The following is a 113838-nucleotide window of genomic DNA, read 5'->3' as shown; positions in this document are numbered from 1 at the left end:
GCGCAGATGCGGGTGGCGGACAGCCGGCGCGGCCTCGTCCTGCAGACCCAGCAGATGTCACCCGCCACGGCCGGCAACGACGACTGGAAGGCCGGAATCTACGGCCCGGACGGTGTGCCGACTCTGCGCGCTTTCAACGGTGTCCGCGAGGCAACGGTCATGGGCTGGTTCAAGATGACCGGCGAGAATCCGAGCCCCAACTCCGGCTCCGCCAATCCCGACGACCGCTATGGAGCGATCGGTCTTGCCGGGATCCTCTCCGGCACCTCCCAGGGCCACGATGTGCGCGCCCTGCTCGAACTCATCACCGTCAACGGCGAGATGAAGGTGGTCGCGCTCGGCCGCCGAGTCGACGGCGCCAGTTCACAGACCTTCGCCGCCGACGCCGACTGGAAGACGCTGCTGCCGCAGGACACCTGGGTCTTCCTCGCCGCCAGCTTCGACTACGACAACGGCACCATGGCCCTCTATCGCAACGGCCGTGCCGTGCCCGGCTTCTACACCCTCACCGGCGACCCGTGGGCCGTCGAGGGCCCGCCCGAGCCGGACACGGCATCAGCCACCGACCCTCGCGGCATCAAGATCGGCGGCAGCTATCCGCAGAACACCAAGGAAGGCAACCCCTGCAACTGCCGCATGGACGACCTGATGTTCCTGGACCGGGCGCTCACCCCCGGCGAGATCACCGCCCAGTACCACAGGAGCCTGCGATGAAACTGCTCCGGCCACTGGTCGCCCTGCTCGGCCTCGCCATGATCTGGACTCCCTTCGCGGCCCCCGCTCAGCCCGCGCAGGCGCTGCCCGGCGGGCTCGCGCTGACCCCGCCGATGGGTTTCAACAACTGGAACTCCACCGGCTGCGCCATCGACGAGAAGATGATCAGGGACACCGCCGATCTCTTCGTCAGCACCGGCCTCAAGGACGCCGGTTACGAGTACGTCAACGTCGACGACTGCTGGGCGGCTCCGCAGCGCGACCCCGCCACGGGGCGCCTCACCGCCCACCCCCAGCGTTTCCCCGGCGGCATCAAGGCGCTCGCCGACTATGTCCACTCCAAGGGCCTGAAGTTCGGCATCTACACCAGCGCCGGTACGCAGACCTGCGCCAAGACCATGCCCGGCGCACTCGACCACGAGGAGACCGACGCCCAGACGTTTGCCGACTGGGGCGTCGACTACCTCAAGTACGACAACTGCAACAACCAGGGCAGGCCGGCCCCGGAGCGATACACGAGGATGCGGGACGCCCTGAAGAAGACCGGCCGCCCGATCGTCTACTCCCTGTGCGAGTGGGGCGAGAACAAGCCCTGGGAGTGGGGCGCCGACGTCGGCCATCTCTGGCGTACGACCGGCGACATCAACGACAGCTGGCAGTCGATGCTCACCCTCTTCAAGGCCAACGTGGCGCTCGCACCGCACGCCGGTCCCGGGCACTGGAACGACCCCGACATGCTGGAGGTCGGCAACGGCGGCATGACCGAGACCGAGTACCGCTCTCACTTCAGCCTCTGGTCGGTGATGGCGGCACCGCTGCTGATCGGCACCGATCTGCGCAAGGCCACCCCGGGAACCCTGAAGATCCTCTCCAACAAGGAAGCCATCGCCGTCGACCAGGACACACTCGGCGTGCAGGCGCGGGTACTGCGCAGCGACAACGGCCACTGGGTACTGGTCAAGCCGCTCGCGGGCGGCGACATCGCCGTCGCGCTGTTCAACGAGAGCGATCAGACGGCCACCGTCGGCACCACCGCGGCGGAACTCGGACTGCCCAAACGTGCCGGCTATGTCCTGCGCGACCTCTGGCAGCACCAGGACGCGCACACGGCGGGAGCCATCAGCGCGACCCTGCCCGCGCACGGCACCGCGCTGTACCGCGTCAAGGCCGACGCCGACTGGTGGAAGGCACCGCCCGCCGCCGAACTGGGCCTGCACCTCCCGGTCGTCGCCGAAGGCGTCCCCGGCAACATCACTCCGGCAGGCCAGGCCTTCACCGCGAAGGTGACCACGACCAACCAGGGCAGGACCCCGCTGCTCGCGCCCCGGCTCACGCTGACCGCCCCCGACGGCTGGCAGATCGAGGCGCTCGGTGGCACCGGCACCCCCGTCCTGACCACGGGCAGGACCCTGACCGGCCGTTGGCGGATCACTCCGCCCGCCGCCGCGCCACCGGGCACCGCCCCGCTCTCGGCCACAGTCACCTTCCACACCGTCGGCCACGGCAGAGTGGAGCGACAAGCGGACGAGACCCTGACCGTCCCGGCCGGGGTTCCCGCGGGTGTCTCGGACCTGGGAACCATCGACTGGGCCTGGGCGAGCAATGGATACGGACCCGTCGAACGCAATATGTCCAACGGCGGGGCCAAGGGCGGCGACGGCAAGGCCCTCACCGTCAACGGCGTCACCTATCCGAAGGGGCTCGGCACCCACGCGCCCGTTCAGCTCATCTACTACCTCGGCGGGCGCTGCACCGCCTTCGCCACGGAGGTCGGCGTCGACGACGAACGCGATCCGCGTGAGCCGGGCCAGGGCACCGTCACCGCCGAGATCTGGGCCGACGGAGCCAAACGCGCCGACAGCGGGCTGCGTACCTGGCAGGACCCGGCGGTCCCGCTGAAGGCCGATCTGACCGGCGCGACCTATCTGCGCCTCGTCGGCACGATCGGACCCGACACCAATCGCTACGACCGGATCGACTGGGCGGCGCCCGTACTCACCTGCCGTTCATAAGGACCGCGCGGCGCATCGCGCCGCCGCGCACGACGACGCAGTACGCAGCCGGTGAGCACCACACCGGCTGCGACCGCGTACACCCAGGTCCCCATGGACTGCGGGTCGGCGTCCATCCTCACGGTGACGTACTTCGCAGCCCCCGCGACCGCGACGGCGAGCCACTCCCACCGCCCGTCCAGGGCCACGAGCACGGTCAGCAGCAGCGCGTACCAGGAGTAGCCGGGAGTCAGCAGCAGGAAGGCGGAGCCGGTGACCAGCAGGGCGCCGCTCCACGGGCGTTCGGGATCGCCGCGCAGCAGGACATGGACGGTGACCGCGAGCATCACCAGGATCACGGCGGGCAGCGCCCAGTCGTCCGGCAGCACCAGCCGCAGCAGGGCGTAGCGGTTGCGGGACGAGGGATCGTCGTAGCCCTCCTCCTGCGTATAGCCGCTGAGGTAGCCGAGGACCGAACTGTCGGATACCAGGATGTACGGCAGATAGGTCAGCGCCACCACGGCGGCGGCGGGCAGCAGTACCGCTGCCGCGTCCCGCACGCGCCGTACGCCGGACAGGGCGCCCGGCAGCACGACGGCGGGCAGCAGTTTGGTCGCAATCGCCGCGCCGAGCAGCGCAGCGCCCGCGATACGGCGTCGCACCAGCACACCCAGGCCCACCACGGTGATCAGCGCCCCGAGCACATCGGCGTGCGCGTTGTTCACGGCCTCGATCGGCACGATCGGGCACCACGCCCAGTACGCCGCTCGGCGCGGATCGCCGCCGCGCCGCCGCAGGACGAGGAGCAGCGCGGCCGTGGTGCCAACCGAAAGCAGCGCGCCGCCCGTCTGCAGCGCCTTGTGCCGTGAACCGTCCGGCGCGAGCGTGTGGACGAGCAGGAAGTACCCCTCGGCCACCGGCGGGTAAATGGTGTGCACCTGCGGCCGGTTGATCAGTGTGCAGTGCACCCCGCCCGCGGGCCCGGCGATGGGTACCGTCTCGGGCCCCGCGCACCCTGCCCCCCTCGGGAACAGCCAGTCGTCGCGCAGCCCGGTGAGCGCGGGATCGGCCGGGGCATGGTCGTACGGCGAGGTGCCGGCCGCCTGCACCCTGCCGTCCCAGGCATAGCGGTAGGAGTCCGTGCTGGTGCGCGGGGGAGCGAGCAGCCCGGTCGCGGCGACCGCGAGACCGCCTGCGATCACCAGGATCACGGCATGACGCACCGGGGCCTTGCGCACGGCGACGACCGCCGCTGCGAACAGCGCCCAGCAGGCGGCGTACCACCAGGAGAGACCGGCAGGGTCGGTGTAGTAGCCGTCCTTGCGGATGGTCAGCGCGAGTGCGGCGGTCAGGGCGGCAAGGAGGACACCGGCGGTGAGCGTACGCGGGTTGATCACAGGCTCAGCGTCGCAGCCGGAGACGGCCCAGGCGCCGCGCCGCCCCCTGACGTCCGCATTCCGTAAGGTGTCACAGCGCTCCACAGGGACCCTGGCGGGGGTCTTATGGAAGACATGAAGATCCGGCCGCCCAGGCTGCCCCGACTGCCCGCACCGCCCTTGCCGTCCTTCTCCGGCAAGCTGCACGATGCCCGCACGGCCACCTCCATCGGCCGCTGGCTCGGCCTGGCGATCGCCGTGTGCTTCGTGACCGGCGTGACCAGTCACTATCTCCAGCACCCGCCGGACTTCCTTGTGAACGTCCTGCCGAGCCGCCCGTCCTGGGGCTACCGGGTGACGCAGGGGCTGCACGTGGCGAGCGGTATCGCGGCGATCCCGCTGCTGCTGGCCAAGCTGTGGACCGTCTATCCCCGGCTCTTCGTGTGGCCCGCGCTGCGGTCCGTGCGCCATGCGCTGGAGCGTCTCTCGGTGGCAGTGCTGGTCGCCGCGGCCGTCTTCCAGCTCTTCACCGGACTGCTCAACACCGTCCAGTGGTACCCGTGGCCGTTCTCCTTCGTCCCCACGCACTTCGCAGTGGCCTGGCTGCTGTTCGGTGCGCTCGTCCTGCACATTGCCGTCAAGTACCCGGAGATCAGGGCACATTGGAGCAGACGCTCGCCCGGCACGCTCGAACTCCCGGCGGCGGACGGACCCGACCGGCGCTCACTGCTGACCGGCGTCGCCGCGGCGGTCGGCGCGGTCACGCTGACGACCGTGGGGCAGTCCTTCACTCCGCTGAAGCGCTTCGACCTGCTCGCGCCGAGACATCCGGACCACGGCACGCAGGGGCTGCCCGTCAACCGCCTGGCAGCCACCGCGGGGGTTACGCGCCTGACCGTCGCCGACTGGCGGCTGACGGTACTCGGCAAGCGCTCGTACCAACTCACTCTCGACGAACTCGCGGCCCTTGCCCAGACCACCGTCACCCTGCCCATCGCCTGTGTGGAGGGCTGGAGCAAATCGGCTCAATGGACGGGCGTTCGCGTACGGGACCTGCTGGAGCGGGCCGGAGCGCGGCCCGGCACGGCGGTACGGGTCGTATCGCTGGAGCGGCGCGGCGCCTACCGCGTGATGGAGATGGGCGCCGACTACGCCGACGATCCGCTCACCCTCCTCGCCCTGCGCCTCAACGACCAGGTGCTCTCGCTCGACCACGGCTTCCCGGCGCGCATCATCGCCCCGAACCGTCCCGGTGTGCTGCAGACCAAGTGGGTCACCAGGATGGAGGTCCTGTGATGCGGATCGTGACGGGTGCGCTGGGCCTCGCCCTGATGACCGTCGGCGCGGCACTGCTGCTGACGGGCGGACAGCTGAAGGACGTCGCGCTGTGGCTGGCGGGCGCGATCGTCCTGCACGACGGGATCATCGCCCCGCTGGTGCTCGGCGTGGGCCTGCTGCTCGCGGCGGTCCCGGCGCGCGGGACGGTTCGGGGCGCGCTGGTGGTGGCGGGCTGCCTGACCGTGGTCGCGCTGCCGGTGCTGCTGAGGCCGGGAACGCCGAAGAACGCGACCGTGCTGCCGCTGGATTACGTAAGCAACTGGCTCCTCGCGCTGGCGGCGGTCGCGGCGCTCACGGGGGTGCTGCTGGCGGCGCGGTGGATCTGGCGTCGGGTACCGCGGCGTTGAACTCTTGGCGAACGCACCGGCCGGGCGGAGGGTGACCGTGTCCGCCTGGGCATAGTGAGGTCAGGAGCCCCACCGGGGTGGGCACCGGGTCGAGTGCGGGGGACGCGGTCATGATCAGGTTCGCGCACAAAGAGTTGTCGTACGCCGCGGTGGTCACTGCCGCGGGGCTGATCGCCGGGGGAGTCGGCGTGGCCATGCACGGTCCCCCCTCGGCGCGCATCTGGTGGGCTCTCGCCGTGCTCCCCGTATGGGGGTTCGTGTGGCGCTGGCTCAACACGACCAGGCTGCTGCGACGCGGCGACCTGCCCATGTTCGAAGCGGCTGTTCCCATTGCCGATCCCGCACGGGCGCTGGGCACACGGAAGCAGGTCACCTGGACACTCAGGAAGTTCTACGGGCGGATGTTCGGGTTCTGGATCGTCGCGGCGACAGCGGTCGCCTACTTCGAGCCACTCATCGTCATGTTCTGCTTCGTGCACGGGGTGGACTCGCTGATCCGGGGTTCGCAGACCGCCCGGTGGGAGCGGCAGCACGGTGTGCTGCTGTGGGAGGGCCGCGTCGAGCAGGAGCAGCAGCCACCCGACATCGGCCCGCCGCGCGTGTACACGACGCCGCGCCAGAAGGCCTGGGCGTAAGCATCCGTTACGCGCGCAGGAGTGCCACGAACGTACGGCCCGCGACGCTCCAGCTGTCCGCCTCCGGAACCGCCCAGCCCGCCGACTCCGCGTACTCGAGCAGCGCCGGCGTGCCCACCCGGGCCCAGGGGAATGCCGAGCCCTGCGCGCTGCCGTCGGAGACCCGCACCTGCACGCGCTCGTCGACATCGTGAGGCGCGGTCTCGGCCAGCAGTACGCCGTCCTCGGCGACCAGATCCGCCACTCGGGCGAGCAGCGCCTTCGGGTCTCCGCCGATGCCGATATTGCCGTCGATGAGCAGCGCGGTGTCCCAACTCCCCTCGCGGGGAAGCGGATCGAAGACCGACCGGTGCAGCGCACTGCCGCCGAGGCGCAGCGTGCGGGCCACCGCCTCGCGGCTCACGTCGATGCCGAGGGCCGGCTGCCCCAGCGCGGCCAGTGCCGCGACCAGACGGCCGGGCCCGCAGCCGATGTCGAGCACCGCGCCCCGGCAGCGCTCCAGCACGGTCAGATCAGCGTCGTCCGGATCGGCGCACCAGCGCTCGACCTCCAGGGGCAGCAGCCAGCCGTCGGGGCGGCGCAGAAACAGCGGGCCGCGGCCCGTGCGCAGGGCGTCGGTGTACGGATCGGCCTGCCAGGCGGGCGCGGTCATCGCGCCCCGGTCCCGGCGAGTGCGGCCATCGCCGCGGCGAACCGGCCGTGCGGGGCCTGGGCCGCGACAAGTCGGGCGTCGTCCGCGGTGTCGACGTCCCGCAGCACCGGCAGCTGCCGTACCGCAAGACCGGCGCGCAGAAGCCGGTGCCGCTGTATGGCACCGGTCTCGGGGACGGACATCGGCACGCCCCGCAGCAGTGCGGGATCCGGCTCGGCCATGCCAAGCGCCCAGAACCCGCCGTCGTCGGCGGGCCCGAAGGACGCCTCGCCCTCGCTCAACTCCAGCCCGGAGCTGAGGAGTTCGACAGTCAGCTGCGGTGTGTCCATGCCGACGAGCAGCGCGGGCCCTTCGCAGAGCCCGAAGGCATGTGCCAGCCGCTCGTCGAGCCCGCCCGTGCACTGCGGCACGACGTCGAAGCCGTCCGGCAGCCAGTCGCCGGGTGCACCGTCGAGCACGAGAACCCGGCGGCCTGCGGGCGTGGCCAGCACGACATGCAAGGTGTCGGCGAGTGAGGCCGCGGCGAGGTGGGCGGCCTCGTCGGGTGAATACGGGGGACAGAGCCGGGTCTTGACCCGCCCTGCCACGGGGGCCTTGGCGATGACGAGCAGTGTGCCGAGCGGCTCCTGTCCGGCGGCGGGAACGGGTTGAGCGGACGTACTCATCGCACAACACCCCCCACGACCCCGCCCGCCGGCTGCTCCGCCAGCACCGCCCGCATGTCCCGTACCGCCTGCCACGTTCCCCGCCACGTCCCCGTCACCTTCGACCTTCCCGATCTCGGCAGATACGGGACATCCACCTCCGTCACCCGCCAGCCCGCGTCCGCCGCGCGGACCACCATCTGGAGCGGATAACCGCTGCGGCGGTCCGTCAGATCGAGGGCCAGCAGCTCCTCGCGCCGCGCCGCCCGCAGCGGGCCCAGATCGCGCAGCCGCAGACCGGTGCGCCGACGGAGCATCCGTGCCACCGCCACGTTCCCGGCGCGGGCGTGCGGCGGCCAGACGCCGCGTCCCTGCGGCCGACGCCGGCCCAGCACCAAGTCGCTCTCACCGTCGGCGACTTGGCGTACGAAATCGGTCAGCAGACCGGGATCCAGTGAGGCGTCGCAGTCGCAGAAGCACACATACTCCGCGTCGGCCGCCAGCAGCCCCGCATGGCACGCCGCGCCGAAGCCGCGCCGCTCCTCGTGCACGACGCTCGCACCCAGCTCGCGCGCGATCCGGTCCGAGCCGTCCGTCGAGCCGTTGTCGACGACGATCGCTCGCCATCCGGCCGGGATCCGGCTCAGGACCCAGGGCAGCGCCTCCGCCTCGTCGAGGCAGGGGAGAATCACATCCACCGTCATGACACCGCACCCCGCAGCCCGCTCGCGGCGAACTCCGCCATGCCCTCGGCGAAGCCGACCCGCGGCTTCCAGCCCAGCTCCGCCCGCAGCCGCCGCGAGTCCGCGGTGATGTGCCGGACATCGCCGAGACGGAACTCCCCGGTGACCACCGGCGCGGGACCGCCGTGCGCGGAGGCGAGCGTCTGAGCCATCTCGCCGACCGTGTGCGGAGTCCCGCTGCCCGTGTTGTACGCGGCGAGCACACCCGGCTCCCGGCCCCGCACCGCCTCCAGGGCAATCGCGTTCGCGTCCGCGACGTCCCGTACATGGACGAAGTCCCGCCGCTGCCGCCCGTCCTCGAAGACCCGCGGCGCCTCGCCCCGCTCCAGGGCGGACCGGAAGAAGGAGGCAACGCCCGCGTACGGGGTGTCCCGCGGCATCCCGGGACCGTACACATTGTGGTAGCGCAGGGCGACGGCCCGGCCGCCCGTCGCCCTGGCCCACGCGGCGGCCAGATGCTCCTGGGCGAGCTTTGTCGTCGCGTACACGTTGCGCGGGTCCTTCGGCGCGTCCTCGCCGACCAGGCCGGAGGTCAACTCCGAGCCGCACTCGGGGCACAGCGGCTCGAAGCGCCCGGCAGCGAGATCGGCGGTGGCGCGCGGACCCGGCCGCACGCGGCCGTGGCGCGGGCAGTCGTATCGGCCCTCGCCGTAGACGACCATGGACCCGGCGAGCACCAGACCGGGGATGCCCGCCTCGGCCATCGCCGCAAGGAGCACGGCCGTGCCGAGGTCGTTGCAGCCGACGTACTCCGGTGCGTCCGCAAAGTCCCTGCCGAGCCCGACCATCGCGGCCTGATGACAGACGGCGTCCACCCCGCGCAGCGCTCGCGACAGCAGCTCCCGGTCCCGTACGTCCCCGAGAATCAACTCGGCGTCGGGCAGCGGCGGCGGTTCGGGATGGGCCGCCGGGAGCAGGGCGTCGAGCACGACCGGGTCATGGCCGCGGGCGGCGAGCGCCGTGACGACCTGCGAGCCGATGAAGCCCGCTCCTCCTGTGACGAGTACACGCATACTGGCGACGCTACGGCCGGGAAGCGCGTTGATCGCCCTTGCGCGCCGTGCCGTCACAGGTCCGTAAGGACTTCACTCCGGCGTCCGGGGGAGCCGGTCGACGATGGGCCCGGGGAGCGTGCGTCGTCCCTCGGCCACCGCGCCCCGCCCTGCGGAGAGGCCCGCCGATACGCTGCTGGACGGCCCTGGTCCGTGTGGCCTCGGACTCTGCTACTTTCCTGGGGCGAGAAACCGGTTTCTCAGCCGTGCGTGCCTAAGGAGAGCGTCCTGATGGTTGCCTCGAAGCGTGCGAAAAGGGTCACGATCGCCGATGTGGCACGGGAGGCCGGGGCCTCGGTCGCGACGGTCTCCCGGGTCTTGAACGGCGTGGACACCGTCGCCCCCGGCCTTGCCGAACGGGTCAAGCTCGCCATCGGCGAGCTCGGCTACCGGCCCAGCGCCGCGGCCCAGGGCCTGGCGCGCGGCCGCTCCGGCACCATAGGCGTACTCGTCCCCGATCTCGCGAACCCCTACTTCCACGACATCATCAAGTCGGTCTCCATCGTGGCGCGCGAGGCCGGCAGCCGTGTGCTGGTGATGGACTCCAACGAAGACCCGGACGTGGAGCGGGAGTTGACGGAGGATCTGATCCGTTACGCGGACGGGCTGCTGCTCTGCTCGCCCCGGATGCCGCGCGCCGACCTTGCCGCGCTGGCGGGCCGCGACACCCCCATGCTGGTCACCAATCGCCAGGTCGCGGGCCTGGCGCTGCACTCGATCACGGTGGACTTCTTCCGTGGGATCATGGCCGTCTGCGGTCATCTCGCCCAGCTCGGCCACCGCAAGGTCGTCTATTTGGAGGGCCCCGAGCACGCCTGGGCCAACGGCGAACGCCTGCGCGCCCTTTCGGGCGCCGAGGCCTTCGGTCTCGAGGTGCACTCGGTGCCCTGCGGATCCACCACCGACGAGGGCTACGCGGCCGCCCCATCGGCTCTGGAGAGCGGCGCCACCGCCGTGATCGCGTACAACGACTTCGTGGCGCTCGGCGTGCTCGCCCGCTTCTCCGAGCTGGGTGTGAAGGTCCCCGACGACATGTCGCTGACCGGCTTCGACGAAATCGACATGGCCCGCTTCTCCGCGCCGCCGCTGACCACGGTAGCGGTTCCGCGCGACCGGCTGGGGCAGATCGCGGGCGAGGCGCTCGGTCGGATCATGGGCGGAGACGAGGACATCGAGCCCGCAACTGTCCCCGTTGAGCTGCGAGTTCGCAGTTCCACCGGCGCACTCTCTTGACACGGCTCCTGGCGGGGTGGACCTTGTTCGGGCACAAGGCCGAGTAAGCGCTATCTCACCAGAGGGGTGCGAGTCGCCATGTCCCGTCCACTGCACCACCGTTCAGCAAGGATCGCGCTCGCGGGACTGCTGCTCGCGGTGGCAGCCGCCGGCTGCGGCGCACCCGACTCCGGGAGTTCGGACTCCAAGGAGAAGACCCCGCAGAAGATCCCCGCGAAGCCGGCCAAGCCCGTCACGCTCGACATCCTGGATGTCGCCGGAAACCTCCAGCTGACCAAGGGCATGATCGACGAGTTCGTCAAGCAGCATCCGGACATCATCAGCAAGGTCACCTACTCCAAGGCCCCCGCGCCAGACCTGGCGGGCAAGATCAAGGCGCAGCAGCAGGCGGGCCGCGTCCAGATCGACCTCGTGCTCACCGGGACCGACGGCCTCGCGGCCGGACTCTCGCAGAAGCTGTGGAGCTCCATGGCGGAGCACCAGTCGCTCATCGGCACCCCGGACTATCTCGAACCCGCCGCCGAGATGCAGAAGCTCGCGCAGGGCCAGGGCACGGCGATCGTCTACTACCCCTCGGGCCCGCTCATCGAGTACAACCCGGACAAGGTCAAGAACCCGCCGAAGAGCCCCCAGGAGCTGCTCGCCTGGGCCAAGGAGCACCCGAAGAAGTTCCAGTACGCCGACCCGGCCAACTCCGGTCCCGGCCGCACCTTCCTGATGGGGCTGCCGTATCTGCTCGGTGACAAGGACCCCGGGGATCCGGTCAAGGGCTGGGACAAGACCTGGGCGTATCTCAAGGAGCTCGACAAGTACGTCGGTGTGTACGGCTCGGGCACCACCGAGACCATGAAGAACCTGGCCTCCGGGCAGCACGACATGGTCATGTCGACGACCGGCTGGTACATCAACCCGCGTGCGCTCGGCACCGTGCCGAAGAAGATGAAGGCCGGGCACTTCGACAAGATGACCTGGGTGACGGACGCGCAGTACGCCGTCGTCCCCAAGGGCGTCGACGCCGACACCATGTCCGCCACGCTCGCCCTGATCAAGTGGATGCTCACGCCCGAACAGCAGGCCAAGGCGTACGACGACGGCTACTTCTACCCCGGGCCCGCGATCAAGAACGTGCCGCTGACGATGGCTCCCCAGAAGTCGCAGGACGTGCTGAAGGAGTTCGGCGTCCCGGAGTTCGACAGCTGGATCGACCAGTTCCCGAAGAAGCCGTCACTGCCCGCCGAGCAGCAGGTCAAGGCGTTCGACATGTGGAACCGCGAGGTGGCGGGCCGCTGATGTCCCGGTTCTCGACGCTCACACTGGAGAAGGTCTCGCGCAGCTTCGGCCGGCACGCGGCCCTGCGCGACCTCGAACTCACCATCACGGGCGGCGAGTTCGTGGCACTCCTCGGTCCTTCCGGCTGCGGCAAGTCCACCGCCCTGAACTGCCTGGCCGGGCTGCTGCCGCTGACCGGCGGATCGATCAGGCTCGATGACGAGCGCATCGACCGGATCCCGCCGGAGCGGCGCGGCTTCGGCATGGTCTTCCAGAACTACGCGCTCTTTCCGCACCTCACCGTCCGCGGCAATGTCGCCTTCGGCCTGAAGATGGCCAAGGTGCCGAAGGCGGACATCGCCTGCCGGGCGGACCGGGCGCTGGAGCTTGTTCAGCTGACCGAACACGCACACAAGCGGCCCGGCCAGCTCTCCGGCGGCCAGCAGCAGCGCGTCGCGATCGCCCGCGCGATCGTCCTCGAGCCGCGCCTTGTCCTGATGGACGAGCCGCTGTCCAACCTCGACGCCGCACTCCGCCTGGAGATGCGCACCGAGATCCGGCGCCTTCACCAGAGCCTGGGCCTCACGACGGTGTACGTCACCCACGACCAGGAGGAGGCCCTGTCGCTGGCCGACCGCCTTGTCGTGCTGCGCGACGGGGTCATGCAGCAGGTCGGCACCCCCGAGGAGGTGTACGGCCGGCCCGCGAACCGTTATGTCGCGGGCTTCATGGGCTACCGCAACATGCTGGACGTCGCCATCGCGTCGAAGGACGCCGACCGGCTCTCGCTCCGGCTCGCGGGAGCGCACCTGACCGGCCTCGACCGCGACGGACTCGCGGCGGGCGGCCGGGGCATCGCGGCGATACGTCCCGAAGACCTGGACGTCGCGGGGGAGCGTGCGGACGGGCGCATCCCGGCGGACATCGAGGTCGTGGAGTACCACGGCCGTGAACTCGCGGTCCAGGCACGCCTGTCGAACGGACAGCAAGTCCACTTCCGCACGGCGGGCCGTTTGGCCCCCGGCGACCATGTGGAACTGGCGGCCGCACCCGAACGCGTCCTGGTCTTCGCCCCGGAGGGCCCGCAGCCGACGGAGCCCGCCAAGGACGTCCCCCGTGAGCAGGCGGTCCCGTCATGACGCGCCATGCTCCCCCTCGACCGGACGGGCTCGGCCGTGGGGGCGAGCCCGTCCATCCCCACCCCTGCTCGGTCGCCCGGCCGTTGGGGGTGACGCAGTGAGTACCCCACCCACCGCCGCCCGGCCCGCCCTGCGGCATCGGCTCGCCGAGCGCGGGGTCGACCGGACCCTGATTCTTCTCGCCCCGGGCGCCCTCTTTCTCGTACTCCTCTTCTGTTATCCCTTCCTCTACGGCCTCCAGCTCTCCTTCCAGCCGCAGGACGGCGGCGGCCCCCTCGCCAACTACCGCGAGTTCTTCTCCGATCCGTATCTGCGCGAGACGATCTGGATCACCCTCGAACTGGCCGTCCCCGTCGCCCTGGTGAACTGCCTTGCCGCCGTCCCCGTCGCCTTCCGCACCCGCGGCCCCTTCCGCGGCCGACGGCTGATCACCACGCTCCTCGTCATGCCGATCACGCTCGGCACCGTCCTCACCGCGGAGGGCCTGCTCGGCTACCTCGGCCCCAACGGCTGGCTGAACAAAGCGCTGTTGGGCATCGGCATCATCGACGAGCCGCTCAATCTCGTGCACAACTACTGGGGCGTGTTCGCCTCACTGGTGATCACCGGCTTCCCCTTCTCCTATCTGCTCACGCTCTCCTATCTCACCGGTATCGACCCAAGCCTCGAGCAGGCGGCGGCCACGCTCGGGGCGAACCGGCGGCAGCGTTTCCGTCATGTGATGCTGCCGCTGCTCGCCCCGGGGCTCGCGATCACCTTCTGCCTCTCGTTCGTCCTGGCCTTCGCGGTCTTTCCGTCGGCGCAGCTCGTCGGCGATCCGCGGGGGAGTACGCATGTGATCTCCATCGAGGCGTACCAGGCGGCCTTCCAGAAGTTCGACTACTCCCTCGGCTCCGCGATCGCCATGGTGATGGCCGCGGTGATGATGGCGGTCGTCGTGCTGGTGCTGGCCTGGCGCTCGATGCTGTACCGCGGCTCCACGGGAGGCAAGGGCTGATGGCCGACGTCCTGGGCTCACGCGATCAACTCGCCGCGCCCGCGCCCGCGGACACCGGGCGCAGGAAGCACCGCTTCGGCCGTCCCGTCACGTGGATGACCGCTCTCGTCTTCGGCTTCTTCTTCATCAACCTCGCCGGAGTCATCGGCGTACCGCTGGTCGACTCCTTCGGCACCCGCTGGTTCACCAGTTGGCTGCCCGACGGCTGGACGACGAAGTGGTACGGATCGGCCTGGCGGGAGTTCTCGCTCGGCCAGGTGTTCTGGACCACGGCCCTCGCCTCCGTACTCGTCGTCGGCATCTCGGTGCTCGTCGGTGTCCCGGCCGCGTACGCACTCGCCCGGCGCGACTTCCCCGGCAAACGGCTGGTGCTGCTCCTCTTCCTGCTGCCGATCCTGGTGCCGCCCATCACCTACGGCATTCCGCTCGCGACCGTGCTCTACAAGTTCCAGCTGGCCGGCACGCTCACCGGAGTGGTGCTGGCCAACCTGGTGCCCTCGGTGCCTTTCGTGGTGCTGACGATGACGCCGTTCATCGAGCAGATCGATCCACGGATCGAGGCCGCCGCCCGGATGTGCGGGGCCGGGACGAGGGCTGTCCTGCTGCGCATCCTCGCGCCGCTGCTGGGGCCGGGAATCCTCGCCGCGTCCGTACTCGTCCTGGTCCGCACGGTCGGCATGTTCGAGCTGACCTTCCTCACCGCCGGCCCCGACAGCCAGACGCTGATCGTGGCCCTCTACTACGCGGTGTTCTCCGCAGGCATCCGCACCCAGCAGTCCATCGACGCGATGGCCGTGATGTACACGCTGTCGATGCTGGTGCTGCTCGTGATCGCGCTGCGCTTTGTGAACCCGACGCAACTGGTGACCCGTGTGAAGGAGGACCGGACCGGCCACTGACCCCGTTCGCGCCCCTTTCCCCACCCCCTGACGGAGAGGTGAAGTGCCATGCATCCGCACCGCTGGACCCCCTCGCGCCGCTCGGCCCTCAAGACCGGCGGCCTGCTGGCCGCGGGCACCCTGCTGCCCGCGCTCGCGACCGCCCCCGCCAACGCCGCATCCCATGACGCGCCCCAGGACCTGTCCCAAGACAGCTGGAGACAGGTCCCGCGCATTCTCGCCAGGATCCGCCCACCGCGGTTCCGCCGACGATGCTTCGACATCACCGACTACGGCGCGGTCAGGGACGGTCTGACGAAGAACACCGCCGCCATCCGCGCGGCCATCGCCGCCTGCCACCGGGCCGGCGGGGGCCATGTGGTGGTCCCGCCGGGCCGTTTCCTCACCGGCGCGATCCATCTGCGCAGCAATGTCGACCTGCATGTCGGCGAGGACGCCACCCTCGCCTTCAGCCCCGATCCGGCCGACTTCCTGCCCGCCGTGCTCACCCGCTGGGAGGGCACCGAGTGCTACAACTACTCGCCCTTCATCTACGCCTACGGGCAGGAGAACGTCGGCGTCACCGGCCACGGCATCCTCGACGGCCAGGCCCGCCTCGGCCCCTGGGAGAGCTGGTACCGCACCAGCGGCCTGCAGGGCCCCGACCAGAAGCTGCTGCGCCAGATGGGCTCAACCGGCGTCCCGGTCAAGGACCGCGTCTTCGGCGCCGGACACTATCTGCGGCCCAAGATGGTGCAGTTCAACCGCTGCCGCAATGTGCTCGTCAGCGATCTGACCATTGTCGATCCACCGATGTGGACCGTGCATCCGGTCCTGTCCACCAATGTGACGGTGCGCAACATCAGCGTGGAGAGCATCCTCTACAACACCGACGGCTGCGACCCCGAGTCGTCCAGCCATGTCCACATCACCGGCTGCCGCTTCAACACCAATGACGACTGCATCGCCGTGAAGTCCGGCCGGGACGAGGACGGTCACCGGGTCGGTGTGCCGAGCGAGAACATCGTCGTCCAGGACTGTGACTTCTCCGGCCGCTGGGGCGGTATCACAGTCGGCAGTGAGATGTCCGGCGGTGTACGGAACGTCTTCGCCGAGCGGTGCCGCGTCAACCCCCTTGATTTCCCCGGCCATTACCCCGTGAAGTATCCGCTCTACGTCAAGGCGAGCAAGAAGCGCGGCAGCTTCATCGACGGCGTGTACGTACGGAAATTCACCGGGCGCGCAGTGGAGCGGGAAGTCGCCTTCGTCAATATGAACTACAACGGCGGCGAGGGCGGCACCCTGCCTGTCTCCGTCAGCAATGTCCATCTCTCCGAGATGGAGATCGACGGTGCCCGCGCGGTCCTCAATCTGGTGGGCCTGGAGACGGACCGGCTGCGCGGAGTCCATCTCTCCCACTGCACGTTCACCGGCGTACGCGGCCCGGACACCATCGCCTTCACCGACGACCTGACCTTCCACAAGGTCACCGTCAATGGAAGTGAGGTGTCATGAGCATGATCGCAATGCCGATCCTGAGGCGCTGGCTGACCCTGCTCGCGGTGCTCTGTCTCGCGCTCGCCGGCGCCGCCCAGCCCGTCGGTGCCATATCGCCGGTCGGCGCCAAGGACCGACCGCAACCGGACAGCGGATCGGCATCCCCCGTCCGCGGCTGGACCATCCTCTCCGACAGCGATCAGGGCGCCGACGAAGTGATCGCCGCAGCCCCGAAGTACCACATCAACCACCTCCAGATCAGCCACGAGATCGTGCACGACCTGCGGGAGGTGCGCGAGGAGAAGAAGCGCGTCCAGGCCAACCGCATCACCGCCGCCGCCCACAAGGCGGGCATCGGCGAGGTCGCCATCTGGGACCACGCGCTCTACAGCCTGGACTACTACCCGGCCGAATTCCGCACCGGACCCGGCGGCACCATCGACCTCGACAAACCCGCCTTCTGGGCGTGGTTCCGGGACGACTACCGGCAGATGCTCGACCTGGTCCCGGACGTCGACGCGGTCGTCCTGACCTTCATCGAAACCGGGGCGCGCGTGGAGCGGCAGTACTCCGCCAAGCTCACGACCGAGGAGGCCAAGCTCGCGTATCTCGTCGACCAGGTCGCCGACGTGGTCAACGAGGAGCGCGGACTCAATCTCTATCTGCGGACCTTCGGCTACTTCCCGCAGGAGATGGAACGCACCATCAAGGCCATCGACCTGGTCACCAACAAGGCCGCCCGGGTCATGATCAAGGCCCAGCCGCACGACTTCTTCCTCACCCACCCCGTCGACACGACCGTCACCCGCATCAAGCGCCCGGTGCTCGTCGAGTACGACACCACCGGTGAGTACAACGGCCAGGGGAAGATCGCGAACGCGTTCACCGAGGAACACGTCAACCGGATGCGGTACTTCCAGAAACAGCCGAATGTCATCGGCTATGTGGCGCGCACCGACCGCTACAAGGAGTCGCGGATCATCGGCACGCCCACCGAGATCAACCTCTACGCACTGGCACGCGCCGACCAGGACCGCCGGGCCCGGCCCGAGGACATGTACCGCGCATTCGCCGCGCGTACGTATGGGAAGAAGGCGGCGCCCAAGGTGGCCGCCGCGCTCGCCAGGTCGTACGACATCGTCACCTCGACGCTCTACACGCTCGGCACCAACAACGCCAACCACTCGCGCCTGGACTACGACCCGTACTGCTCCAGCTATGACCGCAGCATCTCCGGCAAGTGGATCGACCCCCCCGTGACGTATGTACGCCACATGGTCAACAAGAAGTTCCACTTCTGGACCGGGGTCGTCGAGCATCTCGGACCGGCCTACTGCAAGACCTCGGCCACGATGAAACGCGAGAACCCGTACGTCCTGGAGAACGGCTGGCTCACCGACAAGAACACGATGAACCGCGAGTACCTGCGGTATGTGCTCAAGGAGAAGGCGTACGGAGTGCAGCTGGCGCGGGCCGCGCTGCGGGACATCCAGCGGGCCGAGCCCGATCTGTCCGCGGCCGACTACCGGCAGCTGAACGCCTACTTCGAGCGGACCCTGCTCACCGCCCGGCTCCATCTCGCCATCACCACCGCCTACTTCGGCTACCGCGTCTACGTCCTGGGACCGCAGGAGCAGACGGAGCCGATGAAGCGGCTGATCTGGAGCGGGCTCGACCAGTCGAAGAAGATCGCCGACGAGATGCGCGCCTATCCCGACAAGGCCGCGAGCGGCGAGTGGGACTGGATCCGTGACGCGGCCGAGGCGGACAAGTACTACACCCGCATTTCACAGGGCTGGGACCGCTACGACCTGATCGCCGTACCCCGCCCGAAGACCGAGAGGTGACATCCGTGCGCAGACGAAGCTTCTTCTCGTACGCGGGTACCGTCGCCGCTGCCACCCTCCTCCCGACGGCGATCTCCGCCGAGACGGTCGCGGCGGCCGAGGCCACCGTGAACGGGCTCGCCCGCGACCCCTGGGACAAGGTCCCGCAGATCCTCGCCCGTATCCGCCCGCCCCGGTTTCCGCGGCGGTGCTTCGACATCACCCGCTACGGAGCGGTCGGTGACGGCGTCACCAAGAACACCGAGGCGTTCCGTGCCGCGATCAAGGCCTGCAGCAAGGCGGGCGGCGGCAGAGTGATCGTGCCGCCCGGCCGTTTCCTCACCGGCGCCATCCATATGCGCAGCAATGTGGACCTGCATCTCGAGGAGGGGGCCACGGTCCTGTTCTCCATGGACCCGGCCGACTATCTGCCGGTGGTGCTCACCCGCTGGGAAGGCACCGAGTGCTACAACTACTCGTCCTTCATCTACGCCCACGGGCAGAAGAACCTCGCCATCACGGGCAAGGGAACCCTCGACGGCCAGGGCATGGCCGGTCCCTGGAAGAGCTGGCGCGATCCTGGCGGCAACGCCCTGATCGACCAGGCGGAGCTTCGCCGCATGGGCAGCGAGGGCGTGCCCGTCGAGGAGCGCGTCTTCGGCGCGGGGCACCATCTGCGGCCCAACATGATCCAGTTCTACAAGTGCCGCAACATCCTCTTCCAGGACGTCACCGTCCTGGAGCCGCCGATGTGGTCCATCCATCCGGTGCTCTGCCGCAATGTGACGCTCAAGGACGTCGACGTCATCGGCCGGATCAACAACAGCGACGGCGTGGACCCCGAATGCTGCTCCGACGTCCTGATCACCGGCTGCCGATTCCACACCGAGGACGACTCCATCGCCGTCAAGTCCGGCCGCGACGAGGACGGACAGCGGGTCGGCGTGCCCAGCGAGAACATCGTCGTACGCGACTGCGTCTTCTCCGGCCGGTGGGGCGGCATCGCCGTCGGCAGCGAGATGTCCGGCGGCGTACGCAACGTGTTCGCCGAGGACTGCCGGATCAATCCGCTCGACTTCCCCGGCCGGTTCAACCCCCGCCACCCGGTCTTCATCAAGACCAACAAGAAACGCGGCGGCTATATCGACGGTGTGTACGTCAGGAGATTCACCGGCCGCGCCATCGACCGGGACTGCATCTACCTCACCACCCGCTACAGCAACCAGGAAGGCGACCTGCCCGCGGTCATCCGCAACATCAAGGTCGAGGACATGGTCCACGACGGCGCCCGGCGCGCCATCAACCTCGAGGGCCTGGAGTCCGATCCCTTCGTCGGCGTGCACATCGAGCGCTGCGAATTCACCAATATGGCCAATCCCAACATCATCGGTCCCGCACGGGACTTGACCATCCGCAAGGTCTTCGTCAACGGAACCGAGGTGACGTACCCATGAGACGCCGCACCGTCTGGGTGGGCTGGACTGCGGTCCTCTCCCTGCTGTTCGGGCTGCTGCTGTCGGCCCCCTCCGCCGCGCAGCCGGCGCCCGAGCCGGTAGCGGAAGCGGCCCAGGCTTCGCCTGCCGCCCACCCGCCGCGCGAGGCCATGCTGCGCAATGCCACCGCCGGACTCTTCCTGCACTGGGGCATGTTCACCCGCCCCATCCACCAGGACTGCAAGGAGTGGGAGCAGGCCGTCACCGACGGCGGCTGGAGCGCGGACTACTGGGTCGACGAGGCGAAGAAGCTCAAGGCGAGCTATATCGTCCTCGCGACCTTCCACTCCCGCCTCGGCTACGCCCGCCCCTGGCCGTCCAAGATCCCCGGCAGCTGCTCCACCGAACGCGATATCTTGGGTGAGCTCATCAAGGCCGCGAACGCCAAGGGGCTCAAGGTCATCCTCTATATGACCGACGACCCGCAGTGGCACAAGGAGCAGGGCTTCGAGACGCTCGACTCCCAGGCCTACTCCGCCTACAAGGGCCGCGACGTCGACCTCACCCAGCGCCCGGGCTTCGGTGAATTCTCCTACGACAACTTCTTCGAGGTCATGGCCAACTACCCGAAGCTGTCCGGGTTCTGGATCGACAACGACAACGCGTACTGGGAAGACCACAAGCTCTATGAGCAGATCCGGGAGAAGCGCCCGGACATGACGCTCAGCAACAACAATGAGGACACCCCGATCATGGACATGGTGTCCCACGAGCAGAAGACCGGCATGACACCGTCGTACGACCAGCCGTCGGCGATCTGGACCCCGATGCCGCGGCTGACGGAGTCCTGCTACAAGGTCCCCGACTCCGGCTCCTGGTGGTACGACGGCCAGGACAGGCCCGTCACCACGGGACTCAACGTCGGCCGCTATGTCGCCAACGCCGGAACCTCCATCAAGTCGCTGATGGACCTCACCGCCATGGTCGACGGCAAACTCCCGCCCCAGCAGCAGAAGTTCACCGACTTCATGAAGGACTATCTCCCGCCGATCTGGAAGTCGCTCTCCGGAGTCGAGGGCGGCGGCTACATGTACGGCGGGATGCAGCCCGGCGCCTGGAACGACGGGGCGTACGGCTATCTCACGATCAGCAAGGCCGACCGGACACGTCAGTACGTCCATGTCACCACCCGGCCGACGAGCGGTGACGAGGTGAAGATCCGCGACAACGGCTACCGCGTCAAGCGCGTCACCGGTCTGCGGACCGGCAAGCCCATGCGGTTCGAGCAGCAGGGCGGCAGCCTCACCATCAAGGGCATCAGCGCCTGGGACCCGTACGACACGGTCTTCAGCGTCGACACCGCCCGTCACCGCGAAGGCGTCTACCCGACGGGATCGGTCAAGGCGAGCGAACCGGCGATCGCCGACGGCGACTTCACGACGTACTACGACAACAAGGGCGCCCTTCCTGTGGCACTGACCCTGGACCTCGGCAAGGTCAGGAAGGCGCAGTACCTGGCGATCAACCAGCGTGAGTGGTCGCCCACCTACAACAGGGAGACCTTCGGCAGGGCCGAGGACTCCGCCCGTATCAAGGACTACACGGTCTCGGTGAGCAACGACGGCGCGACCTGGCGCCAGGTGAAGGCAGGCGTCCTGGAGAGCGCCCGCGGGACCCGCTTCCTCGACCTCGGGGTCCGGGCGCGCTACATCAGGCTGGACGTCGACAGCACTTGGTCGAAGGAGACCGTGCCTCGGTTCTACAAGCAGCTGCAGATCGACGAGATCCAGGTGGGGTACGCCTACCCACGCAGCCACGGCCACCACTGAGGGGGCGGTGCCGGTGTGCCCGGGTGTGGGTCCCGGGCACACCGGCCGTCCGGATTTCATGTGATCGCAGATCTCGACAGACTGACCTGCCCACTGTCAGTCCCGGCATGCACCTCACGTCCCGGCTCCGCCTCTCCGCCGCCTGGTACCGAAGGCGATCCGCGGCAGGAGCGTACGAGACAGTTCCTGCGGCGGATCGTCGAGGCGGTCAGGCTGTGAGCGGCGCTCACCCCAGGTCGAAGGCGTTCCGCAGCCCCAGCCGGTAGCGGGTGCGGTCGTGCCTCTTCATCAGCTCGATCTCCGGAGCGCGGAAGAGCGGCTTCACCGTGCAGCGGGCCGCCGGCGAACCGGTCTTGTCCAGCAGGGCGTTGACCGCCGCACGGGCCGACGCGTTCGCGCCCTCCATCGTCGCCAGGTCGATGTCGACGGCGACGTAGTCCCCGGCCAGGAAGAAGTTGGGGATCCTGGTGGCGGCGTGGGGGCGGTTGTGGAAGGTGCCGACCGGGTGGATCAGGAGCTCGTCCTGATTGGTCGGGTTGGGGGTGCCGATGCCGTCCACACCCGGGTCCAGGAACCAGGAGTGCAGTGCGCTGTCCTTGAGGATCGTCGCGCCCGTGTCGTTGACGGCCGCCTTCAGCTGGGCCCACACCTCTCTGGCGACCTCGGTACGGGTGCACTGCTTGGCGGTCTTGCCGTACAGGATCCCGGGCCTGTCCCATTCGGAGATGTCCACCGACAGGCAGTCCACCGCGACGCCGTCGCCGTAGTCGGCGGGGAAGTCGCGGGACGGCCAGTGATCCGCCTGCTGAATCGCCGTCAGGGACCAGGGGGAGTCGATGCAGTTGAGGTGGCCGTGCAGCAGCGGGGCCTTCTCGGTCAGATAGAACTGAATGCCCGTCATCCAGTCCGTCTCCAGCTTGTCGCACCGCACCAACTGAGGGTCGGCCGCGCGCAGTTCGGGGCCCCAGGTCCGGCGTGCGTGTTCCACCGGCATCGCGGAGACGTAGTGGTCGGCGGTCACGGACTGGCGTGACCCCTGCGGGTCCTCGATCACCGCTGTCGTGACCCGCCCGCCGCCGTACTTCACCTCCCGTACCGTCCAGCCGATCCTGAACTCCACGCCCAGTGTGGTCAGATGCTCCACCCACGGATCGATCCAGGCCTCATTGGTGGGGGCGTTGAGGATCCGGTCGAGGGGTCCGTCCGCGCCCCGGCCCAGTGCGTTGAAGACAAAGGCCTCAAGGAGGGTGGCGACCGTACGGGTGCTGGCCTCCTCGGCCTTCGTCGCGACGATGTTCCGGGTCAGCCCGACGGCAAGGACGCGCTGGTAGTCGTAACTCATCTGCTCGGCCCGGATGAACTCCCACCAGGGCGTGCTCTCCCACGCCTCGTCGCGCCGCTCGTCGCAGCTGGTGAGGAAGACCAGACCCCGGTTCACGAAGTACGCCGTCTCATGGGCGGGGATGCCTTTGAGCGTGTCCAGCGCGCCGGTCAGTGCGCGGCGGATCTCGTCGAGGGTGAGGTCGGCCGGCTTGTGTCCCGGCCAGGGGAGCGGGATCCGTAAGTCCTCCCGCCCGGTGCGGGCGAAGGACATCTCCGGCGGCGCGACCAGGTTGTCCCAGACGCCGTTGGCGTTTCCGGGGAAGGGGATGCGCCTCATCGTGTCCGGCAGATTGTGGTAGATGCCGGGGATGAAGCGGAAGCCGTGCTCGGCGGGCAGCGGGCGGCGGCCGCCCTTGGCGCTGCCCGGGACGTCCATGCTGCGGGCCTTGCCGCCGAGCGCCCTGCGTTCGTAGACGGTGACCCGGAAGCCTCGTTCGGCCAGCTCGTGCGCGGCGGTGAGTCCGGCGACTCCGCCGCCGAGTACGGCGACGGAGGGCGCGGCCGCGGTGCCGTCGACGGTCGTCCCTCCGGCGGCCGACGCTGTGCCCGTCGAGCCCAGTGCGGCCGTGCCGCCGACTGCTGCGGCCCCCGCCATGAAGGTGCGTCGTGTGCTGCCCATCCGATCCATCCCCATCCCCCTTACCCGCGGTAACTGTCGCGTCCGGCGCAGGAGCATACGGAGATCCCCCACGAGCCGGAAGCCACACGTGGGCCCATTCGTTCAATGGCTGGAAAATGGAGTCATGTCCCGACGCAGCTCCGGCTCCAAGCGCGATCCCGCGCCCGCCCTCACCGACACCTCGCCCTGCCCCTGCGGGCTGCCCGCCACCTATGGGGAGTGCTGCGGCCGCTTCCACTCGGGCGAGGCCGTCGCCCCCACCGCAGAGCTGCTGATGCGCTCCCGCTACAGCGCCTTCGTCGCCCAGAACGAGACGTATCTCCGGCGTACATGGCATCCCTCGACCCGGCCGCGCCACTTCGAGATCGACCCCGGGATGCACTGGGCGGGCCTGGAGATCCTGGACACCAAGGACGGCAGCCCCTTCCACTCGTCCGGCACCGTCACTTTCCGCGCCCGCTACCGCCACCACGGAAAGCGCGGCGAGCTGCACGAGCGCAGCTCCTTCGAGCGGCACGGCGGCGCCTGGGTGTATGTGGACGGCGTCTTCCTGGAGTGAGCGAGCGCTCCGCCGCCCGGGACGGAGCGTCGCTCAGGCCGAGGCACCTGTACCTGCCCCGGTCAGGCCCCCGTGGTGGATCCGGGGCGCACGATCATCAGCACCGTCACCGTCGCCCACAGCAGGTTGAACACCCCGGTGAACATGGCGAGCCGGGCGGAGGCGCCCGAGCCGAGATCCTCCAGGACCGCGCTCTGACCCGGCAGCACCAGCAGCCCGAGAACACCGGCGGCCAGGGCGGTCAGCACGATCGAGACGATCAGCCAGGTGTCGCCGAGGACATGGAGGCTGTTGGCGGTCGCGAGACCGAAGACGGGTACGACGACACCGACGACCGCGTACACACGGCAGATGCGGTGCAGATTGCGTACGGCTCCGAGCGCCTGCTCGCTCCCGGGCTCGGCCACCGCACGGCGGACGGCTGCGGGAAACGCGCTCGCGGCGACGGTCACCGGGCCGATCGCGATGATCGCGGCCAGGACATGGACGATGAGCAGGAACTTGGTCACGCCGGCAGACCTTCGAGGCGGGGAACGGTGCCGCGGGCACTCCAGACCGTGCCGCGGCGCTCATGGGAGAAGAGCTTCTCGACCTCGTGCGCGATACGGGGCCCGAGCTCCCGTTCCAGCAGATAGAGCGCGAGATCAAGACCCGATGTGACGCCCGCGCCGGTCACCAGATCGCCGTCGTCGACGACCCGTGCCTCGATCGCGTGGACCCCGGCCGCGGCCAGCGCGTCCAGGCCCATGTGATGGGTGGTGGCACGGCGGTCCCCGATGAGCCCCGCCATCGCGAGCACCATGGAGCCGCCGCACACCGTGCTCATGATCAGCTCCGGCCGCTCGCAGGCGGCCTTGAGCAGGCCGGGCAGCGGAGTGTCCAGACTCCGGCCGAGGATCGCCGGGACGGTGTCATCGCCACCGTCGTCCGAGATACGCCCGGCGGCGCCCGGCACCACAACCAGGTCCGCGCGCTCGGGGTCCAGCACACGGGCGGCCCGAAGCGACAGCAGGCCCATGCCGCTGGGCACCTCGCGCGCGCCCTCGGCGGAGACGAGCTCGACGGTGAGCGCGCCGCCGGCGACCATGCCGCCGGCGGTGAGCACTTCGTACGGGGCGATGACGTCCAACGGGTCGAAGCCGTCGAACAGCACGATCTGGGCGAGCATCCGGCACCAGTCCTTGTCTCGGGAGGTGCGGCCTCCGGTGGGCCGCCGGACCGACGCTATGGAGCGCCGGGGAGCCAGGACAGTGGCATGAATGCCACCTTGCAACGGATTCTCGCCAGGGCCGTGACGTGCGCTGACGGCAGCCGATTGCTGCCAAAGAGTCCTTGGCCGGAAACCGGGGAGCGCTTAGGTTATGGCCATGCACACCGTGGCCGTACTCGCTCTGGACGGGGTCATCGCCTTCGACCTGTCCACCCCGCTGGAGGTGTTCTCCCGCACCCGGCTGCCCGACGGCCGGGCCGCCTACCGGGTCCGTGTCTGCGCCCCGTCCGAGGAGGTCGACGCGGGCGCGTTCACGCTGCGCGCGCCCTGGGGCCTCGACGCGCTCCCGGAGGCCGACACGATCATCCTGCCCGGCTGTGCCGACCCGGCCGTGCCGGTCCCGTCCGGCGTACTGGATGCCCTGCGCGCGGCGGCCGCCCGCGGCACCCGGATCGCGTCGATCTGCACCGGCGCCTTCGTGTTCGCGGCCACCGGCCTGCTCGACGGGCTGCGGGCGACCACCCACTGGCTCGGCGCGGCCGCGCTCGCCGATCTGCACCCCGAGGTCGATGTGGACCCCGATGTGCTCTACGTCGACAACGGCCAGTTCCTGACCTCGGCAGGTGCCGCCGCCGGACTCGATCTCTGTCTGCACATGATCCGCCGTGACCATGGCTCGGCAGTGGCTGCGGACGCGGCACGCCTCTCGGTCATGCCGCTCGAACGCGAGGGCGGGCAGGCGCAGTTCATCGTCCACGAACAGCCCCCGAGCCCGGACGGCGCGACGCTGGAACCTCTGCTGCGCTGGATGGAGGAGAACGCCCGTCGCGAACTCACCCTCGGTGAGATCGCCGCACAGGCGGGCATGAGCACCCGCACCCTCAACCGCCGCTTCCGCGAGCAGACGGCGACCACGCCGCTGCAGTGGCTGCACCGGGCGCGTATCCGTCAGGCGCAGTACCTGCTGGAGACGACGGCGCATTCGGTGGACAGGATCGCGGCCCAGGTCGGCTTCGGCTCACCGACGGCCTTCCGCGACCGCTTCAAACGCCAGGTCGGCACGAGCCCCCACGCGTACCGCCGCGCTTTCAATTCAAGCCCCGCCCGCGTTTGAGGCGCAGGGGTCTGGGGGCGGAGCCCACGCCCACCACGACCCCGGTGACGTCAGAAGCCGCGTCCCGGCTTGATGATGAGCCGCGGGTTGTAGGCCCCCAGTATCTTGTTGGCCTGCGCCAGCGTGGACAGCGCGTGCTCACGGTCCGCCCGGTCCTCGGTGCACAGGGGCATCCGGAACCGGTTCACCTCGCGTACGGCGCACTCGGCGTCGACCTCTGCCTGCAGTACGTGGATCGGCATGCAGGAACCGATCAGCACGGCGACGCCGTCCGGGATCGGGACGGGAACGAGCGGTGACGCGATCACGTGTAGTCCTTCTCTTCTTCTCCGTCGGGCGCCGGTGGCCGGCGCCCACCCTTCATACGTACCGGACGCGCTTCCGTGTTCGTCGTCGGGGATGTCTCTGTGCGGCAACCGTTTCGGATCACCCGTTGATTTCTCATTACGCGGGAGTAAGTTGACTCCCGAGTAAGTGCTGAGGTCCCGTCAACTCCCCGCCCGCGAGCCGCGAACAGGAGCCGACCATGGGCGTACGCAAGGATCTGAAGGGGGCGAAACGGCGCGGCGATCTCGCCCACCGTGTCCCAGTCGACATCGTCAGGGACAACGGTGTCGTGCGCGAAGCGCGCACTGCGCGACTCGCACGGCCGGCCGCCTCAGGCAGCACCGCCGACATACCTTACGCGAACGCCGACGAGGCACCCCAATCGGCCGTCCTCAGGCGCAAGGGCGACGACGGACAGTGGCGGCCCGTCACCGCGAGCGCCTTCGCGGCCGAAGTGACCGCTGTGGCCAAGGGGTTGATCATCACGGGCCTCGAACCCGGCGGCCGGGTCGCGATCATGTCCCGGACCAGGTACGAGTGGACCGTGCTGGACTTCGCCGTCTGGGCGGCGGGCGGGCAGAGCGTGCCGATCTACGCCACTTCGTCGCCCGATCAGATCGAATGGATCTTGCGGGACTGTGGTGCACGCCACCTGATCGCCGAGGGCGAAGAGCACGCCGAGGCGGTCGCGACGGCCGCGCACGGGCTGTCCGAGCCGCCGCTCGTCTGGCGCATCGACGACGGCGCCCTTGATCAACTCGTCGCATCGGGACGGGAGGTGGCCGACGAAGAGGTGATCAAACGGCGGGCCGCGCTCACCCCCGACACCATCGCCACCATCTGCTACACCTCGGGCACCACAGGTAAGCCCAAGGGCTGTGTGCTCACGCACGCCAATCTGCACGCCGAGGCCGCCAACACCGTGGAACTGCTCCACCCCGTCTTCCAGGCAGTCACCGGCCAGCGAACGTCAGGTTGAGAGCACCTCGGACAGGTCGTAGCGCACCGGCTCCTCCAACTGCGCGTAGGTGCAGTCGGCGGGCTCACGGTCCGGCCGCCACCGGCGGAACTGCGCGGTGTGCCGGAACCGGTCGCCCTCCATGTGGTCGTACGCGACCTCGACGACCCGCTCCGGCCGAAGCGCCACCCACGACAGATCCTTCTTGCCCGTCCAGCGGCTCTGCGCGCCGGGCAGCCGGGCGCCCTCATGGGCGCTCTCCTCCGCCCATGCCGCCCACGGATGGCCGTCGGGCGGATCCATGCGCAGCGCCTCCAGCTCCTCGATCAGCTCCTCGCGCCGCTTCATGGAGAACGCGGCGCAGACACCGACATGCTGCAGCGCCCCCGAGTCGTCGTGGAGACCGAGGAGCAGCGAGCCGACGATCGGGCCGCTCTTGTGGAAGCGGTAGCCCGCCACGACAACATCCGCCGTGCGCTCGTGCTTGATCTTGAACATCAGCCGGGCGTCCGGCCGGTACGGCAGATCGAGCGGCTTGGCGACGATCCCGTCGAGGCCCGCGCCCTCGTACCGCTCGAACCACTCCTGCGCCAGCGCTGCGTCGGTCGTGGCGGGCGCGAGATGGACGGGCGGTACGGCATCGGCCAGCGCGGCGGCCAGCGTGGTCCGCCGCACCGAGAGCGGCGCGTCCAGCAGGGCCTCGTCACCGAGCGCGAGCAGATCGAAGGCGACGAAGCTCGCGGGTGTCTGCTCGGCGAGCATCCGCACCCGGGAATCGGCCGGGTGGATGCGCTCGGTGAGCTTGTCGAAGTCCAGGCGCCCCTCGTGGGCGATGACGATCTCGCCGTCGACGACACAGCGGTCCGGGAGGTTGGCCAGTAGATCGGCGGCCAGCTCGGGGAAGTAGCGGGTGAGGGGCTTACCGGTCCTGGAGCCGATCACCAGCTCGTCGCCGTCGCGGTGGACGATCGCCCGGAAGCCGTCCCACTTGGCCTCGTACTGCATACCCGGCGGGATCTTCTTGACGGACTTGGCCAGCATCGGCTTCACGGGCGGCATCACAGGCAGATCCATACGGCGATTGTCCGGTATGCGCGGAAACTCGGCACGGCCTACGCTGGCGGGCATGGCCGGAGCGATGGAACTGGAAGTGGGGGAACGGACCGTACGCGTGTCCAATCCCGACAAGATCTATTTCCCCGAGCACGGCTACACCAAGCTGGACATGGTCCGCTACTACCTCACCGTCGGCGACGGCATCACCCGCGCCCTCCGCGACCGGCCCACCACCCTGGAGCGCTACCCCGACGGGGTGACCGGCGAGTCCTTCTTCCAGAAGCGCGCCCCCAAATACCTGCCGGACTGGATCCCGACCGCCCACATCACCTTCCCCAGCGGCAGGTCCGCGGACGAGATGTGCCCGACAGAACCGGCGGCCGTGCTGTGGGCCGCCAACCTCGGAGCCGTCACCTTCCACCCCTGGCCCGTACGCCGCGACGACACCGACCACCCCGACGAGCTGCGCATCGACCTCGACCCGCAGCCCGGAACCGACTACGCCGACGCCGTGCGCGCCGCCCATGAACTGCGTGCCGTACTGGACGAGGCCGGTCTGCGCGGCTGGCCCAAGACGTCCGGCGGACGCGGCATCCATGTCTTCGTACCGATCGAACCGCGCTGGACCTTCACCCAGGTCCGGCGTGCCGCGATCGCGGTGGGCCGGCAGCTGGAGCGCCGTATGCCGGACCAGGTGACCATCAAGTGGTGGAAGGAGGAGCGCGGCGAGCGGATCTTCGTCGACTACAACCAGACCGCCCGGGACCGCACCATCGCCTCCGCCTACTCCGTCCGGCCCCGCCCGCACGCGCCGGTCTCGGCGCCGCTGCGCTGGGAGGAGATCGACGACGCCGTGCCGCTGGACTTCGACATCAGGACGATGCCGACCCGGTACGCCGAGGTGGGCGATGTGCACGCGGACATGGACGACCACCGGTTCAGCCTGGAGACCCTGCTGGAGGTGGCCCGCAAGGACGAGGCGGACCACGGGCTCGGCGATCTGCCCTACCCGCCGGAGTATCCGAAGATGCCGGGCGAGCCGAAGCGTGTGCAGCCGAGCAGGGCCCGGCACGACGACGCCTGAGCGTGCCGTACCGGGCCCTCCGGTTTCGTTCCGAGCTTTCGTACCGCAGCTTCGTACTACAGCTCCTTGACGCGGATGTTGCGGTAGGAGATCACATCCGTCGTGCTGTGGACCTGGAGCCCGACATAGCCGGAGGAGTACCGCCGGCCGTCGGTGCCCGGGTCGTCGCCCCGCGGCGGGACGAACTCCTGGCCGCCGACATTGTCGAACTCATTGATCAGCACGCCGTTGCGGTAGACCGAGTAGTGCTGGTCGACCACCCGGATCTCGTAGTCGTTCCAGGTGCCCTTCGGCGTCACACCCGCACCGCCGAGGCCCACCCGGTCGAAGCCGTAGATCGAGCCGGTCTTGTACATGTCCCCGTCCGGCCGGTCCAGAACCTGGACCTCGTGGCCGTACTTGATGGCGACCCACTCGGGCCTGGGCTCCTCGGGGTTGTCGTGGACGTACGGGAAGCGAACGAACACACCGCTGTTGGCGTTGCCGGTGCCCGGCGCGTCGTCCCGCCACTGGAGCTTCAGCGAGAAGTCCCCGTACTGCCGCTGCGGGAACCACAGCATGCCCAGGCCGCTCTTGGTGGTGCCGCTGGTCATCGAGCCGTCGGGGTTGAGTGCGAACGAACCGCCGCCCACGTGCTGCCACTTGCTGAACGACGCCTGCGTGCCGTCGAACAGATCGCGGTAGCCGGTGTTCTGGCCCGGCGTGCCGATGCCGGACTGCTTGGCCGCCTTGTAGATCTTCTTGTGCTCGCGCTGGTCGATGACGCCGTCGGCGAGCAACTGGTCGAGGACCTTGTCCACGTGCTTGAGGAACAGCGCGTGGGATGACCAGTCCTTCTCGTCCTCGATCAGCTCGTTGATGGTGCAGCGACTGCGGGTGATGCGGTTGGGCACACCTGTGTCGACCGTGCCGACGATCACCGTCAACCGCTCGTCGAACTCGGGGCAGTTGGGCGCGGGAACTCCGCCGCCCTCCGCGATCGTGAACGACACCTTCTGCGCGTCCGATGTGTTGCCCGCCTTGTCGGTGGCCCGGTGCAGGACGGTGTGGAAGCCGACCCGGTCGACGATGACGGGTGTGGTGTACGCGAGATAGGGACCGCCGTCGAGGGAGTACTCGACCTTGTCGACCCCCGAGTCCGCGTCGGTCGCCGTGACGGTCACCTTGGCGCTGGTGATGTACGCGCCGTCGGAGTTCTGCTGACCGCTCACCGCCGCCGAGGTCTGCGGCGGAGTCTTGTCCTGGGCGGGCGGTGTGACGACGGTGAAGTCCACGGACTTCTCCGGGGCTGCGTTGCCCGCCTTGTCGGTCGCCTTGTAGCGGACCTTGTGCGTGCCGACCTCGTGCACCATCACCGGGGCGGTGTACGGCTGCCAGGCACCACTCGCGCCGATCGCGTACTCGATGGTGTTGACGCCCGAGCCGGTGTCGGACGCGGTCACGGTGACCGTGGCCATGCCCAGGTACTGGCCCTGCTCGTTCTTCTCGCCACTGACCGTCGCCGAGGTCTCAGGCGGGGTCTTGTCGTCGGTCGGCGGGGCGACGACCGCGAAGTCGACCGCCTTCTCCGCGGCGACGTTGCCCGCCTTGTCACTGGCCCGGTAGCGGATCTTGTGGGTGCCGACTTCGTTGACCACGACCGGCGCGGTGTACGGCTGCCAGGGACCGTCGGCCCCGACCGCGTACTCCGTTTTGTCCACGCCCGAACCCGCGTCGGTCGCCGACACGGTCACGGTGGCCTGGCCCACGTACGCGCCGTCGGCGTTCTTGTCACCGTCGACCTTCGCGGATGTCTCCGGCGCCGTGGTGTCCTGGCCGCCGCCCTCGGTGACGGTCAGGATGCCCTGCATGGCGCCATGGCCGGGGATGGTGCAGTGGAACAAGTACCGGCCGGGGGTGAGGGTGACCTCGGCGGTGTGCTTGCCGCCCTGGTCGTCATTGGGGTTGGCGAGGATGTTCAGCGGTACGTCGTGGTTGTACTCGGGATCGGAGACGTCGAAGGTCAGCGTGTGCGGCATACCGGTGGTGTTGCCGGTCGCCGTGCTGTTCTCGAACACGATCGTCGCCCTGCCCGCCACCGCCGTGGTGGGGAAGGACGCGTACTTCTCGATCGAGTCGCCGGCCGTCCAGGTCAGGACCTGGTCGGCGGCCTGGCTGCCTGCCTGGGTGCCGCTCTGCCCGTAGGCGACCGCGGACGTCATGCCCAGGACCATCGTCAGCGCGGCCAGCAGGGCCGTCCAGAAACTCGCCGTTCTGTGTTTCACCTGTCTCACTGCGCCGCCTTCCGTGCCAGCTTGTCGGCGGACGGCGTCGGCTCGCCGCCCTTGTACGTGATGTGCCACAGGGCCGACTTGGCGTCGGAGGTGAAGAATCCGCGGCCGTAGTCCAGGACGTAGAGCGAGCCGTCCGGAGCGAACTTCCAGTCCATGAGGTTGCGGATGCCGTCCGTCCCGACCGGGATGATCTTCTTCAGGGATTCGGCGTGCACCGGAATCCCGCCCTTGCCGACGGTCTTGGGGTCGGTCAGCACCGCGTGCCGCGGCTGGTCGCCGTCGTAGAAGTCACCGACGAACCACTTCCCGTCCCAGTACGACGGCCACTTGTCCTTGCTGGTGCTCGCCGCGTCGTAGCGGTAGACCGGGCCGTTCATGGTCGCCTGGCCGCCGCCCTTGAGCCACGGCATGAGGATCTTCTGCTCCTCCACCTTGTAGCTCGGGATGCCGTTGGCGTCGCGCGGATAGTCCACGCCGCCGCCCTGCGGCGAGTACCAGATGGTGTTGGAGGTGATCGGCGGCAGATTGACCAGGCCGTCGTTGTTCGGGGACTCGTTCTTCGGGGCGTCGCAGTTGTACCAGCCGAGCGGCTTGCCCGGATCGGGCAGATTGCGGTCGCGGTAGGGCTGCTTGTTGCCCATGCAGTACGGCCAGCCGTGGTTGCCCGCCTTGGTGATGGCGGAGAACGTGTCGTACTTCGCCGGGCCCCAGGTCGTCGACGGGGCGCCCGCGTCGGGGCCCACCCAGCCCGCGTACAGAATGTCCGTCGACTTGTCGACGAAGATGCGCGCCGGGTTGCGCACGCCCATCACATAGATCTCGCCGCGGGTCTTGCCGCCGCCCTCGTCCGGCTCCTGACCCGTGAAGAGATTCCCCGCCGGAAGCGTGTACGTCCCGTCGTCCTCGGGGTGGATCCGCAGGATCTTGCCGTTGAGGTTGTTGGTGTTTCCGGCGGTGCGGCGCGCGTCCGCGAAGGACACACCCTTGAAGTTGGGCTGCGGGTTGTTGCCGGAGTAACCGCCGCTGAAACCGGAGGAGTTGTTGTCACCGGTGGCGATATAGAGATTCTCCTTGGAGTCCCACGCCATACCGCCGCCCGCATGGCAGCAACTGTGGACCTGTACCGGCCACTTGAGCAGGACCTTCTCCGAGGCGAGATCCAGCTTGTCGGTGGCCAGGTCGAGCGTGAAGCGCGAGACGCGCCGCTCGGCCATGTGTGTGTCGCGGTTGATCTGCGAGTGCGGTGTGTAGTGCAGATACACCCAGCCGTTGGTCATGAAGCCGGGATCCAGCTCGATACCGAGCAGCCCTTCCTCGACCTTGATCAGCTCATCGCCGCCGCCCTTGTTGCCGAAGACGGTGAGCGATCCGGCGAGGGTGACCTTCTTGGTCTTCGGGTCATAGACATGGATCTCGCCCTGGCCCTTGCCGATGTCGGGGTTGTTCCAGTCGGTGACGACGGGCTTGCTGGAGTCGGCGCCGCCGCGCCCGATGTAGACCACCCGCCCGTCGGGGGCGGTGACCAGGCCGTGCGGCTCGCCGATCTGGTCGTTCTGCCCGGGCTGGTTCGGCTGGGTGACGCGCTCGGCGGTGTAATTGGCGTTGATGGTGGCCTTGCAGTCGGCGCGCGAGAGGCGGGTGGTCCAGGCGAGCGCGCCGCGCAGATGCTGGCGGAAGTCGGTCTCGGCGAAGCTGTCGACCGTACCGCCCATGCCGGTGTAGAAGGAGCGGCCGCCGTCGTAGTCACGGCACCAGGAGATGGGGTGGTCCCAGCCGTTGGCGCCGGTGGCGGGCTTGTACGAGATCTCCTTGACGCGGGCCACGGTGTGCACGCTGCCGGAGGGGTTCACCGCCCAGTTGAACCACTTGTCGGGCCGCTTCCACTGCAGCGGAAGCGACGAGGTGGCCGGATGCCGGCGGTCGCCGACCTCGACGACCGCGCGCTGCACCGTGCTCGGTGCGCCGGTCGGTCGGGCACCGATCAGCCCGGTGAACCAGTCGGAGTACGGCTCGGTGCGTGCCGCGTCATGAATGCCGACGAAGCCTCCGCCGGCCTCCAGATACGACTCGAGCCCGGCCTCCTGCTCGGGGTCGAGCACATCGCCGCCGCCGGTCAGAAAGACGACCGCGTTGTACTTGCCGAGCCTGGTGGCATTGGTGAAGACGGAGGCGTCGTCCGTGGCCTCGGTCTTGAACCGGCCCGCGGCGGGCCCGGTCTGGCCGATCGTCTCGATCGCCGCGATTCCGGCGTCGACGGTCGGCGACTCCGCGGTGGCCGAGGCGTGGAAGACGAGAACCCTCACATTCTGGCCGCCGGGCGGAGATGGTAAGGACAACGTTGTCGACGGCGGTTCCGGATAGGTCCTGGCCGAGGCGACATTGCCGCCGCCGAGCAGGGAAACGGTCAGTGCGCCGACCCCAAGGGCCGCCGCCAGAACGCTTCTTCGGGATCTCGACCTGTGATGTGGTGCGCGCTGCATGTGGTCACCCACCCCTCTTTGGTCACAACAACAGCCTTGGAAACTAGACGCCTTTTCGTGGTTCGCCAATAGGTAAGACCGCAATGGCACGAACTTTGTCCTGGGTGTGGATAAACGAAGATCCCCCCGCTACCGTGTGGCCGTCCCCGGGGGCACCTGTGCCACGCCTGTGCCCCGTCAATCTCCGTACAGAACTGGAGAGTTCGGCATGGACAGACGGAGCTTCAACCGGCGACTGCTGGCGGGGAGCGCGGTCGCGGCGACGGGTGTGACATCGTTGTCCCTGGCCTCGGCCCAGAGCGCGACCAGCGCGACATCGGCGGAGGGCGCACCGAGGACTGCCCCGGCCGGCGGCCAGATACGCCATCTCACGCTGTACGCCGAGAAGTTGGCGGACGGTCAGATGGGCTACGGCCTGGAGAAGGGGAAGGCGTCGATTCCCGGCCCGCTCATCGAGCTGATCGAGGGCGACACCCTGCACATCGAGTTCGAGAACACCATGGACGTGCCGGTCAGTCTGCACGCGCACGGTGTGGACTACGACATCGCCAACGACGGCACCCGGATGAGCAAGAGCCATGTCGAGCCGGGCGCCACGCGCACGTACACCTGGCGCACGCATGCCCCCGGCAAGCGTGCGGACGGAACCTGGCGTCCGGGCAGCGCGGGCTACTGGCACTACCACGACCACGTGGTGGGCACGGACCATGGAACGGGCGGCATCCGCAAGGGGCTCTACGGTCCGGTGGTGGTCCGCAGGAAGGGCGACATCCTCCCCGACAAGCAGTTCACGATCGTCTTCAATGACATGACGATCAACAACAAGCCCGCCGGCGCGAGCCCCAACTTCCAGGCCACGGTGGGCGATCGCGTCGAGATCATCATGATCACGCACGGCGAGTACTACCACACGTTCCATATGCACGGTCACCGCTGGGCGGACAACAGGACGGGCCTGCTGGACGGCCCGGCCGATGTCAGCCGGGTGATCGACAACAAGATCACGGGCCCGGCGGACTCGTTCGGCTTCCAGGTCGTCGCGGGCGAGAGCGTGGGGGCGGGGGCGTGGATGTATCACTGCCACGTCCAGAGCCACTCCGACATGGGCATGGCCGGCCTGTTCCTGGTGGCGAAGCCGGACGGCACGATCCCGGGGTACGAGCCGCACCATGCGGAGGGTGCGGCGGCGGGCGCGAAGTCCGCGGCCGGGGTGAAGTCGGCGGCGGGGGCGGCCGGGGCGGGCGGGCACAGTCACTAGCAGCTGGGTGCCGCTGTGGGCCCGTCCGGTCATCGGGACCGGGCGGGCTTCCTTTCTGGGCAAGAAACTGTGCGAACGATCGTGCTAAAATCTTTCCACACCATAGGCCGATCGAGGAGAACCGGGCATGCACCCCACGGCTCTGCTGCTTCGCACCGCCCTGAACGCGACCTCTTACGTCGCGCCCCGCCTCGCCGGACGCATGGCGTTCGCGGCCTTCGTCCGCCCTCTCGGGCGCAGCCGGCCGCGGCCGTCCGAGGGCGAACTGCTCGCCACGGCGCGCACCGCCCGGCTCGCCGTCAACGGCAAGAGCGTCGTCACCTATGCATGGGGAGACGGCGACCGTCCCGTGCTGCTGGTACACGGCTGGTCGTCGCGCAGCTCCCGGTTCGCCGACTTCATCACCGCGCTGCGCGACAAGGGCTACAGCCCCGTCACCTTCGACGCGCCGGGGCACGGGGATTCCACGGGACGCGCCTCCACGATCCTCGAATACCGCGAGATCATCCGGCAGTTGCACGCACAGCACGGCGACTTCGACGCCGTCGTCGCCCACTCCTTCGGGGTCCTCGCGTCGTTCTTCGCGCTGCGCGGTGAGGTGACGGCAGGCCGCATCGTGGGGATCGGCGGAGTCGCGGAATTCGACTATCTCCTGGACGAGTTCCGCGACGGCCTCCGGCTGCGCGACCGGGTGATGCGCGAACTGCGCGTCCATATAGAGAACTTGCCCTTCGCGGACGAACCGGGGATAGGGCGGCTCTTCAGCGCCACCTACCGGCCCGAGGAGGTGGCCATTCCTGTCCTGCTCTTCCACGACGAGGCCGACGAGATGGTGCCCCCGGCCCAGTCGCGGGCCATCGCGGCGGCGCACGGGGAGCGCGCCCGGCTGGTCGTCACGCGCGGGCTCGGGCACCGCCGGATACTGGGTGACCCCGAAGTCGTTGCCGAGGCTGTGGACTTCGCGGTGTCGGGGCGTAACGAGGTGCCCGCGGCTTCCGCGGTTCGGGAGGGGCGGGCGTAGGGGTCCCGCGCGGAGGCTTCCAGGCGGACGGGAGGCCGTCGCGCGGAGGCTGGCCTCAGGGGCCCGGGGGCGCCGGGCCGTCAGCTGCGCTGGATCCTCAGCGGCTCTGCGCCTTCTGGGGCAGATCCGACGGGTCGGTGGCGGCGGCCCGCAGGCGGCCGAGGATGCCTCGTTCAGCCTTGTCGTACGCCGAGTTGTCGTTGTTCAGTACGGACTCGGTGTTGGCGGCCTCCATCAGCGCGATGATCTCGAACGCGAGCAGCGGTACGTCGAGTTCCGCGTCGAGGCCGCCCGCGAGCCGCGCCTCATCGATGGTCCGCTCCACATAGCGCACCCAGTCGGCCCGGGCCTTGGCTATGGCGTCGTGCACCGGCCCGGTGCGGGCGTCGAACTCCGCCGTGACGGCGTGGAAGAAGCAGCCGCCGGTGAAGACACGGTTCGCGGAGTAGTCCAGCCAGTGACGGCACAGCGCCCACAGCCGGGCCGCCCCGGGCGGCAGCTCGCGCGTCGGCCGTACGACATGGTCGACGTACACATCGATCGCGGCCCGCACCGTGGCCAGCTGAAGCTCCTCCTTGGACCCGAAGAGGGCGAAGACGCCGCTCTTGCTGAGCCGGAGCTCGGTGGCGATACGGCCGAGGGAGAGCCCTTCCAGGCCCTCGACCGAGGCGATGTTCATCGTGTGCTCGAGCACCAGCCGCCGGGTCTGGTTGCCGCGCTCGACGCGTCCGTCCGTACGGCTGTCCGTGCGTGTGCTGCCGCTGCTCATATCTGCCATCGTACTGAACGCACGATCGTGCGGATATCGGGCGGAGCTGACTGGGTGCGGCCGTGGGGGATCGGTAGCAGACTCGGCACGACAGGGCGGAACAAGGCAGGACAAGGCAGGGCAGTACAAGGCAGGACGGTACAAGGCAGGACAGGGCAACGGGATCACCTCGAAGGAGCACACCATGCTCACCACCCGTTTCGTCACGGGCTCCCCGAACTGGATCGACCTGGGCACCCCCGACCTCGACGCGGCGACCGCCTTCTACGGCGGCCTCTTCGGCTGGACCTTCCAGTCGGCCGGTCCCGATGCCGGCGGCTACGGCATGTACCAGCTGGACGGCAAGACCGTCGCGGGCGCCATGACGGTCACCCCCGAGCAGGGCGGACCGGGCTGGACCCTCTACTTCCAGTCGCCCGACGCCGACGCCACGGCCAAGGCGGTCCAGGCGGGCGGCGGCGCGGTCCTGTTCGAACCGATGGACGTCTTCGAGCTCGGCCGCATGGCCGTCTTCACCGACCCGGCGGGCGCGGCCTTCGCGACGTGGCAGCCGGGCCAGAACAAGGGCCTCGACGCCGTCAACGACGCCAACACGCTGGTCTGGGCCGAGCTGTACACCGATGACGCGGGCGCGGGCCTCACCTTCTACCGCGGCGTATTCGGCTGGGAGACCTCGACGATGCCGCTGCCCGACGGCACGGGCTCGTACACGATGCTCAACCCGGCGGGCGCGGGCGCAGAGGCCATGTTCGGCGGCATCGTCCCCCTGGCCACGGACCCCGGCGAGACGGAGGGCCCATACTGGCTGCCGTACTTCGAGGTGCCGGACTGCGACGCGACCGTGGCCAAGGCCGAGGAACTGGGCGCCAAGGTCCGGATGGCCCCGGTCGACATGGAGGGCGTGGGCCGCTTCGCGAAACTGGCGGACCCGGCGGGGGCGCGTTTCGCGGTGATGCAGGGGGTGCAGCAGGACGACTGAGCCGTCCGGCTCGGGGTGCTCGGGGTGATGCCGATGGGGACGTTGATACGTCATTGATCCGGTGTTTATCCGCGCCGGGGAATGTGTGCGGCATGCCGATCAACACCACCACTGACCAAGAACCCTCCTGGCAGGAGACCGCGCTGTGCGCCCAGGCGGGCCCTGAATTCTTCTTCCCGGCGCCGGGCTCGTCGACGCGGGAGGCGAAGCAGCTGTGCGGGGCTTGCGAGGGGCGGGTTCCGTGCCTGGAGTACGCGCTGGCGCATGACGAGAGATTTGGGGTGTGGGGCGGGCTGTCGGAGAAGGAGCGGCACCGGCTCAAGCGGAGCCAGGGCTGAACCTCTTCCTCGGGGTGGGCCTCGCCCCAGTCCCCGTCAGAACCAGCGGCGCAGGTAGCGCCCGTCCTTGGCGAGTCCCGCTTGCTCGGCCAGGGCGTCGGCCGGTGGCAGCTCGGGGGGCCGGCTGTCCCACAATGCGGCGCGCATCGCTCTGGCCGGATAGTGGCCTCCGGCCGGGGAGAGCACGCCACCACAGGCGGGGTCACCGGCGAACCAGATCACGTCTGGGTGCTCATTTTGCTTGTGCTGCAGATCGCAGCGGTACGGGGACGTGTGCAGGACCAGCTCCTGACCCGGCGCGATCATGACTGCGATGAGGAAGTCCCGGCGCTGCCCGCGGGGTGGATACATGCAGGGGTACGCACGCCATGGGTAGGAGCGGAGGACGCGGGCCGTACGCGGTGAGTGGATCAGTGCCAGGGCAGAGACTGCCACGGTTACCGGGCTTGCCAGCAGTGCAACGGCGAAGAGGGGGATGCCCCAGTCCGGCAGCGACTGATGGATGCCCACTCCGACGAGCACCAGTGGCGCGCTCAGGAATCCGACGAACCACAGCTGACGCCGCCGGACAAGCCTGCGGTATGCCGCCGCAGTCGGTGGATACTCCAAGGCGCTCTGTGTCAGTGGCACCGGGGGTTCGGTCAGGGTCACAGCAGCACGTCCAGCAGGCGGCTGCGGCGCATCGGAGCTGCGGGCTGCTGAGTGGGATCGGCGAAGGCGAGCGTGCGGCCGATACCGAGCAGGATCTCCGTGTACTCCTCCGAGAGCTCGAGTGTCGTGGTCGTCAGGTCGACAAGAACCACACGAGGACCCGTCGGACGTGCGACAGCCAGGCGTGCCTGGAACACCTCTGAGGTCTCGAATGAAATTCCTGCGTCACTGCCGAGTCGCGGGGGCAGTGCGGGCAGGAGGCACGTAACGAGAGTCGCTGGAGTGCGGCAGGGCAGATCGATGATCGCGCGACGGACAACTGTCCCGAACGGATCCGTCGCGAGTTGAAGACCGCACTGGGCAGCGGCCAGTGCGCGGGTTGGCGCTTTGGTGAGGACGTCGGACAACGAGAGCACGGACGTGGAGATTTCCAGGTCCCCACCGGCGTGCATGCCCAAGGCCATGTGCATGGTGCCCTGCCCGTAGACATCGCTGAGCAGACCCAGAAGTACCCGGGTTTCGTGCAGTCGCTGCTCGCGGACGCCGGGCTCCAGATGAAGCGATGACAGGTCCTCGACCGCTCGATCTCGAAGAGCGTCCAGGCCATGAGGATCGAGGTCGATGAATCCGGGAGGGAGACGGAACCAGCACGTGTTCGCCTGCCGCTCCAAGGCGGGGACGTTTGTCATGTCGATGCTCCTAACGAACCAGTTGTGCCCACGTTCGGGCCGCGTTGACGCCTGCTCCAGGGGCGTCGGACGCGCCCATGCGCACGGCGTCGATCCCTGTCGCGGTGTTCCTGACGGCGTCGCTGTCGTCAGCGGGAGTGAGCCCGACTCCCGCGGTCACTACGGCGCTGCCGGCCACGCCAGCCTCCAGGGGAGTCTCGGCGCGGGGACTGGTCCGCCGAACTACCCAGTCGAGGACGGGTTTGGGTGCCTCATTGGCCTCGCGCATCGCGGTGGCGGAGTCACTGCCCAAGGCTCGGGCTCCGCTGCGAAGGGTTGCCGAGGCCCCCTGCTCGGCCGCGAGCCCCGACCTGGTCGCTACCGCCATTCCCTTGGCGCCTTGTGCGATCGCGCCAACGCCGGGTAGCGCCCCCAGCGCATCCCCGGAAAGCGTGACGGCACTGGACCAGAATTGACTGTTGAACTTGCCTTGGGTGAAGCCCGCTTTGAGCGCAGCGCTGTGTTTCGGATCGGAAGCGTGAGACACGAGAGCTGCAAGGCTCAGTCCGGCCGCGGCGAACAGCAGCGGTAGGGCGACCGGAGCGGTGACGAAGATCGCGATGAGGCCCAGCGTGGCCGACAACAGGCTCAGGCAGTCACCCAGGTTGTCGTCGATCCAGTCGATCACCTTGTCCAACGCACCCGGTTCCTGCGGCGCCAGCCGCCCCGTCGCCTCGTTCAGCGCCTTCGCGACCCGCCCCGCCTCCACCCTGTGCGTCTCCTCCAGTTCCCGCGCCAGCCTCCGCACCGACTCCAGCGCCTCCCGCGCCGCCGTCACTGACTCGCCCGCCGCCCGGAGTTCGGAATCCGGCGCGTCTGGCGTGGAGCGCACCCCGGTCTCGTGGGTTTCCGCGCGCTTCAGCGTTGCCGCGTCCGCCGCCGCCTGGGTGTCGTAGCGCTTCGCCGTTGCCTGGTAGCCCACCAGGTCGTCGTGCCATCCCCGCAGCTTCGAAGCGGCCTTCGACACCGACCGGTGCGCGTTCTTCAACTGCCGTTGCAGATCCCCGTCCAGCGCCTCGCGGAACGCATCCGCCGCCTCGCCCCGCCAGTACGTGCTTTCGCCGAGCAGCTGGTTCACCAGCCGGTGCGCCGTGCCGAGTGCCGTTGCCGAAGTGCTCAGCTTCGATGCGAGCGCGGCGATCGCCGACGGGCTTCCCGGGACCGGGTTCCAGCCCAGGTGCGGGTATTCAGGCATGCGCGTCCACCGCCTTGAACGCCGCCTCGATTGCCTTGTTCACCTGGACGTAGCCCTCGTGGCTCAGGCGCACACCGCCGTGAACCTTCTTGATTCGCGCGCCCAGTTGCTCTGCGCCGTACTTCCACCGTCGTTGGAAGTGGTCGCATGCCTCGTCGAGGTCCTTCGTGCCCACCTGGTCGGCCCGTACATGCTCCAGTGCCCGTCTCGCTTCCGCGAGCGAGGTCAGCGAGCTGCCCAGGGCACGCGAGAAACGGCCCAACTGGTCGGTGTCCACCTGAAGATCACGATCCATGGCCGACCACCTTGGCAGATCATCGACCGAACTGGATAAATGCCGTACCCCTGACGGGTGGTGGGATATCCGGATGCTGACACGCACGGCCGGTCATTAAGATCGCCCCGAAACAACGGGGGCGGGCAGCACATGGACGACAAGGTCACTCACGGCAGCGTCACTCAGGGCAACGTCACTCACGACGAGCTCGCGGCCTTCCACCGCACCGTCCGCAGGCTGCGTGCCCTGCCGATGGACGATCCCGTGCGGATGAGGGCCGAGGAAATCGCCGCGTCCTTCGCGCGCGAGAGCCGCAACAAACGCCGCAAGGCACGCAGGTGCGTGGAGACCGAGGCGGACGCCGCCGTCACCGCCGGCACCGCGACCGGTGCGCTCGACCGGCGTGAGGACGCGGCGCTGACCGGTACCGGACGGCCGGGCACCTTCCTGCGGCACCCCTCCCCGGACAACTCCTGGTCCGTACGCCTCGGATCGCTCGACCCGGCCGAGCTCCTGGAGACCCAGCTCGTCAACGCCCTCGCACCCGCGCTGCTCGCCGACCGGCTGCTCCCGCTACTCCTCGCCTCGCCCCGGCCGCGCCGGTACATCGTGAATGTGTCGGCGGTGGAGGGGAGGTTCGCCGTACGCAGAAAGACATCCGGCCATCCCCACACCAACATGGCGAAAGCCGCGCTCAACATGCTCACTCGCACGAGCGCGGCTCAGCTAGCCACTCAGGGTGTCCACATGTGCAGCGTCGACACCGGCTGGATCACCGACGAGAACCCGGCACCGCGCAAGGCGCGTATCGCCGCCGCCGGGGTCCGGACGCCGCTCGACATCGTGGACGGAGCGGCCCGTGTGTACGACCCAATAGTGCGCGGCGAGGCGGGCGCACCACTCGCCGGTGTGTTTCTCAAGGACTACGAGGAGGCCGACTGGTGAGCCGGCCGCCTGGCAGCGGGGCTCAGCCCGCCGCGCGCGCCGCCATCCGGGCCTTGCGGGCCGCGAGCTTCTCGTCGAACTTCGTCGCCTCGGAGTCCAGCCCGCCCATGTAGAGGCCGAGCTCCTCCTGCGCCTTCAGACCCTCCGGGCCCAGACCGTCTATGTCGAGCACCTTCAGGAAGCGCAGCACCGGCTGCAGTACGTCGTCGTGGTGGATGCGCATGTTGTAGATCTCGCCGATCGCCATCTGCGCGGCGGCCCGCTCGAAGCCGGGCATGCCGTGTCCCGGCATCCGGAAGTTGACGACGACGTCGCGCACGGACTGCATGGTCAGGTCGGGGGCGATCTCGAAGGCCGCGCCCAGCAGGTTCCGGTAGAAGACCATGTGCAGGTTCTCGTCGGTCGCGATCCGCGCCAGCATCCGGTCGCAGACGGGGTCGCCCGACTGGTGGCCGGTGTTGCGGTGCGAGACGCGGGTGGCGAGCTCCTGGAAGGCGACGTACGCCACCGAGTGCAGCATGGAGTGGCGGTTGTCGGACTCGAAGCCCTCCGCCATGTGCGCCATGCGGAACTCTTCCAGCTTGTCCGGGTCGACGGCGCGCGAGGTGAGCAGGTAGTCGCGCATCACGATGCCGTGCCGGCCCTCCTCCGCGGTCCAGCGGTGCACCCAGGTGCCCCAGGCGCCGTCGCGGCCGAACAGGGAGGCGATCTCGTGGTGGTAGCTGGGGAGGTTGTCCTCGGTCAGCAGGTTCACGACCAGCGCGATCTTGCCGATGTCGGTGACCTTGGACTGCTCGGGCTCCCAGGCCTGGCCGTCCTCGAAGAAGCCGGGGAAGTTGCGGCCGTCGGTGAACGGAACGTACTCGTGCGGCATCCAGTCCTTGGCGACCTTGAGATGGCGGTTGAGTTCCTTCTCCACCACCTCTTCCAGCGCATACAGCAGTCGGGCGTCGGTCCACGCTTCCGAACTGCCGAGGTGGGGAGAGGTGATCGTCACGGGTGCTCCTGGGGGACGGGAGAGTACTTACGGCTTCGTAGGTTACGAGACCGTAGGTTAAGGCGGCGATAAGCCTCCGGCCAAGCCCGGATGACGGATGTCCGGTTACGTTCCGTTATGTGTACAGGTCGCGGAGGCGTACGGAGAGGCAGGTCACGCAGCCTTCGAGCTTCTCGAACTCGCTGATGTCCACCGTGACCGGCTGGTAGCCGAGATCCGTGAACAGCTCCGCCGTCTTCGGCGCGCTCGCCGCCATCAGCAGCTTCCCGCCGCCGAGGAGCACCACATGCGCGCCGGACTCCTCCGGCACGGGCAGATGGCGCGGGAAGACGGTCGGGGTGTCCACCAGCGGCGGGTAGCCGATGACGGTGGAGTCCGGCAGCGCGGTCACGGCCGACTTCAGATGCAGCACCTTGGTCACCGGCACGGCCACGACGCGGGCGCCGAGCGGCTCGAAGGCGGCGCGCAGCTGCTGGACCCCCGCCGCGTTCGTACGGCCGCCGCGGCCGACGTAGATCGTGTCGCCGATCTTGAGCACATCGCCGCCGTCGAGCGTGCCCGGCGCCCACACCCAGTTCACCGAGCAGCCGAGCCGGGCCAGGGTCTCCTCGACGGCCGTCGTCTCCGGGCGGCGGGACTCGGCCCCCGGGCGGGCGATCAGCGCGACATTGCGGAACATCACCACCGTGTCCTCGATGAACACGCCGTCCGGGCAGTCGTCGGCCGGTTCCGCCTCGACGGTCTCCCAGCCGTGCTCGCGCAGGGTCTCGGCGTACGTCTCCCACTGCTCAAGCGCCAGCGCGGCGTCGACGGGGGAGCGCTCGATATGAGTGACCAGGCCCTCGGCGAGGCGCGGGCTGGGGCGGCGGATCAGGGCTTTCCTGCTGGGCACGGGGGGTTCTCCAGGGGGCCAGGGGATCACGGGTCTGGTGGCGCCCATCATGACCCGCCATGCTTGGGCGATGGAATCCCCGACAGGCCGCTTATGGGGACGAGTGGCGCCCGTGGCGCTCGGCCTCGCGGCGGGCACTTTGGTGGTGACCACCTCACGCAACCGCCACTCCGACCTGTGGCCCGTCTGGGGCGCGCTGGCTCTCGCCCTCACTGGCTGCGCGGGCCTCGTCTTCCATCAGGGCCTGGCCCAGTGGCGCGCGCTGCCGGAGGACGAGCGCAGGCCGCGCCATGAGATCACGGCGATCGCGGCCGGGCTGGTCGTTCTGGCGGTGCTGGACGCTCTGGCCTCGCAGCTCCTCAACGGCTGGAGTGCGTGGCGTGCGCCGGTGCTGGTCGGCACGGCGCTCATCGGTGCGATCCCCGTGGTGTGGGTAGCACTGGCCATTCGGCATGCGGCGCTCACCCGCCGGAGCGGCTCGGCCGGGGAGCGGGCCGAGTGGCTGCTGACCCGTCGCAGGCAGTTGCGGTCACTGCTCGCCGGGCTCGGTTCACTGGTCGCGCTCTCCACGCTGGCGCTTGGCGCCGCGATCCGGGTGGAGAACGACCTGGTCAAGACAGGAAGGCTGGCCGAGGCGACCCGGCCCGAAGTCGTGCTGATCTTCGGCGGGGTCGGCTCGCTCCTGGTCGCCGTCGTGTACGCACCCGCCGCGCTCGCCCTGCGGGCGCGCGCCCGGGAGCTGAGCGCAGAACTGTTCCCCCTCTTCGCCGTCGACGAGGGCGGCCCGCTGCTCGAACGTGCCGAACAGCGGGCCAGATTCGACCAGTTGACGGGCGCGGAGGCGGGTGCGTACGCCGAACTCCAGGCCGGGATCGTGGTCTTCGCGCCGCTGCTGGCCAGCGCCGCCTCCGTCTGGCTGCCCCGTTAGCCAGGCAGCTCGCCCTCCCGTACCTCGTCCGCCGTGATGTCCCGCAGCTCGCCGTCCAGCAGCAGCCAGCGTGTGATGCCGATCGACTCCAGGAACGACACATCGTGACTGGCCACGATCAGCGCCCCTTCGTACGACTCCAGCGCCGCTGTCAGCCTCTTCACACTCGCCATGTCCAGATTGTTCGTCGGCTCGTCGAGCATCAGCAGCTGCGGCGCCGGTTCGGCGAGCAGCAGCGCGGCTAGCGCCGCACGGAACCGCTCGCCGCCCGACAGTGTCCCGGCCGGCTGGTCGGCCCGCGCGCCCCGGAAGAGGAAGCGGGCGAGCCGCGCCCTGATCCGGTTGTTGGTGGCGTCCGGCGCGAACCGCGCCACGTTCTCCACGACGCTCAGCTCGTCGTCGAGCACATCGAGCCGCTGCGGCAGAAAGCGGAGCGGGACCTCGGCCACCGCCTCACCCGCGAGCGGCTCCAGCTCGCCGGTGATCGTACGCAGCAGCGTCGTCTTGCCCGCTCCGTTACGTCCGACCAGCGCGATCCGCTCGGGGCCGCGAATCTCGAACTCTCCCTTCACCTCGGCTCCGTAGCGCAGCCGCAGCTCGCTCAGGCGCAGAACACCCTGGCCCGGATGGACCTTGGTGAACGGCAGCTCGATCCGGATCTCGTCGTCGTCGCGGACCGCGTCCACGGCCTCGTCGAGCCGCTCCTTCGCCTCGGCGAGCTTCTCCTCGTGCATGATGCGGTGCTTGCCCGCCGAGACCTGAGCGGTGCGCTTGCGCAGTTTCATCACGGCGCGCGGCTCCCGTTTGGTCTCGTACATCTTCTGGCCGTACCGCACCCGCTTGGCCAACTTGACGTGAGCGTCGGCCAGTTCGCGCTTCTGCTTGCGCAGATCCGACTCGGCGACGCGCACCATCCGCTCAGCAGCCTCCTGTTCGACGGCGAACGCCTCCTCGTACGCGGAGAAGTTGCCGCCGTACCACCTGACTTCGCCGTCGCGCAGATCGGCGATCTGGTCGACCAGCTCCAGGAGTTCACGGTCGTGGCTGACCACGACCATCACTCCGGACCAGGAGGCGACCGCGTCGTACAGCCGTCGCCGCGCGTACAGATCGAGGTTGTTGGTCGGCTCGTCGAGCAGCAGGACGCTGGGTCTGGCAAGCAGCAGAGCAGCGAGCCGCAGCAGAACGCCCTCGCCGCCCGAGATCTCGCCGATCGTGCGGTCGAGCCCGATGTGGCCGAGGCCGAGCTGGTCGAGGGTGGCGTGCGCCCGTTCCTCGACGTCCCAGTCGTCGCCGACCGCCGTGAAGTGCTCCTCGCCGGGATCGCCCGCCTCGATGGCGTGCAGCGCGGCACGCGTCGCGGCGATGCCCAGCACCTCGTCCACCTTCAGCTCCGTGTCGAGCACGAGGTTCTGCGGCAGATAGCCGACCTCGCCCGCGGTGCGGACCGATCCGTCCGTCGGTGCGAGTTCGGCCGCGATCAGCTTCAACAGCGTTGACTTTCCTGAGCCGTTGAGGCCGATGAGACCGGTTCTGCCCGGTCCGACCGCGAGATGGAAGTCGTCGAAGACGCCGGTGCCGTCGGGCCAGGCGAAGGAGAGCGAGGAGCAGGTGATGTGGGTGGGGGCAGTAGACATACGGGTCTCCCGGTTGCATGAAGAAGGGGCAAGGGCAACGGGTGGAGACACCGCGGCGCGGGCGACGGCCGCCGGGAGACACAAGGGAAATGAAGAAGGTCCCGGCCGGGGGAGAACGGCTCGAATGCCGAGGTCGCACGCAGAGCGCACAGAATGCCGGAAGCAGCTGTGACGCACGGTGTCTCAAGACCTCAGACGAGCAACGTCCTTCTCCAATCGACGACAACAGGACCCTCATACACCGTACGAGGGGGTCTGGAGGCTGTCAACGCATTATCGTGGCCGGCGCGGGGCGGCACCGAATGCCCTGCTCACGGTCACCGTGTTGTCGGATTCCCGCCAGCCACCGGGCATCGTGCGCTGGTTGAGTTCACGGCATGACGAACCTGAGTGAACTCGCCTGCCACTTCCGCTCCTTGCACACCGCCGACCGCCCGCTGGTCCTCCCCAATGCCTGGGACATCGCGAGCGCCCGGATCATCGCCCAGGCAGGCGCGGCCGCGATAGCCACCACCAGCGCGGGCGTCGCCTGGGACCTGGGTGCCGCGGACGGTGGCCAGGTCGACCGCGGTGCCGCGCTCGACCGGCTGGCGCGTATCACCGCCGCCGTCGACGTGCCCGTCACGGCGGACATCGAGGACGGCTACGCGCAGAGCGCCGACGGGGTCGCCGAGACGATCCGCGCGGTGCTTGCCGCCGGAGCCGTCGGCGTCAACGTCGAGGACGGGGCGCGGCCCGCGCTGGAGCACGCACAGCGGATCGCCGTGGCCCGCGCGGCCGCCGACGCGGAAGGCGTGCCACTGTTCATCAATGCGCGTATCGACGTCTATCTGGCGGGCATCGGCCCGGCGGCCGACCGGCTCGACGAGACGCTGAAGCGGGCCGCCGACTGTCTCGCGGCAGGCGCGGACGGGATCTTCGTGCCGGGCGTCGTGGAGGGCGCGACGGTCGAGGCCCTCGCCCGGGGGATCGACGCGCCCCTCAATGTGATGGCGGGTCCGGGAGCACCCGGCACGGCGGAACTCGCGAAGCTCGGCGCCGCCCGGATCAGCGTCGGCGCGGGGATCGCCCAGGCCGTCCATGCGCTGGTGCGCGACGCGGCCCGCGAACTGCTGGGTGCGGGAACGTACACCGCTCTCTCCGGCGGATACGGCTACCAGGAACTCAACACACTGATGGGTACGGATCAGGGGCTGAGTGCAGAGGTGTGCTGACGTCAGCAGGCGTCGCGCAGCAGCTCGGCCAGATTGTGGTCGAGATCGAGGTACAGGTGCTCACGCCCGTCGGGGACCATGTCCTGGACGCGCTCGAGGAAGCGGCGCAGTTCGCTGGTGCGGATGTGCACCATCGCGACGCCCTCCGGGGCGTGGAACTCCACGACCGTCCGGTCGAAGCCGAAGGGCCTGACGCGTACGTCGCCGACTCCGGCCGGTGCGTCGATGCCCGCCGCGAGCAGCTCGCGCGAGAACGCCCAGGACACTTCGTTGCCCTCCAGCGTCGCCGGGGGTGGGAAGGCCATGCGCACGGCGAAGGGATCCTCGCGGTCGTAACGCAGTGTGGCTGGAACAGACTCCATCTGGGGCGCCGAGGCGACCAGGCGGGCCTGCACGGCCTGCTCGATGACGGTGGACAAGGCCTGCTCCTTCGTGTGCGGCTCGCTGACGTCTCCCTGACACCGTCAGAGACGTAGGAACGACGGAATCCGTGCATCGGAAAGTGGAGTGACGTGTGTCACCGCTCGACGCAGGGCCCTGAATGGTCGTGCATGGGGCGGATGTCCGGTGACGGTGGTCGGCGCGCCGCACCCTGGACGGGGTCCGGCCCGTGGGCTAGCTTCCAGCGCCATGACGTCCATGGGGAAGACGAGACGAATGGTGTCGGTGGGACTGTGCGCGGCGGCGGTCGCCGCGGCACTGGCCGCACCGGCACAGGCGGCCCAGCAGACCGGCCGCGGGGCAGGCGAGAAAGCGGCAGGGGAGAAGACGGCCGGGGAGAAGGGTCCCGCCTGGAGCCTGAAGAACACCGGCACAGCAGTACGGTTCCGGGGCCTCGCGGCCGTCAGCCACCGGGCCGCCTGGGTGGCGGGTTCCAAGGGCACGGTCCTGCGCACCGCGGATGGCGGGCGGAGCTGGCTGAATGTCTCCCCGCCCGGGGCGGGCGAGCTGGAGTTCCGCGACATCGAGGCGTTCGACGGCAAGCGAGCCGTGGTGCTGGCGATCGGAGAGGGCGAGGCATCCCGGGTCTTCCGTACCGAGGACGGCGGCGCGAGCTGGACCGAGTCCTTCCGTAACACCGACCCGAAGGCCTTCTACGACTGCATCACCTTCTTCGACAGCCACCACGGCCTCGCGATGAGCGACCCGGTGGACGGCAAGTACCGCATCCTGTCGACCGGCGACGGCGGAAAGTCGTGGAAGGTGCTGCCGAGCGCCGGGATGCCGGAGGCCCTGCCGGGGGAGGCGGCGTTCGCCGCAAGCGGCCAGTGCCTGGTCAGCTCCGGCCCCAAGGATGCCTGGCTGGCGACCGGTGGCGGCGCGACCGCGCGGGTATTGCACTCCGCCGACCGGGGCCTCAACTGGACCGCCGCCGATTCGACGATCCCGGCCGGTGATCCGGCCCGCGGGGTCTTCGCGCTGGCCTTCCGCGACCGCGCCCATGGCATCGCCGTCGGCGGCGACTACCGACCCGACCAGGCATCCCCGAGCGCCGGAGCGGTCAGCGGGGACGGCGGCCGCAGCTGGCAGCAGTCGAAGACTCCGCCGCCCGCCTACCGCTCGGGCGTGGCCTGGCTCCCGCACAGCCGGTCCGCGGCGCTCGCCGTCGGCCCGACCGGGACCGATCTGACCCTGGACGGCGGGCGCAGCTGGCGCACCGTCGACACGGGTTCGTACGACACGGTCGACTGCACGGCCGACTTCGGCTGCTGGGCGTCGGGCGAGAAGGGCCGCGTGGCACGGCTCGAGTTCTGAGCCGCTCCTTTCGCCCGTAGGAATCGCTACGAGGGCAACTGCTGGCGATACGGGGCGAGTTCGGGCGCGGTCTTGGTCGCGATGAACTCCGTGATCCGGTACTCGCACACACCGCCCACCGTGAAGGGGTCGGCCGCCGCGATCTTCTCGATCGTCGCGCGGTCGTCCCCGACGGCCAGGATCACCCCGCCGTCGCGCGGGTTCTTGCGGCCCGACGCGATGAACACGCCCTCCTCGTAGAGCCCGTCCAGCCAGGCCACATGCGCATCCAGGAGCTCGTCGACGCGCTCGACGGGCGCGGTGTAGGTCAATTCCAGTACGAACATGATCGCCAGGCTACGCGACGGGGGAGCCCTGGTACCTAGGCCCTGTCCGGCCTGATCGACCGGACAGGACCTAGCCGTCCGGGTCGTAGGGTGGGCCTCACCATGACGATCATCGATACGCCCCCCGACTGGCCCGCCGACGAGGCCGCGGCCCTGGCCGTCCAGGACGAACTGCGTACGCGCGTCGTCCTGGACGAGCTGGGGCCGCCGCCCGCCACCGGCCTGGTGACGGGTGTCGATGTCGCCTACGACGACGAGCGCGACCTCGTGGCCGCGGCCGCCGTCGTCCTGGACGCGGCGACGCTCACAGTCGTCGAGGAGGCCACGGCCGTCGGGCGGGTCGCCTTCCCGTACGTCCCCGGGCTGCTGGCCTTCCGGGAAATCCCGACCGTGCTCGCCGTCCTTCAATCCCTCACCGCGGGCCCCGGCCTTGTCGTCTGCGACGGCTACGGCCTCGCGCATCCCCGCCGTTTCGGGCTCGCCGCGCATCTCGGTGTGCTGACCGGGCTGCCGGTGATCGGCGTCGCCAAGAACCCCTTCGTCTTCAGCTACGGCGAACTCGGGCCGCGGCGAGGCGACTTCGCGGCCCTGCGCGCCGACGACGGCGAGGAGGTCGGCCGCGCGCTGCGCACGCAGGACGGCGTCAAGCCGGTCTTCGTCTCGGTCGGCCACCGCACGACACTCGACAACGCCTGCGCGCACACCCTCCACCTCGCGTCCCGCTACCGGCTGCCCGAATCCACCCGGCGCGCCGACCAGCTCTGCCGGCGCGCCCTTGCCGAGATCACCGCCCGAGGGCCTAGATGCCTGGGGCGTACCTAGGTACCCGGCGCCGGGATCTGAGTATCCGAGCGGATGCCGGGAGCAAGCCGTGATCGGCAGGCTCCCTCGCATGACTTCACACACGACGCACCGCGCCACCGAGACCACCCACCCCGTGGAGCGCATCGTCACAGCGGTGCTCATCCTCGCCGCTCTCGCGGGATTCGCCTGGGTGGGTTCGATGGTCTACACGGCGCTGACCGGCTGACCGGCTGCCGGTCTCAGCGGGTGGCGGCCACCCGGAAGCGGATGCCCGCCATTTGAAGCCGCTCCAGCAGCGCATCGCCCATGGCCACCACTGTGGTCACCTGCCCCGAGGTGTGGGGCAGTTGGTCGTAGGCCAGGCACAGCGCGGACTCGGCGAGGATCTTCGCCGTCTCGTCGTAGCCCGGATCGCCGCCCGACACCTCCGTGAACACCGTGCGGCCACCGCCCTCGCCCACGAAACGTACCGAGAACCAGCTCTTCGCCCTGCGCCGCTCGTCCGGACCCTCGCCCGGCTTGACTCGCTCCGACAACCAGCGCCGGGCGGACGGCAGTTGGGCCAGCGCCAGGAGCGTACCCACGGCCGCCACACCGCCCGCAGCCATCGGCAGGGTGCGGACGCCCGCATAGTGCCGGTAGCGGAAGTCCGGTCCGTACCGCTTCAGCGACCGTGCCGAGCGCGCGATGACCTGCGCGTCGATCGTCGGCAGCGGCAGCGCCCAGGCGCCGGTCTCGCGGCTGAACCGCGGTCCGCCCAGCGGGGCCCGGGCTCGCCGTCCCACGAGCCGTGGCTCGTGCAGCCGCCGCTCGTGCGCGGCGTGCAGCATCTGCCGGCCGCGGCCCATGGCGTTCAGCGCGGAGGCGAGAGTTCCGCCGGAGAAGGTGGCGTTGGAGCGTACGAACCCGTCGACGCGCAGCGGCACGTCCTCGGGAAGCTGCTGGACGGTGAAGTACGCGCCTAGGTCGTGCGGTACGGAGTCGAAGCCGCAGGCGTGGATGAGCCGGGCCCCGGTCTCCCTGGCCCGCGCGTCATGGCGTACGTACATCAGGTCCACGAACTCGGGCTCGCCGGTCAGGTCGACATAGTCGGTACCGGCCTCCGCGCAGGCGGCGACCAGCGCCTCGCCGTACAGGAGATAGGGGCCTACCGTCGTGGCCACCACGCGGGCGGACTCGGCGAGTTGGCGAAGTGCGTCGGGATCGTCCACGTCCGCCTCGATCAGCGGCAGCTCGGCGCAGCCGGGGTGCTTGGCGGAAAGACGCTCGCGCAGCTGCTCCAGCTTCTGCCGGCTGCGGCCCGCGACGGCCCAGCGGCATCCTTCGGGCGCGTGCGCCGCGAGGTACTCCGCGGTGAGCACGCCGACGAACCCCGTCGCCCCGAAGAGCACGATGTCGTACGGGCGCTGTGCGCGATCGGTCCCGTTCTGCCTGTTCAATGGCCCCTCCGCCGTTGCCCCCGCGGTCATGTCGGTGGCTGAGGCTAGCGTGCGAAAGGGCCTGGGAAGAAGATGCGTTTCCCATCGGTAACATGCCGGGCCCCGTGGCCGGATCTAGCGTGAAGACATGCGTACATGGCGTCCCCACCGCCTGTTGCGGTGGTTCCACACCGCGCTCGCCGTGTGCGGGCTCGTCGCGGGGGCGGCTCTCATTGCGCTCGCCGCCACCGCCGAGGAGAACACGGGCCAGCTCTACGGCATGGCGGGGGTGGTCATCGCGTGCTCCGCCTATCTGCTGCTGCTCGCCCTCAACCGCCGGGTGTCCCTGACCGACAGCGAGGTCGTGGTCCGCAATCTGGTCGCCGACCGGCACATTCCCCTGACGGAGGTCGCCTCCGCCGCGCCCGGGCGTGCCTCGGTGGAGATCCGGCTGACGGACGGCTCCAGAACCAGAGCCATGGCGGTCGGCACGTATCACTGGCTGGCTCCCGCACTTTCGCGCGCCGAAGAGGTCGCGAAGGCCATCAAGGCGGCGGCGGGGCAGGCGAAGGCCGGACGCGCCCCCGGCGCGCTGAACGACCCGCCTACCCCGGCGGCATAGGTCGGAAAGGCATGATTTCGGTCGGAATTCGCGTGTAAGCTGCGGCCGATTCTAAGCGCTTGCTCGGCCCAGACCCTTGTGTCGGGTGGAACGTGTTCTTACCATCGCTGGTGTTACATCAGTTGTGTCACAGTGCAGCGCTGGGGGCTTGATGGCAGCCATGGGGAACGGCCCGCTCGCCGGGGTGCGTGTGGTCGAACTGGCGGGCATCGGGCCCGGTCCGTTCGCCGCCATGCTCCTGGCCGATCTCGGCGCCGACGTCGTACGGGTCGACCGGCCCGGCGGCGCGGGGCTCGCGATCGATCCGGAGTACGACCTCACCAACCGCAACAAACGCTCCGTGCTGATCGACCTCAAGGCGCCCCACGGCCCCGGCCAGGTCCTCGACCTCGTCGAGCGGGCCGATGTGCTGATCGAGGGCTACCGCCCCGGTGTCGCCGAGCGGCTCGGCGTCGGACCGCAGGAGTGCCTGGAGCGCAATCCACGTCTCGTGTACGGGCGGATGACCGGCTGGGGCCAGGAAGGACCACTCGCCCAGCGTGCCGGGCACGACATCGCGTACATCGCCGTCACCGGAACCCTCGGCATGATCGGCAAGCCCGACGAGCCGCCGGCCGTCCCGGCCAATCTGGTCGGCGACTATGCGGGCGGCTCGCTCTATCTCGTCGTCGGCGTCCTGGCGGCCCTGCAACACGCGCGGACCGACGGCGGAACCGGCCAGGTCGTGGACGCGGCCATCGTCGACGGCGCCGCCCACCTCGCCACGATGATCCACGGAATGATGGCGGCCGGCGGCTGGCAGGACCGGCGCGGGGCGAACCTGCTCGACGGCGGCTGCCCCTTCTACGGAAATTACGAGACCGCCGACGGCCAGTACATGGCGGTCGGGGCGCTGGAGCAGCAGTTCTACAACGAGTTCATCGAGCTGCTCGGCATCAGGGACGAGGCCCCGGCCCGTAAGGACTTCGCCCGCTGGGGCGAACTGCGCGCCGCCGTCGCCGCCCGGTTCAGGACGAAGACCCGGGACGAGTGGACCGCGGTCTTCGAGGGCTCGGACGCCTGCGTCGCACCGGTGCTCTCCCTGCGCGAAGCCCCCTCGCACCCCCATCTCGCAGCTCGCGGAACCTTTGTCGACCACGGCGGAATCACCCAGCCCGCGCCTGCGCCCCGCTTCTCCGCCACGCCCGGCTCCGTGCACCGGGGACCCGCCCAGCCGGGCGCCGACACCGCCGAGGTGGCCCGCGACTGGGACCTGCCCGGGCTCACCAAGGAGGACTGTTGAAGCGCGAGATCTTCACCGCCGAGCACGACGCCTTCCGCGAGACCGTCCGCACCTTCCTCGCCAAGGAGGTCCTTCCGCACTACGAGCAGTGGGAGAAGGACGGCATCGTCAGCCGCGAAGCCTGGCTGGCCGCGGGCAGGCAGGGGCTGCTCGGTCTCGCCGTGCCCGAGGAGTACGGAGGCGGCGGGAACGCCGACTTCCGCTACAGCGCTGTCCTGGCCGAGGAGTTCACCCGCGCGGGCGCGGCCGGACTCGCGCTCGGACTGCACAACGACATCATCGGCCCCTACCTCACCGGCCTCGCCACCGAGGAGCAGAAGCGGCGCTGGCTGCCCGGATTCTGCAGTGGCGAGATCATCACCGCCATCGCGATGACCGAACCGGGCGCGGGCTCCGATCTCCAGGGCATCCGCACCAGCGCCGAGGACCGCGGCGACCACTGGATCCTCAACGGCTCCAAGACCTTCATCTCCAACGGAATCCTCGCCGACCTGGTGATCGTCGTCGCCAAGACCACCCCCGAGGGCGGAGCCAAGGGCCTCTCGCTGCTGGTCGTCGAGCGCGGCACGGAAGGCTTCGAGCGCGGCCGCAATCTCGACAAGATCGGCCAGAAGTCCCAGGACACGGCAGAGCTGTTCTTCAACGACGTACGCGTCCCCAAGGAGAATCTGCTCGGCGAGCTGGGCGGCGGCTTCATTCATCTGATGACCAATCTCGCGCAGGAGCGGATGGGCATCGCGGTTGCCGGAATCGCCGCCGCCGAATATCTGCTTGAGATCACCATGCAGTACGTCAAGGAGCGCGAGGCATTCGGGCGGCCGCTCTCCAGGCTTCAGCACATCCGCTTCGAGATCGCCGAAATGGCCACCGAATGCGCCGTCACCCGTACCTTCCTCGACCGCTGCATCGTGGATCACTCGAACGGGGAACTCGACGCGGTCCATGCCTCGATGGCCAAGTGGTGGGCCACCGAACTCCAGAAGCGGGTCGCCGACCGCTGTCTCCAACTGCACGGCGGCTACGGCTATATGACCGAATACCGCGTCGCCAGGGCCTTCACGGACGGCCGTATCCAGACGATCTACGGCGGTACGACCGAGATCATGAAGGAAATCATCGGCCGTTCTCTTCTCGACTGACCCTCATTACGTAACCCTCGACATTACGTAACCCTCGAAAGGCTGCTGTCTTGAGTACCGAAGCGTATGTGTACGACGCGATCCGCACCCCGCGCGGGCGCGGCAAGGCCAATGGCGCCCTGCACGGCACCAAGCCGATCGATCTCGTCGTCGGCCTGATCCATGAACTCCGCAGCCGTTTCCCCGGCCTCGACCCGGCGGCCGTCGACGACATCGTGCTCGGAGTCGTGGGACCGGTCGGTGACCAGGGCTCCGACATCGCGCGGATCGCGGCCATCGCCGCCGGACTGCCCGACACCGTCGCCGGCGTACAGGAGAACCGCTTCTGTGCCTCGGGTCTCGAAGCCGTCAACATGGCGGCGATGAAGGTCCGTTCGGGCTGGGAGGACCTGGTCCTCGCCGGTGGCGTCGAGTCGATGTCGCGGGTGCCGATGGCCTCCGACGGCGGCGCCTGGTTCGCCGACCCGATGACCAACTACGACACCGGATTCGTCCCGCAGGGCATCGGCGCCGACCTGATCGCCACCATCGAGGGCTTCTCCCGCCGCGACGTCGACGAGTACGCCGCGCTCTCCCAGGAGCGTGCCGCCGCGGCCTGGAAGGACGGCCGCTTCGATCGTTCCGTCGTCCCCGTGCGCGACCGCAACGGCCTCGTAGTCCTCGACCACGACGAGCACATGCGCCCCGGCACCACCGCGGACTCCCTTGCCGCGCTCAAGCCCTCCTTCGCGGGCATCGGCGACATGGGCGGCTTCGACGCCGTGGCGCTGCAGAAGTACCACTGGGTGGAGAAGATCGACCACGTCCACCACGCGGGCAACTCCTCCGGCATCGTCGACGGAGCGGCCCTCGTCGCGATCGGTACGAAGGAGGTCGGCGAGCGGTACGGCCTGACCCCGCGCGCCCGGATCGTTTCGGCCGCGGTCTCCGGTTCCGAGCCGACCATCATGCTCACCGGCCCCGCGCCGGCCACCCGCAAGGCGCTCGCCAAGGCCGGACTGACGATCGACGACATCGATCTCGTCGAGATCAACGAGGCGTTCGCCGGCGTCGTGCTGCGCTTCGCCCGCGATCTGGACCTCCCGCTGGACAAGATCAACGTCAACGGCGGCGCGATCGCGCTCGGCCACCCGCTCGGTGCGACGGGCGCGATGATCCTGGGCACAGTCATCGACGAACTGGAGCGCCAGGACAAGCGGTACGGCCTCGTCACGCTCTGCGTGGGCGGCGGCATGGGCATCGCCACCGTCGTCGAACGCCTCTGACCGTCCCGTCCAACCCCCTTACGGAGAAACAGTAATGAGCGAGAGCACCACCATCCGCTGGGAACAGGACGAGACCGGTGTCGTCACCCTCGTCCTCGACGATCCCAACCAGTCCGCCAACACCATGAACCAGGCCTTCAAGGAGTCGATCGCGGCGATCGCCGACCGCGCCGAGGCCGAGAAGGACTCCATCCGCGGCATCATCTACACCTCCGCCAAGAAGACCTTCTTCGCGGGCGGCGACCTCAAGGACATGATCAGGCTCCGGCCCGAGGACGCCCAGCTCGCCTTCGACACCGGTACGGCCATCAAGAACTCCCTGCGCCGTATCGAGACCCTGGGCAAGCCGGTCGTCGCAGCCATCAACGGGGCGGCGCTGGGCGGCGGTTACGAGATCGCGCTCGCCAGCCACCACCGGATCGCGCTCGACGCGCCCGGCTCCAAGATCGGCCTGCCCGAGGTGACGCTCGGTCTGCTGCCGGCGGGCGGCGGTGTCACCCGTACCGTACGGCTGATGGGCATTGCCGACGCGCTGCTGAAGGTGCTCCTTCAGGGGACGCAGTACAACCCGCAGCGCGCCCTGGAGAACGGCCTGGTCCACGAAGTCGCCACCACGAGCGACGAGATGATGGCCAAGGCGCGGGCCTTCATCGACGCCAACCCCGAGTCCCAGCAGCCCTGGGACGTCAAGGGCTACAAGATCCCCGGCGGCACCCCGTCCAACCCGCGCTTCGCCGCGAACCTCCCGGCCTTCCCCGCGAATCTGAAGAAGCAGACGGCGGGCGCCCCGTACCCGGCGCCGCGCAATATTCTCGCGGCGGCCGTCGAAGGCTCCCAGGTCGACTTCGAGACCGCGCTGACCATCGAGGCCCGGTACTTCACCGAGCTGGTCACCGGGCAGATCGCCAAGAACATGATCCAGGCCTTCTTCTTCGACCTCCAGGCCGTCAACTCCGGTGCCAACCGCCCCAAGGGCATCGAACCGCGACCGGTCCGCAAGGTCGCCGTCCTCGGTGCCGGGATGATGGGCGCGGGCATCGCGTACTCCTGCGCCCGCGCCGGTATCGAGGTCGTCCTCAAGGACGTGACCGCCGAGGCCGCCCAGAAGGGCAAGGCGTACTCCGAGAAGCTGCTCGACAAGGCGCTCTCCCGGCGCCGGACCACCGAGGCCAAGCGCGACGCGCTCCTCGCCCTCATCACGCCGACAGCCGAGCCCGCCGATCTCGCGGGCTGCGACGCCGTGATCGAGGCCGTCTTCGAGGACACCTCGCTCAAGCACAAGGTGTTCCAGGAGATCCAGGACGTCATCGAGCCGGACGCGCTGCTCTGCTCCAACACCTCCACCCTGCCCATCACGCAGCTCGCCGAAGGGGTCTCGCGGCCCGCCGACTTCATCGGGCTGCACTTCTTCTCGCCCGTCGACAAGATGCCGCTTGTCGAGATCATCAAGGGCGAGCGCACCGGGGAGGAGGCGCTGGCCCGCGCCTTCGACCTGGTCCGCCAGATCAACAAGACCCCGATCGTGGTCAACGACTCGCGCGGCTTCTTCACCTCGCGCGTGATCGGGCAGTTCATCAACGAGGGTGTGGCGATGGTCGGCGAGGGCGTCAACCCCGTGTCGATCGAGCAGGCCGCCGCGCAGGCCGGCTACCCGGCCAAGGTGCTCTCGCTGATGGACGAGCTGACGCTGACGCTGCCGCGCAAGATCCGCAACGAGACGCGGCGCGCGGTAGAGGAGGCCGGCGGTACCTGGGCCGGGCACCCGTCGGACGCGGTGATCGACCGGATGGTCGACGAGTTCGGGCGTACGGGCCGCAGCGGTGGGGCGGGCTTCTACGAGTACGGCGACGACGGCAAGCGGGCCGGGCTGTGGCCGGGGCTGCGCGAGCACTTCGCGAAGACGGACGTGGACGTGCCGTTCACCGACATGAAGGAGCGGATGCTCTTCTCCGAGGCCCTGGACTCCGTCCGCTGCCTCGAGGAGAAGGTGCTGACGTCGGTCGCCGACGCCAACATCGGCTCCATCATGGGTATCGGCTTCCCTGCCTGGACGGGCGGTGTACTCCAGTACATCAACGGCTACGAGGGCGGACTGCCCGGCTTCGTGGCGCGGGCCCGTGAACTGGCCGAGCGTTACGGCGAGCGGTTCGACCCGCCCGCGCTGCTCGTCGAGAAGGCCGAGCGCGGCGAGGTCTTCACCGACGCGTGACGCGGTGCCGGCGGGCCGCGGTCAGCTCTCCTGGCTGAACGCGGCCCGCAGCTCCTCCCTGAGCGACCGCTGGAAGGCGGTGACCAGGGCCTGCACGACCATTGGCTGCATATGGGCGGACAGCGACTTCATCGCGGCCACATGCTCGGGGTCCGACTCCCGCTCCCGGTACGGGTTCCACACCTCGTCCCGGAACAGCCGGGTGAGCTCGTGGGCTGCCGAGCGGGTGTGCTCCAGCAGGACGGTACGGGCGGCGAGGATCGTCTCGTGCGCGATGGGTACGTCAAGCAACTGCACACCGAGCCGCAACAGCCCCGGGTCGAGCCGGTACGTGCCGTGCGCGTCGGCGCCCTCCAGCACCCCCATGGCGGCGAGCCGGTCGATGTCCTCGTCGGCGAGCGCCCGCCCCGCGCGGCGCTCCAGCTCGGCCCGGGTCGCCTCCTCGGCCGAGTCCGGCGCCCAGGAGGCCACGAGCGCACGGTGGATGGCGAGATCGTGCGCGCTCAGATCGGCCGGCAGCTGCTCCAGATACCGCTCGATCGCGGCGAGCGTCATGCCCTGGTGCTGAAGCTCCTCGATGAGGGCCAGCCGGGACAGATGCTCCGGCCCGTAGTGCCCGACGCGACGGGGCCCGATGGCGGGGGGAGGCAGCAGCCCGCGCGTGCTGTAGAACCGAATGGTCCGCACGGTCACCCCGGCCCGCGCGGCCAGCTCATCGACGGTGAGCGTCGGCTCCTCGGTCTCGGTAGCCATGATCTGCCTCGCCTTCCGCGCATCAATCCGGTGCAACAGTATTGCTGTCTCACCACTGTTGTGAAAGACGATGTACAGCGAAGACTGATTGTCACTGGCGGTCCGTACAGTGAATGCATGTTCGAGATCGAATATGTACGGGGGGACGCCACCGCGCCGCAGGGCAAGGGGGTCAAGGTGATCGCGCATGTCTGCAACGACCTGGGCGGTTGGGGAAAGGGCTTCGTGCTCGCGATATCCCGCCGCTGGCCTGAGCCCGAAGCGGCGTACCGCCGTTGGCACCGGGAGCGGTCGGCCAATGACTTCGGGCTCGGCGCCGTTCAGTACGTCCAGGTGGGACGGTATCTGTGGGTGGCGAACATGGTGGGGCAGCGGGGGATGCGGACCGGCAGCAAGGGGGTCCCGGTGCGCTACGAGGCGATCGACGCGGCCCTCGGCGCGCTCGCCGAGAAGGCCGCCGAGCTGGGAGCCTCGGTCCATATGCCGCGCATCGGCTGCGGACTGGCGGGCGGAAAGTGGTCGCGTATCGAGCCGCTGATAGCCGAGCGGCTGACTGGCCGGGGGATACAGGTCACGGTGTACGATTACGAGGGCTGAGCAGGGCGCCGTGCCGGGTTGTCGGCATGAGCAAGCGCCCCGGGCCGAACTGCCCCAGCAGCAGGCTCCCTTGTGGCCCGGCTATTCGACGCTCACGAGCCTCGCCGACGGCGTCAGGTTGAGCCGGCTCACTGCCTCGTTGACGTCCTTCTGCCACAGCCACAGCCGGTAGACGGGATCGACGCGGAAGTAGTCCTCCGGGCCGTGAAGGATCCGGTCGCGCATGTCCACGCAATACCGCTCCCGCCAGGAGAACGCCTCGCCCGGCTTCAACTGAACGCCGTCGGCCTTCTTCTTCGTCACCGTGTGGAGTTTCTCCACCATCCGGTATTCGTAGCCAAGCAGCGTGTCGGAGTCCGCCCAGATGCCGCTCTCATCCGCCACCGCCTTCTCGGCCGCGCTCAGCAGGAGCGGAAGGTCGAGCTCGCCCGGAATGGACGGGTAGATGATGAACGTCGCCGCCCAGCCGGAGGCGATCAGGTCGAGGTTGAACGTCGACCGCTGTTCCCGGGGCAGGGTGGCCAGTTCCTTCGCCGTGAAGCTGGGAGCTATGTAGGCCAGCAGCCGGTGATTGGTGTCAAACGGGCTGTCGGCGGTGCGGATGAACAGTCTCCGCTGTTTGTTCTTGGGCAGGGCCAGCCGGGTGAGGATGTTCTGCGTGTTGAAGGCGGCCGCGGCGGTGCCCTGCTCGAACTGAAGGCTTCCTGCCTTGCCCGTTTCGAGTTTCGGCAGAAGGAATTCGGCGAGCCCGGCGGAGATCGGTGCGATGCCCTGCCGGATCCACGTCGCCAGCTGCGCGAATTCCTGGTCGACCTTCGCTGCCCGCTGCGCGGTTACGGCCGTGACCTCCGGCGTGTCGACGGAGAGCATACGGATCGGCATCCGCATGTTCGGAGTGTCGCCGTCGTGCACGTCGACGAGGGGCTGGGCGCCCAGCGATGGCATGGTGGCACCTGCCGGTGACCACAGGACCTGTACGGGATCGATCACGACGAATCTCCCTCCGAAGGGCTGCTTCGCCAGGATTGCGCCGTCGTCCAGCGCCCGCAACCCAGCCAGCTCGAAAGGAGCTTGGGGCAACTGTGTCGGGGGCGTGCCCCAGGGGGCACGCCCCCGACGTATGAGCCCGGATCAGTACACGTTCACGCCGTACGCGCTGAGCGCCTCCCGCACCGGCTGGTGGATCGCCGAGCCGTTGGTGCCGGTGCAGCCGGAGCTGCCCGAGTGGATGCCCAGGGCCGTGGAACCGGCGAAGTGCGCGCCGCCGCTGTCGCCGCCGGCCGAACACGCGGTGGTGCGGACCATGTTGTAGACGGGCCCGTCGCCGTAGTTCACGGTCACGTTCACGGCGGTGACCGTGCCGCTGGTGACGTGGGTCGTGGAGCCGCTCTTCTTGATGGCCTGGCCGACGATGGCGTCGGCCGCGGACGTGATGTCCTGGTAGCTGCCGTTGTACAGGTTCACGTTCCCGGCGGGCTGGGCGCCGCCCGAGTAGCGGACGATGCCATAGTCGTTCGTCGGGAAGCTCGTGCCCTCACGGGTGCCGATGGACGGGCCGCCGGACGTGGCCGACCAGGTGGCGGCCGCGTTGGTGCAGTGACCGGCCGTCACGAAGTAACGGGCCGTGCCCTTCGAGACATTGAAGGCGGCCGAGCAGCGGTACCCGCCGCCGTAGATCGCGTCGCCGCCCGCCACCTCCTTCTTGAAGGCGCCGGGCACCCGCTTGATCCGCACGGCGTCGCCGAGCCCCGCGGCCACCCGCCTGAGCTGGGCCAGCGAGCGCGGCGTGAGCGACTGGTCGGCTTCGATCGCGACCTGGTTCGTCGAGGGGTCGATGCCCCAGGACGTGCCGGTGATCTTGGCCCGGTTTTCGAGGGTGTCCATGGCGGAGCGGAGCTGTGCCGTGCTGCGCTCGACGAGCTTGGGACGTGCGCCCTCGGCCCGTACTTCGTCGGCCGCGGCCTCGTCGGTGACGGTGACGACCAGTTCGCCCGTCGCGGCGTCGAGATAGGAGCCGGCGCTGTCGTCGTCGCCGAGGGTGCGTTCGAGGCTGCTGTTGACGCTGTACTGCGTCGCGGAGGCGGTGACGCCCGGTTCGGGTTCCGGGGTGGCGGCGCCGGCGGTGCCCGAGCCCAGGCCGGCGGCAGGCAGGGCGATGAGGACGGAAAGGCAGATGCGCGCGCGGAGCGTGCGTCTCATGGGGGGCTTCTCCTTCGTACGAGTCCGCAGTGGGGGATGTGCCGAGGAGCGATGTGGACTGGACCAGTTCGGAGTGCCACTCAATGTGACATGGCCCTGTCATGGACACAAGAGTGTGAGTACACCGGAGCACCCTCCCGGCAAGGGGGGTCAGGGATGGATCTGAACGGTGGCCGCAGTCAGCCGCCGGACCCCGTGCAACAGGGCGTGCTCGGCGGCCATCGCCACCTTATGCGCCTGCATCACTGTCAGCGCGGGGTCGACCACGATCGAGGTCTCCGCCCGCAGCCCGTGCCCGAGCCAGCGCATGCGCACGTCCCTCACGGCCCGTACGCCCTCGACATGCGAGAGCGCGTGCTCGGCCTCGTCGACCAGCGCCGGGTCCACCGCGTCCATCAGCCGGTGCCAGATCTCACGGGCCGCGCCGCGCAGCACCAGTGCGATCGCTCCGGTGATCGCGAGCCCGGTCACCGGATCGGCCCACCGCCATCCGAGTGCCGCTCCGCCTGCGCCCAGCAGTACGGCCAGGGAGGTGAATCCATCGCTGCGGGCGTGCAGTCCGTCGGCCACCAGCGCGGCCGAACCGATCCTGCGGCCCGTACGGATCCGGGCTCTCGCCACCCACTCGTTGCCCGCGCAGCCCACCAGCGCGGCGGCGGCCACTGCCCCCAGATGGCTGACCTCCTGCGGCTCGAACAGCCGCCGCAGCGCCTCGTACCCGGCGAAGAGCGCGGACGCGGCGATCACCAGGACCACGAAGACGCCCGCCAGATCCTCGGCACGCCCGAAGCCGTAGGTATAGCGCCGGGTGGCCGCCCGCCTGCCGAGGAGAAAGGCGAGGCCGAGCGGCAGAGCGGTGAGCGCGTCGGCCGCGTTGTGCACGGTGTCGCCGAGCAGTGCCACCGAGCCCGACGCGGCCGCGATCACCGCCTGGACGGCGGTCGTGGCGGCGAGCACACCGAAGGAGAACCACAGCGTCCGCAGCCCCTGCGCGGACCCTTCGAGGGCCGCGTCGATGCGGTCGTGCGTATGGTGATGGTGGTGACCATGGACGTGCCCGTGCCCTGTCATGGTCACCACCGTGACACATCAACTACCTTGCAGCCATTGCCGAAAAGCGGCCTCTGACCAGCTGCGAAGGGCTCGCGACTACGGTCAGTACGCGATCAGGGGGTAGTGGTCGCTGAGATTGGTGTACGTGTACGTCGTGCCCCAGCTGGAGACCGACCAGGGCGCGCTCTGCTCCTTGATCACCTCATTGGTCCAGCCGGCGGGCTTGGCGTGCCCGGTGCGGTGCAGGACGTAGTCGAGGTCCTCGCGCGGGTCGTTCGGGTAGCGGTAGTTCGCGATCGAGTTCTGCGCTGTGTCGAAGGAGTACGGGTGCCCGGTGCGGGCGTCCGCCCCGGTGAGCCCGGCGTCGGCGAGCATCGTGTTGTACTCCGGCGTCCGCGAGTCGACATTGAAGTCGCCCGCGACCAGAACCTGTTCGGACGCCGGGATGTTCTTGCCGTCGAGGAACGCGTCGATCGCCTTGAACTGCAGGCTGCGCATCTGCGCCGCCTCGCCCGCGCCGCAGCCGGGGTCGGTGGACTGCGCATGCGTGCCCACGACATGCACCTTCGTCCCGTTGACGTTCAGCACGACATAGACGAAGCCTTTGTTGGACCACCAGTCGGCACCGCAGGCGTCCTTGTAGACGTACTGCTCTTTGCGCACGATCGGCCACTTGCTGAGGATCGCGACGCCGCCGTCCTCGGGGGTGGTGGCCGAGTACGAACCGCCCGTCGCGTCCCAGCCGTCCTTGCTCCGCCCCATCACCGGGGTCTGGTACGGGTACTGGGCGGCCGCCTTCTGCTTCAGTGCGTCCGAGGCGGAGTTGTCGAAGGCCTCCTGGACCACGACAACGTCCTTGCCCTGGAAGAACGAGGCCGCGGGTATCGCGGAGGCCCGGTGGTCCTGGCCCCAGTTGGGGTACAGCGTCTTGCTGAAGAGGAAGGTGTTGTACGTCAGCACCTTCAGCGACGGAGTCGCTGCCGCATCGGCGGCGGAAGCCGCCGGCGCCGTCCCGGTGAGGACGGCGGCGGCGAGCGCGGTGGACAGAGCTGCGCCAGGGATACGGCGGAGCACGGAGTGCGGCACAGGAACTCCCAATTCGGTGGGGGGTACGACCGGCGCGGCACATCAAATCAGCCAGAGTTACCTCCTGGTAATGACCAGGTGCCTACTTTCTTTCCACAACCGCACGATCACACCAACTCCCACGCGCCGAGATCGCGACACGTGTGCGCCTGAGTCCCCCTCCGGGTGGGCTTGTCGAACTCCAGGGTGTGCGCCGCACGCGCCACGGATATGCGTGCGCAAAGCTGCTGAGTTCACGCCGAGACACACCAGGTGGGGAATTTCGATGAGCCTCTGCACAAGCGTTTCGTACGACCGACGACGGGAACTGGCGCGGCGGGCCCGCCTGCTGACGGAGGCGGACTGGTTCTCCGCCGTGGCCGTCGGCGCCATCGCGGTCAACGCGCTGCTGCTGGGAGTCGAGACGTACGCCGGTTCGCCGACCGCTGGGAGGTCTATCTGAAACTCCTGGAGCACGCCCTGCTGGGCGTGTTCACGGTCGAGATCCTGCTGCGCGGCGCGGCCCATGCCGACCGCCCGGGGGACTTCTTCCGCAGTCCCTGGAACCTCTTCGACACGGCCGTCGTGCTCAGCGCGTTCCTGCCGTTCCTCAGCGAGAACACCACCATCCTGCGGCTGCTGAGGCTGGCCCGGGTCATCCGCACGGCACGGTTCCTGCCCCAGCTGCGCATCATCATCACCGCCATCGGCAAGAGCATTCCGGGGGCCGTGAGCTTTCTGATGGTCGGCACTCTCCTGCTGTACATGTACGCGATGCTCGGCTGGGCCTGCTTCGCCGCCGACGACCCGCAGCACTACGGCTCCCTCGGCCGGGCCGCGCTCACCCTGTTCGTGCTCATGACGCTCGACGGCCTCGGCGACGCGGTCTACGCCGGGCTGCAGATCTCGCCGTGGTCGGTCGCCTACTACGCCTCGTATGTGCTGCTCAGCTCGTTCCTGCTCGTCAATCTGCTGATCGGCGTGGTCATCGACTCCCTCGCGCAGGCCCGGGAACTCGACGAGGCACGCAGGTTCCCCACGGCGGAGGGACAAATCGAGGAACCCGACCCGGCCGTTTCCAAGGAACTGAGGGACCGCATCTCAGCCGCCCGTGCGGGTCTGGAGGACCTGGAGCGGCTGCTTCCGCAGGTCCCGGGCCAGCCCGAGAAGGCACGCTCCGCCCCCTGAAAGTTACGATGGTGAACATGACCGGGGCCGTGGCAGATCCCCTACCACCGCCGCCCGGCGGAGTGCTGTGGTCCGTCGTCGGCGACATCCGCGAGCTGCTGATGCTGCCCCCGGCTCTCGCCCTTCAGGTCGCCCACCCTGCCGTTGCCGCGGGCGTCGACGAGTACTCCGTCTTCCGCAGCGACCCCTGGGGCCGCGGCGAGCGCTCGCTGCGCTCGCTCCAGCTGTGGGTGTACGGAGGCGACGCGGCGGCCGAGGAGGGGCGCAGGCTCCGGGAGCTCCACAAGCCGATCCGGGGCACGGACATCCACGGCCACCCGTATAGGGCGCTGGACCCCGAGTGCTACTCCTGGGTCCACGCCACCGGCTTCCCCGTCTTCCAGCACGCGCTGGGCTACCTCGCGCGCCCGCTCACCGAGACGCAGGAGCGGCAGCTGTACGCCGAGTGGCTTCAGGTCGGCCGGATCCTCGGCATCGACGACCGGGACATGCCGCAGACGGTCGAGGAGTTCTGGCCGTACTACCGCAAGAGGCTGGCCGACGAGGTGGAGGAAACGGCCGTCGTACGCGAACTGATCGCCCTGGATGTGACCGTGCCGCCGCCCGACCGCGGGCCGTTGCCCGTCAGAGTGCTGCTCGGGGTGCTGTGGCCGATGCTGCTTCCGTCGTTCGTACGCTTCCGCCGCTTCGTCACCATCGGGCTGATGCCGCCCGACGCGCGCGAGGCGATCGGTCTGGACTGGACCGCGCAGCAGGAGCGTGCCCTGCGCAGATTCGCCCGGGTCGTACGGGCCGTGGTTCCCGTACTCCCCGAGCGACTGCGCTACCTCCCGCTTGCGCGTGAGGCACGGCGGGCCGCCGGGCTCAGCCGGTCAGTCCGCCGCGTGCGATGACATCGGCGTACCAGCGGGCGCTGTCCTTGACCGTGCGGCGCTGGGTCGCGAAGTCGACATGCACAATGCCGAACCGCTTGCTGTAGCCGTACGCCCACTCGAAGTTGTCGAGCAGCGACCACAGGAAATAGCCGCGCACATCGGCGCCGTCGGCGATCGCCCGGTGCACCGCGGCGAGATGGGTCCGTACATACTCGACCCGCTCCGGATCGTGGACATTGCCGGACGGGTCGGCGTAGTCGTCGTACGCGGCCCCGTTCTCGGTGATCACCAGTGGCACACCCGGCAGGTCGTCACGCAGCCGGATCAGCAGCTCGTACAGACCGTCCGCGTCGACCGGCCAGTCCATCGCCGTACGCGGGCCGGGGGCAGGCAGGAAGCGCACATGCTCCTCCGCGCCGGCCCACGGCGACGGCGAGTCGGAGGTACCCGCGCCCACGACCGTGGGGGAGTAGTAGTTGATGCCCAGTGAGTCGATCGGCGTGGAGATGACGTCCAGATCGCCGTCCTGGACGAAGGACCAGTCGGTCACCTTGGCCGTGTCGCGGACCAGGTCCTCCGGAAGGCGGCCGTGGAAGACCGGGTCGAGGAAGATCCGGTTGCCGACCGCGTCGATGCGGCGGGCGGCGTCCAGGTCGGCCTCGGCGTCGGTGAGCGGGCGCACGGCGTGCAGATTGAGCGTCAGCGAGATCTCGGTTCGCGCGGGCAGGGCGGCGTGCAGGGTCTGTGCGGCCCAGCCGTGCGCCAGATTGAAGTGGTGCGCGGCTCGCAGCGAGGCGCTCGCGCTGGTGCGACCCGGTGCGTGGACCCCGGAGCCGTAGCCGAGAAACGCCGCGCACCACGGCTCGTTGAGCGTGGTCCAGGTCGCGACGCGGTCGCCGAGCGCCTCGGCCATGATCCCGGCGTAGTCGCCGAACCGCTGCGCGGTCTCGCGCTGCGGCCAGCCGCCCGCGTCCTCCAGCTCCTGCGGGAGATCCCAGTGGTAGAGCGTGGCGACCGGCCGGATGTCCGCGTTGCGCAGCTCGTCGGTGAGCCGGCGGTAGAAGTCCAGGCCCTTCTGCACGGCGGGACCGCGCCCGGTCGGCTGGACCCTGGGCCAGGCGACGGAGAACCGGTAGTCGGTGACGCCGAGTTGCTTCATCAGCGCGACGTCCTCGCGCATCCGGTGGTAGTGGTCGGCGGCGATGTCTCCGGTGTCACCGTTGCGGACCCTGCCGGGTGTGCGGCTGAAGGTGTCCCAGATCGAGGCGGTACGGCCGTCCTCCGTCGCGGCGCCCTCGATCTGGTACGCGGCGGTGGCGGTGCCCCAGCGGAAACCGGCCGGGAAGCGGAGCTCCGTCGTTGTCCCGGGGCGTGCGTCGAGTGCGGTCATGAGGAAAGAACTCCCAGAAGTGAGATGGAGCGGTGGGGGGAGGGACAGTCAGCCCTTGACGGCGCCCTGCATGATGCCGCCGACGATCTGCCGGCCGAGCAGACCGAAGACGAGGAGCACGGGGAGGGTGCCGAGCAGCGTGCCGGCCATGATCACGGACTGGTCGTGGACGTAGCCGCCGCCGAGCTGGCGCAGCGCTACCTGGACGGTCGGCTCCTGCGAGGAGAGCGCGACGATCGGCCAGAAGAAGTCGTTCCACGCGGCCATGAAGGTCAGCATCCCGAGCACCGCCATACCGGGCCGGGCGATGGGCACCACGATCGACCAGAAGATCCGGGCGGTGGACGCGCCGTCGACCCGGGCCGCCTCGATCAGTTCGTCCGGCAGCGACTGCACCAGGTACTGCCGCATGAAGAACACACCGAAGGCGGAGACGAGGCCGGGCAGGATCACGGCCTGCAGCTGGTTCACCCACTGCAACTTGGCGATCAGCATGAACAGCGGGATCACACCCAGCTGCGGCGGAATCATCATCGTGCCGACCGTGACCGCCAGCAGTGCGCCGCGGCCGCGGAAGCGCAGCTTGGCGAAGGCGAAACCGGCGAGCGTGCAGCACAGCACGGTGCCCACGGTGATCGATGCTGAGACGATGAAGGAGTTGAGCAGCGCCTTGCCGATATCGGCTTCCTCCATCACCGCCTCGAAGTTGCGGAACAGATTCGACCCGGGCAGCAGTGTCGGCGGCACCTTCGCCAGATCGGCGTTGGAGCGGCTGGCGGCGACGATCGTCCAGTAGAACGGGAACGCCGAGATCAGCACGGCGACGATCAGAATCGCGTACGCGAGTCTGCCGCCCTGCATCGTGCGCCCGGCCCGGTTCCTCCTGCGGTACGGGGACCGCGCGGGGCGGGCGCCCGTGGCGGGCGGTTCGGTCGGCGGGGCGGCGAGCGCGGTCATCGGCCGGCCTCCTTGCGGGAACGGCGGCGCGCGATCAGGGCGTTGACCCCGACGAGCACCAGGATCAGCAGAAACATCACCCAGGCGATGGCGGCGGCCCGGCCCAGATGGAAGAAGCCCCAGCCCTGCTCGTACATATAGAGACCGAGCGTCTGGTACTGGTGCGAGATACCGCCGGAGGTGGACCCCTCGAACAGCAGCGGCTCGCCGAAGAGCTGGGTCGCGCCGATCGTCGAGACCACGACCGTGAAAACAATCGTGGGACGCAGACCCGGCAGGGTGACATGGATGAACTGCCGCCAGCGCGAGGCGCCGTCCATCTCCGCGGCCTCGTACAGCTCGCTCGGGATGGACTGCATGCCCGCCAGATAGATCAGCGCGTTGTAGCCGGTCCAGCGCCAGATGACGATGGTCGAGACCGCGATCTGCGAACTGACCGTCCCTGTCTGCCAGTCCACCGGGTCGAAGCCGACCAGACCGATGACGTAGTTGATGAGACCGAAGTCGCGGCCGAAGAGCTGCGCGAAGACCAGGGTCGCGGCCGCGACACTCGTCGCGTAGGGAAGCAGCATCGCCGTACGCAGAAAAGTCCGGCCACGCAGCCGGTAGTTGAGCAGATGCGCCAGACCCAGCGCCATCACCAGCTGCGGGACGGTGGACAGCACCCCGATGGTGAAGGTGTTGCGCAGGGCGGTCCAGAAGATCTCGTCGCCGAAGAGCGCGGTGTAGTTGCCGAAGCCCCGCCACTCCATCTCGCCCGGCGTCTGCAGCTCGACCCGGTAGAGCGAGACGAAGGCCGTGTAGATCAGCGGGAAGAGCCCGAAGGCGGCGAAGAGAGTGAAGAACGGGGCGATAAAGGCGTACGGCGAGAGCGTGCGCCAGGTCCTGCGCGCGGCCGACGGCCGGGCCCCCGGCTGCGGGGAGACCGGCTTCGCGGTGGCGGTGAGGGTCACGGTGCGGCCCTTCGGTGAGTCGGTTGCAGGGGCTCCGCCCCCGGCGGCGCGAAGCTGGTGCTCCGCCGGGGGCGTGGGGGGTGGGGCTGTGGAAACCGGAGGCCGGTCCGGCCGGGTGTCGAGGACCGGCCTCCGGAGCTGTGCCGTGCCGGGAGGGCCCAGGTGGCCTTCCCGGCACCGCGGGTCAGCCGGTCGCGTTCTCCACGTTCTTCTTCGCCGTCGACCAGGCCTTGTCGGGCGACGTGCCCTTGCGCTCGACCTCGCTCAGCGCGTTGGTGATCTGGTCGGCGACGTTCTTGTCGTGGACCCCGAGGACCTGGACGGGCGCGGCCTTGGCGGCGTCACCGAAGATCTGGCCGATCGGCGCGTCGGAGAAGTACGGGTCCTTGGCCGCCGCGACCTTGGCGATGGCGCCGGTCGACGAGGGGAAGTTGCCCTGCTTGGTGAAGAGCTTGGCCTGCTGCTCGGGGGCGGTGAGCCACTGGATCAGCTCGTACGCCTCCTTCTTGTGCTCGGCCGCGCGGGGGATCGAGAGATACGAACCGCCCCAGTTGCCCGCGCCGGCGGGCAGCTTGGCGATGTCCCACTTACCCTTGCCCGCGTCACCGGCCTGGCCCTTGATGTAGCCGAGCATCCAGGCCGGGCAGGGCATGGTGGCGAAGGAGCCGGCGGAGAACGCCTGGTTCCACTGCGGTGACCACTGGTCGAGCTTGGCGCTCAGGCCCGACTTCGCCGCTTCTGCCGAAGCGTCCCAGGCGGCCTTGACGGCCGGGTTGTTCTCGTAGATCAGCTTTCCGGAGGCGTCGTAGTACCGCTCCTTCTCCTGGCCGATCATGATCGTGTAGAGGCTGCCGACGCTGTCCATCCAGGCGCTCTTGGCCGGGGCCTTCTTCTTGTACTCCTTGCCGAGCGCCAGATATCCGTCCCAGGTGGACCACTTGGCGGCGAGCTGGGTGCGGTCGGTGGGCAGTCCGGCCTGCTTGAAGAGGTCGGTGCGGTAGCACATCGCCTCCGGGCCGACATCGGTGCCCAGGCCCAGGACCTGGCCGTCCTTGCCGGTGGCCGCAGACCACTTGGCGTCGGCGAACTGGTCCTTGAGCTTGTCGGCGCCGTACTTCTTCAGATCCTCGAACTTGTCGGCCTGCTGCTGGGTGACGGCGGCGATCCGGCCCACCTCGATGCCCTGCACATCGGCGAGGCCGCCACCGCCCGCGAGCCGGGTCTGGAGCGACTTCCAGTAGTCCTGCTCGTCCTCGGTGTCGCTCTGCTTGATCTTGACGTTCGGGTGGAGCTTCTCGTACTCCGCGTAGAGCCCGGCCTCCTTGTAGCCGAAGGATCCGAACAGGTCGACGGTGATCGTGACCTTGCCGCCCGCACTGTCGGAGGCTCCGTCGGACGAACCTCCACAGGCGGCGAGCAGTGCCCCGGCGAGCGCGACCGCACTCAGGCGGACGGTGGCCCTCTTGGCGGCTCGGGCGATGGGCATGGGAAGCCTCCCTTGGCTTCGGTGGAGCGAGAACACGTTGAGAGCGCTCTCAGAGATGCGACTGGAGCGTGCCCCGGAGGGGATCGCCCCGTCAAGTCTCGAAGACATAACGGGTTGGACTCGTCGCCAACTACCGCCTATGTCCCACCTATTGACACCTCTGTTTCAGGAGTTTTACGTTCCATGGCATCTGAGAGCGCTCTCGGACGCCCTTTCCCGTGATGACTTCGAGGTGCCGTCCATGCCAGCCACCCGCACCAGACCAGCTGCCGCGCTGATCCTGGTCACCGCCCTGGCCGCATTCGGCCTGGGCCCGGCCGCCACTCCGGCGGCGGCCGCCACCATCCCCGTAGGCTCTGGCAGCTACTCCGACACCCGCCCCGCCGGTACGTCAGGACCGACCACCAACACCGGTGCGCCGGTCACCCCCAAGCTCACCCCCGCAGCCAAGGACAAGCCGGTTCCCACCAACGACTGGTGGTCCTCGCTCGCCTTCCAGCGGTACGGCGACAACCCGTACTCCACCCCCATGTACGGCCACCCGCTCACCTACCAGGCCACCGCCGGCGGACTCGACATCGGCTACCCGACGACCGCCGCGATCGTCGGCGACGGCCGGCAGTACGAGTACGCGCACAAGCGCGACCTCACCCTCGGCCTCACTGGTCTCAACTCACCCGACACCAAGGCCGACGACTGGTCCGACTGGACCGTGACCCCCTCCTGGTCGGACGGCGCGCGCACCCTGCGCACGACCATCGGCCACGGCCTGCCGTTCGTATACGCCAAGGGCTCCGGCGCGGCCGCCCAGATCACCACAGCCGCGGCGCCCACCGTCTTCGCCGACCAGGGCAATGTCCTCGGCATCACCGTCGCCGGCCACCACTACGCGCTGTTCGCCCCCACCGGCAGCGACTGGACGGTCTCCGGCTCAACGATCACCGCGGGCCTCGGCGCCAAGGACTACTTCTCGCTCGCCGTGCTGCCCTCGACCGACGCGCTCGCGACGTACAAGAAGTACGCCTTCAGCTTCGTCACCGGCTCCAAGGCAACCTGGAGCTACACCGGCGGCACCGTGCAAGCCACCTACAGCCTGACCACCGAGGCCAAGGAGGGCACCGAGCGCGGCACGCTCCAGGCCCTCTACCGCCATCAGTGGCTGCACACCGCCGACCCGCTCACCGCGTACACGTATGTCTCGCCGCGCGGCACCATGAAGGTCCGCGAGGCGGCCTCCTTCTCCACCAGCCAGAAGGCGTCCGGGGTGCTGCCCGGACTGCCGAAGACCAGCGCGGTCGACCAGGCCCGGCTGAAGGGCTATCTGGACCAGGTCGCGAACGACCCCAACCCGTTCAAGGACTACACCGACACCTACTGGACCGGAAAGGTGCTCGGGCAGCTCGCCCAGCTCGTGCCGCTCGCCGACCAGATCGGTGAGACCGCCACCCGTGACAAGCTGCTCGGCCTGATGAAGGGCAAGCTCCAGGACTGGTTCACGGCAGGGGGCGCGAACGAGTTCTCGTACGACAAGGACTGGAAGACGCTCACCGGCTACCCGGCCTCGTACGGCAGCGACACCGAGCTCAACGACCACCACTTCCACTACAGCTACTACGTCTACGCGGCCGCGGTCGTCGCCCAGTACGACCAGGCCTGGGCCGCCGACTCGGCCTGGGGCGGCATGGTGAAGACCCTGGTGCGGGACGCGGCCAACCCCAGCCGCACCGACACCGCCTTCCCCTTCCTGCGCGGCTTCGACGTGTACGCGGGCCACAGCTGGGCCTCCGGGCACCAGGGCTTCGCCGCGGGCAACAACCAGGAGTCGTCGTCGGAGTCCATCAACCTCAGTGCGGGCCTTGTGCTGTGGGGATCGGCCACCGGCGACAACGCGCTGCGCGACCTCGGCACGTATCTGCTCACGACCGAGTCCGAGGCGATCGCCCAGTACTGGTTCGACGCCGACGAGCAGGTCTTCCCGTCCTCCTTCGGCCATGACACGGCCGGCATGGTGTGGGGCAGCGGCGCGGCGTACGCCACCTGGTGGACCGCCAACCCGGAGGAGATTCACGGCATCAACGCCCTTCCGGTGACCGCCGGTTCACTGCACCTGGGCGGCAACAAGACCGCGATCCGCCGCAATATCGCAGAGATGGAACGGGAGAACGGCGGCCCGGCCGTCGAATGGCGCGACATCCTCTGGGAGTTCCAGTCGTTCGCCGACCCGGCGGCCGCGAAGGCCAAGTGGGACGCGGGCAACGCCGGTTACACCCCCGAGCAGGGCGAGTCCAAGGCGCACACCTACCACTGGATCACCACGCTCGACGCGCTCGGTGCCCCGGATGCGACGGTGACCGGGGACATCCCGAGCTCCGCGGTGTTCACCAAGGGCACGGCACGGACCTACGCCGCGCACAACTACGGCGCCACAGCCCGCACGGTGACCTTCTCCGACGGCAAGACGCTCTCCGTACCGGCGCGCTCGACGGCGACCGGCACGGGCACCGGCGGAGGCGACCCGGATCCGGACCCCAATCCCCAGCCGCCGACGGGCAACACCTTCCAGCTCCGTACAGGAGGAGTGCTCACCACCGCCACGGGCGGCACGGCGGGCAGTGACACGATCGCCTCGGCGGGCGGCGCCAACTACGACGGCACGCCGCACCAGCCGCTCGTCTACGAGATCAAAAACATCAACGGCACTCTCACCCCGGGGGCGGCGACCGCGTTCCGCCTCCAGCTGGACGCGGGCACCGCGGTCGGCCTGGGCCAGCAGGCCCGTGTCAGCTACGACTTCACGGGCGACGGCACCTTCGACCGGGCCGAGACCTACCAGTACTTCGCCACCGACCCGGTGACCGGCTGGGAGGAGTACGCGCAGTCGCGGGGCCTGCGATCGGCGACCGGGAGCCTCGGCAACCTCAGCGGCGGCACCGTACGGCTGGAGGTGTGGGGTGCCATCGGCAACGGCACCGCCAGGCTCCAGACCGGCACGGCCACGTCGGTGCTGGTCATCCCGTACAGCTGATGCTGGGTGCGGCGGGTCCCGGTCGCTCAGGCCGAGGCTCGTCGCACCAGTGTCGTCGGGGTGATCACGGAGGCGGGGGCGCCGGACCCCGGCTCGCTCTCGTTCAGCACCCGCATCAGCAGCCGGACCATCAACCGGCCCATTCCCTCGATGTCCTGACGGATCGTCGTCAGCGGGGGATCGGTCGACTCGACGACCGAGGCCATGTCGTCGAATCCGACCAGTGCCACATCCTCGGGCACCCGCCGTCCGCGCTCGCGCAGCGTCCGCAGCGCGCCCGATGCCATCAGATCGTTGGCGGCGAAGACGGCGTCCAGGTCCGGGCGGCGGTCGAGCAGTTCCGCCATCGCGCGGGCGCCGCTCTCGGCGGTGAAGTCGCCCTGGCGGACCAGCCCAGGGTCGGCGTCGAGCAGAACGTCGCGGTAGCCGTCAATACGGTCCATCGCGGACGTCTGGTCGCGCGGGCCCGCGATGTGCGCGATCCGCTCGCGTCCCAGGGAGACCAGATGCCGTACGGCTTCGCGGGCGCCCCCGCGGTTGTCGCAGTCGACATAGGGGACGGCGGACTCGGCGGTGGCGCCGGGCCAGCCGGGGCGGCCGCCGAACACGGTCGGGACCTTCACCCGGCGGATGATGGAGGGCAGTTCGTCGTCGTTGTGCAGCGAGAAGGCCAGCGCGCCGTCGACATGGCCGCCGCCGAGATAGCGGGCGATCCGGTCGTAATCCCCGGGACCCTCCACCCAGAGCAGCACCAGCTGGGAGTCGTACGCCGTCAGCTCACGGCTGATACCGCGCACCTGCTGCTCGAAGAAGGGGTCCGAGAAGATCCGGAACTCCGGCTCGGCGATGATCACGGCGACCGCGCCGTTGCGCCGGGTGACCAGAGTGCGCGCCGCGTGGTTCGGTACGTATCCGAGCTCCTCGACCGCCTGGCGCACCTTGTCGACCAGCGGCGGCCTGACCCCCGCGCCGCCGTTGACGACCCGCGATGCCGTGGCCCGGGAGACACCGGCGCGGGCGGCGACGGCTTCCAGAGTGGGGCGGGACCCAGTGGTCTGCTCGGGCAAGGCGGACGCTCCTCGTCTGCTTCATTCAGCCGCGTGGGACGTACAGGATATCCGGTCCCCGCGAGCTGCTGAGAGCGCTCCCACCCGAGGCGGGCAGCGCCGCCGTCCCGGCCCGGGACGACGGCGCCGCACGCCCGTCCTCAGTGGTGGTCGTGATCGTGAATCGTGTTCGTCGCGGCGATCTTCTTCCACGACGTGGGCCGGCCGTGCTTCACGTCCGCCCGCTCGATCCGCGCACCCGCCGCGGCCGGGGCGCCCGGCTTCGACGGCTGGTAGAGCCAGGTGTCGAACAGCCCGGCGAGCGGCTTGCCGGAGATCTTCTCGGCGAACTTCACGAAGTCGCCGACCTTGGCGTTGCCGTAGGCGTGCTCGGCCGGCCAGCCCTTGAGGATCGCGAAGAAGTCCTCGTCGCCGACCTCGTTGCGCAGCGCCTGCAGCGCCAGCGCACCACGGTCGTACACGGCGATGTCGAACTGCTTGTCCGCGCCCGGGTCGCCCGGCTTGACCGTCCAGAACACGTCGTCCGCCGGGTGCTGGGCGTAGACCCAGTCGGCGAGCTGCTGCGCGGTGCCCTCGCCCTCCTTCTCCGACCACAGCCACTGGCTGTAGCGGGCAAAGCCCTCGTTGACCCAGATGTCCTTCCAGCCGTCGACGGAGACGCTGTCGCCGTACCACTGGTGGGCCAGCTCATGGACGATGACGGAGACATTCGCGCCGTTCGCGAACTGCCGCGGGCTGTAGAACGGGCGGGTCTGCGTCTCCAGCGCATAGCCGCTCGTCACATTGGGGACATAGCCGCCGAGCGCGTTGAAGGGGTACGGGCCGAAGATCCCGGTCAGCCACTCGGCGACCTCTCCGGTCCGCTCGACGCTCGCCCGCGCCGACCCCGCGTTGTCGCCGAGATCCTTGCTGTACGCATTGAGGATCGGCAGCCCGTCGGCCGTCTTGTCCGTCGTGATGTCGAACTTCCCGACCGCGAGCGTGGCGAGATACGACGCCTGCGGCTTGTTGGAGCGCCAGTTGTAGCGGGTCCAGCCCAGCTTCGACGTCTGGGACTGCAGCACGCCGTTGCTGATCGCCTGGGTGCCGTCCGGCACCAGGACGGAGATGTCGTACGTCGCCTTGTCCAGCGGGTGGTCGTTGCTGGGGAACCACCACACGGCCGAGTCCGGCTCCTGCGCCGCCACGCCGCCGTCCGGCGTGCGGTGCCAGGCGGTGTAGCCGCCGATGTTCAGCTCGGACGGCTTGCCCGCGTAACGGACCACCACCGAGATGGACTTGCCCTTCTCCAGCGGTGCAACAGGAGTGATGACCAGCTCCTGGTCGCCCTCCTTGGCGAACGTCGCCTTCCTGCCGTTGACCCGGACCTCGTTGACCTTCAGCCCGAAGTCGAGGTTGAAGCTGCTGAGGTTCTGCTGGGTGGTGGCGAGGATCGTCGCCGTGCCCTCCAGCAGATCGGTCGTGGGCTGGTAGGTGAGCCTCAGGTCGTAGTGGGATACGTCGTATCCGCCGTTTCCGCTGGCCGGGTAGTAGGGGTCGCCGATGCCCGGGGCGCCCGGCGCGGAGTCGGCGGCCGATGCCGGGATCGCCAGCAGCAGAGAGGCCGCGAGCGCGCTCGGGACGATGAGTCTGCGGTGCACGGATGCTCCAAGTCGTAGGGACTGATGATCTCTTGGACCCTATTCAGACCCGCGGCCCGCAGTCAGGAGCGCAGCTCGGCCTTTCACATGATCGCCATTCGGCCGACATGAACCCGGGTGTCCCTCTCGTCACTTTGATGCCCTGATTGCCCCCTGTTGCAAGGGAGTTGGCCGGAGTACCTTCCGCCCATGCCGATACGTGCGCGGAGCACCCGCCTGACGTACAGATCGCTGGTGGTGGCGGCTTCGGCCGCCCTGATGGCCATGACCCTGGCCCCGACGGGCGCCCACAGCGCGCCCGTACGGGAGAGCAGGCCCGTCTACTCGTACGAGAACGCGATCCGTGAATCCGTCTGGGTGGACACCCGTCTTGACGGCGACGGTGACGGAAAGACCGACCGTGTCGCCGTCGACATCGTCCGGCCGCGCGAGCCCGCCCAGCAGGGCCGGAAGATTCCCGTGATCATGGACGCGAGTCCGTACTACTCCTGCTGCGGACGCGGCAACGAGAGCCAGAAGAAGACGTACGACGCGAACGGCAACGTTGTCCAGTTCCCGCTCTACTACGACAACTTCTTCGTCCCGCGCGGCTATGCCTTCGTCGCGGTCGACCTTGCCGGCACCAACCGCTCCGACGGCTGCGTGGATGTCGGCGGCCGCTCCGACATCCAGTCCGCGAAGGCCGTCGTCGACTGGCTGAACGGCCGGGCCCGTGGCTACACCACCCGCACCGGCAGCGCGCCTGCCAACGCGGGCTGGACCAACGGCGACACCGGGATGATCGGCAAGAGCTACGACGGCACGATCGCCAACGGCGTCGCGTCCACCGGCGTCGAGGGGCTGAAGACGATCGTCCCGATCGCCGCCATCTCCTCCTGGTACGACTACTACTTCGCCAAGGGCGCCCCGCTCTACGACTCCGGACCCGAGTGGCTCTCCGACTATGTCGAGAGCCCCGAGGCCCGCGCCCGCTGCCAGGCCGTCCAGAAACGGCTGGTCGACGAGGCGCCGCGGACCGGTGACCTGACCCGGTTGTGGAGCGAGCGCGACTACGTACGGAACGCGGACAACGTCCAGGCCAGCGTCTTCGCCGTGCACGGCAAGCAGGACCTCAACGTCCGCACCAAGCACTTCGGCCAGTGGTGGGACGCCCTCGCCGACCAGGGCGTCGAGCGCAAGGTCTGGCTCTCGCAGACCGGGCACGTCGACCCCTTCGACTTCCGCCGGACCGAGTGGACCCAGACCCTGCACCGCTGGTTCGACCACTATCTCCTCGGCTACGACAACGGCATCGACCGCGAGCCGATGGCCGACATCGAGCGCGCTCCCGACCAGTGGTCCACCGACCGTGTCTGGCCGCCCCGGGCCACCGGCACCACCAGCCTCCGGCCGGGCAAGGGCACTGCCGCGGGCGTCGGCACACTCGCGCTGACCCCCGCACGCCGGGGAGAGACCGAGACGTTCACCGACGACCGGACGCTGGACGAGACCGACTGGGCCGCGGCGATCGACACCTCAACACCCGCCAAGGCCGGATTCATCACCAAGCCGCTCGGCCGCGATCTGCGGATCTCCGGATCGTCCAAGGTGACGATCACAGCGACCCCGTCCACGACCAATGCTCATCTCTCCGCGGTCCTCGTCGACCTTGGGCCCGACAACATCCGCGACTACGCGGCAGCGGGCGAGGGGATCACCACCCTCACCGAGCGCACCTGCTGGGGCGCGAGCACCCCAGGCGACAGTCCCTGCTTCAAGGTGACCAAGGCGCGCACGGCCGCCGTCGACTACACGGTCTTCAGCCGCGGATGGGCCGATCTCGGCAACTACGCCTCCGACGCCAAGGGCCGCCCGCTGACCCCCGGCACGGCGTACACGATCACCCTCGACCTGCATGCAAGCGACCATGTCGTCCCGGCCGGGCACCGGCTGGCGCTGATCGTCGGCGGCACGGACAGGGATCTGATCGACCCGCCCGCGAGCACCCCGACGCTCACCCTCGATCTCGCCCGTACGTCGGCGAAGCTGCCGATCGTCGGCGGCGCCCCCGCCTTCGTACGCGCAACCACCGGCTTCCAGGCGTCTGCCGCCCCGCGCGAGCCGCGCCTGAGCGGTGTGGCCGAGCCGCGCAGGATCCGCCCGATCCCGGGAGGCAGCGCTCGATGATCCCCCGTATCCGCACGCTGGCCCTCACGGTCACGGCCGCGGCGCTCGCGCTGCCGTTCGTCTCCGCCCCGGCGGAGGCGGCGCACAGCGTGCCGCGCACCGGCTTCGAGACCAGCAACGGCGCGAACTGGACCAGCCGGCCCGAGGAACAGACCTTCCTCGCCGCCGTCGACCGGGGCAGCGACCGCGTCTCGGTCGGCCGGATCGGGACGACGAAGCAGGGCAGGCCGCTCCAGCTCGTGCGCATCGGCGAACAGCACGCCGTGAACACCGTGCTGCTGATCTGTACGCAGCACGGCGACGAGCCATCGGGCCGGGAAGCGTGTCTGACGACGATCCGCGATCTCGCGTACGCCAGGGACAGCGACACCCGCAGACTGCTGTCCCGTACGAGGATCCTCGTCGTGCCCACCGCCAACCCGGACGGACGGGCCGCCGACACCCGCGAGAACTCCGACGGCGTGGACATCAACCGCGACCACATCGCGCTGAAGACCGCCGAGGCGCGGGCCATGGCCGCCGTCATCCGTGACCAACACCCGGACGTCGTCTACGACTTGCACGAGTACGGCGCGACCCCTCCGTACTACGACAAGGACCTGTTCGACCTGTGGCCGCGCAATCTGAACACCGACGCCAGGGTCCACGAGGAGTCGCAGACACTGTCGCAGGACTATGTCCGCCCGGCCGCGCACGAAGGCGGCTTCAGTACGGGCACCTACGGCATCTGGACCGACCCGGTCACCGGCGACCCCATCAAGCAGACCGCGGGCGACGGCCAGGAGCGCATCCTGCGCAACGCCTCGGGCGTCAAGAACGCGCTGGGGCTGCTCATCGAGAGCCGCGTCGACCCCATGACGCCGGAGGAGAAGGCCGATCCGGCTCTGAACAACCGGCGCCGCGTCGACAGTCAACTCGACGCCCTGGGCGGTCTTTTGACCTTCGCCGACGAACGGCGGGGCCGGATCCGGGCGGTGACCTCAGCGGCCCGGCTGGCCGGATTCAAGGACCGCGGCCCGGTCTATCTGGGCGGCGCCGACAACGATCCGGCGACCACGGAGGAGACCCTGACCGATCCGCCGTGCGGCTACCGGCTCGACGCCGCGCAGTACGCGGACCTCAAGGACGAACTGGCCCTGCACGGCGTCGCGTCCAGACCGGACGGTGACGGGGCATACGTGCCGCTGCGGCAGTCCCAGCGCGAGCTGATCCCGCTGCTGCTCGACTCGCGTGCGACGTATCACCTCACGGCGGGGCAGGCGGTGAGCGACTGCTGAGGCCGATGGCACGCATCACGGGTCGAGGCGCGTTGCGTTGATCAAGTCGGTTAAAGTTACCGACTGGTACTGACCAACCGACCCCTCAACGGGGGTGCACGACCATGCACTTGGAGAATGAAATGCGTCGTACAACCACGCTCGCGGTGACCGTGGCGATGGCCGGCGGACTGCTGTTCGCGGCCGCGCCGGCCCAGGCCGCCACCAGCGGCACTCAGGCCGTTGCGATGTCCGGCGGCGTCATCACCTGCCACCCCGAGGAGCTCCGCCAGGAGGCCGCGCAGACCGAGCGGGCGGCGCAGCGGGCGCGTGCCGCGGGGAGGATCGAGGAGGCCAGGCGTCTGTTTGCCAGGGCGGACGCGCTCCGGGCCAAGGCCAAGCAGTGCGAGGACGCCGACAACAACGCGTAGTCCTGGCTCACGGTGTCGCCCGCTCCGGTACGACCGGGGCGGGCGTCGCTGTTCAGTGCACCAGCCGGGCGGCCGGTACGCCCCAGGGCGGGCGGTGACCGTCCGGTCAGCGCGCGGCCAGCGCCGCGGCCGCCTCCGCGCAGCCCCAGGCGACCGTCACCCCGGCGCCGCCGTGACCATAGTTGTGGACCAGCAGGCCCCCGCCCGGCAACTCCTCGGCCTCGATCCGTACGCCGCTCGTCCGCACCGGGCGCAGACCCACCCGGTGTCCGAGGATCCGCGCCTCCGCGATCTCCGGGCGGATGCGCGCACAGCGCGCCACGATCTCCTCGGCCGTCGCCGGATCCGGCGCGAGCCGCCAGTCGTCCTCCTCCGCCGTGCCGCCCAGAATCAGCCGGTCCGGCTGCGGGAAGAAGTACGTCGTCGTCGCCGACGCACGGTCGGCCGCGGTGAACCACTCCTCGATCCCCGGGTTCTCCACCAGCACCAACTGCCCGCGCACCGGACGCAGTCGACCGTCACCGGCCAGCTCGCGCGCGCCGAGCCCGGTGCAATTGACCACGACCCGCGCCCTCTCCGCCGCCTCCGCGAGGGAGTTGACCGCACGGGTCACCACCGAGCCGCCCGCGGCCTCCAGCCGCCGCCGCAGCCAGCCCAGATGAACAGGCATGTCGATCAGCGGGAGCCTGGCCCACAACCCGCCCGCGTACCCCTCGGGCAGCTCGTCTGCCCGCGCCTCGCGCAGCCCCTCCACCTCGGCGGCCCACGGCCCAAGACCCGACAGCCGCTCATGGGCGTGCACGCCCGCGACCAGGCGCACGCCCGTCCCCTGCGGGCGCGCTGCCAACTTCTCGTACACCCGCAGCGAGGCCAGCGACCACGCGCCGGCCAGCTCCAGTGGCTCGACGCGGTACGGCCACCACAGCGCGCCCGCCACCGCGGACGTGGTCTCCTGCGGCGCGTCCCGCGTCCACACCCGTACACGGCGGCCACTCTCCGCAAGCACGACCGCCGTCGTCAGCCCGATGACCCCGCCACCCACCACCAATACATCGCCGCTCATGGCGGGACCGTAGCCCAATGGCGGCTGCCGTGCTCAGAACACGTCACAGGTGGGGATACTCACGACATGTCTGCCGTGTACGCGACCTTCGGGCTGGCACCGGCGATGCGGGCCGGGGGAGTCCTCGCGGATGGTGGCTACCAAGTGCACCGGGACTTCATGGACTTCATCGTCGACGGGCGGCCGCTGCTGTTCCAGCTCTGTGACCTCGACGCCGTCTCTCCGCTGGCCTCCGACGTACCCCCGGCGATCTTCACCGCCCAGCTGCGCACCCTGCTGCTCGAAGCCCCGGCGCCGCTCGCGGACGGGCGGTGCGTGATCTACGGATGCCCCGAGTGCGAGGGCATCGAATGCGGTGCGGTGACCGCCGTCATCGAGCGCGACGGGGAGGACATCGTCTGGCGGGACTTCGCCTGGCAGACTTCCGACACCGCTGACCTGGAGCTCAACGGCTACCGCGGAATAGGGCCGTTCCGCTTCCGCGGCGAGTCGTACCGCGCCGAGCTGGAACGCCTGCTGCCGGACGGTGACGCTGCCGCGCCGCCGCGCCGCCGGGTCCTGCTCATCGGCGCACGCGTCGCCGTCCTGGCCAGGCTGGCTGCGGCCCTGCGGTCCATCGGCATCGGCGCGGACATCACGCAGGACGCGTCCGGCGTCCCCGTGGAGGAGCTGCTCGGCTACGGCGCGGTGGCCTTCGGACGCGCGGTCGGCGAGCCGGAGCGCGCGGCGATACGGGCGGCATTCGAGGCGGCGGGCGCGGAGGCCGCGTACGTGGACGGGCTCGCCCCGATCGTTCCGCTGCTGGTCGCCCAGATAGAACACGCCCTGGACCGCGGCCCGTTGGAGCTCCGCAGACTCACCCGGCTGACGGCGTCCGGTGGGATGGCGTGCGTGGAGGTGACCTCGGCGTGCCGGGTGCAGCTGGTGGCGTACCGCCTGGACCGGCTGTACCGGACGCACACGAGGGAGGTGTTCGACGGGCTGCTGGAACCGGGCGAGCACCGGATTGCGGTGGACGGGCGGGCGGTGAAGGGGCGGTCGTTCCTGGTGGCGCGGACGATGGGGGGCGTACTCGTGGCGCCGGTGGTGGGGTGAGGGCTGATTTCCCCCACCCCGCCCCTTCCCCTAGCTGGGCAGGGCCCCAGACCCCCGAGTAAGCGTCACCGGGGGCTGCGCCCCCGGGCCCGGGGCGCCTGCTTGCGCAGCGCCAGGGGCGACCGGGGCGCTGCGCCCCCGAAAGCCGGGGCTCCGGGCAGCCGCGGCGCTGCATAGCCGGTGCCGTTGGGTGTGGGGCTCCGCGGCGCGATGGGCGCCGGGAGTAGCAGCTCCGGGCAGCGGCCCGCACCGCGCCGCGGCCCACCCCGCTCCCGCCGCTAGGATCACCCATCTGATGACTGCAACCCTCGTCGCCAAGGACCTCGCCGCCGGACACGGCGACCGCTCGCTCTTCTCCGGGCTCGACCTCGTCGTCGCCCCCGGCGACGTGATCGGCCTCGTCGGAGTCAACGGCGCCGGCAAGTCCACCCTCCTGCGTCTGCTCGCCGGGCTCGACCGGCCCGAGCAGGGCGAGCTGAGGCTCTCCCCGCCCAGTGCCACCGTGGGCCACCTCCCGCAGGAGCCCGAGCGGCGGGCCGGCGAGACCGTACGGGACTTCCTCGCCCGGCGGACCGGTGTCGCCGCCGCGCAGCGGGCCATGGACGAGGCGACCCAGGCGCTCGTCGACGGCGCGCCCGGCGCCGACGACGCGTACGCCGACAGCCTGGAGCGCTGGCTCGCCCTCGGCGGCGCGGATCTCGACGAGCGTTCCGAGGAGGTCGCCGACTCGCTCGGCCTGACCGTCGGGCTCGACCTGCCGATGACCGCGCTCTCCGGCGGCCAGGCCGCCCGCGCGGGCCTCGCCTCCCTGCTGCTGTCGCGCTACGACGTCTTCCTGCTCGACGAGCCGACCAACGACCTCGACCTGGACGGCCTCGACCGGCTCGAGACCTTCGTCCAGGGCCTGCGCGCCGGGACGGTCGTCGTCAGCCACGACCGCGAGTTCCTGACCCGCACCGTCACCAAGGTCCTCGAACTCGATCTCGCGCAGCAGCAGATCACCCTCTATGGCGGCGGATACGCGGCCTATCTGGAGGAGCGGGAGACCGCCCGACGTCATGCCCGCGAGGACTTCGAGGAGTATGCCGACAAGAGGTCGGCGCTCGAAGGCCGCGCCCAGATGCAGCGGTCCTGGATGGACAAGGGCGTCAAGAACGCCCGCCGCAAGGCGACCGACAGCGACAAGCTCGGCCGTAAGTTCCGCAGCGAGGCGAGCGAGAAGCAGGCGGCGAAGGCCCGTCAGACGCAGCGCATGATCGAGCGTCTCGATGAGGTGGACGAGCCCCGCAAGGAGTGGGAGCTGCGGATGGAGATCGCCTCCGCGCCGCGCTCCGGTTCCGTCGTCGCCACCCTGCGCGGCGCCGAGGTCCGCCGGGGCGACTTCACCTTCGGCCCGGCCTCGCTCCAGATCGACTGGGCCGACCGGGTCGCCATCACCGGCGCCAACGGAGCGGGCAAGTCCACGCTGCTCGCCGCCCTGCTGGGCCGCATCGACCTGGACGCGGGCCACGCCTCGCTCGGCTCGGGCGTCGTGGTCGGCGAGGTCGACCAGGCCCGCGGACTCTTCTACGGCACCGAGACCCTGCTCGACGCGTTCTGCGCCGCTGTCCCGGACACAGAGCCGGCCGAAGTGCGCACTCTGCTGGCCAAGTTCGGCCTGAAGGCCGACCATGTGCTGCGCCCTGCCACCACGCTCTCGCCAGGCGAACGCACCCGCGCCGCACTCGCGCTGCTCCAAGGGCGCGGTGTCAATCTCCTCGTACTCGACGAGCCGACCAACCATCTCGATCTTCCGGCGATCGAGCAGCTGGAGTCCGCGCTCGACTCGTACACCGGCACGCTGCTGCTGGTCACGCACGACCGCAGGATGCTCGACGCGGTCCACACGACGCGCCGTATCGAGGTGGCGGCCGGCAAGGTCACCGAGGAGTGATCGCCTTCGAATGGGGCCCCGCGGGCGCACGCCGGCTGGCCCCGGGTGCGGCCTGTCTCGTCGTCGTGGACGTGCTGTCCTTCACGACGTCGGTGAGCGTGGCCGCGGACGCGGGCATGCGTGTCTTCCCCTACCGCTGGCGCGACGGGAGCGCGCGGGCCTACGCGACGAGCGTGGACGCCGTTCTGGCGGTGGGCCGCCGCGAGGCGTCGGAGTCGTCCCCCTGGTCGCTCTCGCCCGCGGCCCTGCGCCGGGCACCCTTCACACCGCGTCTGGTGCTGCCCTCTCCGAACGGCTCGACGATCGCCGCGGAAGCGGGTGCTGCGACGGTGGTGGCGGCTTCCCTCCGTAACGCGGACGCTGTCGCACAGTGGCTGGCGGCCGAGGACTACGGGACCGCGGCCCGCCCGCTCGCGGTCATCGCCTCCGGCGAGCGCTGGCCCGACGGATCGCTGCGGCCCGCACTCGAGGACCAGCTCGGCGCGGGCGCCGTCATCTCGGCCCTGCGTGCCCTCGGGCGCTTCGAGCTCACCCCCGAGGCGGCCGTCACCGCGGCGGCATGGGAGTCCACGGCTGATCCTGCCGCGGCGGTGCGCGCGTGCTTCTCCGGCCGCGAACTGATCGAGGGCGACCTGGCGGGCTTCGCCGAAGACGTCCGGATCGCGTGCGAGATCAGTGTCTCGACGGCTGTCCCGGTCCTGATGGACGGTGCCTTCGCCGCACAGCCCGCCGGGTGAGCGGACTCTGACGTCGCGTCACCTGTACGTCCCGGGAATGTTCCGGGCCTGCAACAGCGGAACTTCGCCCACAACCTTCGGTGCCCCGCACCGATCTACTCCAGTGACCAGCCCACCTAATGGGCGCAAATCATGAAAACGGGGTACACCGAATGTTCCGCTCCTTCAGTCCTCTCGCCAAGCGTTCTGCTGCCGCCGCTGCCGTTCTCGGCCTGGGCCTCTCCCTCGCCGCGATCTCCCCGGCAGCCGCCGCGCCCACCACGGACGTGAACGGCCGCTACACCGCGAAGGAGATCCACACCTTCCTGGACCGCTTCTACGGCGAGCACGGCCCCTCCGTCGCGGACCGCAAGAACAAGGTCTCCGACCTGCTGAAGGAGAAGGCGGCGGCCAACCCCGGATTCGACGTGATCCTCTGCGCGCAGAACGAGCCGCAGTCCATCGACATCGGCAAGGTCACCACCGCGCAGTCCGCACGCGTCGGGTGGGCGACCGTGACCACCCACTGGGGCGACCACGGTGAGGTCACCGCCCAGCTGCGTGCCTACGTCGACCTGGACGGCAAGCAGCCCCTGAAGCTCCTCGACGTCGACTGCTCGCCGGAGAGCTGACCGCGCTCCGTACCGATGCGAAGGGCCCCGCCACCGAACGGTGACGGGGCCCTTCGCGTTGTCAGCGACGCCGATCGGGATCCGTGAGACCCGCGCGCCGCAGCGCGTCCGCCATCGCGCTGTTCGCCGGCGGCGGCGCCTGGCGGTCACCGCCACGGTCCCCTCGGCCGCCCTGCTGACGGCGCTGCTGCTGCGGCGGACGGCCGCCGCGCTCACCCCGCTCCCGCTGCTTCGGGCCGCCGCCCGACTTCGGGGCGGCCTCGTCCTCGAGGCGCAGCGTCAGCGAGATCCGCTTGCGCGGGATGTCGACGTCGAGGACCTTCACCTTCACCACGTCGCCCGGCTTCACCACGTCCCGCGGGTCCTTGACGAAGGTCTTCGACATGGCCGACACATGCACCAGGCCGTCCTGGTGGACGCCGATGTCCACGAAGGCACCGAAGGCCGCCACATTGGTGACCACGCCCTCCAGGATCATCCCGGACGCCAGGTCGCCGATCTTCTCCACGCCCTCCTTGAAGGTGGCCGTCTTGAAGGCCGGTCGCGGGTCGCGCCCCGGCTTCTCCAGCTCCCGCAGAATGTCCGTCACCGTCGGCAGACCGAAGGTCTCGTCCACATAGTCGGCCGGCTTCAGCGAGCGCAGCACCGGCGCGTTGCCGATCAGCGAAGCGACCTCCGAGCCCGCCGTCTTCACCATGCGGCGCACCACCGGATACGCCTCCGGGTGAACGCTGGAGCCGTCCAGCGGGTCGTCCCCGCCCCGGATCCGTAGGAAGCCCGCGCACTGCTCGTACGCCTTGGGGCCGAGCCTCGCCACATCCTTCAGCGCCTTGCGGGAGCGGAAGGGGCCGTTGGAGTCGCGGTGCGCCACGATGTTCTCGGCGAGTCCGGTGCCGATGCCCGAGACCCGTGAAAGCAGCGGTGTGGACGCGGTGTTGACGTCGACGCCGACGCCGTTCACACAGTCCTCGACGACCGCGTCCAGCGAGCGGGAGAGCTTCACCTCGGACAGATCGTGCTGGTACTGGCCGACACCGATCGACTTGGGGTCGATCTTGACGAGCTCGGCCAGCGGGTCTTGGAGACGGCGCGCGATGGAGACGGCGCCGCGCAGCGACACATCGAGGCCGGGCAGCTCCTGCGAGGCGAACGCGGACGCGGAGTACACGGACGCGCCCGCCTCCGAGACCATCACCTTGGTGAGGCCCAACTCCGGGTGCTTGGCGCACAGTTCACCGGCGAGCTTGTCGGTCTCGCGGGACGCGGTGCCGTTGCCGATCGCGACCAGGTCGACCGAGTGCTCCTTGGCGAGCCGCGCCAGCTTCGCCAGCGACTCGTCCCACTTGTTGGCCGGGACGTGCGGATAGATCGTGTCGGTGGCGACGACCTTGCCCGTCGCGTCGACGACGGCGACCTTCACACCCGTACGGAAGCCGGGGTCGAGTCCGAGCGTCGCCCGGGTGCCCGCCGGTGCGGCCAGCAGCAGATCCCGCAGATTCGCTGCGAAAACCCGTACCGCCTCGTCCTCGGCCGCCGTGCGCAGCCGAAGCCGCAGGTCGATCCCGAGGTGCACCAGGATCCGGGTCCGCCAGGCCCAGCGCACCGTGTCGGCGAGCCACTTGTCGCCGGGCCGGCCGCGGTCGGCGACATTGAAGCGCCGGGCGACCATCGACTCGTAGAGGGAAGGGCCAGGCTGCTCGGACGGCTCCTCGGGCTCCAGGGCCAGGTCGAGGACGTCCTCCTTCTCGCCGCGGAACATGGCGAGCACCCGGTGCGACGGCAGCTCCTTGAACGGCTCCGCGAAGTCGAAGTAGTCGGCGAACTTGGCGCCCGCCTCCTCCTTGCCCGCGCGCACCTTCGCCGCCAGCCGCCCGCGGGTCCACATCCGCTCACGCAGCTCGCCGATCAGGTCGGCGTCCTCGGAGAAACGCTCCGTCAGAATCGCCCGCGCGCCGTCCAGCGCCGCGGCGGCGTCCGCGACGCCCTTGCCCTCGTCGACGAAAGCGGCTGCGGCCGCCGACGGCTCCACCGACGGATCGCCCAGCAGCCCGTCGGCGAGCGGTTCGAGACCGGCCTCGCGCGCGATCTGCGCCTTGGTGCGCCGCTTGGGCTTGAACGGCAGATAGATGTCCTCGAGGCGCGCCTTGGTGTCGGCCGCCCGGATCTGCGCCTCGAGCTCGTCGGTGAGCTTGCCCTGCTCACGTACGGACTCCAGGATCGCGGCCCGCCGCTCCTCCAGCTCCCGCAGATAGCGCAGCCGCTCCTCCAACGTGCGCAGCTGCGCATCGTCGAGCATCTCGGTCGCTTCCTTGCGGTAGCGCGCGATGAACGGCACGGTCGACCCGCCGTCGAGCAGCTCGACGGCCGCCTTCACCTGCCGCTCCCGTACGCCGAGCTCCTCGGCGATCCTGCCTTCGATGGACGTCGTCACGGTTCCCCGACTCGCCTTCTCATGCTGGTCGTGCTGGCTGTGCTTGAGAGTGCATTGTGCCGGGTGGCCGGGTCCCGTGTCGCGCGCCGCAGCGGACCCGGTGCGCCCGGCGGGCGGAGTCGGACGTCAGCCCTTGCTGCTGAGGTCCGCGGGGAAGGCCCCGGCGGACACCGCGAGAGTCAGGAAGCCGCGCGCCAGCTCGGTCAGCCGCTCGACACCCTCGGCGCCCAGATGTTCGTACGGAGCCCGGTCGATGCGGTCCGTGTGATCTTCGAGCCCGGCCCGCAGCTGTGCGCCCCCCTCGGTCAACTCGCCCTCGGCGTCCAGCAGTCCGCGCTCGCGCAGCCGCTCCTGCGCGGCCTCCCAGTCGGTGCGCCGCCAGCCGCGCGTGGACAGAATCCAGCGCGGCGCCGCGCCCTTGCCGGTCGCGGTGTGGCTCACCATCGCTTCGAGGGGATCGAGCTCTGCGGAGAGCAGGGCGGCGAGATGGCCGTCGCCGCGGTGCTCGCGCAGCAGGGTCGCGGCATGCCAGTACGCGAGATGGGGCTCGGTGGGGACCGGCAGCTCGGCGTGCGCGGCATACAGCGGCCGGGCGTGCGGGGTGCAGGCCTCGGTGGCGCGCAGCGCCAGCTCGGCGGCCTCTGCGAGCTCCTTGGAGGCGATCGCCTCGTCCCCCAGCAGCCGCCGCAGCGTGCGGTCGACGATACGCAGCCGGGCGTCGAGCACCGCCTCGGGTGACGCGGTGTCCCACACGGCGGGCAGATGCCGGGCGATCAGCTCGTGGTTGAAGTTGTAGAAGGTCGCAGCGACCGTGCCCGGACCGACAGCCCCCATCGCGGCCCCGCGCGCGGCGAAGTAGGCGGCGCGCTCGTCCTCGATGCCGAGCCGCGCGTACTCCGCCGCGAAGTCCGGCGAGAAGTAGAGCGTCGAGTGCATCGGGTTGAGGGCGTGGTGACAGTGGCGGCCGGCGCGCGGGGGCAGAGAGCTCATACGAGTCACGTTACCGACTGGTCGGTACGTGGTGAACCCGGGTGCCGCCGAGCCGAGTCCTCCATGGCAGGAAAGGTGGGCTCCTCGTCATTGCGGACACATCGCGGGCCGCGAAGGATGGAAGCCATGACAGAGCGATCCGTGCTCGTCGTCCTCTTCGACGACATGCAGAGCCTTGATCTGACGGGTCCCGTGGAGGTGTTCGCGGGTGCCGCCAAGGTCGTCGGCGACCCGGCCGCGTACCCGATCCGCACCGCATCGATCGACGGCGCGCCGATACGGACCTCCAGCGGGCTCACGATCGTCCCGGACAGCTCCCTGGCCGCCGCGACAAGGACGCACACGCTCCTCGTCCCCGGCGGTGAGGGCACCCGCCGCCCCGACCCCAGGGTGATCGACTGGCTCCGCGAGAACGCCCCGCACGCCGAGCGCCTGGTTTCTGTCTGCACCGGAGCGCTGCTGCTCGCCGAGGCAGGGCTCCTCGACGGCCACCGGGCCACCACGCACTGGGCCACCTGCGACCATCTCGCCCGCCGCTATCCGGCCGTCGACGTCGACCCGCACCCGATCTTCGTACGCGACGGAAAGCTCTCCACCTCCGCCGGTGTCACCGCGGGCATCGACCTCGCACTCGCCCTGGTCGAGGAGGACCACGGCCGGGATGTGGCGCTCACCATCGCCCGCCATCTGGTCGTCTTTCTCCGACGCCCGGGAAACCAGGCGCAGTTCAGCGCCCAGCTCTCCGCACAGACCGCACGCCGGGAGCCGCTGCGCGAGGTTCAGCACTGGGTCACCGAGCACCCCGACAGCGATCTGTCGGTCGAGTCACTGGCCGAGCGCGCGCGTCTGTCGCCGCGGCACTTCGCCCGCGCCTTCCAGGCGGAGACCGGCATGACACCGGGGCGGTATGTCGAGCGCGTACGCATCGAACACGCGCGACGACTCCTGGAGGACACCGCCCGCGGAGTCGAGGAGGTCTCACGGGCCTCCGGCTACGGCACGCCCGAGGCCATGCGCCGCGCCTTCGTCAAGACCTTCGGCACCGCACCGGCGGAGTACCGCCGCCGCTTCCACGCACCCACCCACTGACACGCACGCACCCACTGAAGGGGACCACTCCATGCAGATCGCGATCCTGCTCTACGACCGCTTCACCACGCTCGACGCCGTCGGCCCGTACGAGCTGCTCGGCCGGCTGCCGGGTGCCGAGACGGTGTTCGTCGCCGAGGAGGCCGGTCCCGTACGCAACGACCAGGGCAGCCTCGCGCTGGTCGCCGACCGCACCCTCGCCGAGGTGCCCGCCCCGGACATCGTCCTGATCCCGGGTGGCCCCGGCTCACGCGGGGCCATGCACGACGAGACGATCCTGGACTGGGTCCGCACCGCCGACGCCACCAGCACCTGGACCACCTCCGTGTGCACCGGCTCGCTCGTGCTCGCCGGGGCGGGCCTCCTCAAGGGACGCCGCGCCACCTCCCACTGGCTCTCGCTGGACGAGCTGGTGCCGTTCGGTGCCGAGCCGACCGGGGAGCGGGTCGTCTTCGACGGCAAGTACGTCACGGCCGCTGGGGTCTCGTCCGGTATCGACATGGCCCTGCATCTGCTCGGCCGGATCGGGGGCGACGAGACCGCCCAGACCGTACAGCTGCTCACGGAGTACGACCCGCAGCCGCCCTACGACGCGGGTTCGCCGGACAAGGCGCCTGCGAAGATCGTTGACTACTGGCGCGGCCAGGCGGAGAAGGTCACACAGTCCAGGTGAAACGGGGCGCCTTGCGCTCCAGGAAGGCGGCGACCCCCTCGGCGGGGTCGCCGCTCTCGCGCGTCTGCTCCTCCCAGTGGGCGTCCCGGTCGGTGCGGCCGGTCGCGAACTCCTTCGCGGCGGCCTGGGTCAGCTGCGAGCGTGTCGCGACGATCCGCGTGAACTCCGCGACCCGCTTGCCCAGTTCGCCCTTCGGCAGGACCTCGTCCACCAGTCCGGTGCGCAGCGCCCGTTCCGTATCGATCAACTCGCCCGAGAAGAGCAGGTACTTGGCGGCGGCCGGACCGACCAGCGAGACGAGGCGCCGGGTGGACGAGGACGGGTAGACGATCCCGAGCTTCGCGGGCGTCACCCCGAACAGCGCGTCCTCCTCCGCGAACCGCAGATCGCAGGCCGCGGCCAGCTGGCAGCCGCCGCCCACGCAGTAGCCGCGCACTGCGGCGAGCGTCGGCTTCGGAAAGGCGGCGAGCGCCTCCTCGGCCTGTACGGCGAGAAGCTGAGGGGCCTCGCCGGGCTCCCGCAGCGAGGAGATGTCGGCACCGGCGCAGAAGGTCGAACCCTCGCCGGTCAGCACCAGTGCCCGTACCGAATCGTCCGTGGCCAGCTCCGCAAGCAGCCCGGGCAGCGCGCGCCACATTCCCGCGGTCATGGCGTTGCGCTTGGCGGGATTGCTGATGACGACGGTGGCGATCCCGTCGGCGACGGTGAGTTCCAGCTGCGGCTCCATGCGCCGGATCGTATCCGCCGGACCGGAAGGGACTGGTGGGCGTGCATTCAGCCAGAAGAAGATCAGGAACAGTCGTACAACTGACGCTGTCATACGCACCCGCTCAAAAAGCGTCGAAAGGTGCTGACTTGTGTTCAGCGGCTCGGTCCGGACCAACTGACTACCAACACTTATTACTCGATGGTCAGTGGCAGTCGAGCCGAGGGTGGGTGCCGGACTATGGAGAGCCGCGGGAGCGTCCCGGCCCGGCCCCTGTCGTACGAGGGCGTCTGGCGATTCACCGCTCCTGCGGTAGACATCTCCGTACCGCAGGCCCGCCACGCCGTGAGGGATCTGCTGAATCGTCAAGGCGTCCCCGTCCAGGACGACCTCGTCCAGGGGCTCCTGCTGATCGTCTCCGAACTGGTCACCAATGCCGTACGGCACGCGGCCCTGCTCTCGCCCGAGATCGCCGTCGAGGTCGCCATCGGTACGGAGTGGATCCGGGTGTCCGTGGAGGACAACCATCCCTACCGGCCCAAGGCGCTGGAGACCGACTACGGGCAGACCGGCGGCCGCGGTCTGCTTCTCGTACGCGAGATCACCCTGGAGGCCGGCGGATCCTGCGACGTCGAGCACACCGCGAACGGCGGGAAGATCATATGGGCCGCGCTGCCGCTGCGGCCTGGCGGCGGCTCCGCGGCCCTGTAGAGCGCCGCCCTGTAGAGCGCTGTAGGGCGCCCTGCCCGTTCGGTCACCAGCCGCCGGACGGGCCCGTCAGCTCCCTGATCGCCGGGCGGGCCGCGTCGAGCACGGTCATGAACCACGCCGAGAACGGACCCTCGGCGTGCCGCTCCGCCAGTTCCTTCGGCGTCACGAAGGCCGTCTCGCCGACCTCGTCCGGGTCCGGCCGCAGGGGAGCCTGCACCAGTCCCACGAACAGGTGGTTGTACTCCTGCTCCACCAGCCCGGAGTCGGGGTCCGGGTGGTTGTAGCGGACCGTGCCCGCCTCCGCGAGCAGCGAGGGCGAGATTCCCAGCTCCTCCTGCGTACGCCGGGCGGCCGCCGCGAACGGGGCCTCGCCCGGATACGGGTGCCCGCAGCAGGTGTTCGACCAGACACCGGGGGAGTGGTACTTCCCCAGCGCGCGGCGCTGCAGCAGCAGCCGCCCGTGCTCGTCGAACAGGAACACGGAGAACGCCCGGTGCAGCTGCCCGGGCGCCTGATGGGCGGAGAGCTTCTCCGCGGTGCCGATGGTGTTGCCGTGCTCGTCGACCAGTTCGAGCAGGATCGCTTGGGGGGTGCCGTTCGACGAGCTGTTCGTCGCGGTGGCTGGTGAGGTCGGCATAACCATCCTTCGCATCGGTCCTCGGCGGCCCTGAGGGGCCTGCCCAGTCTGCCGTACAAAAGCGGCTTGTCCGCACTTAGGCAGCCCGGGCATGTCCGCCCCCGTCGCGCCGGAACGCGACGGAGGGGACGTACTTCGTCACACTCCGAATACCCCTGGATAGTCGATCGTGCCCATCGGCACGCCCCCGGAACCGTCGAGCACAAGGGCCATCATGGCCTCGTCGGGTACCTCGAAAGGAGGCCTGATTCCATACCGCGAGGCAGGCTCGAAGCCGAACCTCGGGTAGTAGCCCGGATGCCCCGTGACCAGCACGAGTCGCTCCCCGCGCACCCTCGCCACATCGAGCACGGCCCGCACGACGGCCTGGCCTGCACCGCCGCCCTGATGCTCGGGAGCGACCGCGACGGGTGCGAGCGCCAGAGCGCGGACGCCCTCGACTTGGCACCGGGTGAGCAGCGCATACGCGGCGACCGTGCCATCCGGCGCCTCGGCGACGTACGACATCCCCGGCAGCCATACGTCGCCGTCCATGCGCAGCGCATCTACAAGGCCCGCCTCTCCCGCGGTCGCGAAGGCGGCGGCATTGATGGCGCGCACCGCCGGAATGTCGGCCGCCGTCTCCGGCCTGGTGTGCCAGCGCGTGTCGGCGGGACGCAGCACATAGCCGGTGTAGCCGTACTGCGTGCCGTGGTCACGGCGCATCGCGAGCTCCGCCCGGGTGGCGGCCAGCGCCTCGGCCATGCCCGGAGCCGATGCGTCCGCGGCATCGGCCCGCTCGCCGAGCGGGCCGTAGTACTCCTGCCAGTCGCTCTCGGGCTGCCGGTGCACTCCGAGGACGTTGTAGCCCGCGTCGACGGCCGCCGAGACGTTCTGGGCGCTCGTACGCAGCGCATAGTGCTGGTCCCAGAAGGCGCGGGCTTCGGCCGAGGGATCCTCGGCGGTCCACTCGCACTCGGTGAGAACCAGGCAGCCGCCCGGCGCGAGCAGCCGCTGCCACTGCCGCAGCGCGGTGTCGAAGCCGATGGTGTACGCCGAGCTCTCGGCCCAGACGAGATCGAACGAGCCGTCAGGGAAGGGGAGTTCGGCCATGTCCGCGCGCACGGTGCGGATCGCGCGGGTGAGTTCGCGGGCTTGTGCGCTGTGCCGCAGTTTGTCCAGGAACGGTTCGTGCAGATCGACTGCGGTCACCTGCGCACCGGCCTCCGCGGCGAGCAGCAGCGCGGAACGGCCGGGGCCGCAGCCCAGATCGAGCACGCGCGGCCGCGAAGGCAGCGGCCCCGCGAGGGCGAGCAGCCTGCGGGAGGTGTCGTCGGAGCCGGGCCCCTGTCGTGGCAGCCCGTCATGCAGGGCGAAGAAAGCGTCGTGAAGAGCGGTGTCGGACAACGTGGGAACCCCCCGGCCCTCAGTGACAGAGCCTGGCCTCGTGCTCGGCATGGCCGACCGGCTCAAGCTGGAAGGTGCAGTGCTCCACATCGAAGTGATCGCCGATGCACCCCTGCAGATCGTGCAGCATCTTCTCGTGTCCGACCGCGTCCAGGACATCCTGGTGCACCACAACATGCGCCGAGAGCACCGGCATCCCGGACGTGATCGTCCAGGCGTGCAGATCGTGTACGTCCTCGACCCCGGCCAGGGCCACTATGTGCGCGCGCACCTCACCCATGTCGACGCCCTTGGGGGCCGCCTCCAGCAGGACATTGAGCGTCTCGCGCAGCAGCTTCCAGGTGCGCGGCACGATCATCAGGCCGATGACCAGGGACGCGATGGGGTCGGCAGCCTGCCAGCCGGTGGCGAGGATGATGCCCGCCGAGACCAGGACGGTCAGCGATCCGAGGGTGTCCGCGAGGACCTCCAGATACGCCCCGCGGACGTTCAGGCTCTCCTGCTGGCCCCGTACGAGCAGGGAGAGCGAGACCATGTTGGCGACCAGACCGACCACGGCGAACGCGATCGTCAGACCGCCCCGGGTGTCGGCCGGAGTGATGAAGCGCTGCACCGCCTCGTACACCAGATAGCCGCCGACACCGAGCAGCAGCACACAGTTGGCGAGCGCGGCCAGGATCTCGGCCCGTGCGAAGCCGAAGGTGCGGTTGACTGCCGTCGGCCGGTTGGCGAAGTGGATCGCCAACAGCGCCAGGGCAAGACCGACCGCGTCCGTCGCCATGTGCGCGGCGTCGGCGATCAGGGCTAGCGAGTCGGACAGGATGCCGCCGGCGATCTCCAGGACCATCACGCCCAGCGTGATCGACAGGGCGATGCGAAGGCGTCCCTTGTAGGCCGATGCCGCGGTGCCGGTCGGCGGCGGTCCGCCGTGAGAATGCCCGTGGTCGTGCCCAGCCCCCATGAGAGACGCCTCCTGGTCAGTGGAAGTGACTGCCGAGACCTCAGTGAACTACGGGTGGGGGGTATCGGGCAACACGGGACTGAACACCGTTGTCATATCGCCTGACCTGCGGAAACGTCCGTGGAACGTTGACGGGAACGTCGTGCGGAAGGCCCGCAGGTCAGGGCGCTGACAAGATCAGTGGGCGCGGGCCCCGGGGTGCCGCAGGCACCAGCCGTCCCAGGCCGACTCGACCATCTCGCGAACCCCGCGCGAGGCCGTCCAGCCCAGTTCCTTGGTGATCAGATCGACCGAGGCGACCGCCTTGGCGGCATCACCGGGACGGCGCGGCTCGATCACCGGCTCCCCGTCGTATCCCGTGACCTCAGCCACCAGATCGGCGAGCTCGCGCACCGAGACTCCGGCCCCGCGGCCGATGTTGACGGTCAGATCCCCGGCGCCGTTCCGCTCGGCGAGCCTGCGGGCCACGGCGAGATGCGCGTCGGCCAGATCCGCGACATGGATGTAGTCCCGGATGCAGGTGCCGTCCGGGGTCGGATAGTCCGCGCCGAAGATCCGCGGGGCCTCGCCGCGCGTGATCCGGTCGAAGAACATCGGGATGATGTTGAACACCCCGGTGTCCGCGAGCTCCGGCCGGGCCGATCCGGCCACATTGAAGTAGCGCAGACAAGCCGTCGAGATGGAGTGTGCCTTGCCTGTCGCCCGGACCAGCCACTCGCCCGCCAGCTTCGTCTCGCCGTACGGATTGATGGGCTCGCAGGGGGCGGACTCGGGGATCAGTTCCACCTCGGGCACCCCGTACACGGCGGCCGACGAGGAGAACAGGAACTGCTTCACACCGGCCTCGACGACCGCCTCGAGCAGCACCGTCAGCCCGTGCACATTCTCCCGGTAGTAGTGCAGCGGCTGCTCGACGGACTGTCCGACCTGCTTCTTCGCCGCGAGATGCACCACACCGGTGACCTCGTGGTCCGCGAGCGCGCGGTCGAGCAGCTCCCGGTCCAGGACCGCCCCCCGCACCAGCGGGATCTCCTGCGGCAGCCGCTCGACGACGCCCGACGAGACGTCGTCGAGGACGACGACCCGCTCACCTGCTGTCGTCATGGCCCGCGCCACATGCGCGCCGATGTACCCCGCTCCACCTGTGATCAGCCAAGTCATGACCGCCACCCTAGGCGGCTCGGCCCGCGGTTTGTTAGGCAAGCCTCTGATCGACGATGATGATCTCGGCGGGCCCATGGTGGGCCATGTTCATGCCGAGCGGGGCGTGAACGGCCAGTGAAATCCCGCTTCCGTACATCCGATAGCCTCTGCCGACGAGCCGCCGCCCGTGTTACCGGGCCGTGCCGCCGCGCACCCGCACCCTCAGCTCCAAGGAGTGAGTTCGTCTGTCGACCGCCATCCTCACCGGTCCGCCGGTACCCGGATCGTCGCTCGAGGGCGATCTGCGGTCGCTGGGCTTTGACGTACGGATCGCCTCCGGCGCCCAGGACACCGCGGCGCTGATCGCCGCCGTCCCGGCCGCCGACCGCGTCGCCGTCGTCGACCCCCGCTTCGTCGGGCACGTCCACTCCCTGCGGCTGGCACTGACGGACCCCCGCTTCCCCGCTGCCGCGGTCCCCGGCGCACTGACGGCGCAGCCGGAGGCGCGGACGGCGCTGACCCGTGCCCTGACGGCCGTCGGCACCGGCACCCCATCCGGCGCCGGCGACATCCTGTCGGCAGTCCGGGCCGTGGTGCTGCCCGACGTGCTCGCCGACGCGCTCGACGCCGACGGCACCGCCGTGCACCGGCCCGAGCTGGGATCGCTCGTCGCGCGCGTGCCCGGTGACCCGCAGGCCCGTAACGAGGCCCGGCAGGCCGTCGAGGCCGTCGACGACGAGGCCATACGGCTGCGTTCCGCCGTGAAGGCCCGCGACGGCTTCTTCACGACCTTCTGCATCAGCCCGTACTCCCGCTATCTCGCCCGCTGGTGCGCACGCCGCGGACTGACTCCCAACCAGGTCACCACCGCCTCGCTGCTCACCGCGCTGATCGCGGCCGCCGCCGCGGCCACCGGAACGCGCGGCGGCTACATCGCCGCCGGCCTGCTGCTGCTCTTCTCCTTCGTCCTGGACTGCACGGACGGTCAGCTCGCCCGCTACTCGCTGCAGTACTCCACGCTGGGCGCCTGGCTCGACGCGACCTTCGACCGCGCCAAGGAGTACGCGTTCTACGCGGGCCTCGCCCTCGGCGCCGCCCGCGGCGGTGACGACGTATGGGCGCTGGCGCTCGGCGCGATGGTGCTGCAGACCTGCCGCCATGTCGTGGACTTCTCGTTCAACGAGGCGAACCACGACGCCGTGTCCAACACGAGCCCCACCGCCGCCCTCTCCGACAAGCTCGACAGCGTCGGCTGGACGGTCTGGGTGCGCAGGATGATCGTCCTGCCGATCGGCGAGCGCTGGGCGATGATCGCCGTGCTGACCGCCGTGACCACGCCCCGGATCGTCTTCTACGCCCTGCTCATCGGCTGCGCCTTCGCCGCCTGCTACACCACCGCGGGCCGCGTTCTGCGCTCGCTGACCCGCAAGGCACAGCGGACCGACCGCGCCGCCCAGGCGCTCGCCGACCTGGCCGACAGCGGCCCGCTCGCCGAGAGCGCCGCGGGAGCTCTCAGGGCGAAGGTGCGGCAGCTTCCCGCGTTCGCCCCGTTCGTGATCGCCCTGGCGGGTGGCGCCGCCGTGGTGGCGGCCGCCGCGTTCACCGACTACGGCTCGCCCTGGCCGGCCGTCGCGGCTGTGGCGTATGTCATCAGCTCGGGCATCGCCGTCGCCCGCCCCCTCAAGGGCGCCCTCGACTGGCTCGTCCCGCCCGTGCTCAGGGCCGCCGAATACGGCACCGTCCTGGCCCTGGCGGCCCGCGCCGAGGTGAACGGGGCTTTGCCCGCGGCCTTCGGCCTGGTGGCGGCTGTCGCCTACCATCACTACGACACGGTGTACCGCATCCGCGGCGGTACGGGCGCGCCCCCGCACTGGCTGGTGCGGGTCATCGGCGGGCACGAGGGGCGGACCCTGGCAGTCGCAGTGCTGGCCGCCCTGGTCACAGCCGCTCATTTCACGATCGCGCTGACGGCCCTCGCTGTGGCCGTCGCACTCGTGGTGCTCGCGGAGAGCATCCGCTTCTGGGTGTCCTCCGGAGCACCCGCCGTACATGACGAAGGAGAACCCGCATGATCGGCCTCGTACTGGCAGCCGGTGCCGGACGGCGTCTTCGCCCCTACACCGACACGCTTCCGAAGGCCCTCGTGCCCGTCGACGGCGACACCACCGTCCTCGATCTCACCCTGGGGAACTTCGCCGAGATCGGACTCACCGAGGCAGCCATCGTCGTCGGCTACCGCAAGGAGGCCGTCTACGAGCGCAAGGCCGCCCTGGAGGCGAAGTACGGCCTCAAGCTCACCCTCGTCGACAACGACAAGGCCGAGGAGTGGAACAACGCCTACTCCCTGTGGTGCGCGCGTGACGTCCTCAGGCAGGGCGTGATCCTCGCCAACGGCGACACCGTCCACCCCGTCTCCGTCGAGCGGACCCTGCTCGACGCCCGCGGCTACGGCCAGAAGATCATCCTCGCCCTCGACACGGTGAAGCACCTCGCCGACGAGGAGATGAAGGTCATCACCGAGGGCGACCAGGGTGTGCGGCGCATCACCAAGCTGATGGACCCGGCCACCGCCACCGGCGAGTACATCGGCGTCACCCTCATCGAGCCCGAGGCGGCCGACGAGCTCGCCGACGCGCTGAAGACCACCTTCGAGCGCGACCCCGACCTCTACTACGAGGACGGCTACCAGGAGCTCGTGAACCGCGGCTTCACCGTGGACGTGGCCCCCATCGGCGACGTCAAGTGGGTCGAGATCGACAACCACGAAGACCTCGCGAAGGGCCGTGAGATCGCGTGCCTGTACTGACCCGACTGATCCCGTCCCCGGTCGTCGTCGACATCACCCGCGGCGCCCTGGACGACCTGGCCGGTCTCCTGGCCGACCAGCGGATCTCCTCCTCCGGCAAGCTCGCGATCGCGATCAGCGCCGGCTCCGGCCAGTCGCTGCGCGAGAAGCTCGCGCCGGTCCTGCCGGGCGCCGACTGGTTCGCGGTCGCCGGGGGCACCATCGACTCCGCCGTCAAGCTCGCCGACGACATCAAGGGCAAGCGGTACGACGCCGTGGTCGGCCTCGGCGGCGGCAAGGTCATCGACGTGGCGAAGTACGCGGCCGCCCGGGTCGGCCTGCCCATGGTCTCCGTCGCGACGAACCTGTCCCACGACGGCCTGTGCTCGCCGGTGTCCACCCTGGACAACGACAACGGCCGCGGCTCCTACGGTGTCCCGACGCCGATCGCGATGGTCATCGACCTCGACGTCATCCGCGAGGCCCCGGTCCGTTTCGTACGCTCCGGCATCGGCGACGCGATCTCCAACATCTCGGCCATCGCGGACTGGGAGCTGTCCCACCGCGTCACCGGTGAGGCCGTCGACGGACTGGCCGCCGCCATGGGCCGCACCGCAGGGGAATCCGTACTGCGCCACCCCGGAGGCGTCGGCGACGACGAGTTCCTCACGGTCCTCGCCGAAGCACTCGTACTCTCCGGCGTTGCGATGTCGATCAGCGGGGACACCCGCCCCTCGTCCGGCGCCTGCCACGAGATCAGCCACGCCTTCGACCTGCTCTACCCCAAGCGGGCCGCCAGCCACGGTGAGCAGGTCGGCATCGGAGCCGCCTTTGCGATGCACCTGCGTGGCGCGCACGAGAAGTCCGGACTCTTCGCCGAGGTGCTCCGCAGGCACGGCCTGCCGGTGCTGCCCGAGGAAATCGGGTTCTCCACGGACGAGTTCGTCCGGGCCGTGGAGTACGCACCACAGACCCGTCCGGGCCGCTTCACCATCCTCGAGCACCTTGACCTCACCACCGATCAGATCAGGGACGCGTACGCCGACTATGCCAAGACCATCAGTAGCTGAACTCCGTCCGGTCGTTCACCCGGCGGGAGTGAAGGACCGGCGAAGCGGCGAGCACTGGGGCGGCCGCCTGTACATGCGCGAGATCTCCTTGCGCATCACCCGCCGCCTGGTCACCACCAAGGTCACGCCGAATCAGCTGACCTACCTGATGACCCTCTGCGGTGTCCTCGCCGCCCCGGCCCTGCTGGTGCCGGGCATCTGGGGCGCCGTCCTCGGCGTCGTGGCGGTCCAGCTCTACCTGCTGCTCGACTGTGTCGACGGCGAGGTCGCCCGCTGGAAGAAGCAGTTCTCGCTCTCCGGGGTCTACCTGGACAGGGTCGGCGCCTACCTGTGCGACGCGGCGGTCCTGGTCGGCTTCGGCCTGCGCGCCGCGGACCTGTGGGGCCCCGGGCAGATCGACTGGCTGTGGGCCTTCCTCGGCACTCTCGCCGCGCTCGGCGCGATCCTGATCAAGGCCGAGACCGACCTGGTCGGCGTCGCCCGCCACCAGGGCGGGCTTCCGCCGGTCAAGGAGGCGGCTGCCGAGCCCCGCTCGTCCGGCATGGCGCTCGCCCGCCGGGCCGCCGCCGCGCTGAAGTTCCACCGGCTTGTCCTCGGCATCGAGGCGTCGCTGCTGATCCTCGTGCTGGCCGTCGTGGACCAGATCCGGGGCGACCTGTATTTCACCCGCCTCGGCGTCGCCGTGCTGGCAGGCATCGCCCTGCTCCAGACGGTGCTGCACCTGGTGTCCATCCTGGCTTCGAGCAGGCTCAAATGAGTACGCCCATGAAGCTCGGCGCGGTCATCATCACCATGGGCAACCGCCCCGACGATCTGCGCGCCCTCCTCGACTCGGTCGCCAAGCAGGACGGCGACCCGATCGAGGTGGTCGTGGTCGGCAACGGCGCCCCGGTCACCGATGTCCCCGAGGGCGTACGCACCGTGGACCTTCCCGACAATCTGGGCATCCCGGGCGGCCGCAATGTCGGCATCGAGGCCTTCGGCCCCTCCGGCTCCGACGTCGACGCGCTGCTCTTCCTCGACGACGACGGTCTGCTGCCCAACAGCGACACCGGTGAGCTGGTGCGCAAGGCCTTCGCGGCCGATCCGAAGCTGGGCATCGTCAGCTTCCGTATCGCCGACCCGGAGACCGGGCTCACCCAGCGCCGCCACGTCCCGCGGCTGCGCGCCTCCGACCCGATGCGCTCCTCGCGGGTGACAACGTTTCTCGGCGGCGCCAACGCCGTGCGTACGAAGGTCCTCGCCGAGGTCGGCTCGCTTCCGGACGAGTTCTTCTACGCCCATGAGGAGACGGACCTCGCCTGGCGGGCGCTGGACGCGGGCTGGGCGATCGACTACCGCTCGGACATGGTGCTGTTCCACCCGACGATGCCGCCGTCCCGGCATGCGGTCTACCACCGCATGGTGGCCCGCAACCGGGTCTGGCTGGCCCGCCGCAACCTGCCCGCGCCCCTGATCCCCGTCTACCTCGGTGTCTGGGTGCTGCTCACGCTGCTGAGGCGGCCTTCGCTGCCCGCCCTGAAGGCCTGGTTCGGCGGATTCAAGGAAGGCTGGCAGACTCCCTGTGGTCCTCGTCGGCCCATCAGGTGGCGTACGGTGTGGCGCCTGACCCGGCTGGGCCGCCCTCCTGTCATCTGACATGCTCGGTCCTGAGAGCATCGGGCGTACTCCCGGGACCTGGACGTCTGAGCCTGCGCCCGACCGGCTGCGCATCTTGAACACGAAAGTTTCAACTTGTGAGTGACACAACCCATGACGGTGCGATCGTGACGAGCGCCCCGCCATCTCCCGACGACGGCCTGACGTCGGCGCAGCTCGCCGCCAAGTACGGCCTGTCGGTGAGCGGTGCCCGACCGGGTCTCGTCGAATACATCCGGCAGCTCTGGGGCCGGCGCCACTTCATTGTGGCGTTCGCCTCGGCGAAACTGACCGCCCAGTACAGCCAGGCCAAGCTCGGCCAGCTCTGGCAGGTGGCGACGCCGCTGCTGAACGCGGCCGTGTACTACTTGATCTTCGGGCTCATCCTGGGGACCAGGAAGGGCATCGCCAACGATGTCTTCATCCCCTTCCTGGTGACGGGCGTCTTCGTGTTCACCTTCACGCAGACCTCCGTGATGGCCGGTGTCCGCGCGATCTCGGGCAATCTCGGGCTGGTGCGGGCCCTGCACTTCCCCCGGGCGGCACTGCCGATCTCCTTCGCGCTTCAGCAGCTTCAGCAGCTGATGTTCTCGATGATCGTGCTGTTCATCATCGCGATGGCCTTCGGCAGCTATCCCTCGCTCAGCTGGCTGCTGATCGTGCCCGCGCTGGGCCTGCAGTTCGTCTTCAACATCGGCATCGCCCTGATGTTTGCGCGGCTGGGCAGCAAGACGCCCGACCTGGCCCAGCTGATGCCGTTCATCATGCGCACCTGGATGTACGCCTCGGGCGTCATGTACTCCATCCCGGTCATGCTGAAGGACAAGCCGGCCTGGATCTCCGATGTGCTGGGCTACAACCCGGCGGCGGTCTACATGGACTTGGTCCGCTTCGCGCTGATCGACGGGTACGGCGCGTCCAATCTGCCGTCGCACGTCTGGTTCGCGGCCGTCTTCTGGGCGATTCTCTTCGGCGTCGCCGGCTTTGTGTACTTCTGGAAGGCGGAGGAACGCTATGGACGTGGCTGACAGCAACCCGGGACGCATCCCGACCGTCATCGCCGACGACGTGCACATCGTGTACCGCGTGCACGGCGGCAGCGGCGGCAAGGGCAGCGCCACCGCGGCCCTCAGCCGGATACTCCGCCGCGACAAGGCCGAGGCGGCCCGCGGTATCCGCAAGGTCCACGCCGTACGCGGTGTCTCCTTCACCGCGTACCGCGGCGAGGCGATCGGCCTGATCGGAACCAACGGCTCCGGCAAGTCGACCCTGTTGCGTGCCATCGCCGGCCTGCTGCCGACCGAGAGCGGCATGGTGTACACCGACGGTCAGCCCTCCCTGCTCGGCGTCAACGCCGCGCTCATGGGCGACCTGACCGGCGAGCGCAACGTCATCCTCGGCGGCCTGGCGATGGGCATGTCGCGCGAGGAGGTCCGCGACCGGTACCAGGGGATCGTCGACTTCTCGGGCATCAACGAGAAGGGCGACTTCATCACCCTGCCGATGCGCACCTACTCCTCCGGCATGGGCGCCAGGCTCCGCTTCTCCATCGCCGCGGCCAAGGACCACGACGTCCTCATGATCGACGAGGCGCTGGCGACCGGTGACCGCAAGTTCCAGATCCGCTCCGAGGAGCGCATCCGCGAGCTGCGCAAGGAAGCCGGCACGGTCTTCCTGGTCAGCCACGGTGCCAAGACGATCAGGGACACCTGCGACCGCGTCCTGTGGCTGGAGCGGGGCGAACTCCTGATGGACGGCCCGACCGACGAGGTCCTGCGGGCCTACGAGAAGGAGACCGGCAAGTAGCTGGACCGCGAAGATCCAGGAATTCTCCCGAGACCGAGGATTCCTCCGAAGAAGACCCCCGTTGCCGCATCCCGGCGGGGGTCTTCTGCGTCCCTAGGGGGACACGGCCCGCGACCCGACAAAGGGGCCCCGATCGTCAAGCGAAGGTCAATTCCCCAGCCGCCGGGGAAGGTTGGCCAGGATTGAAGTGTTCTTGTAATGCACGCAACACCCGGACGTATCACCGCGCGTTGTACAACGTAAGCTGTACCGGTGCTGAATCGCGGCAATCGGGGCGATACCCCCTAGGCATCCCGTCCGCCAGGCGGTCTCCCCTCAGTCGGGAGGACCGGCGGCGTGTCCGAAATAGGATGGATTGGATCGGCAGTGTAGAACGGGAGACGTGACGGCAATGATGGGAAATCTCCAGCTCCGCGAGGCTTTCGCCGTCCCCGTACCGGGCAGCTCCGTATGACGGGCACCCGGCAGGCGCGCATCGAGGCCTCCGCGCGCGCCACACTCGACAAGGCCGCGGACGAGAACTTTCCCGTGGCTCCCTTCTTCCTGCCGCGAGCCTGGCGCGATGACCTGATGGCGGTGTACGGCTACGCCCGCCTTGTCGACGACATCGGCGACGGCGACCTCGCACCCGGCGGCGCGGACGCCCGTCACCTCGGCGTCGACCCCGCGAGGGCCGACGACCGGCTGCTGATGCTCGACGCGTTCGAGACGGATCTGCGCCGCGTTTTCGCCGCAGCCGGCGCCGATCCGCACCACCCGCTGCTGCGCGCCCTGAAGCCCGTCGTACGCCGCTGCTCCCTCACCCTCGAGCCCTTCATCGGGCTGATCGAGGCCAACCGCCAGGACCAGCTGGTGGGGCGTTACAAGACGTACGACGAGCTCGTCGCGTACTGCGAGCTCTCCGCCAACCCGGTCGGGCGTCTGGTGCTCCAGATCACCGGGACCGCCAGCCCCGAGCGCGTCCGCCGCTCCGACGCGGTCTGCACCGCCCTCCAGATCGTCGAGCACCTCCAGGACGTCAGCGAGGACCTGGGGCGCGACCGGATCTATCTGCCCGCCGAGGACATGCAGCGCTTCCATGTCACGGAGGAGGACCTCGCCGCACCGACCGCGGACGCGTCGGTGCGCGCACTGATCGCATACGAAGCCGAACGCGCCCGGCAACTGCTGAATGAAGGCACACCACTGGTGGGTAGCGTCCACGGCAGGCTGCGGCTGCTGCTCGCCGGGTTCGTGGCCGGCGGGCGCGCCGCCCTCACCGCGATCGCGGCTGCCGGACACGATGTGCTGCCCGGACCGCCCAAGGCGACCAAGGCCAATCTGCTGCGTGAAGTGGGAGCAGTCTTGCGAAGAGCGCGTAGAGAGGGGTGAGCCGGACGATGGAGGGACCGACGGAGGTGTCGGCGCCGGTGCAGGCCGCATACACCTACTGCGAGGCCGTCACCGGACAGCAGGCGCGCAACTTCGCCTACGGGATCAGGCTGCTGCCGACCGACAAGCGACAGGCCATGTCCGCGCTGTACGCGTTCTCGCGGCGCGTCGACGACATCGGTGACGGCGCGCTGGCGCCCGAGGCCAAGCTCAACCGGCTCGAAGGCACGCGTGAAGTGCTGGAACGCATCCGCCTGGGCACGGTCGACGAGGACGACACCGACCCGGTCGCGGTCGCCCTCACGGACGCGGCACGCCGCTTCCCGCTGCCGCTCGCCGGGCTCGACGAGCTCATTGACGGCGTCCTCATGGACGTGAGCGGCCAGACCTACGAGACCTGGGACGACCTCAAGGTCTACTGCCGGTGTGTCGCGGGCGCGATCGGGCGGCTCTCGCTCGGCGTGTTCGGCACCCAGCCCGGCGCGCGCGGCGTCGAGCGCGCCGCCGAGTACGCCGACACGCTGGGGTTGGCCCTTCAACTCACCAACATCCTCAGGGACGTTCGCGAGGACGCGGCCAACGGACGCACCTATCTGCCCGCCGACGACCTCGCCAAGTTCGGCTGTTCCACGGGCTTCCACACCGCCATCCCGCCGGCCGGCTCCGACTTCGCGGGCCTGGTGCACTTCGAAGTACGGCGCGCCCGCACCCTGTTCGCGGAGGGCTACCGCCTGCTGCCCATGCTCGACCGGCGCAGCGGCGCCTGTGTCGCCGCGATGGCCGGGATCTACCGGCGCCTTCTCGACCGCATCGAACGCGACCCCGAGGCGGTGCTGCGCGGCCGCGTCTCTCTGCCGGGGCGGGAGAAGGCGTACGTCGCCGTGCGCGGACTGTCCGGACTCGACGCCCGCCACATCACGCGGCAGACCCTCAGGGGGCGTGTCTGATGCGGGTGAACAACCGGCGGGCAACCGTCCGGTCCGAGGCGGCGTCCCTGACTGCAACAGCGGGCCTGGGGGAGGACGCATGACGGACGACGACATGCGGTCCCGGCACGCGGTGGTGGTCGGCGGAGGGCTCGCCGGAATCACCGCGGCGCTGCAACTCGCCGAAGCGGGAGTGAGCGTCACTCTGGTCGAAGGCCGCCCGCGACTGGGCGGCCTCGCCTTCTCCTTCCGCCGCGGCGACCTGACCATCGACAACGGCCAGCATGTGTATCTGCGCTGCTGCACCGCGTACCGCTGGTTCCTCGACCGGGTCGACGGCGCTCATCTCGCCCCGCTCCAGGACCGTTTGGACGTGCCGGTGCTGGACGTGGCACGCAAGCGCGGACCGCGTCTGGGCCGGCTGCGCCGCAGCGCGCTGCCCGTGCCGCTGCACCTCGCCGCCAGCCTCGCCACCTATCCGCACCTCTCGCTCGCCGAGCGCGCGGCCGTCGGGCGCGCCGCACTGGCGCTCAAGAAGCTCGACCCCGCCGACCCGGCACTGGACGGCATCGACTTCGGGACCTGGCTGGGCCGCCACGGCCAGTCGCAGCGCGCCATCGAGGCCCTGTGGGACCTCGTCGGCGTGGCGACACTGAACGCCACCGCGCCCAACGCCTCGATGGGGCTCGCCGCGATGGTCTTCAAGACCGGACTGCTCTCCGAGCCCGGAGCGGCCGACATCGGCTGGGCGCGGGTACCGCTCGGGGACCTGCACGACACGCTGGCCCGCAAGGCCCTCGACTCGGCCGGCGTACGCACCGAGCTCTCGACCCGTGTCCGCGGTATTTCCCGTGCGGAGTTCGGGCGCTGGCAGGTCGAGCTGGACCGCGAGCTGCTCGAGGTGGACACCGTCGTCCTCGCCGTACCGCAGCGCGAGGCCCACGCACTGCTGCCCGAGGGAGCCCTCGAGGACCCCGACAGGCTGCTCGACATCGGCACCGCGCCGATCCTCAACATCCATGTGCTGTACGACCGCAAGGTGCTGCGGCAGCCCTTCTTCGCCGCGCTGGGCACGCCGGTGCAATGGGTCTTCGACCGCACCGAGGCCTCGGGGCTCGCGGACGGCCAGTATCTGGCCCTGTCCCAGTCCGCCGCCGAGGACGAGATCGACGAGCCCGTCGCCGCACTGCGCGAGCGGTATCTGCCCGAGCTTGAGCGGCTGCTGCCCGCCGCGCGCGGCGCCCAGGTGCGGGACTTCTTCGTCACCCGGGAACGGACGGCGACCTTCGCCCCGACCCCGGGCGTCGGCAGGCTGCGACCCGGTGCGCGTACCAGAGCGCCGGGCCTGTACCTTGCGGGCGCGTGGACCGCCACCGGCTGGCCCGCGACCATGGAGGGTGCCGTACGCAGCGGCTTCAGCGCCGCCGGCGCCGCACTCTCCGCTCTCGGCCGTCCCCATGAACATCCGCTCAAGGAGGCGGCGTGAGCACCAGTACTGGAACAAGAGGAGAGATCGTGCCGACTGTGCCCTCGGCGAACCCGGCTGATGACACCGCAGCCGGAGGAGAGAGCCTGGACATCCTTGCGCTGCTGGAGCGCGGGCGGACCATGTCCACCCCGGTGCTGCGTGCCGCCATCAACCGGCTCGCGCCGCCCATGGACACCGTCGCCGCCTACCACTTCGGCTGGATCGACGCGCAGGGCCGGCCCGCCGACGGGGACGGCGGCAAGGCCGTACGCCCGGCGCTCGCGCTGCTGTCCGCCGAGGCCGCCGGAGCCGCCCCCGAGGTCGGCATCCCCGGTGCCGTCGCCGTGGAGCTGGTGCACAACTTCTCGCTGCTGCACGACGACCTGATGGACGGGGACGAGCAGCGCCGCCACCGCGACACCGTGTGGAAGGTGCACGGCCCTGCCCAGGCGATCCTCGTCGGCGACGCGCTGTTCGCGCTCGCGGGCGAGGTGCTTCTGGAGCTCGGCACGGTCGAGGCGGGCCGCGCCACGCGCCGCCTGACGACCGCAACGCGCAAGCTGATCGACGGCCAGGCCCAGGACATCTCCTACGAGCACCGCGAGCGGGTCACCGTCGAGGAGTGCCTGGAGATGGAGGGCAACAAGACGGGCGCGCTGCTGGCCTGCGCCTGCTCCATCGGCGCGGTGCTCGGCGGGGCGGACGACAAGATGGCCGACACGCTGGAGGCGTACGGCTACCACCTCGGCCTCGCCTTCCAGGCCGTCGACGATCTGCTCGGCATCTGGGGCGACCCGGAGGCCACCGGCAAGCAGACCTGGAGCGATCTGCGCCAGCGCAAGAAGTCCCTGCCGGTCGTCGCCGCGCTCGCGGCGGGCGGCCCGGCGTCGCAGCGTCTCGGGGAGCTGCTCGCGGCCGATGCCAAGAGCAATGACTTCGACAGCTTCTCCGAGGAGGAATTCGCCACCAGGGCAGCCCTGATCGAGGAGGCGGGCGGCCGCGAGTGGACCTCGCAGGAGGCCCGCAGGCAGCACGCGGTGGCGATCGAGGCCCTGAACGGTGTCGACATGCCGGAGCGGGTCCGGGCGCAGCTCGTCGCGCTCGCGGACTTCGTCGTCGTACGAAAGAGATGATCGCCATCATCCGTATATGACCTCGCAGTCGCCGGCCGGTGCACGGGCAACCGGGCGCCGGCCGACGGAGACCCCAGCACAGCAGAGAACCACTGCAACGAAGGGGAAGCCATGACAGCGACGACCGACGGAAGCAGCGGGCCCGTGGGGCTCGGGGCAGCCGCGGCCAGTGAAACAACCGACATCACAACTGCCACCAGTGAGGTCGTCGAGGCCGCCGCTCGGGCAGCGGAACGCTCCGTGGAGCATCTGCTGGGCCGTCAGGACGCCGAGGGCTGGTGGAAGGGCGACCTCGAGACCAATGTGACGATGGACGCCGAGGATCTGCTGCTGCGCCAGTTCCTCGGCATCCAGGACGAGCGGACCACCGAGGCGGCCGGCCGCTTCATCCGCGGCGAGCAGCGCGAGGACGGCACCTGGTCCACCTTCTACGGCGGGCCCGGCGAACTCTCCACCACCATCGAGGCATACGTCGCGCTGCGGCTGGCCGGTGACCGGCCGGACGAACTGCACATGTCACGCGCCTCCGCCTGGATCAGGGACCGCGGCGGCATCGCGGCGAGCCGGGTCTTCACCCGGATCTGGCTGGCGCTCTTCGGCTGGTGGAAGTGGGACGACCTCCCCGAGCTGCCGCCCGAGCTGATCTTCTTTCCCAAGTGGCTCCCGCTCAACATCTACGACTTCGGCTGCTGGGCGCGGCAGACGATCGTGCCGCTCACCGTCGTCTCGGCCAAGCGACCGGTACGGCCCGCGCCGTTCGCGCTCGACGAGCTGCACACCGACGCGCGGATCCCGAACCCGCCCAAGCCCCTTGCCCCCGCCGCGAGTTGGGACGGCTTCTTCCAGCGGGCCGACAAGGTGCTGCACGCCTATCACAAGATCGCGCCGCGCCGGCTGCGCCGGGTCGCGATGAACGCGGCCGCGCGCTGGATCATCGAGCGCCAGGAGAACGACGGCTGCTGGGGCGGCATCCAGCCGCCCGCCGTGTACTCCGTCATCGCTCTGCATCTGCTCGGCTACGACCTCCAGCACCCTGTCATGCGGGCGGGCCTGGAGTCGCTGGACCGTTTCGCCATCTGGCGCGACGACGGCGCCCGCATGATCGAGGCCTGTCAGTCGCCCGTCTGGGACACCTGCCTCGCCACCATCGCGCTCGCCGACGCGGGACTGGCACCCGACCACCCGGCCCTGGTCAAGGCCGCCGACTGGATGCTGGGCGAGGAGATCGTACGGCCCGGAGACTGGGCGGTACGCAAGCCCCAACTGGCCCCCGGTGGCTGGGCGTTCGAGTTCCACAACGACAACTACCCGGACATCGACGACACGGCCGAGGTCATCCTCGCCCTGCGGCGGGTCAAGCACCCTGACCCGCAGGCCGTCGACGCGGCGGTCGCGCGGGCGGGCCGCTGGACCATGGGCATGCAGTCCAGGAACGGCGCATGGGCAGCCTTCGACGCCGACAACACCAGCGCGTTCCCCAACCGGCTGCCGTTCTGCGACTTCGGCGAGGTGATCGACCCTCCGTCCGCGGACGTCACCGCGCATGTCGTCGAGATGCTGGCCTACGAGGGCAAGGCCCACCACCCCCGTACCCGCCGCGGCATCGAGTGGCTGCTCGCCGAACAGGAGCCGAGCGGCGCCTGGTTCGGCCGCTGGGGCGTCAACTACGTCTACGGAACGGGCTCGGTGGTCCCGGCGCTCACCGCGGCCGGACTGCCCGTCTCGCACCCGGCGATCCAGCGCGCCGTGCGCTGGCTCGAATCCGTCCAGAACGACGACGGAGGCTGGGGCGAGGATCTGCGCTCCTACCGCGAGCAGGAGTGGATCGGGCACGGCGAGTCCACCGCCTCCCAGACCGGGTGGGCGCTGCTCGCACTGCTCGCGGCGGGCGAGCGGGAGAGCAAGACGGTCGAGCGGGGTGTGGCCTGGCTCGCCGAGACCCAGCAGGCGGACGGGTCCTGGGACGAGCCGTACTTCACCGGCACCGGCTTCCCCTGGGACTTCTCGATCAACTACCACCTCTACCGGCAGGTCTTCCCGCTCACGGCGCTCGGCCGCTATGTGCACGGGGAACCCTTCGCCGACCGTGCGGGCAGCGCCTCCCACAGTGGCAAGGGGGGCTGATGGACCGAACCCCGGAGCCGTCCGGTTCCACTGCGCCGCTGCTGATCGCCTGTGCGCTCGGCATCGAGAAGCTCGCCCTGCGCAGCGGCGACCGCAGTGCCGCACGCGGACCGGTCACCGTGCTCCGTACCGGCATGGGTCCGCACAACGCGGAGCGTGCCGTCCTCGGAGCACTGGGTGAGGGGACGCTGCGGGACGCGGCGGTCGTCGCCTCCGGCTTCTGCGCCGGGCTCGCCCCGGGGATGCACCCCGGGGACCTCGTGGTCGCCGACGAGACCCGCCATACGGGCGGCTCCTCGGTCTGCACGGAAACTGAACTGCTGGTCAAGGCGGTGGCCCGGGCGGTGCCCGGTCGCACCGTGCACACCGGCCCGCTGACCGGCTCCGACCATGTCGTACGCGGACATGAACGGGCCGAGCTGCGGGCCACCGGGGCGATCGCGGTGGACATGGAGTCCGCGGCCACACTCCGCAGCGCTCTGAGTGCCGGGCCCCGCCCGGTTGCGGCCGTCCGGGTGGTCGTGGACGCTCCAGAGCATGAGCTGGTCCGTATTGGGACGGTGCGCGGTGGAATATCAGCCTTCCGTGTTCTTCGTGCCGTCCTTCCTGCTTTTTTCGAATGGCACCGTTCTTTGCTGCTCCCCAGGAGGTGAGCTAGATGGCCATGCCGCTCCGTCAGACCATCAGGGTCGGGACGTACCTCTTTGAACAGAAGCTGCGCAAGCGTGAGAAGTTCCCGCTGATCGTCGAGCTGGAGCCGCTCTTCGCCTGCAATCTGAAGTGCGAGGGGTGCGGGAAGATCCAGCATCCGGCCGGGATTCTGAAGCAGCGCATGCCGGTCGCGCAGGCGGTGGGGGCGGTGCTGGAGTCCGGGGCGCCCATGGTCTCCATCGCGGGCGGCGAGCCGCTGATGCACCCTCAGATCGATGAGATCGTGCGTCAGTTGGTGGCGAAGAAGAAGTACGTCTTCCTCTGCACCAACGCGATGCTGCTGCGGAAGAAGATCGAGAATTTCACCCCTTCTCCCTACTTCGCCTTTGCCGTGCACATCGACGGGCTGCGCGAGCGGCACGACGAATCGGTCGCCAAGGAAGGCGTTTTCGACGAGGCGGTGGAGGCGATCAAGGAAGCCAAGAAGCGGGGCTTCCGGGTCACCACCAATTCGACCTTCTTCAACACCGACACCCCGCAGACCGTGATCGAGGTGCTGAACTACCTCAATGACGACCTGAAGGTGGACGAGATGATGATCTCGCCCGCGTACGCCTACGAGAAGGCACCCGACCAGGAGCACTTCCTCGGTGTCGAGCAGACCCGCGAGCTGTTCAAGAAGTCCTTCGCGGGCGGCAACCGGCGGCGCTGGCGGCTCAACCACTCGCCGCTTTTCCTCGACTTCCTGGAGGGCAAGGCCGACTTCCCGTGCACGGCCTGGGCGATCCCGAACTACTCGCTCTTCGGATGGCAGCGCCCCTGCTATCTGATGGCCGACGGATACGTCCCCACGTACCGGGAGCTCATCGAGGAGACCGACTGGAGCAAGTACGGCCGCGGCAAGGACCCGCGCTGCGCCAACTGCATGGCGCACTGCGGCTACGAGCCCACCGCCGTCCTCGCCACCATGGGCTCCCTCAAGGAGTCCCTCAGGGCGGCACGCGAGACCGTCTCGGGAAACCGCGGGTGACGTGATGTCCCTAGGAGAGCCAGTCGCACTGGGGCTCCCGGAGCTGCCGGCCCGGCCGATCGCGATACGCCGCACCTCGCGGCGCATCCAGGTCGGCTCGGTGGCCGTCGGCGGGGATGCTCCGGTGTCGGTGCAGTCGATGACGACCACGCGGACCTCGGACATCGGCGCGACGCTGCAGCAGATCGCGGAGCTGACGGCTTCGGGCTGCCAGATCGTGCGGGTCGCGTGCCCCACGCAGGACGACGCCGACGCGCTTGCCAC

The 113838-nt window shown here is 69.6% G+C and carries 102 protein-coding genes and 2 pseudogenes (1 of these 104 only partly in view); 62 read left to right on the top strand and 42 right to left on the bottom strand.

Annotated features, from left to right (window positions below; genetic code table 11):
• Both ABZS64_RS21120 and ABZS64_RS21115 read left to right on the top strand, forming a co-directional pair.
• A protein-coding gene (locus tag ABZS64_RS21120; RefSeq protein WP_355831613.1) for a PQQ-dependent sugar dehydrogenase crosses the window boundary here: on the top strand, positions 1–714 show its 3' end. The gene continues 1566 nt to the left of window position 1, outside the view; 714 of the gene's 2280 nt are visible here — the last part of the coding sequence; its start codon lies off the left edge, out of view; the stop codon is at positions 712–714.
• The gene (locus ABZS64_RS21115) at positions 711–2726 is read left to right on the top strand and encodes an NPCBM/NEW2 domain-containing protein (protein WP_355831610.1); all 2016 of its coding nucleotides are present in this window, start codon (positions 711–713) and stop codon (positions 2724–2726) included. The genes ABZS64_RS21120 and ABZS64_RS21115 overlap by 4 nt, the downstream gene beginning before the upstream one ends.
• Here the strand turns inward: ABZS64_RS21115 and ABZS64_RS21110 are convergent.
• Positions 2678–4102 (bottom strand): glycosyltransferase 87 family protein, encoded by a 1425-nt coding sequence (locus tag ABZS64_RS21110; protein WP_355831607.1) that lies wholly within the window; start codon positions 4100–4102, stop codon positions 2678–2680. The two genes, ABZS64_RS21115 and ABZS64_RS21110, sit on opposite strands and share 49 nt — an antisense overlap.
• Before the next feature lie 114 nt (positions 4103–4216).
• On the opposite strand from ABZS64_RS21110, the gene ABZS64_RS21105 reads away from it, so the two are divergent.
• The 3 genes from ABZS64_RS21105 to ABZS64_RS21095 all read left to right on the top strand — a co-directional run bounded on the left by ABZS64_RS21105 (position 4217) and on the right by ABZS64_RS21095 (position 6401).
• Complete coding sequence (locus tag ABZS64_RS21105; protein ID WP_355831604.1) at positions 4217–5377, top strand: molybdopterin-dependent oxidoreductase; 1161 nt, start codon at positions 4217–4219, stop codon at positions 5375–5377.
• Positions 5377–5766 carry a hypothetical protein gene (locus ABZS64_RS21100; protein WP_355831602.1) on the top strand — a complete coding sequence of 130 codons (390 nt, stop codon included), beginning with the start codon at positions 5377–5379 and terminating at the stop codon, positions 5764–5766. The genes ABZS64_RS21105 and ABZS64_RS21100 overlap by 1 nt, the downstream gene beginning before the upstream one ends.
• Positions 5767–5876: 110 nt before the next feature.
• Positions 5877–6401, top strand: a complete 525-nt coding sequence (locus tag ABZS64_RS21095; RefSeq protein WP_355831599.1) for a hypothetical protein — start codon at positions 5877–5879, stop codon at positions 6399–6401.
• A 7-nt stretch (positions 6402–6408) separates the two neighbouring features.
• On the opposite strand, the gene ABZS64_RS21090 is transcribed toward ABZS64_RS21095, so the two are convergent.
• From ABZS64_RS21090 to ABZS64_RS21075, 4 genes are read right to left on the bottom strand one after another with little or no spacing between them, the layout of a single operon-like run.
• Positions 6409–7053 carry a methyltransferase domain-containing protein gene (locus ABZS64_RS21090; RefSeq protein WP_355831596.1) on the bottom strand — a complete coding sequence of 215 codons (645 nt, stop codon included), beginning with the start codon at positions 7051–7053 and terminating at the stop codon, positions 6409–6411.
• Complete coding sequence (locus ABZS64_RS21085; RefSeq protein ID WP_355831593.1) at positions 7050–7718, bottom strand: TIGR04282 family arsenosugar biosynthesis glycosyltransferase; 669 nt, start codon at positions 7716–7718, stop codon at positions 7050–7052. Before ABZS64_RS21085 ends, ABZS64_RS21090 begins: the two co-directional genes overlap by 4 nt.
• Entirely contained in the window at positions 7715–8401 is a 687-nt protein-coding gene (locus ABZS64_RS21080; RefSeq protein ID WP_355831590.1) for a glycosyltransferase family 2 protein, read from the bottom strand. The genes ABZS64_RS21085 and ABZS64_RS21080 overlap by 4 nt, the downstream gene beginning before the upstream one ends.
• On the bottom strand, positions 8398–9453 hold the full coding sequence (locus tag ABZS64_RS21075) for an NAD-dependent epimerase/dehydratase family protein (protein ID WP_355831587.1): 1056 nt from the start codon (positions 9451–9453) through the stop codon (positions 8398–8400). The genes ABZS64_RS21080 and ABZS64_RS21075 overlap by 4 nt, the downstream gene beginning before the upstream one ends.
• A gap of 270 nt (positions 9454–9723) precedes the next feature.
• Here ABZS64_RS21075 and ABZS64_RS21070 point away from each other — a divergent pair, with 270 nt between their 5' ends.
• The 9 genes from ABZS64_RS21070 to ABZS64_RS21030 all read left to right on the top strand — a co-directional run bounded on the left by ABZS64_RS21070 (position 9724) and on the right by ABZS64_RS21030 (position 21593).
• Complete coding sequence (locus ABZS64_RS21070) at positions 9724–10725, top strand: LacI family DNA-binding transcriptional regulator (protein WP_355831584.1); 1002 nt, start codon at positions 9724–9726, stop codon at positions 10723–10725.
• A 78-nt stretch (positions 10726–10803) separates the two neighbouring features.
• Positions 10804–12015, top strand: coding sequence for an extracellular solute-binding protein (locus tag ABZS64_RS21065; protein ID WP_355831582.1), 1212 nt, complete (start codon positions 10804–10806; stop codon positions 12013–12015).
• Positions 12015–13133 (top strand): ABC transporter ATP-binding protein, encoded by a 1119-nt coding sequence (locus ABZS64_RS21060; protein WP_355831579.1) that lies wholly within the window; start codon positions 12015–12017, stop codon positions 13131–13133. Before ABZS64_RS21065 ends, ABZS64_RS21060 begins: the two co-directional genes overlap by 1 nt.
• Before the next feature lie 97 nt (positions 13134–13230).
• Positions 13231–14130, top strand: a complete 900-nt coding sequence (locus tag ABZS64_RS21055; protein WP_355831576.1) for a sugar ABC transporter permease — start codon at positions 13231–13233, stop codon at positions 14128–14130.
• Positions 14130–15029: an ABC transporter permease subunit gene (locus ABZS64_RS21050; RefSeq protein WP_355831573.1), complete on the top strand. Its 900-nt coding sequence runs from the start codon at positions 14130–14132 to the stop codon at positions 15027–15029. Before ABZS64_RS21055 ends, ABZS64_RS21050 begins: the two co-directional genes overlap by 1 nt.
• A 48-nt stretch (positions 15030–15077) precedes the next feature.
• Positions 15078–16523 (top strand): glycoside hydrolase family 28 protein, encoded by a 1446-nt coding sequence (locus tag ABZS64_RS21045; RefSeq protein WP_355831571.1) that lies wholly within the window; start codon positions 15078–15080, stop codon positions 16521–16523.
• Positions 16520–18352: a hypothetical protein gene (locus ABZS64_RS21040; RefSeq protein WP_355831568.1), complete on the top strand. Its 1833-nt coding sequence runs from the start codon at positions 16520–16522 to the stop codon at positions 18350–18352. The genes ABZS64_RS21045 and ABZS64_RS21040 overlap by 4 nt, the downstream gene beginning before the upstream one ends.
• A 5-nt stretch (positions 18353–18357) precedes the next feature.
• The gene (locus tag ABZS64_RS21035) at positions 18358–19785 is read left to right on the top strand and encodes a glycoside hydrolase family 28 protein (protein WP_355831566.1); all 1428 of its coding nucleotides are present in this window, start codon (positions 18358–18360) and stop codon (positions 19783–19785) included.
• Positions 19782–21593, top strand: coding sequence for an alpha-L-fucosidase (locus ABZS64_RS21030; RefSeq protein ID WP_355831564.1), 1812 nt, complete (start codon positions 19782–19784; stop codon positions 21591–21593). The genes ABZS64_RS21035 and ABZS64_RS21030 overlap by 4 nt, the downstream gene beginning before the upstream one ends.
• Before the next feature lie 226 nt (positions 21594–21819).
• Here ABZS64_RS21030 and ABZS64_RS21025 read toward each other — a convergent pair whose 3' ends face one another.
• Positions 21820–23604: an FAD-dependent oxidoreductase gene (locus ABZS64_RS21025; protein WP_355831562.1), complete on the bottom strand. Its 1785-nt coding sequence runs from the start codon at positions 23602–23604 to the stop codon at positions 21820–21822.
• A 115-nt stretch (positions 23605–23719) separates the two neighbouring features.
• On the opposite strand from ABZS64_RS21025, the gene ABZS64_RS21020 reads away from it, so the two are divergent.
• Positions 23720–24154 (top strand): YchJ family protein, encoded by a 435-nt coding sequence (locus ABZS64_RS21020; RefSeq protein WP_355831560.1) that lies wholly within the window; start codon positions 23720–23722, stop codon positions 24152–24154.
• Between the two features lie 62 nt (positions 24155–24216).
• Here ABZS64_RS21020 and ABZS64_RS21015 read toward each other — a convergent pair whose 3' ends face one another.
• Positions 24217–24663 carry a hypothetical protein gene (locus ABZS64_RS21015; protein WP_355831557.1) on the bottom strand — a complete coding sequence of 149 codons (447 nt, stop codon included), beginning with the start codon at positions 24661–24663 and terminating at the stop codon, positions 24217–24219.
• Positions 24660–25322 carry a DJ-1/PfpI family protein gene (locus tag ABZS64_RS21010; RefSeq protein ID WP_355831554.1) on the bottom strand — a complete coding sequence of 221 codons (663 nt, stop codon included), beginning with the start codon at positions 25320–25322 and terminating at the stop codon, positions 24660–24662. The genes ABZS64_RS21015 and ABZS64_RS21010 overlap by 4 nt, the downstream gene beginning before the upstream one ends.
• A gap of 199 nt (positions 25323–25521) precedes the next feature.
• On the opposite strand from ABZS64_RS21010, the gene ABZS64_RS21005 reads away from it, so the two are divergent.
• A complete protein-coding gene (locus ABZS64_RS21005) occupies positions 25522–26478 on the top strand; it encodes a helix-turn-helix domain-containing protein (protein WP_355831658.1) in 957 nt (318 codons plus the stop codon).
• A gap of 50 nt (positions 26479–26528) precedes the next feature.
• Here the strand turns inward: ABZS64_RS21005 and ABZS64_RS21000 are convergent, their stop codons facing one another.
• Positions 26529–26786: a hypothetical protein gene (locus ABZS64_RS21000; RefSeq protein WP_355831552.1), complete on the bottom strand. Its 258-nt coding sequence runs from the start codon at positions 26784–26786 to the stop codon at positions 26529–26531.
• A gap of 218 nt (positions 26787–27004) precedes the next feature.
• On the opposite strand from ABZS64_RS21000, the pseudogene ABZS64_RS20995 reads away from it, so the two are divergent.
• Positions 27005–27769: pseudogene (locus ABZS64_RS20995) on the top strand (AMP-binding protein); the annotation flags it as partial.
• 6 nt (positions 27770–27775) lie between these two features.
• On the opposite strand, the gene ABZS64_RS20990 reads toward ABZS64_RS20995, so the two are convergent.
• Entirely contained in the window at positions 27776–28837 is a 1062-nt protein-coding gene (locus ABZS64_RS20990) for an ATP-dependent DNA ligase (RefSeq protein WP_355831549.1), read from the bottom strand.
• 52 nt (positions 28838–28889) lie between these two features.
• Here ABZS64_RS20990 and ligD point away from each other — a divergent pair, with 52 nt between their 5' ends.
• On the top strand, positions 28890–29903 hold the full coding sequence (ligD, locus tag ABZS64_RS20985; protein ID WP_355831546.1) for a non-homologous end-joining DNA ligase: 1014 nt from the start codon (positions 28890–28892) through the stop codon (positions 29901–29903).
• 56 nt (positions 29904–29959) lie between these two features.
• Here the strand turns inward: ligD and ABZS64_RS20980 are convergent, their stop codons facing one another.
• Together ABZS64_RS20980 and ABZS64_RS20975 are read right to left on the bottom strand one after the other, a co-directional pair.
• Positions 29960–32116, bottom strand: a complete 2157-nt coding sequence (locus ABZS64_RS20980) for a family 16 glycoside hydrolase (RefSeq protein WP_355831655.1) — start codon at positions 32114–32116, stop codon at positions 29960–29962.
• A gap of 56 nt (positions 32117–32172) precedes the next feature.
• The gene (locus tag ABZS64_RS20975) at positions 32173–34656 is read right to left on the bottom strand and encodes a ThuA domain-containing protein (RefSeq protein ID WP_355831544.1); all 2484 of its coding nucleotides are present in this window, start codon (positions 34654–34656) and stop codon (positions 32173–32175) included.
• 208 nt (positions 34657–34864) lie between these two features.
• Between ABZS64_RS20975 and ABZS64_RS20970 the strand changes: the two genes are divergently transcribed.
• Positions 34865–35914, top strand: coding sequence for a multicopper oxidase domain-containing protein (locus ABZS64_RS20970; protein WP_355831541.1), 1050 nt, complete (start codon positions 34865–34867; stop codon positions 35912–35914).
• Between the two features lie 127 nt (positions 35915–36041).
• The gene (locus ABZS64_RS20965; RefSeq protein ID WP_355831538.1) at positions 36042–36935 is read left to right on the top strand and encodes an alpha/beta hydrolase; all 894 of its coding nucleotides are present in this window, start codon (positions 36042–36044) and stop codon (positions 36933–36935) included.
• Between the two features lie 97 nt (positions 36936–37032).
• Here the strand turns inward: ABZS64_RS20965 and ABZS64_RS20960 are convergent, their stop codons facing one another.
• Positions 37033–37704 (bottom strand): TetR/AcrR family transcriptional regulator, encoded by a 672-nt coding sequence (locus ABZS64_RS20960; protein ID WP_355831536.1) that lies wholly within the window; start codon positions 37702–37704, stop codon positions 37033–37035.
• 184 nt (positions 37705–37888) lie between these two features.
• On the opposite strand from ABZS64_RS20960, the gene ABZS64_RS20955 reads away from it, so the two are divergent.
• Both ABZS64_RS20955 and ABZS64_RS20950 read left to right on the top strand, forming a co-directional pair.
• A complete protein-coding gene (locus ABZS64_RS20955; protein ID WP_355831533.1) occupies positions 37889–38683 on the top strand; it encodes a VOC family protein in 795 nt (264 codons plus the stop codon).
• 92 nt (positions 38684–38775) lie between these two features.
• The gene (locus ABZS64_RS20950; protein ID WP_355831530.1) at positions 38776–39021 is read left to right on the top strand and encodes a WhiB family transcriptional regulator; all 246 of its coding nucleotides are present in this window, start codon (positions 38776–38778) and stop codon (positions 39019–39021) included.
• 36 nt (positions 39022–39057) lie between these two features.
• Here the strand turns inward: ABZS64_RS20950 and ABZS64_RS20945 are convergent, their stop codons facing one another.
• The 4 genes from ABZS64_RS20945 to ABZS64_RS20930 are packed head-to-tail and all read right to left on the bottom strand — an operon-like array spanning position 39058 to position 41890.
• Positions 39058–39630 carry a hypothetical protein gene (locus tag ABZS64_RS20945; RefSeq protein ID WP_355831529.1) on the bottom strand — a complete coding sequence of 191 codons (573 nt, stop codon included), beginning with the start codon at positions 39628–39630 and terminating at the stop codon, positions 39058–39060.
• A gap of 38 nt (positions 39631–39668) precedes the next feature.
• Positions 39669–40361 (bottom strand): hypothetical protein, encoded by a 693-nt coding sequence (locus tag ABZS64_RS20940; protein ID WP_355831527.1) that lies wholly within the window; start codon positions 40359–40361, stop codon positions 39669–39671.
• Between the two features lie 10 nt (positions 40362–40371).
• Positions 40372–41595, bottom strand: a complete 1224-nt coding sequence (locus tag ABZS64_RS20935) for a putative T7SS-secreted protein (protein ID WP_355831524.1) — start codon at positions 41593–41595, stop codon at positions 40372–40374.
• Positions 41588–41890, bottom strand: coding sequence for a hypothetical protein (locus tag ABZS64_RS20930; protein ID WP_355831522.1), 303 nt, complete (start codon positions 41888–41890; stop codon positions 41588–41590). The genes ABZS64_RS20935 and ABZS64_RS20930 overlap by 8 nt, the downstream gene beginning before the upstream one ends.
• 132 nt (positions 41891–42022) lie before the next feature.
• Between ABZS64_RS20930 and ABZS64_RS20925 the strand changes: the two genes are divergently transcribed.
• Entirely contained in the window at positions 42023–42817 is a 795-nt protein-coding gene (locus ABZS64_RS20925; protein ID WP_355831519.1) for an SDR family oxidoreductase, read from the top strand.
• A 22-nt stretch (positions 42818–42839) separates the two neighbouring features.
• Here ABZS64_RS20925 and ABZS64_RS20920 read toward each other — a convergent pair whose 3' ends face one another.
• Positions 42840–43814, bottom strand: a complete 975-nt coding sequence (locus ABZS64_RS20920) for an acyl-ACP desaturase (protein WP_355831517.1) — start codon at positions 43812–43814, stop codon at positions 42840–42842.
• 115 nt (positions 43815–43929) lie between these two features.
• Positions 43930–44706, bottom strand: a complete 777-nt coding sequence (ddaH, locus tag ABZS64_RS20915; RefSeq protein WP_355831514.1) for a dimethylargininase — start codon at positions 44704–44706, stop codon at positions 43930–43932.
• Positions 44707–44776: 70 nt separating this feature from the next.
• Here ddaH and ABZS64_RS20910 point away from each other — a divergent pair, with 70 nt between their 5' ends.
• Positions 44777–45634 carry a hypothetical protein gene (locus ABZS64_RS20910; protein ID WP_355831512.1) on the top strand — a complete coding sequence of 286 codons (858 nt, stop codon included), beginning with the start codon at positions 44777–44779 and terminating at the stop codon, positions 45632–45634.
• Here the strand turns inward: ABZS64_RS20910 and ABZS64_RS20905 are convergent.
• Positions 45631–47271, bottom strand: a complete 1641-nt coding sequence (locus ABZS64_RS20905) for an ABC-F family ATP-binding cassette domain-containing protein (RefSeq protein WP_355831509.1) — start codon at positions 47269–47271, stop codon at positions 45631–45633. The genes ABZS64_RS20910 and ABZS64_RS20905 overlap by 4 nt on opposite strands.
• A gap of 377 nt (positions 47272–47648) precedes the next feature.
• Between ABZS64_RS20905 and ABZS64_RS20900 the strand changes: the two genes are divergently transcribed.
• Positions 47649–48485 carry an isocitrate lyase/phosphoenolpyruvate mutase family protein gene (locus ABZS64_RS20900; protein WP_355831506.1) on the top strand — a complete coding sequence of 279 codons (837 nt, stop codon included), beginning with the start codon at positions 47649–47651 and terminating at the stop codon, positions 48483–48485.
• 2 nt (positions 48486–48487) lie between these two features.
• On the opposite strand, the gene ABZS64_RS20895 is transcribed toward ABZS64_RS20900, so the two are convergent.
• Complete coding sequence (locus ABZS64_RS20895) at positions 48488–48904, bottom strand: SsgA family sporulation/cell division regulator (protein WP_355831503.1); 417 nt, start codon at positions 48902–48904, stop codon at positions 48488–48490.
• A 211-nt stretch (positions 48905–49115) separates the two neighbouring features.
• Between ABZS64_RS20895 and ABZS64_RS20890 the strand changes: the two genes are divergently transcribed.
• Positions 49116–50240, top strand: coding sequence for an oxidoreductase (locus tag ABZS64_RS20890; protein WP_355831500.1), 1125 nt, complete (start codon positions 49116–49118; stop codon positions 50238–50240).
• A gap of 26 nt (positions 50241–50266) precedes the next feature.
• On the opposite strand, the gene ABZS64_RS20885 is transcribed toward ABZS64_RS20890, so the two are convergent.
• Positions 50267–50566: a YciI family protein gene (locus ABZS64_RS20885; RefSeq protein WP_355831497.1), complete on the bottom strand. Its 300-nt coding sequence runs from the start codon at positions 50564–50566 to the stop codon at positions 50267–50269.
• Between the two features lie 102 nt (positions 50567–50668).
• Here ABZS64_RS20885 and ABZS64_RS20880 point away from each other — a divergent pair, with 102 nt between their 5' ends.
• Together ABZS64_RS20880 and ABZS64_RS20875 are read left to right on the top strand one after the other, a co-directional pair.
• Entirely contained in the window at positions 50669–51388 is a 720-nt protein-coding gene (locus ABZS64_RS20880) for an endonuclease V (protein ID WP_355831494.1), read from the top strand.
• Between the two features lie 70 nt (positions 51389–51458).
• Positions 51459–51596: a hypothetical protein gene (locus tag ABZS64_RS20875; protein ID WP_355831491.1), complete on the top strand. Its 138-nt coding sequence runs from the start codon at positions 51459–51461 to the stop codon at positions 51594–51596.
• A gap of 13 nt (positions 51597–51609) precedes the next feature.
• On the opposite strand, the gene ABZS64_RS20870 is transcribed toward ABZS64_RS20875, so the two are convergent.
• On the bottom strand, positions 51610–52809 hold the full coding sequence (locus ABZS64_RS20870; RefSeq protein WP_355831488.1) for a saccharopine dehydrogenase NADP-binding domain-containing protein: 1200 nt from the start codon (positions 52807–52809) through the stop codon (positions 51610–51612).
• Positions 52810–52936: 127 nt separating this feature from the next.
• Between ABZS64_RS20870 and ABZS64_RS20865 the strand changes: the two genes are divergently transcribed.
• The 5 genes from ABZS64_RS20865 to ABZS64_RS20845 all read left to right on the top strand — a co-directional run bounded on the left by ABZS64_RS20865 (position 52937) and on the right by ABZS64_RS20845 (position 59305).
• Entirely contained in the window at positions 52937–53410 is a 474-nt protein-coding gene (locus ABZS64_RS20865; RefSeq protein ID WP_355831485.1) for a hypothetical protein, read from the top strand.
• A 151-nt stretch (positions 53411–53561) separates the two neighbouring features.
• Positions 53562–54692, top strand: a complete 1131-nt coding sequence (locus ABZS64_RS20860) for a CaiB/BaiF CoA-transferase family protein (protein WP_355831482.1) — start codon at positions 53562–53564, stop codon at positions 54690–54692.
• Positions 54689–55831: an acyl-CoA dehydrogenase family protein gene (locus tag ABZS64_RS20855; protein WP_355831479.1), complete on the top strand. Its 1143-nt coding sequence runs from the start codon at positions 54689–54691 to the stop codon at positions 55829–55831. The genes ABZS64_RS20860 and ABZS64_RS20855 overlap by 4 nt, the downstream gene beginning before the upstream one ends.
• A gap of 50 nt (positions 55832–55881) precedes the next feature.
• Positions 55882–57096, top strand: a complete 1215-nt coding sequence (locus ABZS64_RS20850; protein WP_355831476.1) for an acetyl-CoA C-acetyltransferase — start codon at positions 55882–55884, stop codon at positions 57094–57096.
• A gap of 34 nt (positions 57097–57130) precedes the next feature.
• The gene (locus tag ABZS64_RS20845; protein WP_355831473.1) at positions 57131–59305 is read left to right on the top strand and encodes a 3-hydroxyacyl-CoA dehydrogenase NAD-binding domain-containing protein; all 2175 of its coding nucleotides are present in this window, start codon (positions 57131–57133) and stop codon (positions 59303–59305) included.
• A gap of 21 nt (positions 59306–59326) precedes the next feature.
• Here ABZS64_RS20845 and ABZS64_RS20840 read toward each other — a convergent pair whose 3' ends face one another.
• Positions 59327–60058, bottom strand: coding sequence for a MerR family transcriptional regulator (locus ABZS64_RS20840; RefSeq protein WP_355831470.1), 732 nt, complete (start codon positions 60056–60058; stop codon positions 59327–59329).
• Positions 60059–60175: 117 nt separating this feature from the next.
• On the opposite strand from ABZS64_RS20840, the gene ABZS64_RS20835 reads away from it, so the two are divergent.
• Positions 60176–60655 (top strand): macro domain-containing protein, encoded by a 480-nt coding sequence (locus ABZS64_RS20835; RefSeq protein WP_355831467.1) that lies wholly within the window; start codon positions 60176–60178, stop codon positions 60653–60655.
• An 81-nt stretch (positions 60656–60736) separates the two neighbouring features.
• Here the strand turns inward: ABZS64_RS20835 and ABZS64_RS20830 are convergent, their stop codons facing one another.
• From ABZS64_RS20830 to sph, 4 genes are all read right to left on the bottom strand, one after another.
• Entirely contained in the window at positions 60737–61645 is a 909-nt protein-coding gene (locus ABZS64_RS20830) for a nuclease (RefSeq protein ID WP_355831465.1), read from the bottom strand.
• Between the two features lie 141 nt (positions 61646–61786).
• Positions 61787–62854 carry a S1 family peptidase gene (locus tag ABZS64_RS20825; RefSeq protein WP_355831462.1) on the bottom strand — a complete coding sequence of 356 codons (1068 nt, stop codon included), beginning with the start codon at positions 62852–62854 and terminating at the stop codon, positions 61787–61789.
• A 150-nt stretch (positions 62855–63004) separates the two neighbouring features.
• Positions 63005–63925, bottom strand: a complete 921-nt coding sequence (locus ABZS64_RS20820) for a cation diffusion facilitator family transporter (protein ID WP_355831460.1) — start codon at positions 63923–63925, stop codon at positions 63005–63007.
• A gap of 84 nt (positions 63926–64009) precedes the next feature.
• Entirely contained in the window at positions 64010–64993 is a 984-nt protein-coding gene (gene sph / locus ABZS64_RS20815; protein ID WP_355831457.1) for a sphingomyelin phosphodiesterase, read from the bottom strand.
• A gap of 265 nt (positions 64994–65258) precedes the next feature.
• Between sph and ABZS64_RS20810 the strand changes: the two are divergent.
• Positions 65259–66160 (top strand): annotated as a pseudogene (locus ABZS64_RS20810) (ion transporter).
• A gap of 17 nt (positions 66161–66177) precedes the next feature.
• Complete coding sequence (locus ABZS64_RS20805; protein ID WP_355831455.1) at positions 66178–67053, top strand: oxygenase MpaB family protein; 876 nt, start codon at positions 66178–66180, stop codon at positions 67051–67053.
• On the opposite strand, the gene ABZS64_RS20800 is transcribed toward ABZS64_RS20805, so the two are convergent.
• The 4 genes from ABZS64_RS20800 to ABZS64_RS20785 form a co-directional block, all read right to left on the bottom strand.
• Positions 67025–68425 (bottom strand): GH1 family beta-glucosidase, encoded by a 1401-nt coding sequence (locus ABZS64_RS20800; RefSeq protein ID WP_355831453.1) that lies wholly within the window; start codon positions 68423–68425, stop codon positions 67025–67027. The genes ABZS64_RS20805 and ABZS64_RS20800 overlap by 29 nt on opposite strands.
• 48 nt (positions 68426–68473) lie before the next feature.
• Positions 68474–69382, bottom strand: coding sequence for a carbohydrate ABC transporter permease (locus ABZS64_RS20795; protein WP_355831450.1), 909 nt, complete (start codon positions 69380–69382; stop codon positions 68474–68476).
• Positions 69379–70335: a sugar ABC transporter permease gene (locus tag ABZS64_RS20790; RefSeq protein WP_355831448.1), complete on the bottom strand. Its 957-nt coding sequence runs from the start codon at positions 70333–70335 to the stop codon at positions 69379–69381. The genes ABZS64_RS20795 and ABZS64_RS20790 overlap by 4 nt, the downstream gene beginning before the upstream one ends.
• Before the next feature lie 184 nt (positions 70336–70519).
• Entirely contained in the window at positions 70520–71821 is a 1302-nt protein-coding gene (locus ABZS64_RS20785; protein ID WP_355831445.1) for an extracellular solute-binding protein, read from the bottom strand.
• A 241-nt stretch (positions 71822–72062) separates the two neighbouring features.
• Here ABZS64_RS20785 and ABZS64_RS20780 point away from each other — a divergent pair, with 241 nt between their 5' ends.
• Positions 72063–74846: a glycosyl hydrolase gene (locus ABZS64_RS20780; RefSeq protein ID WP_355831442.1), complete on the top strand. Its 2784-nt coding sequence runs from the start codon at positions 72063–72065 to the stop codon at positions 74844–74846.
• 26 nt (positions 74847–74872) lie between these two features.
• Here ABZS64_RS20780 and ABZS64_RS20775 read toward each other — a convergent pair whose 3' ends face one another.
• Together ABZS64_RS20775 and ABZS64_RS20770 are read right to left on the bottom strand one after the other, a co-directional pair.
• Complete coding sequence (locus ABZS64_RS20775) at positions 74873–75913, bottom strand: LacI family DNA-binding transcriptional regulator (RefSeq protein ID WP_355831440.1); 1041 nt, start codon at positions 75911–75913, stop codon at positions 74873–74875.
• Between the two features lie 140 nt (positions 75914–76053).
• On the bottom strand, positions 76054–77553 hold the full coding sequence (locus tag ABZS64_RS20770) for a M1 family metallopeptidase (RefSeq protein ID WP_355831436.1): 1500 nt from the start codon (positions 77551–77553) through the stop codon (positions 76054–76056).
• Positions 77554–77742: 189 nt separating this feature from the next.
• On the opposite strand from ABZS64_RS20770, the gene ABZS64_RS20765 reads away from it, so the two are divergent.
• The 3 genes from ABZS64_RS20765 to ABZS64_RS20755 all read left to right on the top strand — a co-directional run bounded on the left by ABZS64_RS20765 (position 77743) and on the right by ABZS64_RS20755 (position 81406).
• A complete protein-coding gene (locus tag ABZS64_RS20765) occupies positions 77743–79719 on the top strand; it encodes a Xaa-Pro dipeptidyl-peptidase (RefSeq protein WP_355831433.1) in 1977 nt (658 codons plus the stop codon).
• Positions 79716–80996, top strand: a complete 1281-nt coding sequence (locus ABZS64_RS20760) for a M14 family metallocarboxypeptidase (protein WP_355831430.1) — start codon at positions 79716–79718, stop codon at positions 80994–80996. Before ABZS64_RS20765 ends, ABZS64_RS20760 begins: the two co-directional genes overlap by 4 nt.
• Before the next feature lie 122 nt (positions 80997–81118).
• Complete coding sequence (locus ABZS64_RS20755; protein ID WP_355831427.1) at positions 81119–81406, top strand: hypothetical protein; 288 nt, start codon at positions 81119–81121, stop codon at positions 81404–81406.
• Positions 81407–81512: 106 nt separating this feature from the next.
• On the opposite strand, the gene ABZS64_RS20750 is transcribed toward ABZS64_RS20755, so the two are convergent.
• A complete protein-coding gene (locus ABZS64_RS20750) occupies positions 81513–82469 on the bottom strand; it encodes an FAD-dependent oxidoreductase (protein WP_355831424.1) in 957 nt (318 codons plus the stop codon).
• Positions 82470–82535: 66 nt separating this feature from the next.
• On the opposite strand from ABZS64_RS20750, the gene ABZS64_RS20745 reads away from it, so the two are divergent.
• The 4 genes from ABZS64_RS20745 to ABZS64_RS20730 all read left to right on the top strand — a co-directional run bounded on the left by ABZS64_RS20745 (position 82536) and on the right by ABZS64_RS20730 (position 86845).
• Positions 82536–83564, top strand: coding sequence for an oxidoreductase (locus tag ABZS64_RS20745; RefSeq protein ID WP_355831422.1), 1029 nt, complete (start codon positions 82536–82538; stop codon positions 83562–83564).
• Between the two features lie 295 nt (positions 83565–83859).
• Positions 83860–85497, top strand: coding sequence for an ABC-F family ATP-binding cassette domain-containing protein (locus ABZS64_RS20740; RefSeq protein WP_355831419.1), 1638 nt, complete (start codon positions 83860–83862; stop codon positions 85495–85497).
• Positions 85494–86234 carry a 2-phosphosulfolactate phosphatase gene (locus tag ABZS64_RS20735; protein ID WP_355831416.1) on the top strand — a complete coding sequence of 247 codons (741 nt, stop codon included), beginning with the start codon at positions 85494–85496 and terminating at the stop codon, positions 86232–86234. The genes ABZS64_RS20740 and ABZS64_RS20735 overlap by 4 nt, the downstream gene beginning before the upstream one ends.
• Before the next feature lie 152 nt (positions 86235–86386).
• On the top strand, positions 86387–86845 hold the full coding sequence (locus tag ABZS64_RS20730) for a hypothetical protein (RefSeq protein WP_355831413.1): 459 nt from the start codon (positions 86387–86389) through the stop codon (positions 86843–86845).
• A gap of 61 nt (positions 86846–86906) precedes the next feature.
• On the opposite strand, the gene ABZS64_RS20725 is transcribed toward ABZS64_RS20730, so the two are convergent.
• Together ABZS64_RS20725 and ABZS64_RS20720 are read right to left on the bottom strand one after the other, a co-directional pair.
• Positions 86907–89276, bottom strand: a complete 2370-nt coding sequence (locus tag ABZS64_RS20725) for a Tex family protein (protein ID WP_355831411.1) — start codon at positions 89274–89276, stop codon at positions 86907–86909.
• Between the two features lie 126 nt (positions 89277–89402).
• Positions 89403–90266: a hypothetical protein gene (locus ABZS64_RS20720; protein ID WP_355831408.1), complete on the bottom strand. Its 864-nt coding sequence runs from the start codon at positions 90264–90266 to the stop codon at positions 89403–89405.
• Positions 90267–90392: 126 nt separating this feature from the next.
• Here ABZS64_RS20720 and ABZS64_RS20715 point away from each other — a divergent pair, with 126 nt between their 5' ends.
• The gene (locus tag ABZS64_RS20715) at positions 90393–91355 is read left to right on the top strand and encodes a GlxA family transcriptional regulator (protein ID WP_355831406.1); all 963 of its coding nucleotides are present in this window, start codon (positions 90393–90395) and stop codon (positions 91353–91355) included.
• Positions 91356–91386: 31 nt separating this feature from the next.
• A complete protein-coding gene (locus tag ABZS64_RS20710; RefSeq protein WP_355831404.1) occupies positions 91387–92028 on the top strand; it encodes a DJ-1/PfpI family protein in 642 nt (213 codons plus the stop codon).
• Here ABZS64_RS20710 and ABZS64_RS20705 read toward each other — a convergent pair.
• A complete protein-coding gene (locus ABZS64_RS20705) occupies positions 92012–92755 on the bottom strand; it encodes an enoyl-CoA hydratase-related protein (RefSeq protein ID WP_355831401.1) in 744 nt (247 codons plus the stop codon). The two genes, ABZS64_RS20710 and ABZS64_RS20705, sit on opposite strands and share 17 nt — an antisense overlap.
• 219 nt (positions 92756–92974) lie before the next feature.
• Between ABZS64_RS20705 and ABZS64_RS20700 the strand changes: the two genes are divergently transcribed.
• On the top strand, positions 92975–93445 hold the full coding sequence (locus ABZS64_RS20700) for an ATP-binding protein (RefSeq protein WP_355831399.1): 471 nt from the start codon (positions 92975–92977) through the stop codon (positions 93443–93445).
• 43 nt (positions 93446–93488) lie between these two features.
• Here ABZS64_RS20700 and idi read toward each other — a convergent pair whose 3' ends face one another.
• From idi to galE, 4 genes are all read right to left on the bottom strand, one after another.
• On the bottom strand, positions 93489–94082 hold the full coding sequence (idi, locus tag ABZS64_RS20695; RefSeq protein WP_355831397.1) for an isopentenyl-diphosphate Delta-isomerase: 594 nt from the start codon (positions 94080–94082) through the stop codon (positions 93489–93491).
• Positions 94083–94220: 138 nt separating this feature from the next.
• The gene (locus tag ABZS64_RS20690) at positions 94221–95468 is read right to left on the bottom strand and encodes a bifunctional class I SAM-dependent methyltransferase/N-acetyltransferase (RefSeq protein ID WP_355831394.1); all 1248 of its coding nucleotides are present in this window, start codon (positions 95466–95468) and stop codon (positions 94221–94223) included.
• Between the two features lie 19 nt (positions 95469–95487).
• A complete protein-coding gene (locus ABZS64_RS20685; RefSeq protein ID WP_355831391.1) occupies positions 95488–96429 on the bottom strand; it encodes a cation diffusion facilitator family transporter in 942 nt (313 codons plus the stop codon).
• Positions 96430–96606: 177 nt separating this feature from the next.
• The gene (gene galE, locus ABZS64_RS20680; RefSeq protein WP_355831388.1) at positions 96607–97590 is read right to left on the bottom strand and encodes a UDP-glucose 4-epimerase GalE; all 984 of its coding nucleotides are present in this window, start codon (positions 97588–97590) and stop codon (positions 96607–96609) included.
• A gap of 227 nt (positions 97591–97817) precedes the next feature.
• Here galE and ABZS64_RS20675 point away from each other — a divergent pair, with 227 nt between their 5' ends.
• From ABZS64_RS20675 to ABZS64_RS20605, 15 genes are all read left to right on the top strand, one after another.
• Entirely contained in the window at positions 97818–99644 is a 1827-nt protein-coding gene (locus ABZS64_RS20675; RefSeq protein WP_355831652.1) for a DUF5941 domain-containing protein, read from the top strand.
• A complete protein-coding gene (locus ABZS64_RS20670; protein WP_355831385.1) occupies positions 99641–100378 on the top strand; it encodes a phosphocholine cytidylyltransferase family protein in 738 nt (245 codons plus the stop codon). Before ABZS64_RS20675 ends, ABZS64_RS20670 begins: the two co-directional genes overlap by 4 nt.
• Complete coding sequence (locus ABZS64_RS20665; protein WP_355831382.1) at positions 100366–101427, top strand: iron-containing alcohol dehydrogenase family protein; 1062 nt, start codon at positions 100366–100368, stop codon at positions 101425–101427. Before ABZS64_RS20670 ends, ABZS64_RS20665 begins: the two co-directional genes overlap by 13 nt.
• Complete coding sequence (locus ABZS64_RS20660; protein WP_355831379.1) at positions 101405–102184, top strand: CDP-alcohol phosphatidyltransferase family protein; 780 nt, start codon at positions 101405–101407, stop codon at positions 102182–102184. The genes ABZS64_RS20665 and ABZS64_RS20660 overlap by 23 nt, the downstream gene beginning before the upstream one ends.
• The gene (locus tag ABZS64_RS20655; protein ID WP_355831376.1) at positions 102181–103065 is read left to right on the top strand and encodes a glycosyltransferase; all 885 of its coding nucleotides are present in this window, start codon (positions 102181–102183) and stop codon (positions 103063–103065) included. Before ABZS64_RS20660 ends, ABZS64_RS20655 begins: the two co-directional genes overlap by 4 nt.
• 98 nt (positions 103066–103163) lie before the next feature.
• Positions 103164–104093, top strand: coding sequence for an ABC transporter permease (locus ABZS64_RS20650; protein WP_355831373.1), 930 nt, complete (start codon positions 103164–103166; stop codon positions 104091–104093).
• Positions 104086–104871: an ABC transporter ATP-binding protein gene (locus tag ABZS64_RS20645; protein WP_355831371.1), complete on the top strand. Its 786-nt coding sequence runs from the start codon at positions 104086–104088 to the stop codon at positions 104869–104871. Before ABZS64_RS20650 ends, ABZS64_RS20645 begins: the two co-directional genes overlap by 8 nt.
• Before the next feature lie 450 nt (positions 104872–105321).
• Complete coding sequence (hpnC, locus tag ABZS64_RS20640) at positions 105322–106242, top strand: squalene synthase HpnC (protein WP_355831368.1); 921 nt, start codon at positions 105322–105324, stop codon at positions 106240–106242.
• Between the two features lie 8 nt (positions 106243–106250).
• On the top strand, positions 106251–107189 hold the full coding sequence (gene hpnD, locus ABZS64_RS20635; protein ID WP_355831365.1) for a presqualene diphosphate synthase HpnD: 939 nt from the start codon (positions 106251–106253) through the stop codon (positions 107187–107189).
• 79 nt (positions 107190–107268) lie between these two features.
• Positions 107269–108654 (top strand): hydroxysqualene dehydroxylase HpnE, encoded by a 1386-nt coding sequence (gene hpnE / locus ABZS64_RS20630; RefSeq protein WP_355831362.1) that lies wholly within the window; start codon positions 107269–107271, stop codon positions 108652–108654.
• 38 nt (positions 108655–108692) lie between these two features.
• The gene (locus ABZS64_RS20625) at positions 108693–109769 is read left to right on the top strand and encodes a polyprenyl synthetase family protein (protein ID WP_355831649.1); all 1077 of its coding nucleotides are present in this window, start codon (positions 108693–108695) and stop codon (positions 109767–109769) included.
• A gap of 111 nt (positions 109770–109880) precedes the next feature.
• Positions 109881–111893, top strand: a complete 2013-nt coding sequence (gene shc, locus ABZS64_RS20620) for a squalene--hopene cyclase (protein WP_355831359.1) — start codon at positions 109881–109883, stop codon at positions 111891–111893.
• Entirely contained in the window at positions 111893–112546 is a 654-nt protein-coding gene (locus ABZS64_RS20615; protein ID WP_355831356.1) for a 1-hydroxy-2-methyl-2-butenyl 4-diphosphate reductase, read from the top strand. The genes shc and ABZS64_RS20615 overlap by 1 nt, the downstream gene beginning before the upstream one ends.
• A gap of 5 nt (positions 112547–112551) precedes the next feature.
• A complete protein-coding gene (gene hpnH, locus ABZS64_RS20610) occupies positions 112552–113574 on the top strand; it encodes an adenosyl-hopene transferase HpnH (protein WP_355831353.1) in 1023 nt (340 codons plus the stop codon).
• A gap of 4 nt (positions 113575–113578) precedes the next feature.
• Positions 113579–113838, top strand: a 260-nt coding sequence (locus ABZS64_RS20605; RefSeq protein WP_355831350.1) for a flavodoxin-dependent (E)-4-hydroxy-3-methylbut-2-enyl-diphosphate synthase, incomplete at its 3' end; no start/stop codon positions are given.

Origin of the sequence: Streptomyces sp. NPDC005408 (assembly GCF_040606445.1) — a bacterium.
In the GTDB taxonomy this organism is placed as follows: domain Bacteria; phylum Actinomycetota; class Actinomycetes; order Streptomycetales; family Streptomycetaceae; genus Streptomyces.
This window is presented reverse-complemented; position numbering and strand designations above follow the sequence as displayed.

Bases quoted from the DNA above. Each gene is read 5' to 3' on its own strand.
- ABZS64_RS20965 (WP_355831538.1), top strand. From the start codon at position 36,042: ATGCACCCCACGGCTCTGCTGCTTCGCACCGCCCTGAACGCGACCTCT.
- ABZS64_RS20800 (WP_355831453.1), bottom strand. From the start codon at position 68,425: ATGACCGCACTCGACGCACGCCCCGGGACAACGACGGAGCTCCGCTTC.
- ABZS64_RS20745 (WP_355831422.1), top strand. From the start codon at position 82,536: ATGTCTGCCGTGTACGCGACCTTCGGGCTGGCACCGGCGATGCGGGCC.
- ABZS64_RS20875 (WP_355831491.1), top strand. From the start codon at position 51,459: ATGACTTCACACACGACGCACCGCGCCACCGAGACCACCCACCCCGTG.
- shc (WP_355831359.1), top strand. From the start codon at position 109,881: ATGACAGCGACGACCGACGGAAGCAGCGGGCCCGTGGGGCTCGGGGCA.
- ABZS64_RS21105 (WP_355831604.1), top strand. From the start codon at position 4,217: ATGAAGATCCGGCCGCCCAGGCTGCCCCGACTGCCCGCACCGCCCTTG.
- ABZS64_RS20820 (WP_355831460.1), bottom strand. From the start codon at position 63,925: ATGACAGGGCACGGGCACGTCCATGGTCACCACCATCACCATACGCAC.
- ABZS64_RS20655 (WP_355831376.1), top strand. From the start codon at position 102,181: ATGAGTACGCCCATGAAGCTCGGCGCGGTCATCATCACCATGGGCAAC.
- ABZS64_RS20760 (WP_355831430.1), top strand. From the start codon at position 79,716: ATGATCCCCCGTATCCGCACGCTGGCCCTCACGGTCACGGCCGCGGCG.
- ABZS64_RS20785 (WP_355831445.1), bottom strand. From the start codon at position 71,821: ATGCCCATCGCCCGAGCCGCCAAGAGGGCCACCGTCCGCCTGAGTGCG.
- galE (WP_355831388.1), bottom strand. From the start codon at position 97,590: ATGACTTGGCTGATCACAGGTGGAGCGGGGTACATCGGCGCGCATGTG.
- ABZS64_RS20955 (WP_355831533.1), top strand. From the start codon at position 37,889: ATGCTCACCACCCGTTTCGTCACGGGCTCCCCGAACTGGATCGACCTG.
- ABZS64_RS20990 (WP_355831549.1), bottom strand. From the start codon at position 28,837: ATGGATCTGCCTGTGATGCCGCCCGTGAAGCCGATGCTGGCCAAGTCC.
- ABZS64_RS21075 (WP_355831587.1), bottom strand. From the start codon at position 9,453: ATGCGTGTACTCGTCACAGGAGGAGCGGGCTTCATCGGCTCGCAGGTC.
- ABZS64_RS20660 (WP_355831379.1), top strand. From the start codon at position 101,405: ATGCCAAGACCATCAGTAGCTGAACTCCGTCCGGTCGTTCACCCGGCG.
- hpnE (WP_355831362.1), top strand. From the start codon at position 107,269: ATGACGGACGACGACATGCGGTCCCGGCACGCGGTGGTGGTCGGCGGA.
- ABZS64_RS21025 (WP_355831562.1), bottom strand. From the start codon at position 23,604: ATGGATCGGATGGGCAGCACACGACGCACCTTCATGGCGGGGGCCGCA.
- ABZS64_RS20885 (WP_355831497.1), bottom strand. From the start codon at position 50,566: ATGTTCGTACTGGAATTGACCTACACCGCGCCCGTCGAGCGCGTCGAC.
- hpnH (WP_355831353.1), top strand. From the start codon at position 112,552: ATGGCCATGCCGCTCCGTCAGACCATCAGGGTCGGGACGTACCTCTTT.
- ABZS64_RS20710 (WP_355831404.1), top strand. From the start codon at position 91,387: ATGCAGATCGCGATCCTGCTCTACGACCGCTTCACCACGCTCGACGCC.
- idi (WP_355831397.1), bottom strand. From the start codon at position 94,082: ATGCCGACCTCACCAGCCACCGCGACGAACAGCTCGTCGAACGGCACC.
- ABZS64_RS20835 (WP_355831467.1), top strand. From the start codon at position 60,176: ATGTTCGAGATCGAATATGTACGGGGGGACGCCACCGCGCCGCAGGGC.
- ABZS64_RS21040 (WP_355831568.1), top strand. From the start codon at position 16,520: ATGAGCATGATCGCAATGCCGATCCTGAGGCGCTGGCTGACCCTGCTC.
- ABZS64_RS21060 (WP_355831579.1), top strand. From the start codon at position 12,015: ATGTCCCGGTTCTCGACGCTCACACTGGAGAAGGTCTCGCGCAGCTTC.
- ABZS64_RS21070 (WP_355831584.1), top strand. From the start codon at position 9,724: ATGGTTGCCTCGAAGCGTGCGAAAAGGGTCACGATCGCCGATGTGGCA.
- ABZS64_RS20980 (WP_355831655.1), bottom strand. From the start codon at position 32,116: ATGGTCCTGGGCATGACGTCCGCGGTCGCCTACGGGCAGAGCGGCACC.
- ABZS64_RS21085 (WP_355831593.1), bottom strand. From the start codon at position 7,718: ATGAGTACGTCCGCTCAACCCGTTCCCGCCGCCGGACAGGAGCCGCTC.
- ABZS64_RS20905 (WP_355831509.1), bottom strand. From the start codon at position 47,271: ATGTCTACTGCCCCCACCCACATCACCTGCTCCTCGCTCTCCTTCGCC.
- ABZS64_RS20950 (WP_355831530.1), top strand. From the start codon at position 38,776: ATGCCGATCAACACCACCACTGACCAAGAACCCTCCTGGCAGGAGACC.
- ABZS64_RS20705 (WP_355831401.1), bottom strand. From the start codon at position 92,755: ATGGAGCCGCAGCTGGAACTCACCGTCGCCGACGGGATCGCCACCGTC.
- ABZS64_RS20805 (WP_355831455.1), top strand. From the start codon at position 66,178: ATGACCGGGGCCGTGGCAGATCCCCTACCACCGCCGCCCGGCGGAGTG.
- ABZS64_RS20910 (WP_355831512.1), top strand. From the start codon at position 44,777: ATGGAATCCCCGACAGGCCGCTTATGGGGACGAGTGGCGCCCGTGGCG.
- ABZS64_RS21030 (WP_355831564.1), top strand. From the start codon at position 19,782: ATGAGACGCCGCACCGTCTGGGTGGGCTGGACTGCGGTCCTCTCCCTG.
- ABZS64_RS20755 (WP_355831427.1), top strand. From the start codon at position 81,119: ATGCGTCGTACAACCACGCTCGCGGTGACCGTGGCGATGGCCGGCGGA.
- ABZS64_RS20930 (WP_355831522.1), bottom strand. From the start codon at position 41,890: ATGGATCGTGATCTTCAGGTGGACACCGACCAGTTGGGCCGTTTCTCG.
- ABZS64_RS20825 (WP_355831462.1), bottom strand. From the start codon at position 62,854: ATGAGACGCACGCTCCGCGCGCGCATCTGCCTTTCCGTCCTCATCGCC.
- ABZS64_RS20890 (WP_355831500.1), top strand. From the start codon at position 49,116: ATGACGTCCATGGGGAAGACGAGACGAATGGTGTCGGTGGGACTGTGC.
- ABZS64_RS20845 (WP_355831473.1), top strand. From the start codon at position 57,131: ATGAGCGAGAGCACCACCATCCGCTGGGAACAGGACGAGACCGGTGTC.
- ABZS64_RS20740 (WP_355831419.1), top strand. From the start codon at position 83,860: ATGACTGCAACCCTCGTCGCCAAGGACCTCGCCGCCGGACACGGCGAC.
- ABZS64_RS20865 (WP_355831485.1), top strand. From the start codon at position 52,937: ATGCGTACATGGCGTCCCCACCGCCTGTTGCGGTGGTTCCACACCGCG.
- ABZS64_RS20960 (WP_355831536.1), bottom strand. From the start codon at position 37,704: ATGAGCAGCGGCAGCACACGCACGGACAGCCGTACGGACGGACGCGTC.
- ABZS64_RS21090 (WP_355831596.1), bottom strand. From the start codon at position 7,053: ATGACCGCGCCCGCCTGGCAGGCCGATCCGTACACCGACGCCCTGCGC.
- ABZS64_RS21065 (WP_355831582.1), top strand. From the start codon at position 10,804: ATGTCCCGTCCACTGCACCACCGTTCAGCAAGGATCGCGCTCGCGGGA.
- ABZS64_RS20700 (WP_355831399.1), top strand. From the start codon at position 92,975: ATGGAGAGCCGCGGGAGCGTCCCGGCCCGGCCCCTGTCGTACGAGGGC.
- ABZS64_RS20900 (WP_355831506.1), top strand. From the start codon at position 47,649: ATGACGAACCTGAGTGAACTCGCCTGCCACTTCCGCTCCTTGCACACC.
- ABZS64_RS21095 (WP_355831599.1), top strand. From the start codon at position 5,877: ATGATCAGGTTCGCGCACAAAGAGTTGTCGTACGCCGCGGTGGTCACT.
- ABZS64_RS20685 (WP_355831391.1), bottom strand. From the start codon at position 96,429: ATGGGGGCTGGGCACGACCACGGGCATTCTCACGGCGGACCGCCGCCG.
- ABZS64_RS20970 (WP_355831541.1), top strand. From the start codon at position 34,865: ATGGACAGACGGAGCTTCAACCGGCGACTGCTGGCGGGGAGCGCGGTC.
- ABZS64_RS20720 (WP_355831408.1), bottom strand. From the start codon at position 90,266: ATGAGCTCTCTGCCCCCGCGCGCCGGCCGCCACTGTCACCACGCCCTC.
- ABZS64_RS20780 (WP_355831442.1), top strand. From the start codon at position 72,063: ATGCCAGCCACCCGCACCAGACCAGCTGCCGCGCTGATCCTGGTCACC.
- hpnD (WP_355831365.1), top strand. From the start codon at position 106,251: ATGGAGGGACCGACGGAGGTGTCGGCGCCGGTGCAGGCCGCATACACC.
- ABZS64_RS20925 (WP_355831519.1), top strand. From the start codon at position 42,023: ATGGACGACAAGGTCACTCACGGCAGCGTCACTCAGGGCAACGTCACT.
- ABZS64_RS20840 (WP_355831470.1), bottom strand. From the start codon at position 60,058: ATGGCTACCGAGACCGAGGAGCCGACGCTCACCGTCGATGAGCTGGCC.
- ABZS64_RS20975 (WP_355831544.1), bottom strand. From the start codon at position 34,656: ATGCAGCGCGCACCACATCACAGGTCGAGATCCCGAAGAAGCGTTCTG.
- ABZS64_RS20940 (WP_355831527.1), bottom strand. From the start codon at position 40,361: ATGACAAACGTCCCCGCCTTGGAGCGGCAGGCGAACACGTGCTGGTTC.
- ABZS64_RS21045 (WP_355831571.1), top strand. From the start codon at position 15,078: ATGCATCCGCACCGCTGGACCCCCTCGCGCCGCTCGGCCCTCAAGACC.
- hpnC (WP_355831368.1), top strand. From the start codon at position 105,322: ATGACGGGCACCCGGCAGGCGCGCATCGAGGCCTCCGCGCGCGCCACA.
- ABZS64_RS20795 (WP_355831450.1), bottom strand. From the start codon at position 69,382: ATGACCGCGCTCGCCGCCCCGCCGACCGAACCGCCCGCCACGGGCGCC.
- ABZS64_RS20715 (WP_355831406.1), top strand. From the start codon at position 90,393: ATGACAGAGCGATCCGTGCTCGTCGTCCTCTTCGACGACATGCAGAGC.
- ABZS64_RS20730 (WP_355831413.1), top strand. From the start codon at position 86,387: ATGTTCCGCTCCTTCAGTCCTCTCGCCAAGCGTTCTGCTGCCGCCGCT.
- ABZS64_RS20765 (WP_355831433.1), top strand. From the start codon at position 77,743: ATGCCGATACGTGCGCGGAGCACCCGCCTGACGTACAGATCGCTGGTG.
- ABZS64_RS20670 (WP_355831385.1), top strand. From the start codon at position 99,641: ATGATCGGCCTCGTACTGGCAGCCGGTGCCGGACGGCGTCTTCGCCCC.
- ABZS64_RS21050 (WP_355831573.1), top strand. From the start codon at position 14,130: ATGGCCGACGTCCTGGGCTCACGCGATCAACTCGCCGCGCCCGCGCCC.
- ABZS64_RS21100 (WP_355831602.1), top strand. From the start codon at position 5,377: ATGCGGATCGTGACGGGTGCGCTGGGCCTCGCCCTGATGACCGTCGGC.
- ABZS64_RS20880 (WP_355831494.1), top strand. From the start codon at position 50,669: ATGACGATCATCGATACGCCCCCCGACTGGCCCGCCGACGAGGCCGCG.
- ligD (WP_355831546.1), top strand. From the start codon at position 28,890: ATGGCCGGAGCGATGGAACTGGAAGTGGGGGAACGGACCGTACGCGTG.
- ABZS64_RS21010 (WP_355831554.1), bottom strand. From the start codon at position 25,322: ATGCTCGCCCAGATCGTGCTGTTCGACGGCTTCGACCCGTTGGACGTC.
- ABZS64_RS21020 (WP_355831560.1), top strand. From the start codon at position 23,720: ATGTCCCGACGCAGCTCCGGCTCCAAGCGCGATCCCGCGCCCGCCCTC.
- ABZS64_RS20860 (WP_355831482.1), top strand. From the start codon at position 53,562: ATGGCAGCCATGGGGAACGGCCCGCTCGCCGGGGTGCGTGTGGTCGAA.
- ABZS64_RS21115 (WP_355831610.1), top strand. From the start codon at position 711: ATGAAACTGCTCCGGCCACTGGTCGCCCTGCTCGGCCTCGCCATGATC.
- ABZS64_RS20615 (WP_355831356.1), top strand. From the start codon at position 111,893: ATGGACCGAACCCCGGAGCCGTCCGGTTCCACTGCGCCGCTGCTGATC.
- ABZS64_RS21080 (WP_355831590.1), bottom strand. From the start codon at position 8,401: ATGACGGTGGATGTGATTCTCCCCTGCCTCGACGAGGCGGAGGCGCTG.
- ABZS64_RS20935 (WP_355831524.1), bottom strand. From the start codon at position 41,595: ATGCCTGAATACCCGCACCTGGGCTGGAACCCGGTCCCGGGAAGCCCG.
- ABZS64_RS21005 (WP_355831658.1), top strand. From the start codon at position 25,522: ATGCACACCGTGGCCGTACTCGCTCTGGACGGGGTCATCGCCTTCGAC.
- ABZS64_RS20750 (WP_355831424.1), bottom strand. From the start codon at position 82,469: ATGAGCGGCGATGTATTGGTGGTGGGTGGCGGGGTCATCGGGCTGACG.